General features: G+C 67.1%; 103 protein-coding genes, 1 tRNA gene, 1 pseudogene and 1 riboswitch (2 of these 106 only partly in view). Of the genes and pseudogenes, 59 read left to right on the plus strand and 46 right to left on the minus strand.

Annotation, left to right across the window (positions count from 1 at the left end; all coding sequences use genetic code 11):
- A protein-coding gene (locus tag ACZYRS_RS12670; protein ID WP_463419555.1) for a nitrate reductase crosses the window boundary here: on the minus strand, positions 1-564 show its beginning. 2,241 nt of this gene lie to the left of the window's left edge; only the first 564 of its 2,805 coding nucleotides appear in the window; the start codon lies at positions 562-564; the stop codon falls past the left edge of the window.
- A gap of 93 nt (positions 565-657) precedes the next feature.
- A pseudogene (locus ACZYRS_RS12675) lies at positions 658-1,875 on the minus strand (NAD(P)/FAD-dependent oxidoreductase); the annotation flags it as partial.
- Positions 1,876-1,938: 63 nt separating this feature from the next.
- Here ACZYRS_RS12675 and ACZYRS_RS12680 point away from each other — a divergent pair.
- Entirely contained in the window at positions 1,939-3,645 is a 1,707-nt protein-coding gene (locus ACZYRS_RS12680; protein ID WP_463419556.1) for a protein kinase domain-containing protein, read from the plus strand.
- Here the strand turns inward: ACZYRS_RS12680 and ACZYRS_RS12685 are convergent.
- Positions 3,570-4,154: a hypothetical protein gene (locus ACZYRS_RS12685; RefSeq protein WP_463419557.1), complete on the minus strand. Its 585-nt coding sequence runs from the start codon at positions 4,152-4,154 to the stop codon at positions 3,570-3,572. The two genes, ACZYRS_RS12680 and ACZYRS_RS12685, sit on opposite strands and share 76 nt — an antisense overlap.
- 24 nt (positions 4,155-4,178) lie before the next feature.
- Positions 4,179-5,432 carry an MFS transporter gene (locus ACZYRS_RS12690; protein WP_198784815.1) on the minus strand — a complete coding sequence of 418 codons (1,254 nt, stop codon included), beginning with the start codon at positions 5,430-5,432 and terminating at the stop codon, positions 4,179-4,181.
- 281 nt (positions 5,433-5,713) lie between these two features.
- On the opposite strand from ACZYRS_RS12690, the gene ACZYRS_RS12695 reads away from it, so the two are divergent.
- The gene (locus ACZYRS_RS12695) at positions 5,714-6,994 is read left to right on the plus strand and encodes an ANTAR domain-containing protein (RefSeq protein ID WP_463419558.1); all 1,281 of its coding nucleotides are present in this window, start codon (positions 5,714-5,716) and stop codon (positions 6,992-6,994) included.
- A 25-nt stretch (positions 6,995-7,019) separates the two neighbouring features.
- Here the strand turns inward: ACZYRS_RS12695 and ACZYRS_RS12700 are convergent, their stop codons facing one another.
- The 4 genes from ACZYRS_RS12700 to ACZYRS_RS12715 all read right to left on the minus strand — a co-directional run bounded on the left by ACZYRS_RS12700 (position 7,020) and on the right by ACZYRS_RS12715 (position 11,636).
- Complete coding sequence (locus ACZYRS_RS12700; protein WP_463419559.1) at positions 7,020-7,829, minus strand: ABC transporter ATP-binding protein; 810 nt, start codon at positions 7,827-7,829, stop codon at positions 7,020-7,022.
- On the minus strand, positions 7,826-8,764 hold the full coding sequence (gene ntrB, locus ACZYRS_RS12705) for a nitrate ABC transporter permease (protein ID WP_463419560.1): 939 nt from the start codon (positions 8,762-8,764) through the stop codon (positions 7,826-7,828). Before ntrB ends, ACZYRS_RS12700 begins: the two co-directional genes overlap by 4 nt.
- Positions 8,765-8,774: 10 nt before the next feature.
- Positions 8,775-10,019, minus strand: a complete 1,245-nt coding sequence (locus ACZYRS_RS12710) for a CmpA/NrtA family ABC transporter substrate-binding protein (RefSeq protein ID WP_463419561.1) — start codon at positions 10,017-10,019, stop codon at positions 8,775-8,777.
- Between the two features lie 336 nt (positions 10,020-10,355).
- Complete coding sequence (locus ACZYRS_RS12715) at positions 10,356-11,636, minus strand: nitrate- and nitrite sensing domain-containing protein (RefSeq protein WP_463419562.1); 1,281 nt, start codon at positions 11,634-11,636, stop codon at positions 10,356-10,358.
- Positions 11,637-11,766: 130 nt separating this feature from the next.
- On the opposite strand from ACZYRS_RS12715, the gene tsaD reads away from it, so the two are divergent.
- On the plus strand, positions 11,767-12,828 hold the full coding sequence (gene tsaD, locus ACZYRS_RS12720; RefSeq protein WP_463419563.1) for a tRNA (adenosine(37)-N6)-threonylcarbamoyltransferase complex transferase subunit TsaD: 1,062 nt from the start codon (positions 11,767-11,769) through the stop codon (positions 12,826-12,828).
- Here the strand turns inward: tsaD and ACZYRS_RS12725 are convergent.
- Positions 12,764-13,531 (minus strand): alpha/beta hydrolase-fold protein, encoded by a 768-nt coding sequence (locus ACZYRS_RS12725; RefSeq protein ID WP_463419564.1) that lies wholly within the window; start codon positions 13,529-13,531, stop codon positions 12,764-12,766. The two genes, tsaD and ACZYRS_RS12725, sit on opposite strands and share 65 nt — an antisense overlap.
- Before the next feature lie 190 nt (positions 13,532-13,721).
- A complete protein-coding gene (locus tag ACZYRS_RS12730; protein WP_463419565.1) occupies positions 13,722-14,093 on the minus strand; it encodes an Hsp20/alpha crystallin family protein in 372 nt (123 codons plus the stop codon).
- 125 nt (positions 14,094-14,218) lie between these two features.
- Here ACZYRS_RS12730 and ACZYRS_RS12735 point away from each other — a divergent pair, with 125 nt between their 5' ends.
- From ACZYRS_RS12735 to ACZYRS_RS12860, 26 genes are all read left to right on the plus strand, one after another.
- The gene (locus ACZYRS_RS12735; protein ID WP_463419566.1) at positions 14,219-15,511 is read left to right on the plus strand and encodes a branched-chain amino acid ABC transporter substrate-binding protein; all 1,293 of its coding nucleotides are present in this window, start codon (positions 14,219-14,221) and stop codon (positions 15,509-15,511) included.
- 57 nt (positions 15,512-15,568) lie between these two features.
- Positions 15,569-16,741, plus strand: a complete 1,173-nt coding sequence (locus ACZYRS_RS12740; RefSeq protein WP_463419567.1) for a pyridoxal phosphate-dependent aminotransferase — start codon at positions 15,569-15,571, stop codon at positions 16,739-16,741.
- An 83-nt stretch (positions 16,742-16,824) separates the two neighbouring features.
- The gene (locus tag ACZYRS_RS12745; protein WP_463419568.1) at positions 16,825-17,754 is read left to right on the plus strand and encodes a DMT family transporter; all 930 of its coding nucleotides are present in this window, start codon (positions 16,825-16,827) and stop codon (positions 17,752-17,754) included.
- An 89-nt stretch (positions 17,755-17,843) separates the two neighbouring features.
- The gene (gene rpsO, locus ACZYRS_RS12750; protein ID WP_007837783.1) at positions 17,844-18,110 is read left to right on the plus strand and encodes a 30S ribosomal protein S15; all 267 of its coding nucleotides are present in this window, start codon (positions 17,844-17,846) and stop codon (positions 18,108-18,110) included.
- A gap of 206 nt (positions 18,111-18,316) precedes the next feature.
- A complete protein-coding gene (gene pnp / locus ACZYRS_RS12755) occupies positions 18,317-20,641 on the plus strand; it encodes a polyribonucleotide nucleotidyltransferase (protein ID WP_463419569.1) in 2,325 nt (774 codons plus the stop codon).
- Between the two features lie 87 nt (positions 20,642-20,728).
- Entirely contained in the window at positions 20,729-21,739 is a 1,011-nt protein-coding gene (locus ACZYRS_RS12760) for an NAD(P)H-quinone oxidoreductase (RefSeq protein ID WP_463419570.1), read from the plus strand.
- Positions 21,733-22,518 (plus strand): triose-phosphate isomerase, encoded by a 786-nt coding sequence (tpiA, locus tag ACZYRS_RS12765; RefSeq protein ID WP_198784801.1) that lies wholly within the window; start codon positions 21,733-21,735, stop codon positions 22,516-22,518. Before ACZYRS_RS12760 ends, tpiA begins: the two co-directional genes overlap by 7 nt.
- A 37-nt stretch (positions 22,519-22,555) precedes the next feature.
- The gene (gene secG / locus ACZYRS_RS12770) at positions 22,556-22,966 is read left to right on the plus strand and encodes a preprotein translocase subunit SecG (protein ID WP_463419571.1); all 411 of its coding nucleotides are present in this window, start codon (positions 22,556-22,558) and stop codon (positions 22,964-22,966) included.
- A 119-nt stretch (positions 22,967-23,085) separates the two neighbouring features.
- Positions 23,086-23,170, plus strand: a tRNA-Leu gene (locus ACZYRS_RS12775).
- Between the two features lie 67 nt (positions 23,171-23,237).
- Positions 23,238-23,597: an NADH-quinone oxidoreductase subunit A gene (locus ACZYRS_RS12780; RefSeq protein WP_041943881.1), complete on the plus strand. Its 360-nt coding sequence runs from the start codon at positions 23,238-23,240 to the stop codon at positions 23,595-23,597.
- Between the two features lie 12 nt (positions 23,598-23,609).
- Complete coding sequence (locus ACZYRS_RS12785) at positions 23,610-24,089, plus strand: NuoB/complex I 20 kDa subunit family protein (protein ID WP_007837763.1); 480 nt, start codon at positions 23,610-23,612, stop codon at positions 24,087-24,089.
- Positions 24,090-24,102: 13 nt separating this feature from the next.
- Complete coding sequence (locus ACZYRS_RS12790; RefSeq protein ID WP_463419572.1) at positions 24,103-24,714, plus strand: NADH-quinone oxidoreductase subunit C; 612 nt, start codon at positions 24,103-24,105, stop codon at positions 24,712-24,714.
- 1 nt (position 24,715) lies between these two features.
- The gene (locus ACZYRS_RS12795; protein WP_042579830.1) at positions 24,716-25,969 is read left to right on the plus strand and encodes an NADH-quinone oxidoreductase subunit D; all 1,254 of its coding nucleotides are present in this window, start codon (positions 24,716-24,718) and stop codon (positions 25,967-25,969) included.
- Positions 25,970-25,979: 10 nt separating this feature from the next.
- Positions 25,980-26,522 (plus strand): NADH-quinone oxidoreductase subunit NuoE family protein, encoded by a 543-nt coding sequence (locus tag ACZYRS_RS12800; RefSeq protein ID WP_463419573.1) that lies wholly within the window; start codon positions 25,980-25,982, stop codon positions 26,520-26,522.
- Positions 26,522-27,862 (plus strand): NADH-quinone oxidoreductase subunit NuoF, encoded by a 1,341-nt coding sequence (nuoF, locus tag ACZYRS_RS12805; RefSeq protein WP_198784798.1) that lies wholly within the window; start codon positions 26,522-26,524, stop codon positions 27,860-27,862. The genes ACZYRS_RS12800 and nuoF overlap by 1 nt, the downstream gene beginning before the upstream one ends.
- A 20-nt stretch (positions 27,863-27,882) precedes the next feature.
- Positions 27,883-30,054 (plus strand): NADH-quinone oxidoreductase subunit NuoG, encoded by a 2,172-nt coding sequence (nuoG, locus tag ACZYRS_RS12810; protein ID WP_463419574.1) that lies wholly within the window; start codon positions 27,883-27,885, stop codon positions 30,052-30,054.
- Entirely contained in the window at positions 30,051-31,127 is a 1,077-nt protein-coding gene (gene nuoH, locus ACZYRS_RS12815) for an NADH-quinone oxidoreductase subunit NuoH (protein ID WP_463419575.1), read from the plus strand. The genes nuoG and nuoH overlap by 4 nt, the downstream gene beginning before the upstream one ends.
- Positions 31,128-31,144: 17 nt before the next feature.
- Positions 31,145-31,690 carry an NADH-quinone oxidoreductase subunit NuoI gene (gene nuoI, locus ACZYRS_RS12820; RefSeq protein ID WP_198784795.1) on the plus strand — a complete coding sequence of 182 codons (546 nt, stop codon included), beginning with the start codon at positions 31,145-31,147 and terminating at the stop codon, positions 31,688-31,690.
- 37 nt (positions 31,691-31,727) lie between these two features.
- Positions 31,728-32,384 (plus strand): NADH-quinone oxidoreductase subunit J, encoded by a 657-nt coding sequence (locus ACZYRS_RS12825; RefSeq protein WP_463419576.1) that lies wholly within the window; start codon positions 31,728-31,730, stop codon positions 32,382-32,384.
- Entirely contained in the window at positions 32,381-32,689 is a 309-nt protein-coding gene (gene nuoK / locus ACZYRS_RS12830; RefSeq protein WP_007837741.1) for an NADH-quinone oxidoreductase subunit NuoK, read from the plus strand. The genes ACZYRS_RS12825 and nuoK overlap by 4 nt, the downstream gene beginning before the upstream one ends.
- Before the next feature lie 7 nt (positions 32,690-32,696).
- Complete coding sequence (gene nuoL / locus ACZYRS_RS12835; protein ID WP_463419577.1) at positions 32,697-34,736, plus strand: NADH-quinone oxidoreductase subunit L; 2,040 nt, start codon at positions 32,697-32,699, stop codon at positions 34,734-34,736.
- Between the two features lie 25 nt (positions 34,737-34,761).
- Positions 34,762-36,240 carry an NADH-quinone oxidoreductase subunit M gene (locus ACZYRS_RS12840; protein WP_463419578.1) on the plus strand — a complete coding sequence of 493 codons (1,479 nt, stop codon included), beginning with the start codon at positions 34,762-34,764 and terminating at the stop codon, positions 36,238-36,240.
- 26 nt (positions 36,241-36,266) lie between these two features.
- A complete protein-coding gene (nuoN, locus tag ACZYRS_RS12845; protein ID WP_463419579.1) occupies positions 36,267-37,754 on the plus strand; it encodes an NADH-quinone oxidoreductase subunit NuoN in 1,488 nt (495 codons plus the stop codon).
- 15 nt (positions 37,755-37,769) lie between these two features.
- Positions 37,770-38,075 carry a DUF2818 family protein gene (locus ACZYRS_RS12850; protein WP_198784790.1) on the plus strand — a complete coding sequence of 102 codons (306 nt, stop codon included), beginning with the start codon at positions 37,770-37,772 and terminating at the stop codon, positions 38,073-38,075.
- Positions 38,076-38,080: 5 nt separating this feature from the next.
- Positions 38,081-38,686, plus strand: coding sequence for an NUDIX domain-containing protein (locus ACZYRS_RS12855; RefSeq protein ID WP_463419580.1), 606 nt, complete (start codon positions 38,081-38,083; stop codon positions 38,684-38,686).
- A 7-nt stretch (positions 38,687-38,693) separates the two neighbouring features.
- Entirely contained in the window at positions 38,694-39,146 is a 453-nt protein-coding gene (locus tag ACZYRS_RS12860) for a DUF1178 family protein (protein ID WP_463419581.1), read from the plus strand.
- Positions 39,147-39,158: 12 nt separating this feature from the next.
- Here the strand turns inward: ACZYRS_RS12860 and ACZYRS_RS12865 are convergent, their stop codons facing one another.
- Positions 39,159-40,943 (minus strand): ABC transporter transmembrane domain-containing protein, encoded by a 1,785-nt coding sequence (locus ACZYRS_RS12865; protein ID WP_463419582.1) that lies wholly within the window; start codon positions 40,941-40,943, stop codon positions 39,159-39,161.
- Positions 40,944-41,022: 79 nt separating this feature from the next.
- Between ACZYRS_RS12865 and ACZYRS_RS12870 the strand changes: the two genes are divergently transcribed.
- From ACZYRS_RS12870 to ACZYRS_RS12885, 4 genes are read left to right on the plus strand one after another with little or no spacing between them, the layout of a single operon-like run.
- Positions 41,023-41,559, plus strand: a complete 537-nt coding sequence (locus ACZYRS_RS12870; RefSeq protein ID WP_198784786.1) for a MarR family winged helix-turn-helix transcriptional regulator — start codon at positions 41,023-41,025, stop codon at positions 41,557-41,559.
- On the plus strand, positions 41,552-43,057 hold the full coding sequence (locus ACZYRS_RS12875) for an efflux transporter outer membrane subunit (protein ID WP_463419583.1): 1,506 nt from the start codon (positions 41,552-41,554) through the stop codon (positions 43,055-43,057). The genes ACZYRS_RS12870 and ACZYRS_RS12875 overlap by 8 nt, the downstream gene beginning before the upstream one ends.
- A gap of 55 nt (positions 43,058-43,112) precedes the next feature.
- Positions 43,113-44,465, plus strand: a complete 1,353-nt coding sequence (locus ACZYRS_RS12880) for an HlyD family secretion protein (protein WP_463419584.1) — start codon at positions 43,113-43,115, stop codon at positions 44,463-44,465.
- 38 nt (positions 44,466-44,503) lie between these two features.
- Positions 44,504-46,066, plus strand: coding sequence for a DHA2 family efflux MFS transporter permease subunit (locus tag ACZYRS_RS12885; protein ID WP_463419585.1), 1,563 nt, complete (start codon positions 44,504-44,506; stop codon positions 46,064-46,066).
- A 65-nt stretch (positions 46,067-46,131) separates the two neighbouring features.
- Here the strand turns inward: ACZYRS_RS12885 and ACZYRS_RS12890 are convergent, their stop codons facing one another.
- Together ACZYRS_RS12890 and ACZYRS_RS12895 are read right to left on the minus strand one after the other, a co-directional pair.
- On the minus strand, positions 46,132-47,331 hold the full coding sequence (locus ACZYRS_RS12890) for an AGE family epimerase/isomerase (RefSeq protein ID WP_463419586.1): 1,200 nt from the start codon (positions 47,329-47,331) through the stop codon (positions 46,132-46,134).
- A gap of 275 nt (positions 47,332-47,606) precedes the next feature.
- Positions 47,607-48,584 carry a LacI family DNA-binding transcriptional regulator gene (locus ACZYRS_RS12895; RefSeq protein WP_463422482.1) on the minus strand — a complete coding sequence of 326 codons (978 nt, stop codon included), beginning with the start codon at positions 48,582-48,584 and terminating at the stop codon, positions 47,607-47,609.
- A gap of 228 nt (positions 48,585-48,812) precedes the next feature.
- Here ACZYRS_RS12895 and ACZYRS_RS12900 point away from each other — a divergent pair, with 228 nt between their 5' ends.
- The 6 genes from ACZYRS_RS12900 (at position 48,813) to ACZYRS_RS12925 (ending at position 54,833) form a co-directional block, all read left to right on the plus strand.
- Entirely contained in the window at positions 48,813-49,583 is a 771-nt protein-coding gene (locus ACZYRS_RS12900) for an ABC transporter ATP-binding protein (protein WP_093431332.1), read from the plus strand.
- Positions 49,584-49,670: 87 nt separating this feature from the next.
- Positions 49,671-50,378, plus strand: coding sequence for an ABC transporter ATP-binding protein (locus ACZYRS_RS12905; RefSeq protein ID WP_463419587.1), 708 nt, complete (start codon positions 49,671-49,673; stop codon positions 50,376-50,378).
- 119 nt (positions 50,379-50,497) lie between these two features.
- Complete coding sequence (locus ACZYRS_RS12910; RefSeq protein ID WP_233101626.1) at positions 50,498-51,646, plus strand: ABC transporter substrate-binding protein; 1,149 nt, start codon at positions 50,498-50,500, stop codon at positions 51,644-51,646.
- A 54-nt stretch (positions 51,647-51,700) separates the two neighbouring features.
- Positions 51,701-52,897: an ABC transporter substrate-binding protein gene (locus tag ACZYRS_RS12915; protein ID WP_463419588.1), complete on the plus strand. Its 1,197-nt coding sequence runs from the start codon at positions 51,701-51,703 to the stop codon at positions 52,895-52,897.
- Positions 52,898-52,942: 45 nt separating this feature from the next.
- Positions 52,943-53,818, plus strand: coding sequence for a branched-chain amino acid ABC transporter permease (locus ACZYRS_RS12920; RefSeq protein WP_198784777.1), 876 nt, complete (start codon positions 52,943-52,945; stop codon positions 53,816-53,818).
- Positions 53,819-53,828: 10 nt separating this feature from the next.
- The gene (locus ACZYRS_RS12925; RefSeq protein ID WP_198784776.1) at positions 53,829-54,833 is read left to right on the plus strand and encodes a branched-chain amino acid ABC transporter permease; all 1,005 of its coding nucleotides are present in this window, start codon (positions 53,829-53,831) and stop codon (positions 54,831-54,833) included.
- 229 nt (positions 54,834-55,062) lie between these two features.
- Here ACZYRS_RS12925 and ACZYRS_RS12930 read toward each other — a convergent pair whose 3' ends face one another.
- Positions 55,063-56,130 (minus strand): lipocalin-like domain-containing protein, encoded by a 1,068-nt coding sequence (locus ACZYRS_RS12930; RefSeq protein ID WP_463419589.1) that lies wholly within the window; start codon positions 56,128-56,130, stop codon positions 55,063-55,065.
- A complete protein-coding gene (locus ACZYRS_RS12935; protein ID WP_463419590.1) occupies positions 56,130-57,215 on the minus strand; it encodes a PLP-dependent cysteine synthase family protein in 1,086 nt (361 codons plus the stop codon). Before ACZYRS_RS12935 ends, ACZYRS_RS12930 begins: the two co-directional genes overlap by 1 nt.
- 130 nt (positions 57,216-57,345) lie before the next feature.
- On the opposite strand from ACZYRS_RS12935, the gene ACZYRS_RS12940 reads away from it, so the two are divergent.
- Together ACZYRS_RS12940 and ACZYRS_RS12945 are read left to right on the plus strand one after the other, a co-directional pair.
- A complete protein-coding gene (locus ACZYRS_RS12940) occupies positions 57,346-59,871 on the plus strand; it encodes a penicillin acylase family protein (RefSeq protein WP_463422483.1) in 2,526 nt (841 codons plus the stop codon).
- A gap of 5 nt (positions 59,872-59,876) precedes the next feature.
- Positions 59,877-60,596, plus strand: coding sequence for a class I SAM-dependent methyltransferase (locus tag ACZYRS_RS12945; protein ID WP_463419591.1), 720 nt, complete (start codon positions 59,877-59,879; stop codon positions 60,594-60,596).
- A gap of 19 nt (positions 60,597-60,615) precedes the next feature.
- Here ACZYRS_RS12945 and ACZYRS_RS12950 read toward each other — a convergent pair whose 3' ends face one another.
- Positions 60,616-63,222, minus strand: coding sequence for an FtsX-like permease family protein (locus tag ACZYRS_RS12950; RefSeq protein WP_463419592.1), 2,607 nt, complete (start codon positions 63,220-63,222; stop codon positions 60,616-60,618).
- 86 nt (positions 63,223-63,308) lie between these two features.
- On the opposite strand from ACZYRS_RS12950, the gene ACZYRS_RS12955 reads away from it, so the two are divergent.
- Positions 63,309-64,781, plus strand: a complete 1,473-nt coding sequence (locus ACZYRS_RS12955; RefSeq protein WP_463419593.1) for a serine hydrolase domain-containing protein — start codon at positions 63,309-63,311, stop codon at positions 64,779-64,781.
- A gap of 12 nt (positions 64,782-64,793) precedes the next feature.
- Here ACZYRS_RS12955 and ACZYRS_RS12960 read toward each other — a convergent pair whose 3' ends face one another.
- From ACZYRS_RS12960 to ACZYRS_RS12980, 5 genes are all read right to left on the minus strand, one after another.
- On the minus strand, positions 64,794-66,026 hold the full coding sequence (locus ACZYRS_RS12960; protein ID WP_463419594.1) for an RNA polymerase sigma factor: 1,233 nt from the start codon (positions 66,024-66,026) through the stop codon (positions 64,794-64,796).
- The gene (locus tag ACZYRS_RS12965) at positions 66,023-66,394 is read right to left on the minus strand and encodes a YciI family protein (protein WP_198784768.1); all 372 of its coding nucleotides are present in this window, start codon (positions 66,392-66,394) and stop codon (positions 66,023-66,025) included. Before ACZYRS_RS12965 ends, ACZYRS_RS12960 begins: the two co-directional genes overlap by 4 nt.
- A 167-nt stretch (positions 66,395-66,561) precedes the next feature.
- A complete protein-coding gene (locus tag ACZYRS_RS12970; RefSeq protein WP_463419595.1) occupies positions 66,562-67,923 on the minus strand; it encodes an NAD(P)H-dependent oxidoreductase in 1,362 nt (453 codons plus the stop codon).
- Positions 67,924-67,927: 4 nt separating this feature from the next.
- The gene (locus ACZYRS_RS12975; protein WP_463419596.1) at positions 67,928-68,803 is read right to left on the minus strand and encodes a phytanoyl-CoA dioxygenase family protein; all 876 of its coding nucleotides are present in this window, start codon (positions 68,801-68,803) and stop codon (positions 67,928-67,930) included.
- Positions 68,800-69,516, minus strand: coding sequence for a GntR family transcriptional regulator (locus ACZYRS_RS12980; protein ID WP_463419597.1), 717 nt, complete (start codon positions 69,514-69,516; stop codon positions 68,800-68,802). The genes ACZYRS_RS12975 and ACZYRS_RS12980 overlap by 4 nt, the downstream gene beginning before the upstream one ends.
- A 115-nt stretch (positions 69,517-69,631) precedes the next feature.
- Here ACZYRS_RS12980 and ACZYRS_RS12985 point away from each other — a divergent pair, with 115 nt between their 5' ends.
- Positions 69,632-70,588 (plus strand): threo-3-hydroxy-L-aspartate ammonia-lyase, encoded by a 957-nt coding sequence (locus ACZYRS_RS12985; protein ID WP_463419598.1) that lies wholly within the window; start codon positions 69,632-69,634, stop codon positions 70,586-70,588.
- 137 nt (positions 70,589-70,725) lie between these two features.
- On the opposite strand, the gene ACZYRS_RS12990 is transcribed toward ACZYRS_RS12985, so the two are convergent.
- The 3 genes from ACZYRS_RS12990 to ACZYRS_RS13000 all read right to left on the minus strand — a co-directional run bounded on the left by ACZYRS_RS12990 (position 70,726) and on the right by ACZYRS_RS13000 (position 73,399).
- Positions 70,726-71,376, minus strand: coding sequence for an ABC transporter ATP-binding protein (locus tag ACZYRS_RS12990; RefSeq protein WP_463419599.1), 651 nt, complete (start codon positions 71,374-71,376; stop codon positions 70,726-70,728).
- Positions 71,373-72,407, minus strand: coding sequence for a tRNA (adenosine(37)-N6)-dimethylallyltransferase MiaA (gene miaA / locus ACZYRS_RS12995; protein WP_463419600.1), 1,035 nt, complete (start codon positions 72,405-72,407; stop codon positions 71,373-71,375). The genes ACZYRS_RS12990 and miaA overlap by 4 nt, the downstream gene beginning before the upstream one ends.
- A gap of 65 nt (positions 72,408-72,472) precedes the next feature.
- Positions 72,473-73,399, minus strand: coding sequence for an AraC family transcriptional regulator (locus tag ACZYRS_RS13000; protein WP_463419601.1), 927 nt, complete (start codon positions 73,397-73,399; stop codon positions 72,473-72,475).
- 235 nt (positions 73,400-73,634) lie between these two features.
- Between ACZYRS_RS13000 and ACZYRS_RS13005 the strand changes: the two genes are divergently transcribed.
- The 3 genes from ACZYRS_RS13005 to ACZYRS_RS13015 are packed head-to-tail and all read left to right on the plus strand — an operon-like array spanning position 73,635 to position 76,762.
- Positions 73,635-73,985: a c-type cytochrome gene (locus tag ACZYRS_RS13005; protein WP_198784761.1), complete on the plus strand. Its 351-nt coding sequence runs from the start codon at positions 73,635-73,637 to the stop codon at positions 73,983-73,985.
- A gap of 46 nt (positions 73,986-74,031) precedes the next feature.
- A complete protein-coding gene (locus ACZYRS_RS13010) occupies positions 74,032-74,505 on the plus strand; it encodes a (2Fe-2S)-binding protein (RefSeq protein WP_463419602.1) in 474 nt (157 codons plus the stop codon).
- Between the two features lie 10 nt (positions 74,506-74,515).
- On the plus strand, positions 74,516-76,762 hold the full coding sequence (locus ACZYRS_RS13015; RefSeq protein ID WP_463419603.1) for a xanthine dehydrogenase family protein molybdopterin-binding subunit: 2,247 nt from the start codon (positions 74,516-74,518) through the stop codon (positions 76,760-76,762).
- Between the two features lie 147 nt (positions 76,763-76,909).
- On the opposite strand, the gene ACZYRS_RS13020 is transcribed toward ACZYRS_RS13015, so the two are convergent.
- The 3 genes from ACZYRS_RS13020 to ACZYRS_RS13030 all read right to left on the minus strand — a co-directional run bounded on the left by ACZYRS_RS13020 (position 76,910) and on the right by ACZYRS_RS13030 (position 80,569).
- Positions 76,910-77,887, minus strand: coding sequence for an alpha/beta hydrolase (locus tag ACZYRS_RS13020; protein ID WP_463419604.1), 978 nt, complete (start codon positions 77,885-77,887; stop codon positions 76,910-76,912).
- A 187-nt stretch (positions 77,888-78,074) separates the two neighbouring features.
- Positions 78,075-79,976, minus strand: a complete 1,902-nt coding sequence (gene mutL, locus ACZYRS_RS13025; RefSeq protein WP_463419605.1) for a DNA mismatch repair endonuclease MutL — start codon at positions 79,974-79,976, stop codon at positions 78,075-78,077.
- Positions 79,977-80,077: 101 nt separating this feature from the next.
- Positions 80,078-80,569 carry an N-acetyltransferase family protein gene (locus ACZYRS_RS13030; protein WP_463419606.1) on the minus strand — a complete coding sequence of 164 codons (492 nt, stop codon included), beginning with the start codon at positions 80,567-80,569 and terminating at the stop codon, positions 80,078-80,080.
- Between the two features lie 49 nt (positions 80,570-80,618).
- Here ACZYRS_RS13030 and ACZYRS_RS13035 point away from each other — a divergent pair, with 49 nt between their 5' ends.
- A complete protein-coding gene (locus ACZYRS_RS13035) occupies positions 80,619-81,281 on the plus strand; it encodes a DedA family protein (protein WP_198784755.1) in 663 nt (220 codons plus the stop codon).
- A gap of 72 nt (positions 81,282-81,353) precedes the next feature.
- On the opposite strand, the gene ACZYRS_RS13040 is transcribed toward ACZYRS_RS13035, so the two are convergent.
- From ACZYRS_RS13040 to tsaE, 3 genes are all read right to left on the minus strand, one after another.
- A complete protein-coding gene (locus ACZYRS_RS13040) occupies positions 81,354-81,638 on the minus strand; it encodes a glycine zipper domain-containing protein (protein ID WP_198784754.1) in 285 nt (94 codons plus the stop codon).
- 153 nt (positions 81,639-81,791) lie between these two features.
- On the minus strand, positions 81,792-83,282 hold the full coding sequence (locus tag ACZYRS_RS13045) for an N-acetylmuramoyl-L-alanine amidase (protein ID WP_463419607.1): 1,491 nt from the start codon (positions 83,280-83,282) through the stop codon (positions 81,792-81,794).
- Positions 83,279-83,794: a tRNA (adenosine(37)-N6)-threonylcarbamoyltransferase complex ATPase subunit type 1 TsaE gene (tsaE, locus tag ACZYRS_RS13050; RefSeq protein WP_463419608.1), complete on the minus strand. Its 516-nt coding sequence runs from the start codon at positions 83,792-83,794 to the stop codon at positions 83,279-83,281. The genes ACZYRS_RS13045 and tsaE overlap by 4 nt, the downstream gene beginning before the upstream one ends.
- On the opposite strand from tsaE, the gene queG reads away from it, so the two are divergent.
- On the plus strand, positions 83,780-84,862 hold the full coding sequence (gene queG, locus ACZYRS_RS13055) for a tRNA epoxyqueuosine(34) reductase QueG (protein WP_463419609.1): 1,083 nt from the start codon (positions 83,780-83,782) through the stop codon (positions 84,860-84,862). The two genes, tsaE and queG, sit on opposite strands and share 15 nt — an antisense overlap.
- Here queG and arsC read toward each other — a convergent pair.
- From arsC to ACZYRS_RS13120, 13 genes are all read right to left on the minus strand, one after another.
- Entirely contained in the window at positions 84,859-85,239 is a 381-nt protein-coding gene (gene arsC, locus ACZYRS_RS13060; protein WP_463419610.1) for an arsenate reductase (glutaredoxin), read from the minus strand. The genes queG and arsC overlap by 4 nt on opposite strands.
- 26 nt (positions 85,240-85,265) lie before the next feature.
- Entirely contained in the window at positions 85,266-85,949 is a 684-nt protein-coding gene (locus tag ACZYRS_RS13065; RefSeq protein ID WP_463419611.1) for a glutathione S-transferase family protein, read from the minus strand.
- Positions 85,950-85,981: 32 nt separating this feature from the next.
- Positions 85,982-86,494, minus strand: a complete 513-nt coding sequence (locus ACZYRS_RS13070; RefSeq protein ID WP_463419612.1) for a 6,7-dimethyl-8-ribityllumazine synthase — start codon at positions 86,492-86,494, stop codon at positions 85,982-85,984.
- A gap of 96 nt (positions 86,495-86,590) precedes the next feature.
- A riboswitch (FMN riboswitch) is annotated at positions 86,591-86,754 on the minus strand.
- Between the two features lie 92 nt (positions 86,755-86,846).
- The gene (locus ACZYRS_RS13075) at positions 86,847-87,953 is read right to left on the minus strand and encodes a DNA glycosylase AlkZ-like family protein (protein WP_463419613.1); all 1,107 of its coding nucleotides are present in this window, start codon (positions 87,951-87,953) and stop codon (positions 86,847-86,849) included.
- Between the two features lie 48 nt (positions 87,954-88,001).
- A complete protein-coding gene (locus ACZYRS_RS13080; RefSeq protein ID WP_463419614.1) occupies positions 88,002-88,880 on the minus strand; it encodes a sugar phosphate isomerase/epimerase family protein in 879 nt (292 codons plus the stop codon).
- Between the two features lie 8 nt (positions 88,881-88,888).
- On the minus strand, positions 88,889-90,076 hold the full coding sequence (locus tag ACZYRS_RS13085; protein WP_463419615.1) for a dihydrodipicolinate synthase family protein: 1,188 nt from the start codon (positions 90,074-90,076) through the stop codon (positions 88,889-88,891).
- 13 nt (positions 90,077-90,089) lie between these two features.
- Positions 90,090-91,253: a Gfo/Idh/MocA family protein gene (locus ACZYRS_RS13090; protein WP_198784744.1), complete on the minus strand. Its 1,164-nt coding sequence runs from the start codon at positions 91,251-91,253 to the stop codon at positions 90,090-90,092.
- Positions 91,254-91,296: 43 nt separating this feature from the next.
- Positions 91,297-92,727: an enolase C-terminal domain-like protein gene (locus ACZYRS_RS13095; RefSeq protein ID WP_463419616.1), complete on the minus strand. Its 1,431-nt coding sequence runs from the start codon at positions 92,725-92,727 to the stop codon at positions 91,297-91,299.
- A 9-nt stretch (positions 92,728-92,736) separates the two neighbouring features.
- Complete coding sequence (locus ACZYRS_RS13100; protein WP_463419617.1) at positions 92,737-93,516, minus strand: ABC transporter ATP-binding protein; 780 nt, start codon at positions 93,514-93,516, stop codon at positions 92,737-92,739.
- A 50-nt stretch (positions 93,517-93,566) separates the two neighbouring features.
- A complete protein-coding gene (locus ACZYRS_RS13105) occupies positions 93,567-94,577 on the minus strand; it encodes an ABC transporter substrate-binding protein (RefSeq protein ID WP_198784741.1) in 1,011 nt (336 codons plus the stop codon).
- Between the two features lie 41 nt (positions 94,578-94,618).
- Entirely contained in the window at positions 94,619-95,392 is a 774-nt protein-coding gene (locus ACZYRS_RS13110) for an ABC transporter permease (RefSeq protein WP_463419618.1), read from the minus strand.
- 36 nt (positions 95,393-95,428) lie between these two features.
- Positions 95,429-96,424: a tripartite tricarboxylate transporter substrate binding protein gene (locus ACZYRS_RS13115; protein ID WP_463419619.1), complete on the minus strand. Its 996-nt coding sequence runs from the start codon at positions 96,422-96,424 to the stop codon at positions 95,429-95,431.
- Between the two features lie 283 nt (positions 96,425-96,707).
- Positions 96,708-97,364 (minus strand): TetR/AcrR family transcriptional regulator, encoded by a 657-nt coding sequence (locus tag ACZYRS_RS13120; protein ID WP_198784738.1) that lies wholly within the window; start codon positions 97,362-97,364, stop codon positions 96,708-96,710.
- 93 nt (positions 97,365-97,457) lie between these two features.
- Between ACZYRS_RS13120 and ACZYRS_RS13125 the strand changes: the two genes are divergently transcribed.
- Complete coding sequence (locus ACZYRS_RS13125) at positions 97,458-99,182, plus strand: thiamine pyrophosphate-binding protein (RefSeq protein ID WP_463419620.1); 1,725 nt, start codon at positions 97,458-97,460, stop codon at positions 99,180-99,182.
- Here ACZYRS_RS13125 and ACZYRS_RS13130 read toward each other — a convergent pair.
- On the minus strand, positions 99,148-99,441 hold the full coding sequence (locus ACZYRS_RS13130) for a hypothetical protein (protein WP_463419621.1): 294 nt from the start codon (positions 99,439-99,441) through the stop codon (positions 99,148-99,150). The two genes, ACZYRS_RS13125 and ACZYRS_RS13130, sit on opposite strands and share 35 nt — an antisense overlap.
- Positions 99,442-99,544: 103 nt before the next feature.
- Between ACZYRS_RS13130 and ACZYRS_RS13135 the strand changes: the two genes are divergently transcribed.
- The gene (locus ACZYRS_RS13135) at positions 99,545-100,324 is read left to right on the plus strand and encodes a helix-turn-helix domain-containing protein (RefSeq protein WP_463419622.1); all 780 of its coding nucleotides are present in this window, start codon (positions 99,545-99,547) and stop codon (positions 100,322-100,324) included.
- A gap of 39 nt (positions 100,325-100,363) precedes the next feature.
- Here ACZYRS_RS13135 and ACZYRS_RS13140 read toward each other — a convergent pair whose 3' ends face one another.
- Positions 100,364-100,804, minus strand: a complete 441-nt coding sequence (locus tag ACZYRS_RS13140) for an SWIB/MDM2 domain-containing protein (protein ID WP_176656515.1) — start codon at positions 100,802-100,804, stop codon at positions 100,364-100,366.
- A 154-nt stretch (positions 100,805-100,958) separates the two neighbouring features.
- Complete coding sequence (locus ACZYRS_RS13145) at positions 100,959-101,882, minus strand: DMT family transporter (RefSeq protein ID WP_463419623.1); 924 nt, start codon at positions 101,880-101,882, stop codon at positions 100,959-100,961.
- Between the two features lie 39 nt (positions 101,883-101,921).
- Here ACZYRS_RS13145 and ACZYRS_RS13150 point away from each other — a divergent pair, with 39 nt between their 5' ends.
- The 9 genes from ACZYRS_RS13150 to ACZYRS_RS13190 all read left to right on the plus strand — a co-directional run.
- Positions 101,922-102,335 carry a gamma-glutamylcyclotransferase family protein gene (locus ACZYRS_RS13150; protein WP_463419624.1) on the plus strand — a complete coding sequence of 138 codons (414 nt, stop codon included), beginning with the start codon at positions 101,922-101,924 and terminating at the stop codon, positions 102,333-102,335.
- A 218-nt stretch (positions 102,336-102,553) separates the two neighbouring features.
- Positions 102,554-103,873 carry an isocitrate lyase gene (gene aceA, locus ACZYRS_RS13155; protein ID WP_093434976.1) on the plus strand — a complete coding sequence of 440 codons (1,320 nt, stop codon included), beginning with the start codon at positions 102,554-102,556 and terminating at the stop codon, positions 103,871-103,873.
- A gap of 332 nt (positions 103,874-104,205) precedes the next feature.
- Positions 104,206-106,113, plus strand: a complete 1,908-nt coding sequence (gene thrS, locus ACZYRS_RS13160; RefSeq protein WP_463419625.1) for a threonine--tRNA ligase — start codon at positions 104,206-104,208, stop codon at positions 106,111-106,113.
- A 101-nt stretch (positions 106,114-106,214) separates the two neighbouring features.
- The gene (infC, locus tag ACZYRS_RS13165) at positions 106,215-106,838 is read left to right on the plus strand and encodes a translation initiation factor IF-3 (protein WP_080898454.1); all 624 of its coding nucleotides are present in this window, start codon (positions 106,215-106,217) and stop codon (positions 106,836-106,838) included.
- A 154-nt stretch (positions 106,839-106,992) separates the two neighbouring features.
- On the plus strand, positions 106,993-107,196 hold the full coding sequence (gene rpmI / locus ACZYRS_RS13170) for a 50S ribosomal protein L35 (RefSeq protein ID WP_007832497.1): 204 nt from the start codon (positions 106,993-106,995) through the stop codon (positions 107,194-107,196).
- Positions 107,197-107,220: 24 nt separating this feature from the next.
- Positions 107,221-107,580, plus strand: coding sequence for a 50S ribosomal protein L20 (rplT, locus tag ACZYRS_RS13175; RefSeq protein ID WP_007832499.1), 360 nt, complete (start codon positions 107,221-107,223; stop codon positions 107,578-107,580).
- A 113-nt stretch (positions 107,581-107,693) separates the two neighbouring features.
- Positions 107,694-108,770, plus strand: a complete 1,077-nt coding sequence (gene pheS / locus ACZYRS_RS13180) for a phenylalanine--tRNA ligase subunit alpha (protein WP_198784731.1) — start codon at positions 107,694-107,696, stop codon at positions 108,768-108,770.
- 37 nt (positions 108,771-108,807) lie between these two features.
- Complete coding sequence (gene pheT / locus ACZYRS_RS13185) at positions 108,808-111,249, plus strand: phenylalanine--tRNA ligase subunit beta (protein ID WP_463419626.1); 2,442 nt, start codon at positions 108,808-108,810, stop codon at positions 111,247-111,249.
- Between the two features lie 2 nt (positions 111,250-111,251).
- Positions 111,252-111,410: the 5' portion of an integration host factor subunit alpha gene (locus ACZYRS_RS13190; RefSeq protein WP_198784729.1), read on the plus strand. Its footprint extends 213 nt past the window's final position; 159 of the gene's 372 nt are visible here — the first part of the coding sequence; the start codon lies at positions 111,252-111,254; its stop codon lies off the right edge, out of view.

Below are 111,410 nucleotides of genomic sequence, written 5' to 3' on the forward strand. Positions count from 1 at the left end.
GATGCGGCGGAAAAGAATCGGATGCGCCCACGCCGTGTTGCTGCCCACGATGAAGAGGCACTCGGCGTGCTTCAGGTCGTCGTAGCAGGCCGGCGGCGCATCGGCGCCCAGCGTCTGCTTGTAGCCGGCGACCGCGCTGCTCATGCACAGGCGCGAATTGGTGTCGACGTTGTTGGTGCCCACGAGGCCCTTGGCGAGCTTGTTGAAGACGTAGTAGTCCTCGGTCAGCAGCTGGCCCGAGATGTAGAAGCCCACCGCGTCGGGGCCGTGGTCCTGGATGACCTGCGCGAACTTGCCTGCGGCGTTGTCCATGGCTGTATCCCACGACACGGCCATGGGCGCCTCGCCGCGCACGAGGCGCTGCATCGGCTGCAGGAGCCGCGTCTGCCGCGTGACCGGCGCGCTGGCCGTGAGGTGCAGCGTCGAGCCCTTGGTGCAGAGGCGCCCGAAGTTGGCCGGGTGGTCGGGGTCGCCGCGCACGCCGGTGATCTGCGCGCCGTCGGATTCGATGATCACACCGCAGCCGACGCCGCAATAAGGGCAGGTGGATTTCGTTTCCCGCATCACGCCCACTCCTGCGGGCGGAGGAAAGGGGTGAGCGTCGATGGCGCCGGCAAAGTGCACGCTGCGGTCCTCACATCAGCCTTCTTTCTGGAGGCCGGCGTCCGGCTCGCCGAACATCAACCGGTCGCGGATCTCGTGCACGCTGAGTCCTTCGCGCAGCAGCTTGAAGTACCAGCTGCCGTCCCCGGTGTCGCCGTACAGGCACGCGCCCACCAGCTTGTCGTCCTTGAGCACCAGCTTCTTGTAGACGCCGCCGAAGGGGTCGCTCATCACGATTTCTTCGGTGCCTTCGCCGCCCATGAATTCGCCCGCGCTGAAGAGGTCGATGCCCGTCACCTTCAGCTTGGTGGAGGTGAGCGAACCCAGGTAACGATCGATGCCGAATTGCGCGAGGTGGTTGGCCGCCACCTTGGCCTGCTCGAAGAGCGGCGCCACCAGCCCATAGGCGATGCCGCGGTGCGCCGCGCATTCGCCCACCGAGTAGATGCGCGCGTCGGTCACGGTCTGCAGGGTGTCGGTGACCACGATGCCGCGGTTGCAGTGCAGGCGCATCTTCTCGGCCAGCTCGACGTTGGGGCGGATGCCCACGGCCATGACCACGAGATCGGCCGCGACCTCGGTGCCGTCCTTGAAGCGGATGGCTTTGACGCGGCCATCTTCGCCGCCCACCATGTCCTGCGTCTGCGCGCCCATCAGGAACGTGAGGCCCCGGTCTTCCAGCGATTTCTGCAGCAGCTTGCCCGCCACGTCGTCGAGTTGCCGCTCCATGAGCCAGGGCATGACGTGCACCACGGTCACGTTCATGCCGCGCAGCATGAGGCCGTTGGCCGCTTCCAGGCCCAGCAGGCCGCCGCCGATGACCACCGCGTTCTTGTGCGTGCGGGCGGTCTCGATCATGCAGTCGGTGTCGGCGATGTCGCGGTAGGCGATCACGCCCTTCAGGTCCTTGCCCGGCACCGGCAGCATGAAGGGGGTGGAGCCGGTGCACATCAGCAGGCGGTCGTAGGCGGCCTCGGTGCCGTCCTCGGCGCGCACGATGCGCTTGACGCGGTCGACCTCCACCACCTTCTTGCCGGCATGCAGCGTGATGCGGTTGTCGCTGTACCAGGCCCAGCCGTTGAGCACGATCTCGTCGATCGTCTGCTCGCCCGCGAGCACCGGCGACAGCATGATGCGGTTGTAGTTGGGGTGCGGCTCGGCGCCGAAGACGGTGATGTCGTACAGGTCGGGCGCGATCTTCAGCAGCTCCTCGAGCGTGCGCACGCCGGCCATGCCGTTGCCGACCATCACGAGTTTCATTTTCTTCTTCATGGGCTGGGCCTTTGCTGGAAATCAGGCGAACGAAGGCCCGCGGCGCGCGTGGAGAATCGCGCCATGAGCTTTGAAGTGGACATCGGCTACAGCAGCCTGCGCGGGCCCCGCGAGGTGAACGAAGACTTCGCCGGTGCCGTGCATGCGCCGCGCGGCGACGAGGCGCGCGGGCTCATCGCGGCGATCGCCGATGGCGTCTCGACCGGCGGGCGCGGCCTGGAGGCGGCGCAGACCACGGTGATGGGTCTCCTGGCCGACTACTTCGCCACGCCCGACACCTGGGAGCCGACCGCCGCGCTCGACCGCTTGATCGGCGCGCAGAACGCCTGGCTGGCCGACCACAACCGCCGCCGCGCGGGCGACACGACCGCGCTCACCACGCTCACTGCGCTGGTGCTGCACGGCCAGAGCTACACGCTGGCCCATGTGGGCGACACGCGCGCCTGGCGCGTGCGCGCCGATGGCGATGCGGCCGTGCCGCTCACGCTGGACCATGCCTTCGAGCATCCCGACATGCGCAGCCGGCTCACGCGCGCCATCGGCCTGGATGACCAGGTGCGCGTCGACTACGCGCAGGGCGACGTGCGCGTGGGCGACTGCTTCGTGCTGACCTCCGACGGTGTGCACGGCGTGCTCAAGCCGCAGCAGGTGGCCGCGATCGCGCTGCAGGGCGATGCCGAAGCGGCGAGCGAGGCGCTGGTGCATGCGGCGCTCGATGCCGGCACGCGCGACAACGCGACCGCACTGGTCATTCGCGTCGTCGGCCTCGATGCGCGGCAGCTGGACGACGAACTCGGCGACGGCCGCCGGCTCGCACCGCCGCCGCTGCTGAAGGTGGGCGACGTGCTCGACGGCTACGTCGTCACCGCGCTGGTGGCCGACACCGGCGTGCACCTGCTCTACCAGGCCCGCCATCCGGCCACGCGCGCGCTGGTCGCGCTCAAGACCTTGCACCCTTCGCGCGCGAGCGATCCGCAGGAGCGCGCGATGCTGGCGCACGAGGCGTGGCTCGGCCAGCGCGTCGGCGAGAGCGGCGGCTTCGTGCGCGTGCACGAGCGCGCGGAGAACGCGAGCGCGCTCTACATCGTCTTCGACTGGCACGGCGGCCGCACGCTGGAGCAGATGCGCAAGTCCGGCGCGCGCGGCAACGTGGCCGAGGTGGTCGCTGCGGCCATCGAGGTGAGCAAGGCGCTCGGCCGGCTGCACCGCCACGGCGTGGTGCACCGGGACATCAAGCCCGGCAACCTGCACCTGGGCGACGACGGGCGCTGGCGCATCCTCGACCTGGGCGTGGCGCTCTCCGGCCGCGAGGGCGCAGCGCAGCGGGAACTCCATGCGGGCACGCCGAGCTACATCAATCCCGAGCAGTGGGAGGAGGGCGGCGTCGCGGATGCCGGCAGCGACCTGTTCGCGCTCGGCGCCACGCTCTACCAGTGGCTCGGCGGACACCTGCCCTACGGCGAGATCGAGCCGTACCAGGTGGCGCGCTACCGGCGCGACCCGGTCGCGCTCTCGCGGCTGCGGCCCGATGTGCCGGTGTGGCTCGACCACCTCGTGCGCAAGGCCGTGGCCCGCGATCCGCGCGAGCGCTTCGAGACGGCCGAGGAGATGCTGCTCGCGCTGGAGCGCGGCGCCTCGCGCCCCGTCGGCGCGCCGATGGCCACGCCGCTCGTGCGCCGAGATCCTGTGATGCTCTACAGGATCGCGCTGGGCGTGTCGTTGCTGTTCAACGCACTGCTCGTCGTGTGGCTGCTGTTCTTGCCGCGCTGAGGACGGTGGCAGCCACCATCCCCGTTCGGGCTGAGCTTGTCGAAGCCCCGCTCGCGATGGAGACAACCCTTCGACAAGCTCAGGGCGAGCGGTTGCTGGGCGTGTTGAAGAAAACAGCGGCCGTCCTTCCCGTTCGGGCTGAGCTTGTCGAAGCCTTGCTCGCGATGGAAACGGCCCTTCGACAAGCTCAGGGTGAACGGTTGCGCCTTCCCGTTCGGGCTGAGCTTGTCGAAGCCTTGCTCGCGATGGGAACGGCCCTTCGACAAGCTCAGGGCGAGCGGTTGCGCCTTCCCGTTCGGGCTGAGCTTGTCGAAGCCTTGCTCGCGATGGGAACGGCCCTTCGACAAGCTCAGGGCGAGCGGTTGCGCCTTCCCGTTCGGGCTGAGCTTGTCGAAGCCTTGCTCGCGATGGGAACGGCCCTTCGACAAGCTCAGGGCGAGCGGTTGCGCCTTCCCGTTCGGGCTGAGCTTGTCGAAGCCTTGCTCGCGATGGAAACGGCCCTTCGACAAGCTCAGGGCGAGCGGGTGGGAAAGTCATGCAGCCCTTCGTGCAGGCGATGAGACGGCGGGCGCGGGTGAGGTGCGCGCACGCCCACCCTTCTCGGCCCAGGTGCGCGTCCAGCGGATCTGCATGACGCGCATCACGCCCAGCATCGCCAGCGAGAGCGCGCCGAAGAAGACGAAGCCCCAGAGATAGCTGCCCAGGAACTGCTTGGACAGTCCCATGGCGTTGGGCACGAGGCCGCCGCCGAGGGCGCCGATCTCGCCGATCATCGAGCCGGCCACTGCGGTGCTCAGCGGCCAGCGCAGCGGCACCAGTTGGAACAGCGCGCCGTTGCCCGCGCCCAGCGCGGCGAAGCACACGATCAGGAGCAGCGTGGTGAGCACCAGCGAGCCCGACGAGAGCCCCACCAGCACGAGACCCACGGCCACCACCAGCAGCACCACGGTCAATGTGTTGACGCCGCCCCAGCGGTCGGAGAGCCACCCGCCCACGATGCGCACCGCCGCGCCCATGAAGGCCGCGAGCATGGTGAGCTGGCCCGCCTCGACCTTGCTCACGCCGAACTGGTCGTAGTAGTACGAGGGCAGGAAGGTGGTGAGGCCGATGAAGCCGCCGAAGGTCACGCCGTAGATGAGGCTGAAGACCCAGCCGTCTTTCTCGAAGAGGCACGCGATGTGCGCGCGGAAGCTCGCGTGGCTGTCCACGTCGGGCGGCTCCTTGGCGAACACCACCATCACCACCATCGGGATGAGGATCGCGACCGCGGCCACGCCGTACACCGCCTGCCAGCCCAGCCACTGCGCGAGCGGCGGGGCCACCAGCACCGACACCGCCGTGCCCACGTTGCCCGCGCCCACCAGGCCCATCGCCAGGCCCTTGTGCTGCGGCGGGAACCAGCCCGAGCCCAGCGACAGCGCCACGCCGAAGCTCGCGCCGGCAATGCCCAGCAGCACGCCCATGGCGAGCAGGTCGTTGAAGCTCTTGACGAAGAAAAAGCCGAACAGCATCGCCACCGCGATGAGGCCCATTTCGACCAGCGTGGCTTTCTTGCGGCCGATGTACTGCGAGAGGATGCCCAGCGGAAAGCGCATGAGCGCGCCCGCGATGATCGGCACCGACAGCATCAGGCCCTTCTGCGCGGGCGAGAGGTCGAAGGTCTCGCCGATGAAGGGCGCCATGGCGCCGTTGAGCACCCAGATGCAGCAGGAGAACGAGAAGTACAGGAACGCCGCGAACAGCGTGGGACTGTGGCCTGACTGCAAGAAATTCCTGAAACCTGACATGGTGTTCACAAGTGCAAAAAAGCCGCGGCGCGACCTTGGAAGGGTCGTGTCGACGGACAGGGTTGGGGTCGGTGTGCCGGCAGCGGACGCTGTCGGCGTGGGGGTGTGTCCGGCCTGTGCGCGGGGTGTGCGCGGCCGGACGGGTTGCAGGAGCCTGCAGCCTCACCAAAGCGGTGCTTCGTTACACCGCATCCCTTTCGTTGCAAGAGGCGTGCCCGCGAAATCGCACAGGCGTGCGCGCGAGCGTGGCCTATGCTTGCCGTGCCCGCCGACACGCCGCCATGACTTCCCTTCTGCTCGTCCTTCCCAATGAATTCGATGCTCCCGCGCTCTTGCCGGAGGCGCTCCGGCAGGGCCTCGCGGATGCGGGCGCCACGGTGCTCGGGCGCGCCGCTTGCCGCACGCTGGTGCAGCAAGCGGGCGCGCTTGCACCGCAACAGGTGCTGGTGTGGTTGCCCGAGGCGGCGCAGCTGCAGGCGTTGCGCGATGCGCTGCAGGCATGGAACGGTGTGCCGCCCTGCGCGGTGAGCGTGGTCGGCGCGCCGTTGGAAAGCGCGCAGCACGAGGCGCTGGTCGCGCTCGGCGTGCACGCATGGGCGCCGCTCGATGCGTTGTCGCTGCCGGCCTTGGTGGCACGTGCGCAAGCCCGATGGACACGCGAAACCGCGCTGCGCACCGAGCTCGACAACCTGCGCACGCGCATGGACGAGCGCAAGTGGGTCGATCGCGCCAAGGGCCTCCTGATGTCCGCGCGTGGCATCGGCGAAGACGAGGCCTTCGGCCTGCTGCGCGGCGCGGCCATGCACGCGAACCTGCGGCTGGGCGAGGTGTCGCGCTCGGTCCTGGAGGCCGCGCAGTGGGCCGAGGCGATCAACCGCGCGGGGCAGCTGCGCATGCTGTCGCAGCGGCTCGTGCGGGTGGCGGCGCAGTTGCTCGCGGGCATCGACGTGCAGCGCGCGCGGGTCCTGCGCACGCAATCGACCGAGCGCATGCAGCAGAACCTGGATCACCTCGCGACTCTCGCGCTGGGCGCGGCCGGCGTGCAGGCGCTGGGCGTGGTGCAGGCGGCATGGAACGGGTTGAGTACGGCGCTGCCCGCGAAGCCCACGCCGCAAGGGCTCGCGGAGATCGATGCGCGCGGCGAGGCCTTGCTGCTCGCGGCCGAAGCGATGACGGAGGCGCTGGAAGCCTCGGGCGCGCGGCGCGCGCTGCGCATCGTCAACATCTGCGGGCGGCAGCGCATGCGGGCGCAGCGCCTGGCGAAAGATGCGCTGCTGGCATCGACGCTTGCGGCAAGCGCTTCACGCGCGCGGTTGCTGCCGACGATGAACGAATTCGAAGCCGCGCTCGTGGAGCTGGAGCGCGCGCCGCTCAGCTCGCCCGAGATCCGCGCAGGACTGGCGAGCGCGCGAGACGAATGGCTGCGCCTCGTAGGAGGTGTGCAAGCGCTCGACAGTCCCGAAGGCCGCTCGACGCTGGTGCGTTCCAGCGAAGCCCTCGTCGACACCTTCGAGCGCCTCACGGGTTGGTACGAGCACAGCCTGCAGGTCATCATGTCCTGATGCCGGTCGTGCGGCACCCGCTGCGTCAGGCCGCGGCCTTCTCCACATGCGCCTGGCGCGTGTAGAGGAAATCGATCACCGCCTTGCGCGCATGCACATAGGCCGAATCTTCGGCCAGTTCGACGCGGTTGCGCGGGCGCGCGATGTCCACCGCCAGCACGTCGCCGATGGTGGCGGCCGGGCCGTTGGTGAGCATCACGATGCGGTCGCTCAGCAGCACCGCTTCGTCCACGTCGTGCGTGACCATGACGACGGTGCTGTGGGTCTTCTGCACGATGGCGAGCAGCTCGTCCTGCAGCTTGGCGCGGGTGAGGGCGTCGAGCGCGCCGAAGGGCTCGTCCATCAGCAGCACCTTGGGCTCCATCGACAGCGCGCGCGCAATGCCCACGCGCTGCTTCATGCCGCCGGAGATTTCGCCGGGGCGCTTCTGCGCGGCGGGCGTGAGGCCCACGAGCGCGAGCGCCGCGTCGGTGCGCTCGCGCAGTTGCGCGCGGCTCTCGGTAGCCGCGAACACGCGCTCGACTGCGAGGTAGACGTTCTCGAAGCAGGTGAGCCAGGGCAAGAGCGAGTGGTTCTGGAACACGACGGCGCGCTCGGGGCCGGGGCCCTTGATCTCGCGGTTCGCGCAAAGGAGCACGCCCTGCGTCGGCGTCGTGAGCCCGGCGATCAGGTTCAGCAGCGTCGACTTGCCGCAGCCCGAGTGCCCGATGAGCGTGATGAATTCGCCCTTGGCGACGTTCAGGTTGATGTCGCGCAGCGCAAGGAAGCTGCCCTTCGCAGTCTTGAAGCGCTGCTCGACGCCGTGGATCTCGATGTACTTGCTGTCGTCGTTCATGACTTCACCTCTTCGAAAGTGAATGCAGTGGCCAGCTTGATGAGCGCGAACTCCAGCACCAGGCCGACGATGCCGATCACGAAGATCGCGATGATGATGTTGGCGACGTTCAGGTTGTTCCACTCGTCCCACACCCAGAAGCCGATGCCCACGCCGCCGGTGAGCATCTCGGCCGCGACGATCACCAGCCATGCGGTGCCGACCGCCAGGCGCACGCCGGTGAGCATGTAGGGCAGCACGGCGGGGAAGAGGATCTTGGTGAGGATCTTCCATTCGGAAAGATTCAGAACCTTCGCCACGTTCATGTAGTCGCTCGGCACGCGCTGCACGCCCACCGCGGTGTTGATGACCATCGGCCAGATCGAACAGATGAAGATGGTCCAGATGGCCGCAGGGTTCGCGCCCTTGAACACCAAGAGGCCAATGGGCAGCCACGCGAGCGGCGACACCGGGCGCAGCAGGCTCACGATCGGGTTGAACATGCGCGCGAGGAACTCGAAGCGCCCGATCGCGAAGCCCGCCGGAATGCCCACCAGCGCCGCGAGCCCGAAGCCCAGCGCCACGCGCTGCAGCGACGAGAGCACGTTCCAGCCCACGCCCTGGTCGTTCGGCCCCTTGCTGTAGAACGGATCGCTGAACACCGTGAGCGCCTGCTGCCAGGTCGCCAGCGGCGTGGGAAAGCCGGTGGTGCTCTTCATGGCGACCAGCTCCCAGACCAGCAGCAGCAGGCCGAAGCCCGCGAGCGGCGGGAGCACGCGCATCCAGAAGGCGCGCAGGTCGATGGGCGTTCGCTGCTTGGGTTGCTTGTGCGCCTTGGAAACCGCGGCGGGAGCTGCGGGCGCCGCAGGCAGAGGGAGCGTTTCGGTGCGGCCCTCTCCCGCGCGCGGCAAGGCAAGGGGGACGTCGACGGGCGAATGAAAAACGGCGCTGACCATGTCGTTCTCCCTAGGCGTGGATCTTGAAGGAATCGGCGTACTTCTTCGGGTCCTTGCCGTCCCAGACGGTGCCGTCCATGAGCTTGCTGGTGCGCATCGGGTCCTTGGGCACGCTCACCTTCATGGCGCCGGCCACGTCCTTGTACATGTCGATCTGGTTGATCTGTTTGGCCACCGCGAGGTAGTCGGGGTGCTCCTTCAGGATGCCCCAGCGCTTGTGCTGCGTGAGGAACCACATGCCGTCCGAGAGATAGGGGAAGTTCACCGCGCCGTCGTCGAAGAACTTCATGTGGTTGGGGTCGTCCCAGGTCTTGCCCATGCCGTTCTCGTAGCGCCCGAGGATGCGCTGGTTGATGGCGTCGGCGCTGGTGTTGATGTAGCTCTTCTGGGCCACCGTGTCGGCCATCCTGGCCTTGTTCTGGAGGTTGGCGTCGATCCACTTGCTCGCCTCCATCACGGCCATCATCACGGCGCGGCAGGTGTTGGGATTGACCTTGACGTACTCGGCGCGGGTGCCCAGCACCTTCTCGGGATGGTCCTTCCAGATGTCCTGCGTGGTGATCGCGGTGACGCCGATCTTGTCGATGATCGCGCGCTGGCCCCAGGGCTCGCCCACGCAGAAGCCGTCCATGTTGCCCACGCGCATGTTGGCCACCATCTGCGGTGGCGGCACCACGATCACCTTGGCATCGGCCACCGGGCTGATGCCGGCGGAGGCCAGCCAATAGTTGAGCCACATGGTGTGGGTGCTGGTGGGGAAGGTGCCGGCGAAGGTGTATTCGCGCTTCTCCTTGGCCATGAGCTTGGCGAGCGAGGGCGCGTCGACCGCGCCCTTGTCGGCGAGCGCCTTCGACAGCGTGATGGCCTGGCCGTTGCGGTTCAGGCCCATGAGCACCGCCATGTCCTTCTTCGGACCGCCCACGCCGACGTGCACGCCGTAGACCAGGCCGTAGAGCACATGGGCCATGTCGAGTTCGCCGTTCACGAGCTTGTCGCGCACGCCGGCCCAGCTGGCCTCCTTGCTGGGGACGATCTTCACGCCGTATTTCTTGTCGATGCCCAGCACCGAGGCCATCACCACGCTCGCGCAGTCGGTCAGCGGGATGAAGCCGATCTTCACTTCTTCTTTCTCGGGCTTGTCCGAGCCCTGGGCCCAGACGGCGGCGCGCAGCGCGGGGTCGATGCCCACGGCGCCGATGGCGGCGGCTTGCAGTACGCGGCGGCGGCTGAGGCGGGTTTTCAGCAGGTCGGTCATGGGGGTGGGCTCCGGTTGAAGAACGAACAAAAGGCAAGGTCAAAAACAAAAAAGGCGTCCCGACCGCGCGGGGGCTGCTCGCGAACGAGAGCCCTTGCGGGATGGGGACGCCTTTGTCCGGTTCGGTGGGTGGCACCCGCCGTTGGGTGCCGCCTGCCTGTAGACCACGCAGGTCTGATGTACTCACTTACGCAAACTGCGTGCCAGTGATCGCGGGGTGCGTGGTGCTATCGAAAAAGTAGCCCTGGCGCGCGGTGCGTGCAGGACGGAAGTGCCGCCGGAGTCCATGGCTCGTCGAAGGCCCGTTTTTGTGCGGCGCACCAAGTTGAAACGCTTTCAGCGCGGCGCACGGGCATCGGGCATCGGCAGGTAGTCGGCCATGGCGAGCATCGATTCGGCCACGTCGACCAGCCGGCGCTTCTGGTTCATGGCGGTCTGGCGCAGCATCTTGTGGGCCTCGTCCTCGGAGAGGCGCCGGTGCGCCATCAGGAGGCCCTTGGCGCGCTCGACCACCTTGCGCTCGTTGAGCGAGGCGCGCACGGTCTGCAGTTCGTCGCTCATGGCCTGCAGGCGCTGCGACTGCTCCTGCACCATGTCGAGCACCGAGCGCTCCAGCAGGCGGCCATAGGGGGCGGGGGCCACGGCCTGCGTGCCGGCATCGTCGAAGAAGAGGGCGCCGCCTGACTGCGGCGCCAGCGTATCGACCAGTTCCCGGTAGGCCGCGAGGTCGGTGCGCGCCTGCGCGGTCTTGCGGTTGCACAGGGCGCGCAACTCGTCGGCGAGGCGGTCTTCGACCGTGCGCATGGCGTCGATGCGGCGCGTGCAGCAGTCGAACCAGTTCTGGCTCAACTGGCCGTATTGCGCATCGGGCGCCGCGACCAGCGCGGTGCTGCCGACGCGGCGCAGGCGTTCGAGTTCGGCCATGGTGGCATCGGCCTGGCTCTCGCGCCAGAGCACCAGCACCTGGGCGCTCGAGAAATCGGTGAAGACGTGAAAGCACCGCTCCTGCGATTCGATGAGGTGCAGCCACTGCACGCGCTGCGCCTCGTTGCTGCGGCCCAGCGCCAGCGTGGCGGCACCGAAGGCGCGCTCCTGGCCGGCGAACTCCTTGCCCTGCATGAAGTTGAACATCGCGACCAGGAGGCGCGAGATCTCCGGATCGGTGGCGCCGTCGGCTGCCTCGAACACCACGGCCAGGAGGCCCGCGACGAGCTTGGCGAAGGCCGCGGTCGATTGCGCCGGCGCGAGTTCGAGCGCGCCGATGCGCCCGCGCAGCGCGGGCAGGGCGTCCAGCCCCGGCAGCACCCAGGCGATGCGGCTGAACAGGCGCGCGCTGTTGCCGGCGCTCGCGCGCTGGCGGGCCTCGGTCTCCAGCTGGTCGAAGCCGTTGCGCACCGCCTGCTCGAGCGCCTGGCATTCGGCGATCTGCGGATCGCGCTGGTCGGCAAAGCGCTGGCCGCGCGAGGCGAGGAACACGTTGGACATGCCGCGCTCGCGCTGCAGCGCATGCACCAGCCGGCCGATCAGGCCGACCAGTTCGCTGGTGCGCGCGAGCTGGTCGAGCTCGTCGATTTCGCACTGGCGGGCGGCGATCAGGAAGTGCAGGCCGGATTTCATGGGGAGTGCGGAAGGCGGAAGAGGGAAAGGAACGCACACCGTTGCTGCAACATCCGTGCCTTCGCCCCGTGCCGGGCGCGCGCTTGCCCCTTTGCGGGCGTGCGCCGCAGGCGCCACCTACACTCGCCGGATGCTCTTGTTGGGAATCGAATCATCCTGCGACGAGACCGGCGTGGCGCTGGTCGAGTCGCACGGCGACGCGCTGCCGGTGCTGCTTTCGCACGCGCTGCACAGCCAGATCGCCATGCACCAGGCCTACGGCGGCGTGGTGCCCGAGCTGGCCAGCCGCGACCACATCCGCCGCGTGCTGCCGCTCACCGAAACCGTGATGGCCGAGGCCAAGCGATCGTTGAACGAGATCGACGTGGTGGCCTACACGCGCGGCCCGGGCCTCGCGGGCGCGCTGCTCGTGGGCGCCGGCGTGGCCTGTGCGCTGGGCGTGGCGCTGGGCAAGCCGGTGCTGGGGGTGCATCACCTCGAAGGGCATCTGCTGTCGCCGTTCCTGAGTGCCGATCCGCCTGAATTTCCGTTCGTCGCGCTGCTGGTGTCGGGCGGTCACACGCAACTGATGCGGGTCGATGGCGTGGGGCGCTACGAACTGCTCGGCGAGACCATCGACGACGCGGCGGGCGAGGCCTTCGACAAGAGCGCCAAGCTCATGGGCCTGCCGTACCCGGGCGGCCCGTGGCTCGCGAAGCTGGCCGAAGATGGCAACGCGACGGCGTTCAAGCTGCCGCGGCCGCTGCTGCACAGCGGCGATCTCGATTTTTCGTTCGCGGGCCTCAAGACCGCGGTGCTCACGCAGGCCAAGAAGCTGGGCGACCAGCTCGAGGCGAACAAGGCCGATCTCGCGGCGTCCACGCAGGCGGCGATCGTCGAGGTGCTGCTGAAGAAGTCGCTCGCCGCGCTCGAGCAGACCGGGCTCAAGCGCCTGGTGGTGGCCGGTGGCGTGGGCGCGAACAAGAACCTGCGTGAACAACTCAATGCAGCCTGCGCCAAGCGCCGCGTGCGCGTGCACTACCCCGAGCTGCACCTGTGCACCGACAACGGCGCCATGATCGCCATGGCCGCAGCCATGCGCCTGCAATCGGGCCTGTCCCAGGCCAGCGCGCGCTATGCCTTCGACGTCAAGCCGCGATGGCCCATGGCTTCGCTGGCGGCGGAGGCGCAGCCGCTGCCTGAGACTGCGTAACCGGTTGCAGCGGCGATTGGCGCGCACGCCCCTGCAAGGGCAGGGGCAGCACGTCCAGCACACTGCGCCAGAGCTCGCGCCATTCGGGCCAGTCGTGCCCGCCTTCGGTCGTGAAGACGCGGCCCGGCGGCAGGGCGTCGGCCAGCAGCTTGTGGTTGCCCGCAAAGCGGTCCTTGAGGCCGAAGCCCAGGTACAACGGCGGCAGGTTCCGGGAGGGCTGGGCCTGCAGGTACTCCTGGAAGAAGGGCCAGAGCTTGCGGTCGGGCTCCTCGTCGGGCTGCGGGCCGGTGGGCGCATGCCATGCGCGCAGGCCGCCCGCCTTCTGGATCTCCGCGCCGAGCACGCGGCGCCCGAGGTAGGGCGCGAGAGCGACGATGCCGTCGACCGAGCCCGGCCGCGCCAGCTCGTGGATCAGCGCGCCGAAGCCGCCGATCGAAATGCCCACGAGCCAGATCGAGGTGTAGCCCCGGGCGCGCTGCGGCTCGATGACGTCCGCCTGCAGGCGATCGCTGAGCGTCTGGTCGTAGTAGTAGGAAACGTCGGCATCGACCAGCATCGCGTCGGCCGCCAGGTGGCGCTCGCGCACGGCACTGATGAAGCCATGCTGCTCGAACTCTTCGGGTTTCAGGTACGCGCCCGGCAAGAAGACCAGGAGCGTTTCGGACCGTTCGTTGTCAGTGGCTGACCGCAGGTGCGTGTTCATGGTGCCTTGAGGGGCACCCGGCCCCGCACCGGCACGAAATTCGATGCGCTTGCGAGACGCCCACGAAGAAGAAAGTACTAGAAAAACGTCACATCATGTGACGTTATCCAGCGCTATTGTGAATAAGGTGCTTGTTTAAAGTCAAAAACAAGCCACTACTAACATTTTCCTCTTGTGGGCATAGGTCTGCTTAGTTGATTTGCAACTGCGAGGCCTGGCTCACGGGCACCAGCTTGCCGAGCTTGAGCGTGAGCACGCCGTTCTCCAGCTTGGCTTCGCTCGCCGAAACGTCGATGTCCTGCGGCAGTTCGTAGGCGGCCTTGAACTGGCGCTTGGCTTCGGCCTTGCTGTCGATGCGAACCACGGCGCCTTCGATGCTGATCGCGAGGTCGTCGCGCGAGAGGCCCGGCACGTCCAGCGAAAGGGTCCAGCTCGTGTCGTCCTGCTCCACCAGCGGCGAGCGGCGGGGTGCGGCGAAAGCGTCGTTCACGAAGCGTTCGAACGCGCGGTCTTGCGAGCGGGGAACGAAGCGGGTGGTGCGGATGGTGGGTGCGAAAAACATGATGGAAAAGCTCCTGAATGAACACAATGGGGACAAGGAATGTGTGTCCCTTACACTGCGCGGCCATTCAATCCTGAGTGCCGCTTGACACCTCATCTAGGCGCAGCCGCACGCGTTTCAAGACGATGACTCCCCCCTTTATTTGGCGCCGCCGGGCCTTGAAATTCGCGGCGCTGGCGCTATGCGCGACCCCCTTGGCCGGGCTTGCGCAAAGCCCGGCAGCGCCGCCCGCGCCCATCCGTCTTGCGTTGATCGAAAGCATGAGCGGGCCCTTCGCGAACACGGGCGAGGCGGTGTTCCGCAACCTCTTGTGGGCGGTGGAGCGCGTGAACGCGCGCGGCGGCGTGAAGCTGCCGGGCGGCGCGCGTCCGCTGCAGCTGGACCGCTACGACAGCAAGGGCCAGAACGAGGAAGCGCTCTCCGCGTTGCGCGCTGCCATGGACGACGGCGCGCGCATCGTGCTGCAGGGCAACTCGTCGGCCACCGCGGCGGCGCTGGTCGATGCCGTCGACAAGAACAACGAGCGCGACCCGGCGCGGCGCGTGATCTTCCTGAACTACGCGGCGGTCGATCCGGCGCTGACCAACGAGCGCTGCAGCTTCTGGCACTTTCGCTTCGACGCCCATGCCGACATGCGCGTGGCCGCGCTGATGGACGTGGTGAAGGACGACGCCTCGCTCAAGCGCGCCTACCTGATCGGGCAGGACTACAGCTTCGGCCAGGCGGTGCTGCGAGAGGTGCGCCGGCAGCTGGGCGTGCAGCGGCCCGACGTGGAGATCGTCGGCGACGAACTCCATCCGATGGGCAAGGTGAAGGACTTCGCGCCCTACGCAACCAAGATCCTCGCGAGCGGCGCGCAGGCGGTGTTCACCGGCAACTGGGGCAACGACTTGACGCTGCTCGTGAAGGCCGCGCGCGAGGCCGGATTCAACGGCAGCTTCTATACCTTCTACGGCAACGCGCTCGGCGCGCCCGCGGCCATCGGCGATGCGGGCATCGGCCGCGTGGTGGCGGTGGCCGACTGGCTGCCCAACGTGCAGACCGTGCAGTCGGAGGCTTTCTATCGCGCGTTCCGTGCGCGCTTTCCGAAGCCCGCGGACGACTATGTGCACATGCGGATGCAGTTGCTCGTCGAGTCGCTCGCGCAGGCCGTCGAGCGCGCGGGCAGCGTCGATGCGGTGGCCGTTGCGCGCGCGCTGGAGCAGGCCGACGTGAGCCTGTACGGCCAGCGCGGCCGCATGCGCGCGGCGGACCATCAGTTCCAGCAGCAGCTGGTGGTCGGCGTGATGGACCGGCAGGGCAAGCCCGGCGTGCAGTTCGATGTCGAGGGCTCGGGCTACGGCTTTCGCGTGATCAAGACGATCGCCCCGGAGCGCGCCGAGCTGCCGGCATCGTGCAAGATGAAACGGCCCCAATGACACCCCCAATGACACCCCCAATGACACCTCCAGTGACGACCAACAGGACGACAGCCGATGCGTGAAGCCATCCACAACCTCGAAGCCTCCAAGATTCGCGAGGTCGCCAATGCGGGCCTGGGCCGCGACGACGTGCTCGCCTTCTGGTTCGGCGAAAGCGACGAGGTCACGCCCGAGGTGATCCGCCAGGCCGCCATCGAATCGCTGCAGCGCGGCGAGACTTTCTATGCCCACAACCTGGGGCTGCCCGAGCTGCGCGAGGCGATCGCGCGCTACACCAGCGCGCTGCATTCGGCGGTCGATGCCTCGCGCATCGCCGTCACCTCGGGCGGCGTGAGCGCGCTGATGCTGGCGGTGCAGGCGTTGGTCGATGCGGGCGACAACGTGGTCGCAGTGACGCCGGTGTGGCCGAACCTCACGGCGCAGCCGGCGATCATGGGCGCCCATGTGCGCACGGTGCCGCTGGTGCCAGTCGAAGGACAGTGGACGCTCGACCTGCCCGCGCTGCGGGCCGCGGTCACATCGAAGACGAAGCTCCTGATCGTCAACGCGCCCAACAATCCCACCGGCTGGACGATGACGCGCGACGAGCAGCAGGCCGTGCTCGACCATTGCCGCGAGACCGGCACCTGGATCCTCGCCGACGAGGTGTACGAGCGGCTCTATTTCGAACCCTCGCCGAATGGCTGCGCGCCGAGCTTTCTCGACATCTCCAAGCCCGATGACCGGCTGGTCGTGACGCACAGTTTCTCCAAGAGCTTTCTCATGACCGGATGGCGCCTCGGCTGGCTGGTGCTGCCGCCCGCGATGGTCGATGGCATCGGCAAGCTGATCGAGTTCAACACCTCGTGTGCCAGCGTGTTCACGCAGCGCGCGGCCATCGCGGCGATCGCGCACACGGCGGACATCACGCCGCGCGTGGTCGCGCACCTGAAGCTGTGCCGCGACACGCTGGTGCCGCTGCTGGCCGCGGTGCCTGGCGTGCAGGTGGCGCCGGCCAAGGGCGGCATGTACGCCTTCTTCCGGCTCGACGGTTTCGGCGATTCGCTTGACGTGGCCAAGCGCCTGGTGGTCGAGGCGGGCCTCGGGCTCGCGCCCGGCAACGCCTTCGCGCCCGAGGCCCAGGGCTGGCTGCGCTGGTGCTTCGCATCGAAAGACCCGCAGCGGCTGGTGCAGGGCGTGGAGCGCCTGCGCCAGTGGCTGGCCGCACAGCCGCAGCGCAAGGGCTAAGCCGGTCGGACTGCAATTTCATTCAATACGCGGGGCGTGCGGCCCGCGAAGCTCGGCCTTTCTTCGAGAGCGAAAGGTCATGCATGTCGGAACGAATCAAGGGAATGGCGCTGTGCGCGCTGGCGATGGTCACGGTGGGCAGCACGGTGGTGGCCAGCAAGGTGATTGCAGGCGGCCTGCCGCCGTTCACCGCGACGGCGCTGCGGTTCGCGATGGCGCTGCCTGTGTTTCTCCTGCTGCTGCGGGTGACGCGCACGCCGTGGCCGCGGCCCGACCGGCGCGACCTGGCGCTGCTGCTGTGCCAGGCCGGGCTGGGGAGCGTCGGCTACACAGTGCTGCTGATCCTGGGCGTGCGCTGGGCGCCTGCCGCCAGCGCGGGTGTGGTGGCGGGCACGCTGCCGGCTGTCGCGGCGCTGGTGGCGGTGCTGGCGCTGCGCGAGCGGCCGGGGCGCTACCTGATCGGCAGCATCGTGCTGGCGACGGCGGGCGTGCTGGCGATCAGCTGGCCGGGGGAGGGCGCCGCGGGGGACTCGAAATCCCCTGCGGCGATGGTCGGCAACCTGTTGGTGTTGGGCGCGGTCGTTTGCGAGGCGATGTTCATCCTTCTCAACAAGCGTTTACGCGTTCCTGTGCGGCCGCTCGCGCTGTCGACGCTGATGACGGCTTTCGGCCTCCTCCTGTCGCTGGTGCCGGCGCTGTTCGAGCGCGCCTGGGAGCACCCGTTGCCGAACGATGCGCTGGTCGGCGTCGCCTATTACGCGCTGGTGCCGACGGTGCTGGGTTTCGTCCTCTGGTTTGCCGGATCGGCGCGGCTCAAGGGGGCGGAAGCGGCGCTCTTCACGGCGCTCCTGCCGGTTTCTGCGCTGATACTGGCGGCGCTTTGGCTGGACGAAAGTATCAGTCTGGCGCAGGTCGGCGGGGCTGCGTGCGTGCTGGGCGCGGTGGGGCTGGCGTCGCTCGATGGACGGGGTGGGAAACGCCCCGAAAGCCCCCTCAGGCATGCCGAGCTATAATCCCGAGGCTTTGCATGCCGCAAGGCGCACGGTGAGGGCAGTTCCAGCGCTCACCGCAAGTCAAACATCCCGGAACAAGGAAATTCAACATGATCGCAGCCTCCATCAAGGCCGAAGTCGTCAAAGACAACGCCCGCGCCGCCAACGACACTGGCAGCCCCGAAGTGCAAGTCGCACTGCTGACCGCCCGTATCAACGAGCTCACCCCCCACTTCAAGACGCACGCCAAGGACCACCACGGCCGTCGCGGCCTGCTGCGCATGGTGAGCCGCCGCCGCAAGCTCCTGGACTACCTCAAGTCCAAGGACGCCGACCGTTACACCGCGCTGATCGCCAAGCTGGGTCTGCGCAAGTAAACCGAATCGCATGAAAAAACGCCTGGGTTAGTCCGCTAGCTCAGGCGTTTTTTACTTCGCGATCCATTTTCGGAGTGCCAAAACAGAGCGAAGCTGTGTCATTCCAATGAAGTTCTCCCCGAGCTTCGCTGGAATGGCATCGTGTTCTGAGACAGCCTCCGCCCCTTGCGAGCCCTGTGTGGTTCGCTACTAAAACAGGAGCAAACATGAGCCTCTTCAACAAAGTCACCAAGTCCTTCCAATGGGGCGACAAGACCGTTGTCATGGAAACGGGCGAAGTCGCCCGCCAGGCCAATGGCGCCGTGCTGGTCGACATCGACGGCACCGTGATCCTGGCGACCGTGGTCGCCTCCAAGTCCGCCAAGCCGGGCCAGGACTTCTTCCCGCTGACCGTCGACTACATCGAGAAGACCTACGCCGCGGGCAAGATCCCCGGCAGCTTCTTCAAGCGCGAAGCCAAGCCCAGCGAACACGAAACGCTGACCAGCCGCCTGATCGACCGTCCGATCCGCCCGCTGTTCCCCGAAGGCTTCCTGAACGAAGTGCACGTGGTCATCCATACCGTGTCGCTGAACCCCGAAGTCGACGCCGACATCGCAGCCATGATCGGCGTGAGCGCCGCGCTGTCGATCTCCGGCATCCCGTTCAGCGGTCCGATCGGTGCCGCCCGCGTGGGCTACATCAACGGCCAGTACGTGCTGAATCCGGGCCAGACCGCCCGCAAGGATTCGCAGATGGACCTCGTCGTCGCCGGCACGCAAGCCGCCGTGCTGATGGTCGAGTCCGAAGCCCAGCAACTGAGCGAAGAAATCATGCTCGGCGGCGTGGTGTTCGGCCACGAACAGGCCGGCATCGCGATCAACGCGATCCATGACCTCGTGCGCGACGCCGGCAAGCCCGTGTGGGACTGGCAGGCACCGGCCGAAGACGAAGCCTTCGTCGCCAAGGTCAAGGGCCTGGCCGAAGAAAAGCTGCGCGCCGTTTATCAGATCCGCAGCAAGCAGGCCCGCACGCAAGCCCTGCGCGAAGCCAACGCCAGCGTCATGAGCACGCTCAAGGAAAGCGGCGAGCCCTTCGACGCCGGCAAGGTCAACGACCTGCTGTTCGCCATCGAATCGAAGATCGTGCGCAGCCAGATCCTGTCGGGCGAACCCCGCATCGACGGCCGCGACACGCGCACCGTGCGCCCCATCGAGATCCGCAATTCCGTGCTGCCCCGCACCCACGGCTCGGCCCTGTTCACGCGCGGCGAAACGCAGGCGCTGGTCATCACCACGCTCGGCACCGAACGCGACGCGCAGCGCATCGACGCGCTGGCCGGCGAGTACGAAGACCGCTTCCTGTTCCACTACAACATGCCTCCCTTCGCCACCGGTGAAGTGGGCCGCATGGGCTCGACCAAGCGCCGCGAAATCGGCCACGGCCGCCTGGCAAAGCGCGCGCTCGTCGCCGTGCTGCCGACCAAGGAAGAATTCCCGTACACCGTGCGCGTGGTCTCGGAAATCACCGAGTCGAACGGCTCCTCGTCGATGGCTTCGGTCTGCGGCGGCTGCCTCTCGATGATGGACGCGGGCGTGCCGATGAAGGCGCACGTGGCCGGCATCGCCATGGGCCTGATCAAGGAAGACAACCGCTTCGCCGTGCTGACCGACATCCTGGGCGACGAAGATCACCTGGGCGACATGGACTTCAAGGTGGCCGGCACGACCAACGGCATCACCGCGCTGCAGATGGACATCAAGATCCAGGGCATCACCAAGGAAATCATGCAGGTCGCACTGGCGCAGGCCAAGGAAGCGCGCATGCATATCCTGGGCAAGATGCAGGAAGCCATGGGCGAGGCCAAGGCCGAAGTCTCCAGCTTCGCACCGCGCCTGACCACGCTGAAGATCAACCCCGAGAAGATCCGCGACGTGATCGGCAAGGGCGGCTCGGTCATCCGCGGCCTGCAGGAAGAAACCGGCACGACGATCAACATCGACGAAGACGGCACCATCACCATCGCCTCGACCGATCCGGAAAAGGCCGAGTTCGCCAAGAAGCGCATCGAGCAGATCACCGCCGAAGTCGAAATCGGCAAGGTCTACGAAGGCCCGGTCACCAAGATCCTGGACTTCGGCGCGCTCATCAACCTGCTGCCCGGCAAGGACGGCCTGCTGCACATCAGCCAGATCGCGCACGAACGCGTCGAGAAGGTGACCGACTATCTGAGCGAAGGCCAGATCGTGAAGGTCAAGGTCCTGGAGACCGACGAGAAGGGCCGCGTCAAGCTGTCCATGAAGGCCCTGACCGAGCGTCCGGCCGGCATGGAGTACAGCGAGCGCCCGCCGCGTGAAGACCGTGGTGACCGCGGCGATCGTGGTGGCGAGCGCCGTGAGCGTTCGGACCGTGGCGATCGCGGCGGCGACCGTGGTGGTGATCGTGGCGAGCGCGCACCGCGCTTCAACGACCAGCAGCAGCAACCGCGCAACGACCAGCAGCAGGCTCCGGCCGGCGAGCAGTCGCAAGCACCGCGCGAGCCTCAGGAGTAAGAAGGGCGCAACGGCAGCAAACCTGCCGTTGCTATCTTTTGAACAGCTAGCTGCGCCCCACCTGCGGGCGTTGGAGGCCGAAAGACCATGAAAGCCATTGAAATCACTTCGTACGGCGCCCCTGAGGTGCTGCGCGTGGCCGATCGTCCCGATCCGGTGGCGGGCGTGGGCGAATTGCTGATTCGCGTCGCAGCCAGCGGGGTGAATCGCCCCGACGTGCTGCAGCGCATGGGCCACTATCCGGTGCCGCCGGGCGCCTCCGACCTGCCGGGCCTCGAAGTGGCCGGCGAGATCGTCTCGGGCGACGCCGCGGCGCTGGCCGAGGCGGGCTTCAAGATCGGTGACCGCGTCTGCGCGCTGATCGCCGGTGGCGGCTATGCCCAGCTGTGCGTGGCGCCCGTGGCGCAGTGCCTGCCGGTGCCCAAGGGCTGGAGCGATGCCGACGCGGCTTCGCTCCCCGAGACCTTCTTCACCGTCTGGAGCAACGTGTTCGAGCGCGGCCGCCTGCAAAAGGGCGAGACGCTCCTGATCCAGGGCGGCTCCAGCGGCATCGGCGTCACGGCGATCCAGATCGCCAAGGCGCTGGGCGCGACGGTGATCGTCACGGCCGGCAGCGACGGCAAGTGCGAAGCCTGCAAGAAGCTGGGTGCCGACCACGCCATCAACTACCGCACGAGCGACTTCGTCGAAGAGGCGAAGAAGCTCACCGGTGGCAAGGGCGTGGACGTGATCCTGGACATGGTGGCCGGCGACTACGTGGCGCGCGAGATCGAGTGCCTGGCCGAAGACGGCCGGCTCGTGATCATCGCGGTGCAAGGCGGCGTGAAAGCCCAGATCAATGCGGGCCTCGTGCTGCGCAGGCGCCTCACGATCACCGGCTCGACGCTGCGGCCGCGGCCGGTGGCGTTCAAGGGTGCGATCGCCAAGGCATTGCGCGAGAAGGTCTGGCCGCTGCTCGAAAGCGGCGCGATCAAGCCCGTGATCCACAGCACTTTTGTGGCGGCGGGTGAACCCGATGGCACGACGAGTGGTGCGGCCCAGGCTCACAGGCTCATGGAATCGAACCAGCACATCGGCAAGATCGTGCTGACATGGTGACAACGAACAACGCGATGACAACCAAGAAGAAACTGATCGCCGGCAACTGGAAGATGAATGGCGGCCTGGCCGCCAACGAGGCGCTGGTGAAGGCTCTGCAGCAAGGCCTGGCGGCAAGCCCGGCCGCTTGCGATGTCGCGCTGTGCGCGCCGGCGCCGTACTTCGCCCAGCTGCAATCGCTGCTGGCGGGCTCGCCGTCGCTGGCGCTCGGTGCGCAGGACGTTTCGGCGCATCCGCAAGGCGCGTTCACCGGCGAGCAGTCGGCGGCGATGTTGAAGGATTTCGGCGTGCGCTATGCCATCGTCGGTCACTCCGAGCGTCGGCAGTACCACGGCGAAACCGACGAGACGGTGGCGGCGAAGGCGGCCGCGGCTCTGGCGAACGGCATCACGCCGATCGTCTGCGTCGGCGAAACGCTGGCCGAGCGCGAAGCAGGGCAGACCGAAGAAGTCGTCAAGCGCCAGCTGGCCGCGGTGATCCATGTGAATGGCCACTGCATCAGCGAAATCGTCGTGGCCTACGAGCCCGTCTGGGCCATCGGCACCGGCAAGACGGCAACGCCCGAACAGGCGCAGGCGGTGCATGCCGTGCTGCGTGCGCAACTGCACCATGCCGCGAGCGAGCACGCTGCCGGTATCTGCATTCTTTACGGCGGCAGCATGAACGCGGCCAATGCCGCCGAACTGCTGGCGCAGGCCGACATCGACGGCGGCCTCATCGGCGGCGCGTCCCTCAAGGCCCCCGACTTTCTGCAGATCATTTCTGCCGCTGCGCGCTGAACGCGCAACGGCTGTCATCAATTAGGAGTAAGAACGAATGAACGTGGTCCTCAACCTTCTGGTCGGCGTGCAAATGCTGGCGGCCCTGGCGATGATCGGCCTGATCCTGATCCAGCACGGCAAGGGCGCCGACATGGGCGCCGCCTTCGGCAGCGGCAGTGCCGGCAGCCTGTTCGGTGCCAGCGGCAGCGCGAACTTCCTCTCGCGCACCACGGCCGTGCTGGCCGCGGTGTTCTTCGCATGCACGCTGCTGCTCGCGTACTTCAGCCACGCCCGTCCTGTGGGCGGCGGCAGTCTTCTGGAGCGTGCGGCCGTGGGCGCACCCGCTGCGCCGGCCACGCCGGCATCCGGCGCCGCAGGCGAAATCCCTGGCGCGGGCGCTCCGAGCGCACCGGCTTCGGCACCTGCCGCACCCGTTTCGGGCGCCGGTCAGATTCCGAACAAGTAATCCAGTCGTTTTCATGCAGTCGTCGGCGAGAAACGGCTGTATTTCAGGGTAAACTCTAAAGCTGTTCAGAAAGCCAAATGCCTTAACCGGTACCTCATGCCATCTGAACAGCAAAAACCGCGGTCGTGGTGAAATTGGTAGACACGCTATCTTGAGGGGGTAGTGGCGAAAGCTGTGCGAGTTCGAGTCTCGCCGACCGCACCAAATCTCATCGGCAGAAAACCTCATCCAGAGGTTCTTCTTGCCGGTGGCAAGCGGTGAAAATTTCTCGATGAACCTCGATTCCTACCTTCCCGTCCTTTTGTTCATTTTGGTCGGAGTCGGCGTAGGCGTCGCCCCCCAAGTCATCGGATACATCCTCGGCCCCAACCGGCCAGACGCTGCGAAGAACGCTCCCTACGAGTGTGGCTTCGAAGCCTTCGAGGATGCGCGCATGAAATTCGACGTGCGCTATTACCTCGTTGCCATTCTCTTCATCCTGTTCGATCTCGAAATTGCCTTTCTCTTCCCGTGGGCCATTGCGCTCAAGGAGATCGGTGCTGTCGGCTTCTGGGCCATGATGATCTTTCTCGCCATCCTCGTCGTAGGTTTCATCTACGAGTGGAAAAAAGGCGCGCTCGACTGGGAATGACAAGGAATCACGATGGCCATTGAAGGCGTTCTCAAAGAAGGTTTCGTCACCACCACCTACGACTCGGTGGTGAATTGGGCGAAGACCGGATCTCTCTGGCCGATGACGTTCGGCCTCGCATGCTGTGCGGTCGAAATGATGCACGCGGGCGCGGCCCGCTACGACATCGACCGTTTCGGCATGCTGTTCCGTCCAAGCCCGCGCCAGTCCGATCTGATGATCGTGGCCGGCACGCTGTGCAACAAGATGGCGCCGGCGCTGCGCAAGGTCTACGACCAGATGCCCGAGCCGCGCTGGGTGCTCTCGATGGGCTCGTGCGCGAACGGCGGTGGCTACTACCACTACAGCTATTCGGTCGTGCGCGGCTGCGACCGCATCGTGCCGGTCGACGTCTACGTTCCGGGTTGCCCGCCCACCGCCGAGGCATTGCTCTACGGCGTGATCCAGCTGCAGCAGAAGATTCGCCGCACCAACACCATTGCCCGCGCCTGAGAGATTGCCGACGATGACTGACTTTGCAATTTCGCCGGAGGTGCTGCGCGCCACCATCACCGAGACGCTCGGCGCCAAGGCCAAGAGCGTGACGCTCGCGCTGGGCGAGGTGACTGTCGTGGTGAGCGCCGCCGACTACATCGACGTGGCCACGCTGCTGCGCGATGCGCCCGGCTGCCGCTTCGAGCAACTGATCGACCTCTGCGGCATGGACTACTCCGACTACCGCGAAGGCGAGTGGCAGGGCGAGCGCTTCTGCGTCGTCTCGCACTTGCTGTCTGTCACGCTCAACCAGCGCGTGCGCCTGAAGGTGTTCGCGCCCCACGAAGACCTGCCCGTGGTCGACTCGCTCCAGCCCGTCTGGAGTGCTGCCACCTGGTTCGAGCGCGAAGCGTTCGACCTCTACGGCATCGTGTTCGACGGCCACGACGACCTGCGCCGCATCCTGACCGACTACGGTTTCATCGGCCATCCGTTCCGCAAGGACTTCCCGGTGTCGGGTCACGTCGAAATGCGTTACGACGAAGAACAAAAGCGCGTCGTGTACCAGCCGGTATCGATCGAGCCGCGGGAAATCACGCCACGCGTGATCCGTGAAGACAACTACGGCGGCGGTTTGCACTGATATGGCCGAAATCAAGAACTACACCCTCAACTTCGGCCCCCAGCATCCGGCCGCGCACGGCGTGCTGCGCCTGGTGCTCGAGCTCGACGGCGAAGTGATCCAGCGCGCCGACCCGCACATCGGTCTCCTGCACCGCGCGACCGAGAAGCTCGCCGAATCGCGCACCTTCATCCAGTCGCTGCCCTACATGGACCGCCTCGACTACGTGTCGATGATGTCCAACGAGCACGCCTACTGCCTGGCCATCGAGCGGATGATGGGCCTGGACGTGCCGATCCGCGCGCAGTACATCCGCGTGATGTTCGCCGAGATCACCCGTCTCCTGAACCACCTTCTGTGGCTCGGCGCGCACGGTCTGGACTGCGGCGCGATGAACATGCTCATCTACTGCTTCCGCGAGCGCGAAGACCTGTTCGACATGTACGAGGCCGTCTCCGGCGCGCGCATGCACGCGGCGTACTTCCGTCCGGGTGGCGTGTACCGCGACCTGCCGGACGCGATGCCGCAGTACAAGGTCAGCAAGATCAAGAACGCGAAGGCCATCGAGCGCCTGAACGAGAACCGCCAGGGTTCTCTCCTCGACTTCGTGGACGACTTCTGCAAGCGCTTCCCGAAGATGGTCGACGAGTACGAGACGCTGCTCACCGACAACCGCATCTGGAAGCAGCGCACCGTGGGCATCGGCGTCGTGACGCCGGAGCGCGCGCTGAACCTGGGCTTCACCGGCCCGATGCTGCGCGGCTCGGGCATCGAATGGGACCTGCGCAAGAAGCAGCCCTACGACGTCTACGACCAGATGCAGTTCGACGTGCCCGTGGGCAAGACCGGCGACTGCTACGACCGCTACCTCGTGCGCGTCGAAGAGATGCGCCAGGCCAACAAGATCATCCAGCAGTGCTCGGCATGGCTGCGCGCCAATCCCGGCCCGGTGATCACCGACAACCACAAGGTCGCCGCGCCCGCGCGCGAATCGATGAAGGCGAACATGGAGGAGCTGATCCACCATTTCAAGCTTTTCACCGAAGGCTTCCACGTGCCCGAAGGCGAGGCCTATGCCGCCGTCGAGCATCCGAAGGGCGAGTTCGGCATCTACCTCGTGAGCGACGGCGCCAACAAGCCCTACCGCCTGAAGATCCGCGCCCCCGGCTTCCCGCACCTCGCCGCCCTCGACGAAATGTCGCGCGGTCACATGATCGCCGACGCTGTCGCGGTGATCGGCACGATGGACATCGTGTTCGGCGAAATCGACAGGTGAGAAAGAGCGAATGACGACTTCCTCAACCCATCACCACGACGCGGCCCCTTCGGCGCCGCTGACGGCCGACGTCCTCGAGCGCTTTGCGCGCGAAGTCGCCAAGTACCCCGAGGCCGGCAAGGCCTCCGCCGTGATGGCGTGCCTGGCCATCGTCCAGCAGGGCGAAGGCTACATCAGCATGCAGCGCGAGCGCGAGATCGCCGACTACCTCGGCATGGCGCCCATCGCCGTGCACGAGGTGACGACCTTCTACAACATGTACAACCAGCACCCGGTGGGCAAGTTCAAGCTCAACGTGTGCACCAACCTGCCGTGCCAGCTGCGTGACGGCGTCACCGCGCTCGTTCACCTCGAGAAGAAGCTGGGCATCAAGATGGGCGAGACGACCGACGACGGTTTGTTCACGCTGCAGCAGAGCGAGTGCCTGGGCGCCTGCGCCGACTCGCCCGTGATGCTGGTCAACGACCGCACCATGTGCAGCTTCATGAGCAACGAGAAGCTCGACCAGCTCATCGAGGGCCTGCGTGGCTCGACCAAAGGGGAGGCCGCGTAATGTCACCCGAGCAAGTACTCCAGCAGTTCCAGGCGACGGGCGTGCAGACCTGTTTCCATGACCGCCACATCGAGCCGCAGATCTACGCGGGCCTGAATGGCACCAACTGGCGCCTGGCCGACTACGAAGCGCGCGGCGGCTACAAGGCGCTGCGCAAGATCCTCACCGAGGGCCTCACGCCCGACCAAGTGATCGCCGAAGTGAAGGCCTCGGGCCTTCGCGGCCGCGGCGGCGCGGGTTTCCCGACGGGCCTGAAGTGGAGCTTCATGCCCCGCCAGTTCCCGGGCCAGAAGTACCTCGTCTGCAACTCCGACGAAGGCGAGCCGGGCACGTGCAAGGACCGCGACATCCTGCAGTTCAACCCGCACATCGTGATCGAAGGCATGGCCATCGCCGCCTATGCGATGGGCATCAGCGTGGGCTACAACTACATCCACGGCGAGATCTTCCAGAGCTACGACCGCTTCGAGGAAGCCCTCGAAGAGGCGCGCGCGGCCGGCTACCTCGGCGACGCGATCATGGGCAGCACGTACAACTTCCAGTTGCACGCGGCCCACGGCTTCGGCGCCTACATCTGCGGCGAGGAAACCGCGCTGCTCGAATCGCTCGAAGGCAAGAAGGGCCAGCCGCGCTTCAAGCCGCCGTTCCCGGCGAGCTTCGGCCTGTACGGCAAGCCCACCACGATCAACAACACCGAGACCTTCGCGGCGGTGCCCTGGATCATCAACAACGGCGGTCCGGCCTACCTCGAATGCGGCAAGCCGAACAACGGCGGCACCAAGATCTATTCGGTCAGCGGTGACGTCGAGCTGCCCGGCAACTACGAAGTGCCCATGGGCACGCCGTTCTCCAAGCTGCTGGAACTGTGCGGCGGCGTGCGCAAGGGCCGCACGCTCAAGGCGGTGATCCCCGGCGGATCGTCCTCGCCGGTGCTGCCCGCCGACATCATGATGGCCTGCACCATGGACTACGACTCCATCGCCAAGGCCGGTTCCATGCTGGGCTCGGGCGCGGTGATCGTCATGGACGACAGCCGCTCGATGGTCGAGTCGCTCAAGCGCCTGTCGTACTTCTACATGCACGAGTCCTGCGGCCAGTGCACGCCGTGCCGCGAAGGCACGGGCTGGCTCTACCGCGTGGTGGACCGCATCCACAACGGGCAGGGCAAGGCGACCGACATGGACCTCTTGAACTCCGTGGCAGACAACATCCAGGGCCGCACCATCTGCGCCCTCGGCGATGCGGCGGCGATGCCGGTGCGCGCCATGATCAAGCACTTCCGTCACGAATTCGAGGCCTTGATCCCGGGCTATGTCCCGAAGGCGCCCGTCCAGGCCTGAGCGCGAGAAGAAACATACTCATGATCGAAATCGAACTCGACGGCAAGAAGGTCGAAGTGACCGAAGGCAGCATGGTGATGCATGCGGCCGACAAGGCGGGCACCTACATCCCGCACTTCTGCTATCACAAGAAACTCAGCATCGCGGCCAACTGCCGCATGTGCCTGGTCGACGTGGAGAAGGCGCCCAAGCCGATGCCGGCCTGCGCCACACCCGTCACACAGGGCATGATCGTTCGCACCAAGAGCGAGAAGGCCATCAAGGCGCAGCAGTCGGTCATGGAGTTCCTCCTGATCAACCACCCGCTGGATTGCCCCATCTGCGACCAGGGCGGCGAATGCCAGCTGCAGGACCTGGCCGTCGGCTACGGCGGCTCTTCTTCGCGCTACGAAGAAGAAAAGCGCGTCGTCTTCCACAAGGACGTCGGCCCGCTCATCAGCATGGAAGAGATGAGCCGCTGCATCCATTGCACGCGGTGCGTCCGCTTCGGCCAGGAAGTGGCCGGCGTGATGGAGCTGGGCATGACCCAGCGCGGCGAGCACTCCGAAATCGAGACCTTCCTCGGCGACTCGGTTGACTCCGAACTCTCGGGCAACATGATCGACATCTGCCCGGTCGGCGCGCTCACGAGCAAGCCGTTCCGCTACAGCGCCCGCACCTGGGAACTGTCGCGCCGCAAGTCGGTGAGCCCGCACGACTCCACCGGCTCGAACCTGATCGTGCAGGTCAAGAACAACCGCGTGATGCGCGTGGTGCCTCTGGAGAACGAAGACGTCAACGAATGCTGGATCGCCGACCGCGACCGCTTCTCGTACGAAGCCCTCAACGGCCCCGAACGCCTGACGCAGCCCATGCTCAAGCAGGGCGGCCAATGGCAGCAGGTCGACTGGCAGACCGCGCTCGAATACGTGGCCAATGGCCTGAAGCAGATCAAGACCGACCACGGCGCGCAAAGCATCGGCACGCTGGTGAGCCCGCACAGCACGCTCGAAGAGCTGCAGCTCGCCGCCATGCTCACGCGTGAACTGGGCAGCGACAACATCGATTACCGCCTCCGCAACGCGGAATTCACGGCGTTCGAAGGCGTGCGCTGGCTCGGCACCTCGATCGCTTCCCTGACGCAAGTGCAGCGCGCGCTGGTCGTCGGCTCGAACCTGCGCAAGGACCATCCGCTGTTTGCGCAGCGCATCCGCCAGGCCGTGCGCAAGGGCGCCGCGCTGTCGGTGATCACCTCGGCCGACCTGATGGCCGACCGCGAGGCGTGGGCCATCACCGCCGCGCAGTCGACCATCGTCGACGCGGGCCAATGGGTCGAGGCGCTGGCCGCGGTCGCCGCCGCCATCGGCAAGACCAATGGTGCCACCGCACCTCTGGCACCGAAGAACGAACCCGATGCCGCCGCGCAAGCCATCGCAGCGTCGCTGCTGGGCGGCGAACGCAAGGTCATCCTGCTCGGCAATGCCGCCGCCCACCACGCGCAAGCCAGCAGCCTGCTGGCCCTTGCGAACTGGATCGGCGCACAGACCGGCGCGACCGTCGGCTACCTGACCGAAGCCGCCAACACCGTGGGCGCGCAACTCGTAGGCGCCTATCCGAAGAACGGCGGCCTCGATGCCGGCCGCATGCTCGCCGCGGGCTCCGGCCTCAAGGCCGTGCTGCTGCTGAACACCGAACCGGTGTTCGATTCGGCCGCCGGTGCCGCCGCTGCCGATGTCGTCGGCAACGCGCAGATGGTCGTCACGCTGAGTCCCTTCAAGGCCAACCTCGAATTCAGCGACGTGCTGCTGCCGATCGCCCCGTTCACCGAAACCCCCGGCACCTTCGTCAATGCCGAAGGCCGCCTGCAAGCTTTCCATGCCGTCGTGAAGCCGCAAGGCGAAGCGCGTCCGGCGTGGAAGGTGCTGCGCGTGCTGGCCAACCTGCTGGGCCTGCCCGGCTTCGCGTTCGAATCGACCGCCGACGTGCTCAAGATGGTGGGCGAGGGCGGTGCGCTTCCGGCCAACGCCCTGAACAATGCAACGGCCGCGAACGCCGTCGCCTCCAACGGCGCCGCACCGGCACCTGTGGTCGCGAGCATCTATCAGCTCGACTCCATCGTGCGCCGCGCCCCGTCGCTGCAACTGACGGCCGATGCACGCAACGCATCGAACGCACCGGTCGCATCGGGTCAGGCCGAGGAGGCATTGGCATGATCGACACCATTCATGGCTTCGGCCAGGGGCTGATCGGCGCAGGCTGGTGGACGGCAGTGGCATGGCCCGTGATCTGGACGCTGATCAAGATCATCGTGGTCGTGATCCCGCTGATGCTGGCCGTGGCCTACCTCACGCTGTGGGAGCGCAAGGCCATCGGCTTCACGCAGATCCGCGTGGGCCCGAACCGCATCGGACCGATGGGCCTGCTACAGCCGATTGCCGACGCGCTCAAGCTGATGACCAAGGAAATCATCATTCCGACGGTCGCCAACAAGGGCCTGTTCCTGCTGGGCCCGATCATGACCATCATGCCGGCGCTCGCCGCATGGGCCGTGATTCCCTTCGGCCCCGACGTGGCGCTGGCCAACATCAATGCCGGTCTCCTGTTCGTGATGGCCATCACCTCGCTCGAGGTGTACGGCGTGATCATCGCCGGCTGGGCATCGAACTCGAAGTACGCGTTCCTGGGCGCACTGCGCGCCTCGGCACAGATGGTGAGCTACGAAATCGCGATGGGCTTCTGCTTCGTCGTGGTGCTGATGGTCACCGGCAGTCTGAACATGAGCGAGATCGTGAATGTGCAGGGCAAGGGCATCTTCGCCAACATGGGCGTGGGCTTCCTGTCGTGGAACTGGCTGCCGCTGCTGCCGATCTTCGTCGTCTACTTCATCTCGGGCCTGGCCGAAACCAACCGCCATCCGTTCGACGTGGTGGAAGGCGAATCGGAAATCGTCGCCGGCCACATGATCGAGTACTCGGGCATGAGCTTCGCGATGTTCTTCCTGGCCGAGTACGCCAACATGTGGCTGGTCTCGATCCTGACCGTGGTGCTGTTCCTGGGCGGCTGGCTGCCACCGTTCGAGTTCCTCAGCTTCATCCCTGGCTGGATCTGGCTCGGTGCCAAGACCTTCTGCGTGGTCACCATGTTCCTGTGGGTGCGCTCGACGTTCCCGCGCTTCCGTTATGACCAGATCATGCGTCTGGGCTGGAAGATCTTCATTCCCGTCACCCTGGTGTGGCTGGTCGTGGTCGGTGGCTGGATGCAGACGCCGTTCAACATCTGGAAATAACTGGAAGCGCCAATATCATGACTGCTGCGCAATCCGCCAGCGCGCTCGCGCGCCCTTCCAAGCTGGCTTCCGCACCGTTCTCGCTCAAGGATTTTTTGGGCAGCTTCATGCTGTTCGAACTGTTCAAGGGCCTGGCGATCACGGGCAAGTACGCCTTCGCCCGCAAGATCACGGTTCAGTTCCCCGAAGAGAAGACACCGCTGTCGCCGCGTTTTCGCGGCCTGCACGCGCTGCGCCGCTATGAAAACGGCGAGGAGCGCTGCATCGCCTGCAAGCTCTGCGAAGCCGTCTGCCCGGCGCTGGCGATCACCATTGAATCGGATGTGCGCGACGACGGCTCGCGCCGCACCACGCGCTACGACATCGACCTGACCAAGTGCATCTTCTGCGGCTTCTGCGAAGAGAGCTGCCCGGTCGACTCGATCGTGGAGACCCACATCTTCGAATACCACGGCGAAAAGCGCGGCGACCTGTACTTCACCAAGGACATGCTGCTGGCCGTGGGCGACCGCTACGAAAAAGAAATTGCAGCGAACAAGGCGGCCGACGCCAAGTACCGCTGATCCGTCCAGCCCGAAACCCGTACCCACCCGAATTCCAATGGACGTCAAGACCGGTCTGTTCTATCTGTTTGCCGTGGTGCTGCTTTTTGCAGCCTTCCGCGTCATCACCGCCCGCAATCCCGTGTACGCCGCGCTGTACCTGGTGCTGGCTTTCTTCCAGGCTTCGGCCATCTGGTTGCTGCTGCGCGCCGAGTTCCTCGCGATCTCGCTCGTGCTGGTGTACGTCGGCGCCGTGATGGTGCTGTTCCTCTTCGTCGTGATGATGCTGGACATCAACGTCGACAGCTTGCGACAGGGCTTCTGGAAGCACTTCCCGCTCGCGGCCGGCGTGGGCGCGCTGATCGCGCTCGAAATGGCGGCCGTGCTCATGGGCGGCTTTCGCCTGGGCGAAGCGCCGCGGGCCATGGCGGTCACCTCTCCCAACACCTCGAACACGATGGAGCTGGGCAAGCTGCTCTATTCCGAGTACCTCTACCCGCTGGAAATCGCCGCGGTCATCCTGCTCGTGGCCATCGTGGCCGCCATTGCACTGACGCTGCGCACCCGCAAGGACAGCAAGTACACCAACCCGTCGGACCAGGTGCGCGTGAAGGCGCGCGACCGCGTGCGCATCGTGCAGATGCCGGTGACGCGTGCAGCCGAACCCGTGGTGGAAGCACCGCCCGTTGAAGCGGCAAAGGAAAACAAGGCATGACGCTCACGCTCGGACACTTTCTCTCGCTCGGCGCGATGCTCTTCGCGCTGTCGGTGATCGGCATCTTCCTGAACCGCAAGAACCTGATCGTGCTGCTGATGGCCATCGAGCTGATGCTGCTGGCGGTCAACATGAACTTCGTGGCCTTCTCGCACTACCTGGGCGACATGCACGGCCAGATCTTCGTGTTCTTCATCCTGACGGTGGCCGCGGCCGAGTCGGCGATCGGTCTCGCGTTGCTGGTGCTGTTGTTCCGCAACAAGTCCAACATCAACGTCGACGAGCTCAACTCGCTCAAGGGTTGAAATCAACATGAGCGCAACCCTTTCCGCATCCACCCTGCTGGCCGTGCCGCTGGCACCCCTGGTCGGCGCTGCCGTCGCAGGCCTTTTCGGCACCAAGTTCGGCGGCAATCACATCGGCCGCAAGGTCACGCATTCGCTGACGATCCTGGGCGTGCTGGTCGCCTTCATCATCTCGGCCATGACGCTCAAGAGCGTGGTGGTCGACGGTGCCCGCTTCAACGCGACGCTCTACGAGTGGATGATCGTCGGCGGCCTGAAGATGGAAGTCGGCTTCCTGGTCGACGGCCTCACGGCCATGATGATGTGCGTGGTGACCTTCGTGTCGCTGATGGTGCACATCTACACCATCGGCTACATGGAAGAAGACGACGGCTACAACCGCTTCTTCTCGTACATATCGCTGTTCACCTTCTCGATGCTGATGCTCGTCATGAGCAACAACATGCTCCAGCTGTTCTTCGGCTGGGAAGCGGTGGGCCTGGTGTCGTACCTGCTGATCGGCTTTTGGTTCAACAAGCCCACGGCGATCTTCGCGAACATGAAGGCCTTCCTGGTCAACCGCGTGGGCGACTTCGGCTTCATCCTGGGCATCGGCCTCATTGCCGCCTACGCCGGCACGCTGAACTACGGCGAAGCCTTCGCCAAGGCCAACACGCTGGCCGGCATCACCTTCCCGGGCACCGAGTGGATGCTGATCACCGTGATCTGCATTTGTCTCTTCATCGGCGCGATGGGCAAGAGCGCGCAGTTCCCGCTGCACGTGTGGCTGCCCGATTCGATGGAAGGCCCGACGCCCATCTCCGCGCTGATCCACGCGGCCACGATGGTGACCGCCGGCATCTTCATGGTGGCGCGCATGTCGCCGCTGTTCGAGCTGAGCGACACGGCCCTGAGCTTCATCCTCGTGATCGGCGCCATCACGGCGCTCTTCATGGGGTTCCTCGGCATCATCCAGAACGACATCAAGCGCGTGGTCGCGTACTCCACGCTCTCGCAGCTGGGCTACATGACGGTGGCGCTCGGTGCCTCGGCCTACTCGGTCGCGGTGTTCCACCTGATGACGCACGCGTTCTTCAAGGCGCTGCTGTTCCTCGGCGCGGGCTCGGTGATCATCGGCATGCACCACAACCAGGACATCCGATGGATGGGCGGCGTGCGCAAGTACATGCCGATCACCTGGATCACGTCGCTGCTGGGTTCGCTCGCGCTGATCGGAACGCCGTTCTTCGCTGGCTTCTACTCGAAGGACAGCATCATCGAAGCGGTGCACGAGAGTCACCTGTGGGGCGCGAACTTCGCCTACTACGCGGTGCTGGCGGGCGTGTTCATCACGGCGTTCTATTCGTTCCGCATGTACTTCCTGGTCTTCCACGGCAAGGAACGCTACGACCAGAACCCCGATGCGCACCATGACGACCACGCGCACGATGCGCACGGCGATCACGGCCACGGCCATGACGCCCACAAGCCGCACGAATCGCCCTGGGTGGTCTGGCTGCCGCTGGTGCTGCTGGCCATCCCCTCGGTGGTGATCGGCTTCATGACGATCGAGCCGATGCTCTTCGGCGAGTTCTTCAAGCAGGCGATCTTCGTGGACGGTACCAGGCACCACGCCATGAAGGAACTGGAAGAAGCCTTCCACGGCCCCGTCGCCATGGCGATCCACGGCCTGCAGGCCGCGCCGTTCTGGCTGGCGCTGGCGGGTGTGGTGCTGTCGTACTACATGTACATGATCAACCCGGCGCTGCCGGCCGCGATCAAGCGCGCCTGCGAGCCGATCTACCGCCTGCTCGAGAACAAGTACTACCTCGACTGGATCAACGAGAACATCATCGCCCGCGGTGCGCGCGCGCTCGGTACCGGCCTCTGGAAGGGCGGCGACCAGGCCCTGATCGACGGTGCCGTGGTCAATGGTTCGTGGAAAGTGATCGGCCGTGTCTCCAGCGTGGTGCGCTGGGTGCAGTCGGGCTACATCTATCACTATGCCTTCGCGATGCTGCTCGGCATCTTCATCCTGATGACGTACTTCGTCTGGTTCAAACGCTGAGCCCGAACGCTGGAGAAAAAGAAAAATGGGTTTGTTGAGCCTTGCCATCTGGGTGCCGATCGCATTCGGCGCCGTGCTGCTGGCGTTTGGCCGCGAAGAGCATGCCAAGGGCGTGCGCTGGGTCGCGCTCGTCGGTGCCATCGTGAGCTTCCTGGTCACGGTGCCGCTGTTCACGCGCTTCCAGAACGGAACCGCCGCCATGCAGTTCGTCGAGAAGACGAGCTGGATCTCCCGCTTCAACGTCAACTACCACATCGGTCTTGACGGCCTGTCGCTGTGGATGGTGCTGCTGACCTCGTTCATCACGGTCGTGGTCGTGATCTCGGCCTGGGAAGTGATCACCGAGCGCGTGAACCAGTACATGGGCGCGTTCCTGATCCTCTCGGGTTTCATGATCGGCGTGTTCTCCGCGCTGGACGGCATCCTGTTCTACGTGTTCTTCGAGGCCACGCTGATCCCGATGTACCTGATCATCGGCATCTGGGGCGGCCCGAACAAGATCTACGCGGCGTTCAAGTTCTTCCTCTACACCTTGCTCGGCTCGCTGCTGATGCTGGTGGCGCTGATCTTCCTGTACAACAAGTCGGGCGGCAGCTTCGACATCCTGGCCTGGCACAAGCTGCCGCTGGGCTCGACCGCGCAGACCTTCCTGTTCTTCGCCTTCTTCGCGGCCTTCGCCGTGAAGGTGCCGATGTGGCCGGTCCACACGTGGCTGCCCGACGTGCACGTCGAGGCGCCCACCGGCGGCTCGGCCGTGCTGGCCGCGATCATGCTGAAGCTGGGTGCCTACGGCTTCCTTCGTTTCTCGATGCCCATCGCGCCCGACGCCTCGCACGAATGGGCCTGGCTCATGATCGCGCTATCGCTCATCGCAGTGATCTACGTGGGCCTGGTGGCGTTGGTGCAGCAGGACATGAAGAAGCTGGTGGCCTACTCGTCGGTCGCCCACATGGGCTTCGTCACGCTGGGCTTCTTCATCTTCAACGAGCTGGGCGTCGCCGGCGGCATCGTGCAGATGATCGCCCACGGCTTCGTCTCGGGCGCCATGTTCCTGGGCATCGGCGTGCTGTACGACCGCGTGCACTCGCGCCAGATCGCCGACTACGGCGGCGTGGTCAACACCATGCCCAAGTTCGCCGCCTTCGCGCTGCTGTTCGCCATGGCCAACTGCGGCCTGCCGGGCACCGCCGGTTTCGTGGGTGAGTGGATGGTGATCCTGGGCGCCGTGAAGGCCAACTTCTGGATCGGCCTGGGGGCAGCAACCGCGCTGATCTTCGGCGCCGCCTACACCCTCTGGATGTACAAGCGCGTGTACCTCGGCCCGGTCGGCAACGACCACGTCAAGGAGCTCTCCGACATCAACGCCCGCGAGTTCCTGATGCTGTCGCTGCTGGCGATCGCCGTGTTGTGGATGGGCCTTTATCCGAAGCCATTCACCGATGCAATGGATGCTTCGGTGACCGAGCTCCTGCGCCACGTGGCAGTTTCGAAGCTGCCCTCCTGATGCCACGCTGAAGACAAGAGAACGAGATGATTGACAAACTCAGCTGGGTCACGATCTACCCCGAAATCGTGTTGCTGGTCATGGCCTGCATCATTGCGCTGGTCGACCTGTCGGACATGAGCCCGCGCCGCACCCGCACCTATGTGCTGACGCTGCTCACGCTGCTGGTGGTGGCCGTGCTCACCGGCATGGCCGCGCTCGACGGCAAGACCGCCTACGGCTTCGGCGGCATGGTCGTGAGCGACTCGATGGGCAACTGGCTCAAGTGCTTCGCCACCATCGCCCTGATGGTCACCCTGATCTACGGCCGCCCCTATGCGGCCGACCGCGAGATGCTGCGCGGCGGCGAACTGTTCACCGTGAGCATGTTCGCGCTCCTGGGCATGTTCGTGATGATCTCGGGCAGCAACTTCCTGCTGATCTACCTGGGCCTGGAACTGCTCACGCTCTCGAGCTATGCGCTCGTGGCGCTGCGCCGCGACAACGCGGTGGCCAGCGAAGCGGCCATGAAGTACTTCGTGCTCGGCGCGATGGCCAGCGGCTTCCTGCTGTACGGCCTCTCGATGATGTACGGCGCGACTGGCTCGCTCGACCTGAACGAAGTGTTCAAGGCGATCTCGACCGGCAAGGTCAACCACCAGGTGCTGGTGTTCGGCCTCGTGTTCATCGTGGCCGGCCTGGCGTTCAAGGTGGGCGCAGCGCCTTTCCACATGTGGGTGCCCGACGTCTACCAGGGTGCGCCCACGGCCGTCACGCTGCTGATCGGCGCGGCGCCCGAGCTGGCCGCCTTCGGCATCATCATCCGCCTCTTGGTCGATGGGCTGCAGCCGCTCGCGATCGACTGGCAGCAGATGCTGGCCGTGCTGGCCATCGCGTCGCTGCTGATCGGTAACCTGGCCGCCATCGCGCAGAGCAACCTCAAGCGGATGCTCGCCTACTCGACCATCTCGCAGATGGGCTTCATGCTGCTGGGCATGGTCGCGGGCTCGGACCTGTCGGGCACACAGAACGCACAGGCCGCCTACAGCGCCTCGATGTTCTACATCGTGACCTACGTGCTCACCACGCTGGCGAGCTTCGGCATCATCCTGCTCTTGGCGCGCGAAGGCTTCGAGAGCGAAGAGATCACCGACCTCGCAGGCCTCAACCAGCGCAGCCCGCTGTACGCCGGTGTGATGGCGATTGCGATGTTCTCGCTGGCGGGTCTGCCGCCGCTGGTCGGCTTCTACGCGAAGCTGGCCGTGCTGCAGGCGCTGATCGCTTCGGGCCAGGCGATCTACATCGGTCTTGCGGTGTTCGCCGTGATGATGTCGCTGGTCGGCGCCTTCTACTACCTGCGCGTGGTCAAGGTCATGTACTTCGACGCACCGGTCACGGCCACCACCGTGTCGGCATCGTTCGACGTGCGCACCGTGCTCACGATCAACGGCGCACTGATCCTGATTCTCGGCGTGCTGCCCGGCGGTCTGATGACGCTGTGCTACGACGCCATCGCGGCCACGCTGGCCCACTGACGCGGCCGGCCCACGGTGTCGCAAACCGCGTCGGTCTGGGTCGTCCTGCTGGTGGCGCTCCTGGCCGCCAACCTGCCGTTCTTCAACGAGCGCCTGTTCGGCGCCGTGCCGCTGCCGGCAAAGCGCAAATCGCTGGCGATCCGCTTTGCCGAGCTGGTGGTGCTGTACTTCATTGCCGGCGGCATCGGCCTCTTGTTCGAGCGCAGGGCAGGGCAGATCTCGCCGCAGGGCTGGGAGTTCTACGCGGTGACCGGCGCGCTCTTCATCGTGCTGGCCTTTCCAGGGTTCACCTGGCGCTACCTGATGAAGCACAGGCACTGAACGACATGACATCACCCATCGCCGATTCGCACCTGAGGGAAGAACTCGTCAGCAGCGAGGAGCTCTTCAAGGGCAAGTTCCTGCAGGCCAAGCGCGACACCATCCGCCTGCCCGACGGCCACAACGCCACGCGCGAGTACGTGGTGCATCCCGGCGCGGTGGTGGTGATTCCGCTGCTCGACGATGGGCGCGTGGTGCTGGAGCGGCAGTACCGCTACCCGGTGGGCCATGTGATGGTCGAGTTTCCGGCGGGCAAGCTCGATCCGGGCGAGGACCCGCTGGTCTGCGGCCAGCGCGAACTGCTCGAGGAAACCGGCTACACCGCGCGTGAATGGGCGCATGCCGGTGCGATGCACCTGGCCGTGGCGTACTCGACCGAGATCATCCACATCTACTTCGCGCGGGGCCTCTCGCTCGGCGAACGGCAGCTGGACCACGGTGAATTCCTCGACGTGTTCACCGCAACGCCCGAGGAAATGATCGGCTGGTGCCGCGACGGCACCGTGACCGATGCCAAGTCATTGACCTGCACCCTGTGGATGCAGAACGTCCTCTCCGGCGCATGGGCACTCGACTGGAAAGCGGCGGCGTCGCAAGGCGGCGCGGGATAATCCGCGCATGAAGGTCCTCGATCTCCGCTGCACGCATGGCCATGGCTTCGAGGGCTGGTTCGCGTCCAACGAGGCCTTCGAGACCCAGTTGGCCAGTGGGCTGGTCGAATGCCCGGTCTGCGGCGACACCGCGATCGTCAAGCTGCTGAGCGCGCCGCGCCTCAATCTTGGTAACGCCAAGGCGCCGGCAGCAGAAGCGGCACCCGCAGCGCCCTCGCAGGTGTCGGCCCCACTTTCTCCCGAAGCCCGCTGGATGCGCGCCATGCGCGAAGTCATCGCCAAGACCGAGGACGTCGGCGAACGCTTTGCCGAAGAGGCCCGCAAGATGCACTACGGCGAAGCCGAAGAGCGCGGCATCCGTGGGCAGGCGACGCCCGAGCAGACCGAGGCGCTGCTCGACGAAGGCATTGCGGTGATGCCGCTGCCGATGCCCGCAGCGCTCAAAGAGACGCTGCAGTAAGCGCCCCGCAGCTCAGGCCGTGAATTGAAGCGCGGCCAGGCGGGCGTAGACCCCGCCTTGTGCCACCAGCGCCGCGTGCGTTCCCTGTTCGACGATGCCGCCGTGGTCCAGCACGATGATGCGATCTGCCTTCTGCACGGTCGCCAGGCGGTGCGCGATGACCAGCGTCGTGCGGCCTTCCATCGCCGACTCGAGCGCGGCCTGCACCATGCGTTCGCTTTCTGCATCCAGGGCACTGGTGGCCTCGTCCAGCAGCAGCAAGGGCGGGTTCTTGAGGATCGCGCGTGCAATCGCGATGCGCTGGCGCTGGCCGCCGGAGAGGCGCACGCCGCGCTCGCCGAGGAAGGTGTCGTAGCCCTCGGGCAATGCTGTCAGGAAGTCGTGCGCGAAGGCGGCGCGAGCTGCTGCATGCACTTCGTCTGTCGTGGCTTCGGGCCGGCCGTAGCGGATGTTCTCGAACGCGCTGGCCGAAAAGATCACCGCGTCCTGCGGCACCAACCCGATGCGGGTGCGCAGGTCGGGCAGGGCGAGCGATGCCAGCGGCGCGCCGTCCAGCAGCAGCTGGCCCGACTGCGGGTCGTAATAGCGCAGGAGCAGCTGGAACACCGTGCTCTTGCCCGCGCCGCTGGAGCCGACCAGCGCCACCGTCTCGCCGGGCGCGATGTCGAGGCTGAAATCGCGCAGCGCCGGCGTGCCGGGCCGCGATGGGTAGTGGAAGGTCACTGCGTCGAGTTTGATCGTGCTGCCCGCAGCCGGAATCGGCGTGACCGTCGGATTCGGGGGCGAGGTGATGACGGCCGGCGCATGCAGCAGTTCCATCAGCCGCTCGGTGGCCCCGGCCGCGCGCAACAGGTCGCCGTACACCTCGCCGAGCACGGCCGTCGCGCTTGCGAGGATGGCCACGTAGACCACGGTCTGGCCGAGATGGCCGGCCGTGATGTCGCCACGCAGCACGGCTTGCGTGCCCTGGTAAAGGCCCCAGAGCAGCGCCGCGGAGGTCGCGATGATGATGAAGGCCACGAGCACCGAGCGCGCCTTGGTGCGGCGGACCGCGGTGCGGAAGGCGTTCTCGGTCGAGGCGTCGAAGCGCGAGGCCTCGCGGGCTTCGGCCGTGTAGCTCTGCACCACCGGGATCGCGTTCAGCACTTCGGCCGCGATGGCGCTCGAATCGGCCACGCGGTCCTGGCTCGCGCGCGAGAGCTTGCGCACGCGCCGGCCGAACCACATGCTTGGCAGCACCACCAGCACCAGGATGCCCAGTACCTGCACCATCACGTAAGGATTGGTCCAGACCAGCACGGCCAGCGCGCCCACGCCCATCACCGCGTTGCGCAGGCCCATGCTGAGGGACGAGCCGACGACCGTCTGCACCAGCGTCGTGTCGGCCGTCAGGCGCGAGAGCACCTCGCCGGTCTGCGTGGTCTCGAAGAAAGCCGGGCTCTGGTGCAGCACGTGGCCGTAGACCGCGTTGCGCAAGTCGGCCGTGACGCGTTCGCCCAGCCAGCTCACCGTGTAGAAGCGCGCGGCCGAAAACAGGCCCAGCGCCACGGCCACCGCGAAGAGGGCGCCGAAGTGCTCGCGCAGCGCCATGGTCTGAGCGCCCTTGTCGGGGTTGATCAGCCCGCCGTCGATCAGGCTGCGCAGCGCCAGCGGAAAGGCCAGCGTCGTGACCGCCGCCATCACCAGGAAAACGGCCGCCAGCACGATCTGCACGCGGTAAGGGCGAAGAAAGGGGCTCAGCCCCGACAGCGACCGGGGCGAGCCCTTGGCCATGGAAGACGGTGGGGAGGAAGCCATGGGCGCGGATTCTACCGAAACCTTGCCTCTACAAAGGCAGCCTTGACAATAACTGCCATGGCAGCTAATATTCCGACCCATGAGCGATGCAAACACCCCGAAGGCCTCATCGGACCCCGATGACGCTGTGCGTCGTCCGCCCGTCTTCTATCGGGCGGAAAACTACCGTGCCGAGGACAGCATCGGTTACCTGATGCGCCGCATCGTCACGGCGGTGGCCCAATCGGTAGAAACCCGCATGTGCGATCCCGGCAGCCCGACCTTTCCGCAGTGGGTGCCGCTGTACAAGCTGCACATCGGCGCGGCCACCACGGTGGCCGAACTGGCCCGGGCCTGCGAACTGGACACCGGCGCCATGACACGGCTGCTCGACCGCCTCGAAGCCAAGGGCCTGTGCCGCCGGGTGCGTTCGCTCGAAGACCGCCGCGTGGTCAACATCGAACTCACCGACGAAGGCCGTGCCGCCGCCAAGGAAGTGCCTTACGTGCTCAGCCGCGTGCAGAACGAGCACCTGGCAGGTTTCACCACCGAGGAATGGGAGCAGCTCAAGGGTTACTTGCGCCGCATCCTCGACAACGCGCAGGCCCTTGCGGCCCGTGGAGATAAAAATGAATGATTCCCTCGCCGTGCGCGCTGTGCGTCGCACTCCCGTCCTGCGCGCTGTGCGTCGCACTCCCATCGTGGCAGCCGCCTTGCTGGTCGCCTTGGCCGGTTGTGCCGACATGGCCGGCATCGGCTCGCAGGCCAAGCTGCGCGACGCCTCGTCGCTCGGCATCGCGCCCGACACCGCGGCAGCGCCCGTCTCCCGGCTCGACACCCAATGGTGGCTCGCCTTCGGCGACACGCAGCTCAACACGCTGATCGACCAGGCCGTGGCCGGCAATCCGAACCTGCAGGTCGCGCAGGCCCGCCTCGCGCGTGCGCAGGCTTCGGCGGACATCGCCGGCGCGGCGCTCAAGCCCAAGGTCAACGGCGAGCTCGACCTGAACCGCCAGAAGTTCAACAGCAACTACATCTACCCCGCGCCGCTGGGCGGCTCGACGCAGAACATCGGCCTGCTGCAGCTGGGCGCAAGCTGGGAGCTCGACTTCTTCGGCAAGAACCGCACCGCGCTCGATACGGCCATCGGCGCCGCCAACGCCGCCGCGGCCGATGCCGACGCCGCCCGCGTGCTGCTGGCCAGCAACGTCGCACGCAGCTACTTCCAGTGGGCGCGCCTGAACGACCAGCTCACCGTGGCGCAGCGCACGCTCGCCCAGCGCGACGAAACCTTGAAGCTCGTGCGCGACCGCGTCTCCGCCGGCCTGGACACCCGCCTCGAACTGCGCCAGAGCGAAGGCGGCCTGCCCGAAGCGCGCCAGCAGATCGAAGCGCTCAACGAACAGATCGCGCTGCAGCAGCACGCGCTCGATGCGCTCGTGGGCCAGCCCAACGTGTCGGCCTCGCTCAAGCCTCCAATGCTCGACGGCGTCAAGCCGATGGCGCTGCAGGCCAACATCCCGGCCGACCTGCTGGGCCGCCGCGCCGACATCGCCGCCGCGCGCTGGCGCGTCGAGGCGGCCACCAGCGACGTGGCCAATGCCAAGACCCAGTTCTATCCCAACGTGAACCTCACGGCCTTCGTCGGCTTCCAGAGCCTGGGTTTCGGCAAGCTGCTCAAGTCGGGCAGCGAACAGTGGGGCGTGGGCCCGGCCATCAGCCTGCCGATCTTCGAAGGCGGCAAGCTGCGCGCCAACCTGCGCGGCAAGTCGGCCGACCTGGACGTGGCGGTCGAGAGCTACAACGCCACGGTCATCGATGCGGTGCGCGATGCGGCCGACCAGGTGTCCAGCGCGCAGTCGATCACCCGCCAGCAGACCGAGCAGCGCGCTGCGCAAACGGCCGCCGAAGGCGCCTACGACATCGCCGTGCAGCGTTATCGCGCCGGCTTGGGCAACTACCTCAACGTGCTGACCGCGGAGACCTCCGTGCTGGCGCAGCGCCGCCTGGCCGTCGATCTGGCCGCGCGCGCGCTCGACACGCAGGTGGGCCTCGCGCGTGCTCTCGGCGGCGGCTGGCAGCCCCCGTCGACCTCGACGGCCACGGCATCGGCCCCGACGGCCGCAGTGAACTGAAAAGAACCGCGCTGACACGGCTCCCGACTCCCTCGTTTTCGGAAAGAAATTCATCATGAGCGACAACAACACTCCGACGCCCGCTGCTTCCGCAGCCCCCACAGCCGTTGCTGCACCCGAAGCCCCCGCCGGCAACGGCAAGCGCCGCCGCGCGCTCACGGCCCTCGCGGCCGTGGTCATCGTCGCCGGCGGCGGCTGGGGCCTCTACGAATGGCTGGTCGCCAGCCATTACGAGGACACCGACAACGCCTACGTGCAGGGCAACGTTATCCAGATCACGCCGCAGATCGGCGGCACCGTCATGGCCATCAACGCCGACGACACCGACTTCGTGAAGGCCGGCCAGCCGCTGGTGCAGCTGGACCCGGCCGATGCCAAGGTCTCGCTCGAGCAGGCCGAGGCCGCGCTCGCGCAGGCCGTGCGCCAGGTGCGCACCCTCTACGCCAACAACGGCTCGCTGGCCGCGCAGGTCACGCTGCGCCAGTCGGACATCGTCAAGGCGCAGAGCGACATCGCCAAGGCGCAGGACGACCTGCAACGCCGTCGCGCGCTCTCAGGCAACGGCGCGGTGTCCAAGGAAGAACTCAACCACGCCGAGACGCAGCTGGACACCGCCAAGAGCCAGCTTGCCGCCGCGCAGGCCGGCGTCGTCGCCGCCAAGGAAGCGCTGGTGAGCAACCAGTCGCTGACCGACGGCACCAGCGTGGCGCAGCACCCCAGCGTGCTGGCCGCCGCCGCCAAGGTGCGCGAGGCGTACCTGGCCACGCAGCGCGTCGCGATGCCCGCACCGGTCGACGGCTACGTCGCCAAGCGCACCGTGCAGCTCGGCCAGCGCGTCGCCGCCGGCACGCCGATGATGTCGATCGTGCCGCTCAACCAGCTGTGGGTCGATGCCAACTTCAAGGAAGTGCAGCTGCGCAACATCCGCATCGACCAGCCCGTGAAGCTCACGGCCGACGTCTACGGCAAGAAGGTCGAATACGACGGCAAGGTCGCGGGCCTGGGCGTGGGCACCGGCAGCGCGTTCGCGTTGCTGCCCGCGCAGAACGCCACCGGCAACTGGATCAAGGTGGTGCAGCGCGTGCCCGTGCGCATCGCGCTGGACCCCGAGCAGCTCAAGGCCAACCCGCTGCGCATCGGCCTGTCGATGGACGCGGAGATCGACATCTCCTCCAAGAGCGGCAAGATGCTCGCCGACGCGCCGCGCGGCAGCGCGCTCACGCAGACGCAGGTCTACAGCCAGCTGGACCGCGGCGCCGATGCCGAAGTGGACCGCATCGTCGCGGCCAACCTGGGCCGCGCCGCACCGGCCAACACCGCTGCCGCACCGGCCAAGGGCGCGCCTGCTGCGACGTCGGCACCGGCCGCCATCGGCGCCCAGGTGGCCACGCAGGGCCAGCCCGGTTGATCGTTGCCCGTTTCGCTTGAACTGAAAAAGCACGCGCAATGGCCACCGCCGCTCCCGCTTACATAGCGCACCCACCGCTCGAGGGCTCCGCCCGCGTGTGGGGCACGATCGCGCTCTCCGCGGCAACCTTCATGAACGTGCTCGACTCGTCGATCGCGAACGTGTCGTTGCCCGCCATCTCGGGCGACCTGGGCGTGAGCACCACGCAGGGCACCTGGGTCATCACCAGCTTCGCGGTGGCCAACGCCATCGCGGTGCCGCTCACGGGTTTCATGACCCAGCGCTTCGGCCAGGTGCGCCTGTTCATGGCCAGCGTGATCCTGTTCATGATGGCCTCGCTGCTGTGCGGCCTGGCGCCGAACATGACCACGCTCATCCTGTTCCGCGCGCTGCAGGGCTTCGTCGCGGGTCCGATGATTCCGCTGTCGCAGACGCTGCTGCTGTCCAGTTACCCGAAGGCCAAGGCGGGCCTGGCGATGGCGATGTGGTCCATGACCACGCTGGTCGCGCCGGTGATGGGGCCGCTCCTGGGCGGCTGGATCACCGACAACATCTCGTGGCCGTGGATCTTCTACATCAACATCCCCGTGGGCATCGTCGCGGCTTCCATCACCTGGGCGCTCTATCGCAAGCGCGAGAGCACGACGCACAAGGTGCCGATCGACGCCATCGGCCTCGCGCTGCTGGTGCTGTGGGTGGGCTCGATGCAGCTGATGCTCGACAAGGGCAAGGAGCTCGATTGGTTCCACTCGCCGCAGATCGTCACGATGGCGGTGGTGGCCGTGGTGGGCTTCGCGTTCTTCCTCATCTGGGAGCTGACCGACAAGCACCCGGTGGTCGACCTCTCGCTCTTCAAGCGCCGCAACTTCTGGTCGGGCGCCGTGGCAACGGCCGTGGCCTACGGCCTCTTCTTCGGCAACGTGGTGCTGTTGCCGCTGTGGCTGCAGCAATGGATGGGCTACACCGCGACGCAGGCGGGGATGATCATGGCGCCGGTGGGGCTGCTGGCGATCTTCTTCTCGCCGATCGTGGGGCTCACGGTGGCCAAGATCGATCCGCGCCGCTATGCGACCTTCTCGTTCCTGGTGTTCGCGCTGATCCTGTGGATGCGCTCGAACTTCAACACGCAGGCCGACTTCGTGACGATCATCATCCCGACGATCATCCAGGGCATCGCGATGGCGTTCTTCTTCATCCCGCTGGTGACGATCACGCTGTCGGGCCTCACGCCCGACCGCATTCCGGCCGCATCGGGGTTGTCGAATTTCCTGCGGATCACGGCCGGTGCCATGGGCACGTCGCTCACCACCACGCTGTGGGACAACCGCGCGACGCTGCACCATTCGCAACTGGCCGAAACCATCAACCAGGGCAACAACGCCGCCACCAGCGCAATGGCCGGGCTCTCCAGCAGCGGCTTCAGCACCGACCAGGTGATGGGGCAGATCAATCGCCTCGTGGACCAGCAGGCCTACATGCTGGCGACGAACGACATCTTCTATGCGTCGGCGATCCTGTTCCTGCTGCTGATCCCGCTGGTGTGGCTGGCCAAGCCGCAGAAGGGCGGCGCCGGCGGCGACGCCGCGGCCGGCGCGCACTGACGCACTGACGCACTGATAACAGGCCCTGTCGTCACCCCCAGGCTTCTTCGGAACCCTGGGGGTTTTTATTTGCCCAGCGCCTTCAGCACGTCGTAGCACGCGCCCATCGTGTGGTAATCGGTCTTGCCGGCCGGGCTCTTCTCGTCGCTGATCTTCCGGTTCTGCGGCGTCAGGATGCGGTACCACGCGCCATGCTTGTGGTCCACGAAGTGCGCCCACGAATACGCCCAGATGCTGTCGTACCAGTCCCAGTAGCTCGCCTCGCCGGTGCGCACCGCCAGCAGGGCGGCGGCGGCGAAGCTCTCGGCCTGCACCCAGAAATACTTGTCGCCGTCGTACACCGCGCCGTCGGGCGCGAAGCCGTAGACCAGCCCACCGTTGTCCGCATCCCAGCCGCGGAACATCGCGGTGTCGAAGAAGTGGCGCGCGCGCGGCACGATCCAGCCGGCCTCGCGGCCTTGGGCGTTCAAGAGGCGCTCCAGCTGCAGCAGCAGCTTGGCCCACTCGGTCAGGTGGCCGGTCTGGAAACCCCAGGGCCGGAAGATGTCGCTGCGGTCGCCGCGGTTGAAGTCCCAGTCGATCGACCAGTCCGCGTGGTAGTGCTCCCACACGAGGCCGTCGGCCAGCGCGGCCTGGCGGCCCGTCACAGCCTCTGCGAGCGCGAGCGCGCGGTCGAGGTAGCGTGTGTCGCGCGTTGCCTCGAAGGCCGCCATCATCGCCTCGCAGGCATGCATGTTGGCGTTCTGACCGCGGTAGGGCGCGACGCGCCAGTCGGCCGTGGCTTCGTCGGCGTAGAGGTCGTGGCGCGGCTCCCAGAAGTGCCGCTCCATCAGGTCCCACGCGTGCGCCAGCCCTTCGCGCGCCTCGGTCACGCCGGCCATCAGCGCATGCGCATGCGCGAGCAGCACGAAGGCCAGGCCGTAGCAGTGCTGCGTGTTGTCCTGCACCGTGGCGCGGCCTTCGTGCCAGTCGAGGAGCCACGCAAAACCGCCCCCTGGCAGCGCATGCACGCCGTGCAGGAAGGCCAGGCCGTGGCGCGTGGCGTCGAGGTCGGCTGCCTGGCCGAAGCGGCGGTACGCGTTCGCATGGTTGAACACGAAGCGCGCGCTGCTCACCAGGTGGCGCGTGCGGCGGTCGTAGACGGTGCCGCCGTCCCTGAAGAAGTGGAAGAAGCCGCCCGAAGCGTCGGCGTCGCGCGCGTCGTAGAAGGCCAGCGTGTGCCGGATGTGGTCGACGAGGAAACCGGGTGAGCGGAAATCGGGCATGAAGAGCAGATGAGGGGCGTCGTTCTCAAGCGATCAGGGTCTCGGTCTTGGTGCACTGGCAGCAAGACCGATGGCCAGCCTGGCGGCGAGTGCGACGATGCGTTGGTTCATGTGTTTCTCCGTTGCAGGGTGCATGGCATTTTGGCAGGAGCGCCTGCCATGTCGCCTTGTGCTTTCCCCGACGAAACATGGCGTCGGCAGCGCAACAACCACCGCCGCGCCAAAGAGAAGAACGCGAGAAGAAGAAGCCGAAGAAGAGGGGGCCGCGCGCGGCCTCAGCCCACCGTGCTCTGCCGCACGATCAGCTCGACCGGCAGCGTGTTCAGGCGCGGCAGCGAGCCGCCCTGCATCGCCAGCGCGACGCCCATGCGGCCAAGCGCCTGGCGGTCCACGCGCACCGTGGTGAGCGGGGGCTTGGCCGATGCGGCGGTCTGCACATCGTCGAAGCCCACGATCGCCACGTCCTCGGGCACGCGGAGGCCCGCCGCGAGACACGTGTCGAGCGCCGCGAGCGCGGCCATGTCGTTGCATGCGAACACGGCGTCCGGCGGCCTGCGCAAGCGCAGCAACTGCTGCATGGCGGCCGATGCGCCGCGGTCGTGCGCGAGGCCCAGCGGCGCGACCACCTCCAGCTCCGGGTCGGCCAGGATGCCCGCTTCGAACAGCGCGCGGCGGTAGCCTTGGGCCCGCTCCAGGATGCTCACATGCGCGAGCGACCCCGCGATGTAGGCGATGCGCTGGCGCCCGATGTCCAGCAGGTGCCGCGTGGCCAGATACCCGCCGGTCGCGTTGTCGGGGTTCACCGCAAGCATGTCGCGCAGCGAGAAATCGATGAGCGCGAAGGGCAGGTCGAGCGCGGCCACCATGTCCAGCACCTCGGTCTCGAAGAAGCCCGCGGCCAGGATCATGTCCGGCTCGTGCAGCCGCAGCTGTTCGCGGATCGGATCGGTCGGGCCGCACGTGAGCAGCGTGGGCACGATGCCGAACTCGCGGCAGGCGTCCTCCACCCCATGCAGCACGTCGGAGAAGAAAGGGTTGACCGAGAAGTGGCTGTGCTGGCGGTGCACCATGAAGACCAGCCGCTTGGCCTTGGCGCTGCGCAGGCGCCCCGCGTTGTAGCCGACGTCGCTGGCGATCTTGCGGATCATGCGGCGGGTGTCGTCCGAGAGGCCGCGCTGGTTCTTCAAGGCGCGCGAGACGGTGCTGATCGACACGCCGGCGGCCTCGGCCACATCGCGGATCGTTACGGGCATGGATTGCATGGGGGGAGTTGTCGGGCGGGAGGCGTCATTGTCACTGCGACGACAGTTGGTGATCGTGCATAACTTCTACGCTGCCGGCAGGTTGCAGTGCAGCATAGGCATTTGCCCCAGTATGCAAGCGCGAGTCGCCCACGAACAATCGGTCCGCGCTCCATGGTGGCGCGCCGAGATGGACTGCATGACCGACTTCTTTTTTCCGAACCCGGGCGACCTCGCGAGATGAGCGACGTCATCCTCGAAACACGCCAGCTCACCAAGGAATTCAAGGGGTTCACCGCGGTCAGCAAGGTCAACCTCTCGGTGGTGCGCGGCTCGATCCACGCACTCATCGGCCCCAACGGCGCCGGCAAGACCACCTGCTTCAACCTGCTCACCAAGTTCCTGGAGCCCACCACGGGCACGATCCTGTTCAATGGTCAGGACATCACCGGCGAGCGCCCCGCGCAGATCGCGCGGCGCGGCATCATCCGCTCGTTCCAGATCTCGGCCGTGTTCCCGCACCTGACGCTGCTGGAGAACGTGCGCCTGGGGCTGCAGCGGCGCTTGGGCACCTCGTACCACTTCTGGAAGAGCGAGAAGTCGCTCAAGCCATTGGATGCCAGAGCCCGCGAGCTGCTGGCTGAAGTCGGCCTGGAAGACCTTGCCGACGAACAGACCGTGAACCTGCCCTACGGCCGCAAGCGCGCGCTGGAGATTGCCACCACGCTGGCCATGGAGCCCGAGCTCATGCTGCTCGATGAGCCCACCCAAGGCATGGGCCATGAAGACGTGCACCGCGTGGCCGAGCTCATCAAGCGCGTGTCGGCCGGACGCACCATCCTCATGGTCGAACACAACATGAGCGTGGTCTCCACCATCGCCGACACCATCACCGTGCTGCAACGCGGCGCCGTGCTGGCCGAGGGGCCCTACGCCGAAGTCTCGAAGAACCCGCAGGTCATGGAAGCCTACATGGGCACCACCGACGGCGAAATGCAGGGCGCGCATTGACATGAACCCCCACGCTCATCACTTCGTGTATTCGCTGCCCCCCGAGGGGGCGCGAGCCTCCCTTGGGGCGGCCCGGCGGGAGGCTCGATGACCGCCGCACTCGAAATCAAAGGGCTCCAGGCCTGGTACGGCGAATCGCACGTGCTGCATGGCGTGGACATGGTCGTGCAGCCCGGCGAAGTCGTCACGCTGCTGGGCCGCAACGGCGCGGGCCGCACCACCACGCTGCGCGCGATCATGGGCCTGACCGGCGCGCGCAAGGGCAGCATCGAAGTCAACGGCAAGGAAACGATCGCGATGCCCACGCACCGCATCGCGCACCTGGGCATCGGCTACTGCCCGGAAGAGCGCGGCATCTTCGCGAGCCTCTCGTGCGAAGAAAACCTGCTGCTGCCGCCCGAACTCAAGGGCGCGGGCCCGGGCATGTCGGTCGAAGAGATCTACGCCATGTTCCCCAACCTCGCCGAACGCCGCCACAGCCAGGGCACGCGCCTGTCGGGCGGCGAGCAGCAGATGCTGGCCGTCGCGCGCATCCTGCGCACGGGCGCCAAGCTCCTGCTGCTCGACGAGATTTCCGAAGGCCTCGCGCCGGTCATCGTGCAGGCGCTGGCCCGCATGATCACCACGCTGCGCGCCAAGGGCTACACGATCGTGATGGTGGAGCAGAACTTCCGCTTCGCCGCGCCGCTGGCCGACCGCTTCTACGTGATGGAGCACGGGCGCATCGTGGAGAAGTTCGGCGCTGCCGACCTCGAAGCCAAGATGCCGGTGCTCACCGAGTTGCTCGGCGTCTGAACCCGCAAAAGTCCACAAGACGCTTTCCCCCCTTTCCTCATCCCACAAAGATTCCTTCAGGAGACAACACCATGAACAAGAAACTCGGCCTCATCGCCACCGCCGTCGCCATCCTCGCCATGGGCGCGGGCGCCGCACAGGCGCAGGAAAAAGTGAAGATCGGCTTCGTCACCGACCTCTCCAGCCTCTACGCAGACCTCGAAGGCAAGGGCGGCGCGACCGCCATCCAGATGGCCATCGACGACTTCGGCGGCAAGGCGCTGGGCCAGCCCATCGAACTGCTGGTCGCGGACCACCAGAACAAGGCCGACATCGCCGCCTCCAAGGCCCGCGAGTGGGTCGACACGGCCGGCGTGACCATGATCTTCGGCGGCACCAACTCCGGCACCGCGCTCGCGACCGCCAAGGTGGCCGAAGAGAAGAAGCGCGTGTACTTCAACAACGGCGCCGGCAGCTCGGTGCTCACCAACGAGCAGTGCTCGCCCTACACCGTGCACTACGCCTACGACACCGTGGCGCTGGCCAAGGGCACCGGCGCGGCAGTGGTGGACCGCGGCGGCAAGAGCTGGTTCTTTTTGACAGCCGACTACGCCTTCGGCCACGCGCTGGAAGCCGACACCACCAAGGTCGTGAAGGAAAAGGGCGGCACGGTGGTGGGCGCGGTGCGCCATCCGCTGAACGCATCGGACTTCTCCTCGTTCCTGCTGCAGGCGCAGAACTCCAAGGCGCAGATCCTGGGCCTGGCGAACGCGGGCGGCGACACCATCAACGCGATCAAGGCGTCCAAGGAATTCGGCATCAACAAGACCATGAAGACCGCGGGCCTGCTGGTCTTTCTGAGCGACGTGCACAGCCTGGGCCTGAAGAACACCGAAGGCCTCCTGCACACCACCAGCTGGTACTGGGACCTGAACGACGAATCGCGCAAGTTCGCCAACCGCTTCTTCGAGAAGACCAAGCGCATGCCCACCGACGTGCAGGCCGCCGACTACTCGGCCACCATGACGTATCTGAAGGCCGTGGCCGCCGCCAAGACCACCGATTCGGACAAGGTGATGGCGCAGCTCAAGAGCATGAAGATCGACGACTTCTACGCCAAGGGCCAGATCCGCGCCGACGGCAGCTTCATCCACGACATGTACCTGGTCGAAGTGAAGTCGCCCGCCGAGTCGAAGAAGCCCTGGGACTACCTGAAGGTGCTCAAGACGCTGCCGGGCGACCAGGTCTTCACCACGAAGGCCGAGACGAAATGCACGCTCTGGAAATAAACGGCTGAAGCCGCGCCAGACCTTTTCACCAAAGTCAACCAAGAGGATCACGCCATGCAACGCACGCTCATCGCCTCCGCCTGCCTCGCCGCAACCTGCCTGATGGCGGCCGGCGCCGCGCAGGCGCAGGACAAGGTCAAGATCGGTTTCATCACCGACATGTCGAGCCTCTACGCGGACGTGGAGGGCAAGAACGGCGCCCTCGCCATCCAGATGGCCATCGACGACTTCGGCGGCAAGGTCAACGGCATGCCTATCGAGCTGCTGCAGGCCGATCACCAGAACAAAGCCGACATCGCCGCCTCCAAGGCGCGCGAGTGGATCGACACGCAGGGCCTGACGATGCTGTTCGGCGGCACCAGCTCGGGCACGGGCCTGGCCATGGCGAAGGTCGCGCAGGAGAAGAAGCGCGTGTTCATCGTGAACGGCGCGGGCAGCTCGGCGCTCACCAACGAGCAGTGCTCGCCCTACACCGTGCACTACGCCTACGACACCGTGGCGCTCGCCAAGGGCACCGGCGGCGCGGTGATCGCGCGCGGCGACAAGAGCTGGTATTTCCTCACGGCCGACTACGCCTTCGGCCAGGCACTCGAGGCCGACGCCACCAAGGTGGTGAAAGAGAAGGGCGGCACGGTGCTGGGCAGCGTGAAGCATCCGCTGAACACGTCGGACTTCTCCTCCTTCCTGCTGCAGGCGCAGAACTCCAAGGCGCAGGTGCTCGCGCTCGCCAATGCGGGCGGCGACACGCAGAACGCGATCAAGGCCGCCAAGGAATTCGGCATCTCCAAGAACATGAAGATGGTCGGCCTCTTGGTGTTCGTGACCGACGTGCACAGCCTGGGCCTGAAGAACACCGAGGGCCTCCTGCTCACCACCAGCTGGGACTGGAACCTGGACGACAAGACGCGCGCCTTCGGCAAGCGCTTCTTCGAGAAGACCAAGCGCATGCCCACCGACATCCAGGCGGCCGACTACTCGGCCACCATGACCTATCTCAAGGCCGTGCAGGCCGCCAAGACGGTCGATGCCGACAAGGTGATGGAGACCATCAAGTCCACGCCCATCGACGACTTCTATGCCAAGGGCACCGTGCGCGCCGACGGCCGCTTCGTGCACGACATGTACCTGATGCAGGTCAAGTCGCCGGCCGAATCCAAGCAGCCGTGGGACTACTACAAGGTGGTCCAGAAGCTGAAGGGCGAAGAAGTCTTCACGACCAAGGCCGAGAGCCGGTGCGCCCTCTGGAAGTGATCTCCCGCGGGCGCCGCCGCGGCGCCCGGGTTCGTTGAAACGCTTATGACCATTTCCCTTCCCGCCTTGTTGAGCCAGCTCCTTCTGGGGCTGGTCAACGGCTCGTTCTACGCCATCCTGAGCCTCGGGCTGGCGGTGATCTTCGGTTTGCTCAACGTCATCAACTTCGCGCACGGCGCGCTGTTCATGCTGGGGGCCGTCCTCACCTGGATGGCCATGGAGTATTTCGGCATCAACTACTGGGTGATGCTGATTGCCGCGCCCATCGTCATCGGCCTCTTCGGCGTGGTGATCGAGCGGCTCCTGCTGCGCTGGATCTACAAGCTCGACCATCTCTACGGCCTCCTGCTCACGCTCGGCCTCACGCTCCTGATCGAAGGCGTGTTCCGCTCGGTCTACGGCGTCTCGGGCCTGCCCTACGACGCGCCCGATGCGCTCTCCAGCGCCACCGACCTCGGCTTCATGGTGCTGCCCAACTACCGCGCCTGGGTGGTCGTCGCCTCGCTGGTGATCTGCTTTGCCACCTGGTACGTGATCGAGAAGACGCGCCTGGGCGCGTATTTGCGCGCCGGCACCGAGAACCCGCGTCTCGTGGAAGCCTTCGGCGTCAACGTGCCGCTGATGATCACGCTGACCTACGCCTTCGGCTGCGCGCTCGCCGCCTTCGCGGGCGTGCTGGCCGCACCGGTGATGCAGGTCTCGCCGCTCATGGGCCAGAACCTCATCATCGTGGTCTTCGCCGTGGTGGTGATCGGCGGCATGGGCTCCATCATGGGCGCCATCCTCACCGGTCTGGGCCTCGGCGTGATCGAAGGGCTCACCAAGGTTTTCTATCCCGAGGCATCGTCTACGGTTGTGTTCGTGATCATGGTCATCGTGCTGCTCATCCGCCCCGCCGGCCTGTTCGGCAAAGAGAAATAAGGCGGACGGCATGAACATGAAAAAGATCTCCACCGTCGTCTACGCACTGCTGCTGGTCGCGCTCATCGCGGCGCCGTTCTTCGGCGCCTACCCGGTGTTCGTGATGAAGCTCATGTGCTTCGCGCTGTTCGCCGCGGCCTTCAACCTGCTGCTGGGCTTTACCGGTTTGCTGTCCTTCGGCCATGCGGCCTTCCTGGGCGGCTCCGCTTATGTGGCAGGCCATGCCATGAAGGTCTGGGGCCTCACCCCCGAACTGGGCCTCATCGCCGGCACCTTGAGCGGCGCCTTCCTCGGCTGGATCTTCGGCATCGTGGCCATCCGCCGCCAGGGCATCTACTTCGCGATGATCACGCTGGCGCTCGCGCAGATGATGTTCTTCGTCGCGCTGCAGGCCAGGTTCACCGGCGGCGAAGACGGCCTGCAGGGCGTGCCGCGCGGCAAGCTCTTCGGCGTCATCGACCTGTCGAACGACCTCACGATGTACTACGTCGCGCTGGTCGTCGTGGTGGCCGCGTTCCTCCTGATCGTGCGCACCATCCACTCGCCGTTCGGGCAGGTGTTGAAGGGCATCAAGGAGAACGAGCCGCGCGCCTTGTCCCTCGGCTACGACGTGAGCCGCTTCAAGCTGCTGGCCTTCGTGATCTCGGCCGCGCTCTCGGGCCTTGCGGGCTCGCTCAAGACGCTGGTGCTGGGCTTCGCCACCCTGTCGGACGTGCACTGGACCGCCTCGGGCCAGGTCATCCTGATGACCCTCGTCGGCGGCCTGGGCACGCTCTCGGGTCCGCTGGTCGGCTCGGCGGTGGTGGTGCTGCTGGAGAACAAGATCGGCGAGCTGGGCAACTTCCTCGCGCGCATCACGACCATCGACTGGTTCAACACGCTGGGCGAGTCGGTGACCATGGTCACGGGCCTGATCTTCGTGATCTGCGTGCTCGCGTTCCGCAAGGGGATCATGGGCGAGATCATCGCCTTCATCGACCGGCGCAAGGGCCGCGGCTCGGGCCCGTCGCACTGACCGGCTGAACGCGCCCGCTCCGAAGGCCGCTGGTCGGCCTTCGGCAGCACGGCGATCTCGATCCCCCGCGATTGATCCTCCAGCACAACGACAGCGCCCATCGTGCGCAGGGCATCGGGTGCTCCCCGCAGCGAAATCAAGGAGGAGGGCGAAGCCCGGGGGACATTCGCGGAGGGGAGTACCCGGTGGCCTGTGCACCCGCCCTGAACACCAGTGCCCCGAACAGACCCTAGAGCCGCAAAGGCGCAGCGTAGCCCGTCATCTCCAGATACCCACGACCGACACGCTTGCCTTGCGCATCAAGCAGATCGCTCAACCCCTCCCAGTACACGCCTCCGGTCGATCCGCGGCTGTCCAGTTCCTGGTCATCGAGCAGCGCGCGCACCTCGAAGTTGCCGGACGGCGTCTGCACGCGCCATTGCGTCGGGTACTTCGCCTGCGTGCGCGGACTGCTCCACGCATTGACGCTCTCGAAGCGCACCTCGTCGTTCCTGAAGACACGCAGCGCCCCATCGCGCGTGCGAAACGAACCACCACCCCACAGCGCACTGCCATCCTTGCGACGCAGATGAAAGGCGGTGAGCGCGCTGCCATCGTCCAGATTCATGCCGATCCAATCCCAGCCCACGGCGTCGGGATGCATCAACGCCTCGCTCCATTCGTGGTCGAGCCACGCGGTGCCATCGACATCGAAGCCCTGCCCCTTGAGCGTGAGCTTGCCCTGTGTCTTCAACTGGGGCTCGCTGTAGTAGTAGCTCGCCTGGGCTTCATCGGGTCCCTTGCGCGAGAGGCCGGCGTTGCCTTGCAGGAGAACAGGCTGCGTTGGCGTGAAGCGCAGGTCGAGCGCGAACTCGCCGGCCGGAATGCGCGCCGCATAGCTGCCGTCCTTGCGCACCAGCGACCAGTCGCGCAGCCGCACGTCGGTGTCGGTTTCGCTCGCCGATGCCACACCGAAGCCGGCGCGCGCGATGCGCTGGTCGTGCAGCAGCACGCGGCCTTCGAGATCGGTGACGGCCGCGTGTGCGAACACGAGATTCTTCGCGGCGAAGGCCGAGCGCATGGCCTGCGTCGCATCGATGCGCGAGCGGAAGAAAGTCACCTGGAAGCCGAACTCACGCCCCACCGCATTCTTCGCATGGCCGGTGATGTACCACCACTCGGTGTGCAGGTCGGGATGGCTGCCGAAGTCGCGCGGAAACTGCAGCGTGCGCGCGGGCAAGGCCCAGCTTGCGGGTGCCGCAGCCAACGCAGCCAGCAACAGGCTGCGCCGCGAGAGACCGAAAGGGCCGAAGGACATCACCCCGCCACCAGCGCATCGACGCGCTGCTGCGCCGGCCCGATGTCGCCGAACGCGTTCTTCACCCACGCCGCATCGTGATAGCTCGGCAGGTAGCGCTCGCCCGAATCGCACAGCAGCGACAGGATCGATCCCTGCCGCCCGGCCGCGCGCATCTCCTGCGCCACGGCCAGCATGCCGATGAAGTTGGTGCCCGTCGAAGGCCCCACCTTGCGCCCGAGCAGCGCCGAGAGCGCGTGCATCGCCGCGACCGAATCGAGGTTCGGCACCTCGATCATGCGATCCACCAGCGTACGGATGAAGCTCGGCTCCACGCGCGGCCGCCCGATGCCTTCGATGCGCGAGCCGACCGCCGTCAGCGTTGCATCGCCTGTGCGGTGATAGGCCGAGAACACCGAGCCCTCCGGATCGGGCACGCACACCTGCGTGTCGTGGCAGCGGTAGCGCAGATAGCGGCCGATGGTCGCGCTGGTGCCCCCGGTGCCCGCACCCACCACGATCCATTCGGGGATCGGATGGCGCTCCCGCGCCATCTGCTGGAACATGCTCTCGGCGATGTTGTTGTTGCCGCGCCAGTCGGTCGCGCGCTCGGCATACGTGAACTGGTCCATGTAGTGGCCGCCCGTGCGCTCGGCCAGCGCGCGGGCCTCCTCGTACACCTGCGCCGCGTGGTCCACGAAGTGGCAGCTCGCGCCGTAGAAGGCGATCTGCGCGATCTTCTCGGGCGAGGTGCTGCGCGGCATCACCGCGATGAAGGGCAGGCCCAGCAGCCGCGCGAAATAGGCCTCGCTCACCGCCGTCGAGCCGCTCGACGCCTCCACGATCGTCGTGCCCTCGCGCACCCAGCCGTTGCACAGCGCATAGAGAAAGAGCGAACGTGCGAGCCGGTGCTTCAAGCTGCCCGTCGGATGGGTGGATTCGTCCTTCAGGTACAGGTCGATGCCCGCGGCCGCGAGCGCGGGCAGGGGGAGCGGGATCAGGTGCGTGTCGGCGCTGCGCTGGTAGTCGGCCTCGATGCGGCGGATAGCGCCGCCGAGCCAGCCGCTGCAGGAGGCGCCAGGGAGGAAGGAGGGTGTGGGCTGCATAGCGCGCCAGTCTACAAGTCATGCCTTGTAACCCCGCGCCCCGAAGAAATCTGGATACTGTGCGCTGCCATCAACAAGGCAGGAGACGAGACACATGAAAAGAACGAGCCCGCGCCTCGCAGCGCGACGCATGCCGAACAACCATCGGCTCTCCCTCGGCGCCACGGCGCTTGCAGCCATCGCACTGGCCGGCTGCGCATCCAGCCCTCCGGGCAGCAGCGACACGCCCACGCGCCCCTCCTCATCGTTCACCGTGCCCGGCCTGGAGAAACCCGCCGAGGTGCTGGTCGACCGCTGGGGCGTGCCGCACCTGTATGCGGGCACGCTCTACGACGCCTTCGTGGCGCAGGGCTTCATCGCCGCGCGCGACCGGCTCTGGCAGATGGACCTCTGGCGCAAGCGCGGCCTCGGGGAGATGGCCAAAGACTTCGGCCCCGCCTGGGTCGAGAGCGACCGCGCCGCGCGCGCCGTGCTCTACCGCGGCGACATGTACCGCGAGTGGCTGGCCTACGGGTCGGACGCCAAGCGCGTGGCCGAGGCCTTCACCGCCGGCGTCAACGCCTACGTCGCGCAGGTGCGCGCGCAGCCCGCGCTGCTGCCCACCGAATTCGCGCTGCTGGGCTACCAGCCGGCCACTTGGTCGCCCGAGGACGTGGTGCGCATCCGGCACCACGGGCTCACGCTCAATTTCACGTCCGAGGTCGATCGCGCGCGCGCCTTCTGCGCAGGCGGGCAGGGCGTCAAGGCCGACTGGCTGCGCCGCGAGCTCGATCCGCCGGTCACGCCGAAGGTGCCTGTGGGTTTCGATCCCTGCACCATCCCCGCGGCGGAGCTGCGCGCGGCCTACATGCGGGCGACCGAATCGCCGCAGTTCACCAAGGCGAACACGCGGGTGGGCATGGACGCGGGCGCGCCCTCCACGCCGGTCGCCCTGCTGCCCGGCAGCGCCGAATCGATCGCCGCGAAAGCCGAGCAGGACGCGGCGCAGCAACAGGAACAGGCCCTGCAAGGCGATCCCACGGGCGCCTACGGCAGCAACAACTGGGTCATCTCGCCGAAGCTCACGTCCACGGGCCGGCCCATCCTGGCCAACGACCCGCACCGCTCGCACGGCGCGCCGAGCCTGCGCTACATGACGCACCTGAGCGCGCCCGGCATGGACGCCATCGGCGCGGGCGAGCCCTTCCTGCCGGGCCTGTCGATCGGCCACAACGGCACCATCGCCTTCGGCCTCACGCGCTTCTACATGGACCAGGAAGACCTGTACGTGTACCAGCTCAACCCGCGCAACCCCAACGAGTACCGCTACCAGGGCCGCTGGGAGCCGATGACGCGCGTCACCGAGCGCATCGCGGTCAAGGGCGAGGGCGCGCCGCGCGAAGTGGTCAACACCTTCACGCGCCATGGCCCCGTGCTGCTCGCGGAGCCCGGAAAGCGCCGCGCGTATGCCTTGCGCGCCGCGTGGCTGGAGCCCGGCATGGCGCCGTACTTCGGTTCGATGGACTACATGCGCGCGCGCAACTGGGACCAGTTCCGCGCCGCGATGAACCGCTGGGGCGCACCCGGCGAGAACCAGGTGTATGCCGACAGCAGCGGCAACGTCGGCTGGATTCCGGGCGGCCTCACGCCCATCCGCCCGAACTGGGACGGCCTCATGCCCGTGCCGGGCGACGGCCGCTACGAGTGGTCGGGCTTTCGCAACGGCGACGAGCTACCCTCGGAGTTCAACCCCGCGCGCGGCTACGTGGTGACCGCCAACGAGAACAACATTCCGCCCGACCATCCGGCCGCCAAGAAAGGCATCGGCTACGAGTGGAGCGATGCGGCCCGCGCGCGCCGCCTGAAGGAGCTGTTCGCCGCGAAGGTGGCGGCGGGCTCGCGCTTCACCATCGAGGACTCCGAGCGCATGCAGAACGACATCGTCGCGACGCCCGCGCAGCGGCTGCTGAAGCTGCTGGCGGGCCTGCGCAGCGACGACGCGCAAACGGCCGCGGGCCTGCGCCTGCTGCAGGGCTGGGACGGCACGATGGACCGCGACAGCGCCGCCGCCGCGCTCTACGAGGTGTGGAGCAGCAAGCCGCTGCGCGCGGCGGTGCTCAAGGCCGGCGCTGGCGAGGTGGGCGCACCGCTGGCCGCGCCCGGCGACAACACGCGCATGGTGTTGCTGCTGGAGAACCCGTTCGGCTGGGTCAGCGACGCGCAGCGCGATGCCCTGCTGCTGCAGACGCTGCCGCCCGCGATGCAGGAACTCACCGCCAAGCTCGGCCCCGACATGAAGGCCTGGAAGTGGGGCACGCTGCATCGCGCGGAGTTCCGCCATCCGCTGGCCGGCGTGGTCGATGCGGCCACGCGCAAGAAGCTCGACGTGGGCGACTGGCCGATGTCCGGTTCCAGCTTCACGCCGATGGCGGCGACCTACCGCGCGAGCGACTACAAGCTGACCGCGGGCGCATCGTTCCGCATGGTGCTGGACGTGGGCAACTGGGACGCCTCGCGCGTGATCAACACGCCCGGCCAGTCGGGCAACCCGGACAGCCCGAACTACCGCGACCTCGCGCCGCTGTGGCTCGAAGGCAAGTACGTGCCGCTGGTCTACAGCCGCGGGGCGGTGGAGAAGGAAACGGTGGAGCGCATCCAGCTCGCGCCCGCAAAATAGGCGGCATGACCCTCGACGAGCTCAACCGGACATTCGCCGCAGTCCCCGCGCGCCACAAGGAAGTCTCGATCATCGCGAGCATGGATGACGAGCCTGCCCGGCCCAGCCGGCGCCTGATGGAGATCGCGCTCGAGGCATGTTCGGCGGCGATGGATGGGGCGCTGCCGATCTACGAAGGCCGCGCGTCGACGGAGCCGCACTGGTTCGACACCTGGCCCGGCGAGCACTACCGCCTGCTCGCCGCGCTGGTGCGCACGCTGAACCCCAGGACGGTGATCGAGATCGGCACCTTCACCGGCATGGGCACGCTGGCGCTCGCGCAGGAGCTGCAGCCATCGGGCACGCTGACCACCTTCGACCTGCTGGCGTGGGACCGCTTGCCCGACACATGGCTCGCGCCTTCCGACTTCGCCGCGGGCCGCGTGCGGCAGGTGCTGCACGACATCTCCGCGCCGGGCGGCATCGCGCCGCATCGCGCGCTGTTCGAAGCGGCCGAGTTGATCTTTGTCGACGGGCCGAAGGACGGCGTCACCGAAGCGAACATCCTCGCGAATCTGGCTACGTTGAATTTGTCGCGCGAAGTGGTGATCGTGTTCGACGACATCCGCGTCGTGCACATGATCGACATCTGGCGCCGCATCGGCCGGCCCAAGATGGACCTCACGTCCTTCGGCCACTGGAGCGGCACGGGCCTGGTCGACTGGAACGGCACGTCCGGTTTCTGAGCGTTGAAGAACGAGGGCCTTACCAGTCCTCTTTCACCGCCAGCACCACGTCCTTGTCCGCGGCCGCGCGTCCCGCCAGCCACGCGGTGACGGTGCCCGCCACGACCACCGCGCCGCACAGCGCGATGAGGCGCGCCCACGGCACGAGCAGGTCCATCGTCCAGTGAAAGCTCTGCGGGTTCACCACCTTCACGAGCACCACCGACACCGCGAGCCCGAGCACCAGTCCGGCCACCGCGCCGATGGCCGTCCACGCCGCGCCTTCGCCCGCCACCACGGCCAGCACCTGCCGCCGCGTGAACCCCAGGTGCGCGAGCAGCCCGAACTCCTTGCGCCGAGCGAGCACCTGCGCGCTGAAGCTCGCCGCGATGCCGAAGAGACCGATGGCGATGGCTACGGCCTGCAGCCAGTAGGTGACCGCGAAGCTGCGGTCGAAGATGCGCAGCGACGTCGCGCGGATCTGTCCGACCGAGGCGATTTCCACGGAGTCGGGCGACCCGCCACCCTGGCGCGCCGCGAGCGCGCGCACGGCCGCCTGCACCGCGCCTTCGGAGGCGCCCGGCGCGAGCCACAGCGAGATGTCGCTCACGTCGCGCTGGCCGGTGATGCGCTCGTAGTCGCGCGCGTCCATCGTGATGGCGCCGAACTGCCGCGCGTAGTCGCGCCACACGCCCGCGACGAAGAAGGTGTTCGCGACTTTGGTGGGGAGCGCGGTGGCCGACAGCGCCGCGGCCAGCGGCGCGAAAGCCGTGCCCGGCTTCGCGCCGTAGAGCTCCACCATCGGCTCGCTCACGTAGATGCCGATCTGCCCCTCGGGCACGGGCAATGCCGAACCCACCAGCGGCAGCGATTGCGACGCGCTGCCTTCCAGGCTGCGCGCGATCAGCGTCACGGCGGGCTGCGCGGCATCGAGCTGCAATGACTGCGTGCGCAGCGTGCCCGTGCGCGCGACGCCGGGCAGTTGCGCCAGAGCCTGCACGAAGGCGGGCGGAAAGGTCGCGGTGTCGGTGCTGCTCGTGCCGCCGCTGTTGCCGCCGCGGCCGCCCGAGGTTGCGCGCACGTACAGGTCGGCCGGCAGCACCACGTCGAGCCAGTGCGTCACCGAATCGCGGAAGCTCGCGACCATCACCGTGAGCGCCACCGCGAGGCTCAGGCTCGCGACCACGCCGCTCACCGCCACGGCGGCCGTGCCGCGCATGCGCCGCGCGCGCTCGATGGCCAGCATCGGCAGCACGCGCTCGGCGAACGCGGGTGCGATGCGGTCGTACAGCAGCGCGATGAGCCAGGGCAGGGCGGTGATGCCGCCCACCAGCAGGCACGCCACCGAGAGGTACGCCGCCACCGGAATGCCGCCGATGGCCGGGATGTTGGCGAGCGCAGCGCTCAGTGCGATCAGCCCGAGCGCGAGCCAGTGGCTGCGGCTTTGCGTGGGCGCGGCGCCCAGGCCCTTGAGCGTTTGCGCCTCGGGCAGCGCCTGTGCCGCGCGCGCGGGCCACCAGCCGCCCACCAGCGCGGCCGCCACGCCGAGGCCGCCGTACAGCAGTGCCGCGCCGCCGCTCCAGTGCAGCTTGGGCGCGACGCCTTCGAAATACCCGCCGCCCAGGTCGCCGCCCAGCACCCGCAGCGCGAAGGCCGCGAGCGCGGTGCCGAGCGCCAGGCCCGCGGCGCTGCCGATCACGCCCAGCACCAGCGATTCGGCCAGCACCAGCCGCAACCGCTCGCGGGGTGTGAGGCCGAGCACGCCGAGCAGCGCGAACTGCTGCGCGCGCTTGGCCACGCTGAGTGCCAGCACCGAGAACACCAGGAACGCACCCGTGAACAGCGCTACCAGCGCGAGCACCGTGAGGTTGACGCGGTAGGCGCGCGAGAGGTTGCTCACGCGCTCGGCCGCATCGCCCGGCTCCGCGAACTGCACACCCGCGGGCCAGCCGGGGGACTTCTGCAGCGCCTCGGTGAAGGCCGCGCGGTCGGTGCCTGGCGCCAGGCGCAGGTCGATGCGGCTCAAGCGCCCCACCTGGTCGAACAGGTCTTGCGCGGCGGCGATGTCCATCACCGCGAGCGCCGTGCCGCTGGCGGCGACATGGCCGGCCACGTCGAGCTTGTGCCATGTCGCGCCACTGCGCAGTTGCACCGTCTCGGCGGTGCCGGTGGCTTCCGTCGGGAGCCCCAGCACGCTGCGCGCTGCAGCGTTGAGGAACACATGGCCGGGCGCGAAGAGAGAGAAACGGCCGGCGCCGACCGAGGGCTGCGGCATCAGCGCGGGCGCGATGGTCGGGAGCACCAGCGCATCGACGCCGATCACGCGCATCGGCACCTGGCGTTCGCCGCTGGCGAGGGCCAGGCCCTGGAACTCGAGCACGGAGCTCGCGAGCGTCACCTGCGGATGCCGCGCCAGCTGCGCGAACACGGCCTCGTCGAAGCCGCCCTGCACGGCGCGCACCTCAAGATCAGGCTGGCCGTTGACCGAGCGCACCGCGCTCGAAAACTCGTCCAGCGCCGAGGCATTGATGAGCTGCACCGAGAACGCTAGCGCCACGCCCAGCATCACGGCCAGCACGGCCGCCGCGTTGCGCCAGGGGTGGTGGCGCAGTTCCTGCCAGGAGAAGGTGGTGAGCAATGCACGCATGCCGCGATTGTGGCCGCGGGGCTCGTGTTACATCCGCGTGGCACGATGGCGCCTCTTTCGATGACGATGCCCCGAGGAATTCGACGATGCGGCGCCTGCCCCCAGCCTTGTCCACAAGCATGTTCCCGGTGATGCGCCGCCGCTGGTTCGCGGCCTGGCTTCTTGCCCCGCTGCTGGCCGGCAATGCCGCCGCACAGCTCCAGCCGCCGCAGCAACAACAGCAGCAGCAACCGCTGTCCCTCGCGAGCGATCCGGCCGTGCTGGCCAAGACGGCGCTCGGGGCCGAGCGCGGAACGCTCGTCATCGGCCTCCTGCGCAACGGCAAGGCCTCGTACGGCGCGGCCTACAACCCCGAGCCGCTCTCGCCGCCGCGCCCCATCGAGCCCAACAGCGCCGAGCAGCCGATGTTCGAGATCGGCTCGGTCACCAAGGTCTTCACCGGCCTCCTGCTCGCGCAGGCGGTGGAGCGTGGCGACCTGAAGCTGGACGACACCGTGGGCAAGGTGCTCGCGGGCAAGGTCCAGGGGGTGCCGCCCGCGGCCGCCTCGGTCACGCTCAGGCAACTCGCCACGCACACGGGCTGCATGCCCGTGATGGCCGATGGCGTGACAGGCGGGGAGCCGCTGGCCGAGCAGCTGCGCAGCTTCGATAGGCCGATATTCTGGGCCGCGCTCTCGCGCATCAAGCTCACCGCGCCGGCGGCGCCGTGCGAAGCCGCGTACAGCAACTTCGGCATGGCGCTGCTCGGGCAGCTGCTGGCCGAGCGCTACAACACCTCGTGGGGCGAGCTGGTGCGCGCGCGCATCACCGAGCCGCTTGGCATGAACGACACCGTGATTTCGCTGGGCGACAAGGCCTCGCGCATGGCCCCGGCTTTCTCCGGCGACCGCCGCCGGCCGCTGCTGGACATGATGGCCTACGCGCCGGCCAGCGCGCTGCGCTCCACAGCGGCCGACATGATGACCTTCAGCCGCGCGGTCCTGGCCGGCGCAAGCGGCCCGCTGGGCCCGGCGGCCGCGCGCATGCTCACGCCGCTCGCGCGCTACGAGGGCGCCGAGATCGGCTATGCCGTGATGGTGCGCGGCCCCGAGGGCGGGCGCCGCACCTACTGGCACGCGGGGCTCACCGAGGGCTACCGCACGCTGTGGCTGATCGCGCCCGACACCGGCGAGGCGCTGATCGTGCTCAGCAGCAACGCGCGCGCGCCGCTGCAGCCGGTGATGCTGGCGATCGGCAAGAACCGCTACCCGGTGTCGACGACGGAGGTGCCGGTCGATCCGAAGCGGCTGGAGGACTACAAGGGCGAATACCGCATCAGCAAGACCAAGGCGCTGGGCTTCACGGTGCGCAACGGGCGGCTGCTGGTGCGAGAGACCGGGCGCGGCTACAACGCGCTCACGCCGACGGGCACCGACCGCTTCGCGGTGGCCACCATCGGCGCACAGATCGTCTTCCAGCGCGGGGAGGGCAATGCGGTGGTGGGGGTGACGCTGGCGCAGGGCGGGAGCCAGCTCGAGGGGCGGCGGGTGGGCGAGGCGGCCGCCGTACCGCAGGAGTGAGCGCGGCGTCGCTCAGAGCCGCTGCGACATTCCGTTGAGATACGCCCGCACCGCCGCATTCGCACTGAGCCCGATCGCGCGGTCGTAGGCCTGCCGCGCCGCGGCACGCGCGCCGCCGGCCGCAAGCAGATGCGCGCGCGCGGCCCAGAACGGCTGGTAGCTCGCCACCTCATCCGAGGGAATCGCTTCGAGCGCGCGCAGCCCGATCTCCGGCCCGCGCGCATTCGCCAGCGCACAGGCGCGGCTGACCTGCGCGCCGATGCTGGGCCGCAAGGCCAAGAGGCCTTCATACAAAGACACCAGCACCTCGGGCGCCACCGGCGCGCCCACGCGGCGCTCGCAATGGGCCGACTGGATGGCGGCCTCCAGCTGGTAGGCGCCGAGGGACTTCATCTCCGATGCCAGGCGCAGGCACCGCTCGGCCTCCGCGAGCAGGTCGGGGTCCCAGCGCAAGGTGTCCTGCTGGTCGAGCGGCACGTAGGCACCGGTGTCGCTGCGCCGGGCGGCGGCGCGGCTTTCGCAGAAGAGCATCAGCGCGCGCAGGCCCAGCGGTTCGGGCTCGCTGGGCATCAGGTGGCAGAGGATGCGGCCCAGGTCGATGGCTTCGGCCGTGAGGCCGCGCGGCAGCGCATCAGCGCCGTCGACATCGTCCCAGCCGGTGCCGTAGGCGGCGTAGATGCCGTCAAGCACGTCCTGCAGCCGCTGCGGCAGGTCGCGCGCTTGCGGATATTCGAAGGGAATGCCCGCCGCGCGGATGCGCGCCTTCGCCCGCACGAGGCGCTGGCCCAGCGTGGAGGGCGCGGAGAGAAAGGCGCCGGCCATGCGCGCCGCGTCGAGGCCGAGCACGGTCTGCAGCATGAGCGGCGCGCGGGCGGCTGCGTCGATGGCCGGGTGCGCGCAGACGAAGAGCAGGCGCAGCCGCTCGTCGGGCACGGCGGTGCCCTCGGCATTGGCTTCGTCCATTTTGCCTGCGAGCAGCAGCAGGGTCTGCGTGGCCTGGTCCTGCACGCGGGTGTGGCGCCAGGCGTCGAGCTTGCGGTGCCGCGCCACGCTCAGGAGCCACGCGTCGGGCTGCGCGGGAATGCCGTCGGCGGGCCAGCGTTCGAGCGCGCGCGCGAAGGCGTCGGCGAGCGCGTCTTCGGAAGCGGCGATGTCGTGCGTGCGCGCCGACAAAATCGCCAGCAGCCGGCCGTACGACTCGCGCGCCGCCTTGTCGGCGGCTTGATGAGCCGCCGGGGCGTTCACGCTGTGGCCGCGGTGGCAGCTGTGGCCATGAAGACCGGCCGTACCTCCACGCCCCCGCTGGCGGCGCAGGGCGCGCGCGCCGCCCATTCGAGCGCGGCGTCCAGGTCGGGCACGTCGACCACGAAGTAGCCGCCCAGCTGCTCCTTGGTGTCGGCAAAGGGGCCGTCCTGCACCTGGCGCTTGTCGCCGCGGATGCGCAGCGTGGTGCCGGTCATGGGCGGGAAGAGGCCGTGGCCGCCGAGCGCGACGCCCGACTGGCGCACCGCGTCGGCATACGCGATCCAGCTGGACCGATAGGCCTGTGACGACGCGTCGTCGCGCTGTTCGAATTCGGCCGCGGGCTGATAGAACATCAACATGTACTGCATGGTGTCTCTCCGTGAAGGAAAAGCTTGCTGAGCAAGATCGCTCACCACAATGACGGTCCGCAGCCGGTCATTTCGACACGGAAGGTCCGTGCCGCGCAGATTATTTTTTACGCGATTGCCGTTTGGCGCAACGGTTGCGCTACCTACGTCTTTCGTCTGGTACGCCTTTAGGCTGCCTTCTCGTCGACGGAGGCGGAGAACATGCTTTCCATCTCGTGGCGCAGGCGATAGGCGGCCGTGGAGGTGTCGATCGCCACGTCGGCCCAGCCGAGGCTCTGGCCCTTCTTCACCGGCCGCACGAGCTTGACGTTGTGCGCCAGGCCCAGCGGCAGGCCGCCCAGGCGCAGCGACCGCTCGGCCGGCAGCAGCTTGCCCCACACGGTGTAGCCGCCTTCGCCGTCGAGCATTTCGCCCGCCGCGAGGTCGCGCTTGGCGGTGGCGACCACGTCGGCGTTCCAGCAGGTGGCCACGCCGGTCGCCTCGCCGCGCAGCGCCACGCTCGCGACCGACATGCCGACCTCCAGGCCGATGAGGTGCCAGCGTTTGTAGAGCGTGAAGTAGCGCCCGCTCGGGTCGGTGTGGGCGTTGTATTCCTCGAAGCAGTTCTTGATGTAGTCGGTCTCGGCCTCGACGGTGACCCACACGCCCATGCGGATGTCGTAGGGAATCTTTCGGCCATCGGCTTCGAGCGAGGAGATCACCTCGACCATGCCCTTGCGCTCGAGCACGCCGCCTTCGCTGCGCGGGCGGGTGACGAAGGGAATGTCTTCCACGCTCGCGGGCGGGTAGAGGAGGCCGTCCGACGGCACGGTGAGGCCGGTGGCGTTGGCCACCGCCGAACTTTCGATCGACGGCTTGGAGCCATCGAGAAAGCTGTTGAACATCTTCGGGTTGAGCCCGCCGCGCAACGCCTGCTCGGGCGTGAGGCCGTAGTTGCCCCACACGGTCTCGGGCGTCGATTCGGTGAAGTGCGGCAGCCACTTGTGGCCGCGCCCGGCCGCCACCACCGGAAAGCCGCAGGTTCGCGCCCAGTCCACCAGGTCGCAGATGAGCGCGGGCTGGTCGCCGAAGGCCAGCGAATAGACCACGCCGGCCTGCTGCGCCTTGTGCGCGAGCAGCGGGCCGCAGAAGGCATCGGCCTCCACCGTCACGTTGACCACGTGCTTGCCGTGCGCGAAGGCATCCAGGCAATGGTCCACGGCGGCGACCGGGTTGCCGGTGCACTCGACCACGATGTCGATCGACGGCTCGCGCGTCACGGCCTGCCAGTCGTCGGTGATCCAGGTGGCGCCGGTCTTCAGCGCTTCCTGCACCGAGCCCGCGGCGCTGCGCTCGGGCTTCCAGCCGACGCGCGCGAGGTTCACGCGCGCCGCATCGGGCGACAGGTCGGCGATCGCGACGAGCTGCACGCCGGGCGTGCGCGGGATCTGCGCGAGGTACATCGCGCCGAACTTGCCGGCGCCGATCAGGCCGATGCGGATGGGGCGGCCTTCGGCGGCGCGCTGCTGCAGGCGGTTGTAGAGGCTCATGGGGTCAGGCCTCCGCGGTGTCGCGCACGTCGAGCGAAGTCTGCAGCGCGCTCTCGGGCAGGCCGTGCTTCCAGGGCACATCGACCGGGTAGGGCTTCAGGAGGCAGTCGTCGGGCAGCATCTCGATGGGCGTGAAGTTTCTGTGCGCGATGTACTCGGGCCGCTTGTGGCGGCGGATGTGGTTGCTGACCGCGCACAGGCTCAGGTACACCGCCACGCGGTTGAAGGGCGAGAGGTTGCTGCCCGAGGCGTGCACGAGGCAGCTGTGGAAAAGGATCATCGAACCGGCCGGGCCCTTGGGCGAGACGATGCCGCCCTCCTTGCCGCCCGCGCGGTCCACCAGCTGCGCGATCAGGTCGTTGTCCACCGTCCAGAGCGGGTAGCTCGTGGTGGTGAGGTCATGTTTCGCATCGACCACGCCCCTGCGGTGGCTGCCCGGTATGAACATCAGCGGTCCGTTGTGCTCGTTCACGTCGTCCAGAAAAATCGCGACGTTCATCGCGCGCTCGGTGGGCATCAGGTCGTCGTTGAGCCAGGTGCCGTAGTCCTGGTGCCACTGCCACACCTGGCCTTCGAAGGCCATCTTTCCGTTGATCTTGAACTGGTGCATGTAGACCTCTTCCTCGAAGAGGTCCATCACCGGGCCGACCATGCGCGGATGGCGCGCGAGCCTGGCGAAGGGCTCGCTGATCAGGTGCGCGGCGAAGTTCGTGCGCACGGCGTCCGAGCCCTTCTCGCGCACGTTGAAGGCCTCGCGCTTGCTGTAGAGATCGGGCACCGCATCGGTCAGCGCCCTGGTTTCTTCGGGCGAGAAATGGCCGGGGAAGAACAGGTAGCCGTCGCGCTCGAACTGCGCGCGTTGCTCGGGGGTCAGCTTCATGCCTTGTCTCCTTTGTGGGCTTTGTGGGGGAGGGTGTGGGTGGGTGCGTTGCGGGCCTGCTGCTCCGTCAGGCGCCGGGCCAGTGCCTCGCTGGCCTGCGCGACGTGCTCTTCGCTCAGGCGCGCGGCGCGGTCCGCGTTGCCCGCGGCGATGGCGTTGGCGATGGCTTCGTGCTCGTCCCAGAGCGATTCGCGCTGGGGCTCGGCCTGCAGCACCGCGCCCATCGCGCGGCGAAGGTGCCGCCAGTGCGGATCGGCGCTCTGGCCGATCAGCGGGTTGCCCGAGGCGTCGTAGATCGCGCGGTGAAAGGCCACGTCGGCATCGATCATGGCTTCGACATTGCGCCCGCGCGCGGCGCGGCGGCCGCGCTCGATGAGCTTCGCGTCGATGCGAAAACGCTGCTGCGCCGCCAGCCGCGCGGCCAGCACGTCGAGCACGCCGCGCACCTGGTAGATGTGGCGCATGCCCTCGGCATCGAGCGGCGCCACCAGCACGCCGCGGCCGGGCGCGTCGTGCACGAAGCCGTCTTTCTTCAGGAGGCGCAGCGCCTGCAACACGGGCTGGCGCGACACCGAGAGGCGCTGCGCGATGTCTTCCTGCGTGATGCGCTCGCCCGGCGCCAGTGAGCCGCTGCTGATGGCGCCGAGCAGGGCGCGGTAGACCTGGTCGACGAGGTCGGGCGCGACTTCGATGCTGACGAGCTGGGCGGGCATGGTGCGGCTTTCTTTGAACTCTGTATACAGAGTACGGAGATCCGGGCCGTTGCGTATCCCGGGTTTTTACCGACGGAGTCTGCAAAAGAACGTAAGCCTTCGCTAAGCTCGACCCATGCAACTCCCTACCTACGACGACGTCACCGCCGCGGCCGCGCGGCTCGAAGGCCATGCCCACCGCACGCCGGTGCTGCAATCGACCACCGCCAACGAACGGTGGGGCGCGCAGTTCTTCTTCAAGTGCGAGAACTTCCAGCGCATGGGCGCGTTCAAGTTTCGCGGCGCATTCAACGCGCTTTCCAGGTTCGATGCGGCGCAGCGCAAGGGCGGCGTGATCGCTTTCTCGTCCGGCAACCATGCGCAGGCCATCGCGCTGTCGGCGCGCCTCCTGTCGATGCCGGCCGTGATCGTCATGCCCAAGGACGCGCCTGCCGCCAAGGTCGCGGCCACCAAGGGCTACGGCGCCGAAGTGGTGATGTACGACCGCTTCACCGAAGACCGCGAGGCGCTGACGAAGAAGCTCGCGCAGGAGCGCGGCATGACGATGATTCCGCCCTACGACCACCCCGACGTGCTCTCGGGCCAGGGCACGGCGGTGAAGGAGCTCATCGAGGAGACGGGGCCGCTCGATCACCTGTTCGTGTGCCTGGGCGGCGGCGGGCTGCTCTCGGGCTCGGCGCTGTCGGCGCGGGCGCTCTCGCCCGATTGCAAGGTCTACGGCGTGGAGCCCGAGGCAGGCAACGACGGGCAGCAGTCGTTTCGCACGGGGAAGATCGTGCACATCGAAACGCCCAAGACCATCGCCGACGGTGCACAGACGCAGCACCTGGGCCAGTACACGTTCGGCATCATCCAGCGCGACGTGGACGACATCTTCACCGTGACCGACGACCAGCTCGTGGAGGCGATGCGCTTCTTCGCCGAGCGCATGAAGATGGTGGTGGAACCGACGGGGTGCCTCGCGTTCGCGGGCGCCATCGCTGCCGGCCAGGCCATCGCCGGAAAGCGCGTGGGCATCGTGATCAGCGGCGGCAACGTCGACCTGTCGCGCTTCGCGGCGCTGCTCGCGTAAATTTCATACGGGTCGCGTTCGACGGGACAGAGCCGTTCACGCTGAGCCTGTCGAAGCGCCGCGCGAGGCTTCGACAAGCTCAGCCCGAACGGGTTTGGAAGATCGAATGGGTTTGGAAGATCGAACGCAGTTTCGTTTCAGGCGCGAATCCCGCCTGCCGTCAGGTGCAGCAGGCGGTCCGCACGGGCGGCGGCGCTCTCGGAGTGCGTCACCAGCACGAGCGAGGCGCCGTGCTCGCGCGTCTGGCCGATCAGGAGTTCCATCACCTTCGCGGCCGTCGTCGGGTCGAGGTTGCCCGTGGGCTCGTCGGCGAGCAGCAGCGCGGGCCGATGCACCAGCGCACGCGCGATCGCCACGCGCTGCAGCTGGCCGCCCGAGAGCGTCTGCGGCAGCCGGGCGCCCATGCCGGGCAGGCCGACCGCATCGAGCATGTGCGCGACGCGGCCGTCGTCCTTCTTCTGGCCCAGGAGCATGAGCGGCAGCGACACGTTCTGCGCCACGTCCAGGTGCGGCAGCACGTGGAAGGCCTGGAACACGAAGCCGACATGCCTGCGCCGCCAGAGCGCGCAGGCCTCGCCGTCGAGCGCGCCGATGTCGGTGCCGTCGTGCGTCACCGTGCCCTGGTCCCAGCTGTCCAGGCCGGCCATGCAGTTGAGCAGCGTCGACTTGCCGACGCCCGATTCGCCCACGATGGCGACGAACTCGCCCGGCTGGACCTCCAGCGTCACGTTTTCGAAGACGGGCGATTCACCGTAGTGCTTGCCGAGGTTGGTAATGCGCAGCGTCATCCGGGCGAATTGGTAAGGGTGGTCTTGGCGATCAGTTGGACGGCGGTCTGCACCGCGCCGGGCGCGTCGCACGCGATCACGGTGCGCTGCGGCATGCTGCGCAGCCAGGTGATCTGTCGCTTGGCGAGCTGGCGCGTGGCGGCGATGCCGCGTTCGCGCAGGTCATCCATGGCCTTGGCGTCGGACGCGGACGTGCCGCAGGCATCGAGCATTTCCCACGCCTGCCGGTAGCCGACGCAGCGCATCGAAGGCAGGTCGGTCGAGAGGTCGCCGCGCGCGCGCAGTGCCTTCACCTCGTTGAGAAAACCGTTTGCGAGCATCGCGTCGAAGCGATCGGCGATGCGGGCATGCAACCACGCGCGGTCGCTCGGTTCAAGCGAGAAGAGCACGCCGCCGTCCACGGCCTTGGCGGTTTTGTTATCGCTCGCATGAAAGCTCGAGAGCGGCTGGCCGCTGCACTCCCACACCTCGAGCGCGCGCTGGATGCGCTGGCTGTCTTGCGGCGCGAGGCGCGCGGCGGTGACCGGATCGACTTCGGCGAGCCGCGCATGCATCGCGGGCCATCCCCGCTCGGCAGCTTCTGCGTCGATGCGCGCGCGCACCGCGGCATCGGCCGCGGGCATTGCGTCGATGCCGTCGAACAGCGCCTTGAAATACAGCATCGTGCCGCCCACCAGCAGCGGCAGCGCGCCGCGTGCGCGGATCTCGTCGATGAGCCGCGTCGCATCGGCCACGAAGGCGGCGGCGCTGTAGCTTTCGCGCGCATCGAGGATGTCGATGAGGTGGTGCGGCACGGCCGCTTGCTCGGCCGCCGTGGGCTTGGCCGTGCCGATGTCCATGCCGCGGTAGACCAATGCGGAATCGACCGAGATGATTTCCACCGGCTGCAGCCGTGCGAGGGCCAATGCGGCTGCGGTCTTGCCGGAGGCGGTGGGGCCGGCGAGCGCGACGTAGCGCGGCGGAACGGAAAGCGCAGCGGCAGACATTGCCGAAGGAGCGGCCTCGGCGGCCGGTGCGGAACTGGGAGACATGGTTCGCCGAGGGTAGCAAATGGCGCGTGCCGCTCGGCGGGGAGGGCGCGGATGGCCCCGGTGGCTCAGGTCGTTTCGCGCATCCGCCGGATGTCGCGCAGCGGTGGCGCGCCGAACAGGCGCGCGTATTCGCGGCTGAACTGCGAGGCGCTCTCGTAGCCCACGCGCACGCCCGCGGTGCCGGCGTCGATACCCTGGTTGAGCATCAGCTGCCGCGCTTCCTGCAGGCGCAGTTGCTTCAGGTACTGCATCGGGCTCATGCCCGCCACGGCGCGAAAGTGCTGCCTGAAGGTCGAAGGGCTCATGTGCACGGAGGCGGCCAGGTCGTCCGCGAGCACGGGCCGGGTGAAATTCATCTTGAGCCAGGCCATGCTCTGCACCACCTGCTGGCTCGGCGAGCCGACCGCCACGAGGCGCTGCAGCTGCGGGCCGTGGCGCCCGGCCAGCAGCCGCACGAGGATCTCGCGCTGCAGCAGCGGCGCGAGTTGCGGCATCAGCCGGGGTTCGTCCAGCAGCGCGACGAGCCGCGTCACCGCGCCGAGCAGCGTCGGGTCCAGATCGCCGAGCGACATGGCGCGGTAGCTGCAGTCCCGGGTCGGCTGCGGCAGGGCCATGTCGGCGGCGGCCTGCACGATGGCGCGCGGGTCGAGCCGAAGCATGAGGCCCATGAAGGGCTGCGCGGCGCTGGCCCGGGTGATGTGCGTCACCACGGGCAGGTCGGCCGTCGTCAAGAGCGACTGGCCCGCCGAATAGTCGAACACCTCCTCGCCGAGCGCCACGCGCTTCTGCCCGCTCACGGTGATGCCGACGCCGAAACCGTAGAGGCAGTGCATGGGCTCCGTCGTCGCGCTGCGGCGGTGCACGGAGAGTTCGGGAATGGCGGTGAGGTAGTCGCCGTCGCTCTGCGCGATGCGTGCGACCGCATGCGCCAGGTCGCCCAGAACGCCTGGAACGCCCGATGCCTCTTGCTTCGCCGGCTCTGCCACTTCCATCTGAATCCTTTCGAATGACGCCAGGGAAAAAGTCTAGCTCGCGCATTTCGTGTGCCACGCGTTGACGGCGCAGTCTCGTTGTTTCAGGCAAGAACACGCGCGGATTGGGCAAACGGCCGAAGGGTCTTCGCCCGACACTGGCCCGCGATGTGCCGGCGTGCATGGGGTGTCATGCGCCGAGGGCCATCCGTTGATTCCGACAAATCTCCTCTTCCCACGATTCCACGATTCCACGATGAAAACAGAAAAGACCGCCTCCATCACCGCGTTCACCGCGTCCATCGCGATCGCTCTGGGCCTCGGCGCGGGCGCCATGTGGCCGCAGCATGCCCACGCGAGCCTGGCGCTCGCGCAGAAGTATTCATGCGTCGCATGCCACCAGCCGGCCACCAAGGTGGTGGGCCCGTCGTGGAAAGACATCGGCGCGAAGTACGGCGACGGCAAGGGCACGGCCGCCCAGCTTGCCGCGAGCATCAAGGCCGGCAGCTCGGGCAAGTGGGGCGCGATGCCGATGCCGCCGCAGGCCCAGGTGCCCGATGCCGACCTGCAGGCGCTCGCGCAGTGGCTGCTCGACGGCGCCAAGTAAACGGATTCCACCCAACCCACAACCACCACCCACGGAGAAAAAGAACATGAGCACGCTCCACGTCAATGGCCGTGACCACACGGTCGATGCCGATCCCGGCACCCCCATCCTCTGGGCCCTGCGCGACACGCTGGGCATGACCGGCACCAAGTTCGGTTGCGGCGCCGCGCTGTGCGGCGCCTGCACCGTGCACCTGGATGGCCAGGCGATCCGTTCGTGCATCACGCCGATCTCCGCCGCCGAGGGCAAGAAGATCACCACCATCGAAGCCGCCACCAATGGCAGCGACCGCGTCGGCGCGGCCGTGCATGCCGCATGGGTCAAGCACGACGTCGCGCAGTGCGGCTACTGCCAGAGCGGCCAGATCATGAGCGCGACCGCGTTCCTCCAATCGCTGCCCAAGGGCAAGCAGCCCAACGTGGAGGAGATCGACTCGGCCATGGCCGGCAACATCTGCCGATGTGGCACTTACGTGCGCATTCGCGCCGCCGTGGCCGATGCGGCCAAGACCCTCGCCTGAAGGAGCCGACATGCTGCCCCACATCGACTACAACGAACTGCCGCGCGCGCTGCAGCGCCTGATGGCCCGACCCGCGACCGACGAGGCCGCCACGCTGCCCCGCCGCAGCTTCCTGAAGATGGCCGGCGCCAGCGGCCTCGTGCTCGGCGCCTTTCCCCACCTCGCCATGGCGCAGGCCGATGGCGTGGCCCCTGCGGCCGTCGGCTTGAAGCCGACGCAGCAGCCCTCGGCCTTCGTGCAGATCGCGCCGAACGGCGAAGTCATGGTGACCATCAACCGCCTCGAATTCGGCCAGGGCGTGCAGACCGGCCTGCCGATGATCCTGGCCGAGGAGCTGGACGCCGACTGGGCGCTGGTGCGCAGCCGCAGCGGCACCAACGATGCCGCCTACGCCGACCCGCTCTTCGGCATGCACCTGACCGGCGGCTCCAACTCGATCAAGAACAGCTACACGCAGTACCGCGAGCTGGGCGCGCGCGCCCGGTCCATGCTGCTGTCGGCCGCGGCGGCGCGCTGGAAGGTCGACGTGGCCACGCTGCGCACGCAGGCCGGCACGGTGATCGGCCCGGGCGGCCGCAAGGCAGGCTACGGCGAACTGGCCGAAGCGGCCATGGCGCTGCCGGTGCCCGAGAAGGTCGTGCTCAAGGACCCGAAGAACTTCCGCATCATCGGCCGCGCGACCACGCGCCTCGATCAGCGCGCCAAGAGCAGCGGGCACCAGGACTTCGGCATCGATGTGCGCCAGCCGGGGCAGCTCACGGCGGTGGTGGCGCATCCGCCGGTGTTCGGCGCGCGCTTGAGCTCGGTGGACGACAGCGCGGCGCGCGCCGTCAAGGGCGTGAAGGCCGTGCTGCGCATTCCACTGGACCGCGGCGCCGAAGGCGTGGCCGTGGTGGCCGATGGCTACTGGCCGGCCAAGCTGGGCCGCGATGCGCTGAAGCTGGAATGGAACACGGCCGCTGCGGAAAAGGTCGACAGCGACAAGCAGCTGGCCCAGTACCGCGAGCTCGCCGGCCGTCCCGGCAACCGCAAGTTCGACGCCGACATGGCACCGCTGGCCAATGCGCCCCGCAAGCTGGAGGCCGAGTTCGTGTTCCCGTACCTGGCCCATGCGCCGATGGAGCCGCTGAACTGCACCGTGAAGCTGTCGGACGGCCGCGCCGAACTGTGGGTCGGCACTCAGAGCGCCGACCTCGACGGCCAGGCCGCGGCGCGCACGTTGAAGCTCGATCCCGCGCAGGTGAAGGTGAACGTGCAGATGGCGGGCGGCGGCTTCGGCCGGCGCTTCGTGGGCTCGAGCGACTTCGTGGTCGAGGCCTGCGAGATCGCCAAGGCCGCGCGCACCGCGGGCCTGGATGCCCCCGTGCGTCTCTTGTGGAGCCGCGAGGACGACATCAAGGGCGGTTACTACCGGCCCATGCACCTGCACCGCGCGCACATCGGCTTCGACGAGCGCGGCAAGATCCTCGCGTGGGACCACGTCATCGTGGGCCAGTCCATCACCGCGGGCACGGTGTTCGCCGGCATGATGGTCAAGGACGGCATCGACGCCACGGCGGTGGAGGGCATGCGCGATCCGTATCCGGTGCCCATGCGCCTGACGGTGCACCACCCTCAGGTCAACGTGCCGGTGCTGTGGTGGCGCAGCGTGGGCTCCACCCACACCGCCTTCGTGATGGAGACGCTGATCGACGAGATCGCCCGCAGCACGAAGCAGGACCCGGTCGCCTACCGCATGCAGCTCTTCGGCGACAAGCACCCGCGCCATCGCGCCGCGCTGCAGCTGGCCGTGGACAAGAGCGGCTACGGCAAGAAGAAGCTGGCGGACGGCCGCGCCTGGGGCGTGGCGGTGCATGAGTCCTTCGAGTCGGTGGTGGCTTATGTGGTGGAAGCCTCGGTCAAGGATGGCCAGCCGGTGCTGCACCGTGTGACCAGCGGCGTGCACTGCAACCTCGCCGTCAACCCGCGCAGCGTGGAAGCGCAGGTGCAGGGCGCGGCGGTGATGGGGCTGTCGACGTGTCTTTCCGGCAGCGCGATCACGCTGAAGGACGGCGTCGTGCAGCAGGGCAACTTCGGCGACTTCACGGTGGCGCGCATCACGCAGGTACCGGAGTTCGACATCCACATCGTGCCCAGTGCCGATGCGCCCAAGGGGATGGGGGAGCCGGGGCTGCCGCCGCTGGCTCCTGCGTTCGCGAATGCCATTGCGCAGCTGACGGGCAAGCCCTTGCGGCAGTTGCCTTTCAACCTGGCTTGATGTGTACGAGCGCTGTATTGCGCTCGAGCTGCAAGAAGCAGAACCGGTCACGCTGAGCTTGTCGAAGCGCCGCGCAAGGCTTCGACAGGCTCAGCCCGAACGGATGGTTTTTTTGACCGCGCCTTCGCGACGCGCGTCGTGAAACAGCTAGATCGCCGCGGGCACGCTGCTCGCGCGCGCCTCGCCGCGCACGTCCTGCGGCGCCATGGCGGGCACGGGCGGCAGCTTCAGCGCGGGCGGTGACAGCTTGGGCTGGCTGCGCGCCATCATGCTGTCGGGCTTCATGCGGAACAGCTGCGTGAGCGCCGCGCGGTACTGCGTCTCGCCCACCGAATTGGTGTTGTGGTGCGAGCCGCCCTCGACCAGCACGAAGAGCTTGGGCACCGTGGCCGCGTCGTAGAGCTTGCGGCCCAGCGTGGGGTTGATCAGGCTGTCGGCCGTGCCATGCACCACCAGGAGCGGCGCGCCGATGTCCTTGACGGTGTTGATGGCCTCGAAGCGCTGCGTGATGAAGGGCCCCAGCGGCAGCCAGCCCCACTTGAAGCTGCTGACCACGTCGGCGATGGAGCTGAAGGTGCTCTCCACGATCGTGCCGCTCTCGTCGTTCACATGCGCCGCCAGGTCGATGCCGATGGCGCCGCCCAGCGAGTGGCCGAAGATGTAGCGGTGCTGCTTGGGATGGCGCGCGGCCAGCCAGGTCCAGGCGGCGCGGGCGTCCTCGCGGGCCGATTCCTCCGAGGGCAGGCCCTTGGAGCTCTTGCCGAAGCCGCGGTAGTCGATGGCCAGCACCGAGAAGCCCAGCTCGTGCATGCGCTGGATGCGCGGTGCCGAGCCGGCCACGTTGTAGCGAGCGCCGTGCAGGTACAGCAGCACGGGGGTGTCGGTGGTCTCGGGCGCGCCGCCCAGCCACAGGCCGTGCAGGCGCGCGGGCTCGCCGCTGATGGAGGACTGGAAATCGATCCAGACGTCCTGCATCCCTTCGGTCATGGTGGCGGTGTTGCCCCAGCTGCGGTCGCTGGGTTGGAAGATCCATTCGCGCTGTTGCTCGTCGAGCGTGGAGCACCCGGCGGCGAGCAGGGCGCAAAGCGAGAGGACAGACGCGAGGAGGGTCCAGCGTTTCATCATGGGGTTGAGGGACAGCGATGCCGGCCGAAAGTTTCATCCACTTTCACCACGACGCGCCGGCGTTGCGCCCTGGTAACTCCCCGAAACAGCGCTCAACGGCGCTTTGCTGAGACCATGCAACGTGCGTGCCCGCTCAACGGATGACCCGCCAAAACCCTCGAAAACCCTGAAAAAGCCGCCGATTCGGCTACCTGCCGCGCATGAACAGCGTGTCGAGCTCGCGGATCGACAGCTGCCGCCAGGTCGGCCGGCCGTGGTTGCACTGGTCCGAACGCTCGGTCGCTTCCATCTGGCGTAACAGTGCGTTCATCTCGTCGATGGTGAGCTTGCGGTTGGCCCGCACGGCGCCGTGGCAGGCCATGGTGGAGAGCAATTCGTTCTGTGCGCGCTGCACCACGGTGCTGGCGTCGTGCTGGCCCAGCTCGGCCAGGACGCTGCGCGCCAGTTCGACCGGGTCGCCGTCGGCCAGCGTGCCGGGCACGGCGCGCACCGCGAGCGTGCGTGCCGAGAAGGCGGTGATTTCCAGCCCCAGCGTGGGCAGCACCTCGGCGCAGGCCTCGGCCGTGGCCACTTCCTGCGGCGTGGCCGCGAAGGTGGCCGGGATCAGCAGCGGCTGGCTGGTGATGGCGGCGCCGTCCAGCTGCGTCTTGAGCCGCTCGTAGACGATGCGTTCGTGCGCCGCATGCATGTCGACCACCACCAGGCCCTGGGTGTTCTCGGCCAGGATGTAGATGCCCTGCAACTGGGCCAGCGCACGGCCCAGGGGCCACGCCTCCTCGTTGGTGGCGGCGGCATCCGCATCGCCTTCGGGGCTCGCCGGCAGTCCCACGGGGGCCCGGAAGGCCATCGGCGCCGCGCCCGCCGCACTCGTCGGAGGCCAGTGCGAGGGCGTGGCATCGGGCGCGTGCCCGAGCTCGTCGGCGCGGCGCGGCCACATGGCCTCGAAATCGCCGGCGCCGCGCTCCCGTGCCACGAAATTCATGGCCGGCTGCGACCAGCTCGCACTCTCGGGCAGCGCGGTTTCCTTGAAGAAGGGCTGCGGCGCGCCGGCGGGCGCCACGGCATCGCCGGCGCGCGGCGCGGCCAGCGCGTCCTCGATGGCGTGGCGCACCGCCTGGTGCACTTCGCGGCCATCGCGAAAGCGCACCTCGATCTTGGTCGGGTGCACGTTCACGTCGACCCGCGACGGATCGATCTCCAGGTACAGCGCGTAGATCGGCTGGCGCTGGCCGTGCAGCACGTCCTCGTAGGCGCTGCGCACCGCGTGCGAGAGCACCTTGTCGCGCACGAAGCGGCCGTTGACATAGAAAAACTGCTGGTCGCCGCGCGAGCGCGCCGCATCGGGGATGCCGGCGCGGCCGACCACGCGCACCACGCCGCCCAGGCGCTCGACGGCCACGCTGTTGGCCACGAAGTCGTCGCTCAGCGCATCGGCCAGCCGCTGCTCGCGTGCATCGGCGGCGCGCCATTGCTCGACCAGCTTGCCGTCGTGCCAGACCGAAAAGCCGACCTCCGGCCGCGCCAGTGCATGGCGGCGCACGGCCTCGATGCAATGGGCCAGTTCGGTGGCATCGGTCTTGAGAAATTTGCGGCGCGCGGGCGTCGCGAAGAAAAGCTCGCGCACCTCGACGGTCGTGCCGACCGAGCGCGCCACCGGGCGCAGTTCGCCAGTGCGCCCGTCGAGCGCGAAGGCGCTGTCGGCGCCGGTGAAGCGGGAGAGGATGCTGAGTTCGGCAATCGCATTGATGGCCGCGAGCGCCTCGCCGCGAAAGCCCATGGTGCCGACCGTTTCCAGGTCGTCCAGGCTCGCGATCTTGCTGGTCGCATGGCGGCGCAAGGCCACCGTGAGTTCTTCGCGCGGAATGCCCAGGCCGTCGTCTTCCACCGAGATCAGCCGCACGCCCCCTGAGGCGAGCCGCACCGTGACCTGGCTCGCGCCGGCGTCCAGCGCGTTGTCGAGCAACTCGCGCACCACCGAGGCCGGCCGCTCGACCACCTCGCCAGCGGCGATCTGGCTGATCAGCTCATCGGGGAGCTCGCGGATCGGGCGGCGGGGGGACGGGGGGATGGAGGAGGGGAGTGCGCTCACCGGAGCATTTTAGAAGTGTGACGAAGTTCGGGGCATTCAACCGGGGATCAGGGACTGGGCCGGGAAAACGGTCACACGGTTCCGTGAACGTGGGACGGTGCTTATTGCAACTGCTTGTACATGACAAAGGCATCCACGAAGCCATGCCGCGGATGCCTGAACGCGCCGGGCAGCGTGCCGACGATGGCGAAGCCCATCCGTTGCCAGAGCCGCACCGCGCGCTCGTTGGTGGACACGACGAAGTTGAACTGCATCGCCAGAAAGCCCATGCGCAGCGCCTGCTGCTGCGAGTGTTCGCACAGTGCAGAGGCCACGCCCAGGCCGCGCGCGGCCTCGGACACCACGTAGCCGCAGTTGCTCACATGTGCGCCCTGGCCGGGCTGGTTGGGCTTGATGACGTAGGTGCCGAGCACCGTGCCATGTTCGTCGCATGCAATGAAGGTGGCGGTGGGCACTTTCGTCCACGCATGGCGCGCCTCGTCTTCTGTCACGTCGGTGGCGAAGGTGTAGGTGTCGCCGCGGCGGAAGGTCGGCTCGAGCACGGCCCAGAGGGCCGGCCAGTCCGCATCGAGGGCTTCGCGTATGTGAATCATGGGGGAATTCGAAAAGGGCACAGAACGTCAGCAAGGATAATCCGCGGCCATGGAAATCATCAGTTATCTCATCGACTTCATCCTTCACGTCGACAAGCATCTCGAGGCCTTCGTCATTGCCTACGGCCCCTGGGTCTATGCGCTGCTCTTCCTGATCGTGTTCGTGGAGACCGGCGCGGTGGTGATGCCGTTCCTGCCGGGCGATTCGCTGCTCTTCATCGTCGGTGCGCTGTGCGGCGCGGGACTCATGAACTTTCCGCTGGCCTGCGGCATCCTGATCGCCGCGGCCATCCTCGGGGACCAGTGCAACTACTCGATCGGCCGCTACTTCGGGCCGAAGGTCTTCCAGTGGGAGAACTCGCGCTTCTTCAACCGCAAGGCCTTCGACCAGGCCCATGGCTTCTACGAGCGCTATGGCGGCATCACCATCATCCTCGCGCGCTTCATGCCCTTCATCCGCACCTTCGCGCCCTTCGTGGCGGGCGTGGCCGAAATGAGCCGCGCGAAGTTCACGATGTACAACGTGGTGGGTGCGCTGATCTGGGTGCTGGGCATCGCGACGGCGGGCTACTTCTTCGGCAACCTGCCGTTCGTGCGGCAGCACCTGGACAAGATCATCTGGGCGCTGATCTTCGTGCCGGGGCTGCTGGCGATCTTCGGTGCGTGGCGTGCGTCGAAGGCAGAGAAGGCGCGCGCTGCCGCGCAGGCCTGAGGCCGTTCAACGTTCGACTTGCCCATGAAAAAAGCGCGCCGATGGCGCGCTTTTTTTTATGCAGCCGGCCGATCAGTAGTTCGGGCCGTTGCCGGGGTAGTAGCCGCTGCCTTGCGGGTAGCGCTGGCGGTTGTAGTTCCGCTCGTCGGCGTTGCGGCCGACCTGGTTGCCGATGATGCCGCCGATGGCCGCACCACCCACCGTGCTGGCGGTGTTGCCGCCGATGGCATTGCCCACCAGCGCACCGCCGACGGCGCCGACGCCAGTACCGAGGTTCTGGTTGGGGCCGCTTGCGCAGCCCGCAATCGTCATGACCGAAGTGGCTGCGGCTGCAGCGATCCAGAGACGTGTCTTCATGATGTGCCCTTTCGAGGAGTGATGGTTCATCATCATCAAAACGGCTGTTCGCTTCGTGTAGGAGCCTGCCGCGCCTGCCTGTGCGGTGTCACGGGCCGCTGCGCGTGGGACAAAAAGCGTGCTTTGGCTTTACAAGGCACGCCGCCCGAAGCGTCAGAGCTGCCGGCTGCGCGCGAGCGGCGGGTTCTGCGCGAAGTAGCGCTGGATACCGCGCATGAGCGCATCGGCCAGGCTCTCCTGGTAGTCGACGCGGCGCAGGTTCGCTTCTTCCTCGGGGTTGCTGATGAAGGCCGTCTCCACCAGCACGCTCGGGATGTCGGGCGCCTTCAGCACCGCGAAGCCGGCCTGCTCGACCTGGCCCTTGTGCAGCCGCGCGCCGATGCCCTTGATCTCGCCGAGCATCGCGCCGCCGAGCTTCATGCTGTCGTTGATCTGCGCGGTCGTGCTCATGTCCAGCAGCGCGCGCTGCACCTGCGCCTCGTGGTTGCCCACGTTCACGCCGCCGACCTTGTCGGCGTCGTTCTCCTTGTTGGCGAGCCATCGCGCCGCGCTGCTCGATGCGCCGCTCTGGCTCAGCGCGAACACGCTCGCGCCGCGCGCGGCGGGCGTGGTGAACGCATCGGCGTGGATGCTCACGAACAGGTCGGCCTGCACGCGCCGCGCCTTTTGCACGCGCACGCCCAGCGGCACGAAGAAGTCGGCATCGCGCGTGAGAAAGGCGCGCATCGGATTGCCGTTGACGCTGCCCGCGTTGATGCGGTCGCGAAGGCGAAACGCGACCTGCAGCACGATGTCTTTCTCGCGCGTGCCGCTCGGGCCGGTGGCGCCCGGGTCTTCGCCGCCGTGGCCGGGGTCGAGCGCCACGATGATGATGCGGTCGGTGCGGCTCGCCGTGGCGCCGCCTCGCGCGGCCGCGACGGGGGGCGAGACGGGTCTCACGGGCGCGGTGCCCACCACGGGCGGCAGCGGCGGCGGCGCCACGAGCACGGGCGGCGCTGGCGCTGCGGGCCCGGGCCGCATCGATTGCTGCGCCATGAGATCGCCCAGCGGATCGACGGCGGGCATCGCCGGGCGCACCGGTGCAGGCGCAGCACCGGGCACCGGCGAGGGTGAAGGCGCAATGCCCGCCACCGCCGAGCCGTTGTTGTTGATGCCGGTGCCCGGGCTGGGCGAATCGCGCAGCCGCTCGGCGATCAGCGCTTCCATCGGGTCGATGGCCTGCTCGGGATAGAGGTCCAGCACCAGCCGGTGCTTGTAGGCGGCCACGGGCGCGAGCGAGAAGACCTGCGGGCGCACCGTCTGCTTGAGGTCGAACACGATGCGCACGACCGTCGGCGCGTTCTGCCCGACGCGCAGGCCGTTGATGTACGGATCGCCCGGCTTGATCTTGCCGACCAGTTCGCGCAGTTCGCTGTTGAGCTCGATGCCCTCGATGTCGACGGCCAGCCGCGGCGGACTGCCCACCACGAGCTGCTGCGAGGTGAGCCGCGCATCGGACTCGATGGTCACCCGCGTGTAGTCGGCCGCGGGCCAGACGCGTACCGCGAGGATGGTGGCGCCGCGTGCGATCTGGTGCACGCCCAGCATCAGCGCGATGCTGCCGCCCTGCAGCAGCACGCGCCGTTTCAGTCCGCCCGCCTTCATGCGTCGATGCGCGCCAGCAGGTCGCTGCCGCGAGGGGTGTTCGCCAGGAGGGTCACGCTGCGTGTGTCGTCGGTCATTGCTTCGATTTTAATAGCTAGGTCGGCAGGTGGAGTGCGGCCCGCGGCGTTCTGCGGCCACTCGGCCAGCTTGAGGCCTGGGCCCGCGAAGATGTCGCGGAAACCGGCGTCGTCCCATTCGCGCGGGTCGGCGAAGCGATAGAAGTCGAAATGGAAGATGGCCAAGCCGTCGGGCGCTTCATGGGGCTCGACCACGGCATAGGTGGGGCTCTTGATGCGGCCCTCGATCCCGAGCGCGCGCAGCAGGTGGCGCACGAAGGTGGTCTTGCCGGCGCCCAGGTCGCCCTCGAGCGCGATGAAGGCATCGCGCAAGGCGGGCGAGGCGGCGAGCGATCGCGCGAAGGTGTCGGTGTCGGCTTCGCTGCCCCAGCGCAAGACGCGGGTGCGGGGGATGCCCTTGGGCGTTTCTACAATCGGCAAGTGATCGTCAGCCATCCACTCGTTGTTCGTATTCAGGCTTTGGCCCGGGAACTCGGATTCTCCCAAATCGGAATCGCGGGCGTCGATTTATCGAGCGCCGAGCACGGTCTGATGCAATGGCTGGCCCATGGGTTCCATGGCGAGATGCAATACATGGCAACGCACGGCACGCGCCGCGCGCGCCCCGCGGAGCTGGTGCCGGGCACGGTGAGCGTGATCACCGCGCGCATGGACTACCTGCCGCGCGACACGTCCGCCGACTGGCAGGCCGTCGAGTTCGACCGCCTCGCGCGGCCCGGCGAGGCCATCGTGTCGGTTTACGCGCGGGGCCGCGACTATCACAAGGTGCTGCGCAACCGGCTCGCGAAACTGGCCGAGAAGATCGCTGAAGAGGTCGGCCCCTTCGGCCATCGCGCGTTCACCGATTCGGCGCCCGTGCTCGAGGCCGAACTCGCCTCGCGCAGCGGTCAGGGCTGGCGCGGCAAGCACACGCTGGTGCTGGACCGCGAGGCGGGCTCGATGTTCTTCCTCGGCGAAATCTACGTGGACATGGCGCTGCCCGAGAGCGAACCTGTCACCGCGCACTGCGGCAGCTGCAGCGCCTGCATCGACGTGTGCCCGACGCAGGCCATCGTCGCGCCGCGGCGGCTCGATGCGCGGCGCTGCATCTCGTACCTCACCATCGAGCACGGCGGCCCGATTCCGGAGGAACTGCGGCCGCTGATGGCCAACCGCATCTACGGCTGCGACGACTGCCAGCTGATCTGCCCGTGGAACAAGTTCGCCAAGAAAAGCGCGCTGCCCGATTTCGACGCCCGCGAAGGCCTCACGGGACGCACGCTCGCCGAGCTGTTCGCTTGGACCGAGGACGAATTCCTGCGCCGCACCGAGGGCAGCCCGATACGGCGCATCGGGCACGAGCGGTGGCTGCGCAACATCGCGGTGGCACTGGGCAATGCGGTGCGGTCAGGCGAGGTCGGCGCGAGGGAAGCGCTGGCGACGCGCGCCGAGCACCCGAGCGAACTCGTGCGCGAGCATGTCGCGTGGGCCTTGGCGCAGCAGGCCGCGGACCAGCCGCTCTAGGCCGGCAGGATCTCGCGCACTCGTTCCCAGGGCCGGCACATCAACGTGCCGCGCGGCGAGACGACGATGGGGCGCTGCAAGAGGATTGGGTGCTCCACGATCGCGTCGAACAACTGGTCGTCGGTCCACTTCGAGTCGGCCAGCTGCAGTTCTTCGTACGGCGCTTCCTTCGTACGCAGCAGGTCGCGTGCCGTCATGCCCATGGCCTTGGCGAGCTCGCGCAGCTTCTTCTTCGAAGGCGGCGTCTCCAGGTACAGCACGATCGTCGGCTCCACGCCGCTTTCGCGGATCAAGCCCAGCACGTTGCGCGACGTGCTGCAGTTGGGCTTGTGGTAGATCGTCATCGGGTAATCGGTGGTGGGGGTGCGTGCTGTCATGGCATCGATTATCGGAAGGGCGGGCGTCAATTCTTTTCGACGTGCTCGTCCATCGAGAACGGAAAGCGCGCGGCCCAGAAGTCAGCCAGGCGCGGATCGGCGTCCACGCGCCTCACCACGCGCGCCATGCGCGGCGCCACGCGGTAGAAGCGCCGGCGCTGCGGCGTCCAACGTGACATCACCGTCACGTACAGGTCGAGCATGCTGATCTTCTCGCCGAGGAGATAAGGCGCGGGCTCGTCGATCTGCGTGTCCATCAGGTGCCAGCAGTGCGCGATGCGCTCGGCCGTGCGCTCGAGCATCACGGCCTGCGCCGCGGGGTCGGGCGTGAGGCGCGTGGGATCGTCGCGCACCCAGAAGAGCGAATAGATGGCCGCGGGCAGATAGACCATCCAGCGCAGGTAGCGCGCGCGCAGCGGATCGCCGGGCGCGGGGCACAGGCCCGCTTCGGGGTAGCGGTCGCCGAGCCAGATGAGGATGGCCGCGCTCTCGGTCATCACTTCGCCGGAAGGCAGCACGAGCGCGGGCACCTGGCGCATCGGGTTGACGCTCGCCATGCGTTCGCGCTCGGCATCGCCCTCCCAGGTGGCGACGTCGATGGTCTCGACTTCCGCGCCGATCAGCGTCAGCGCCGCATGGACCGGCGTGGCGCCCGAGCCGGGCGCGCCGTAGAGGGTGTAGCGATCTCTGGTGGCGGATGGAGAGGCCATCCGCGCAGATTACTGCGGACGGGGGCCCGTTGTCACGCGGCCAGTGCCGCGTCCACCTGCTTGAGCGCCTCGAGCGTCTTGAAGCAGGCCTCGGCCACTTCAGTGCCCTTGATCGCGAAATGGCGATGGAAGTACTTGCGGTGCTCCACATGCTCGTGGAAGTGGTGCGGCGTGAGCACGGCCGAGAAGATCGGCACGTCGGTCTCGAGTTGAAGCTGCATCAACGTGCTCACCACCGTGTTCGCGACGAACTCGTGGCGGTAGATGCCGCCATCGACCACCAGCGCGCAGCCGATGATGGCCGCGTACTTGCCCGAGTTCGCGAGGCGCTTGGCGTGCAGCGGGATCTCGAACGCGCCGGGCACATCGAAGATGTCGATGAGCTCGCGCGCCACGCCCAGGCGCGCCATCTCTTCGAGGAAGGCGTCGCGTGCCTGGTGGACGATGTCGGAATGCCACTGCGCCTCGACGAAAGCGATGCGCTCGCCGCGCGACGAATTCGACGCGGTGATGGCGGAGAGGGGAAGGTCGTTGATCTGACTCATGGTGTGCCTCTGAAAAGCAGGTTTCCTGAATCAGGGCGCACGAAACCGCAAGGCACACCGCGCGCTCATGCGAGAGCGCGCGGGCGTGCCCGCATTTCGCGCTCTCTTTCATCCGGACTGTGACCGTCGGCTTCGGAATCGCACCGAAATCTGCTGACCCCTCGGCCTGCTTGCACAGGCCTCGGGCGCTCGCGGGCTTGTGCAACCTTTCGGTCGCCATCACCGCCGGTGGGGAATTGCACCCCGCCCTGAGAACGCTTGCCGCCCGGCGAACCGGACGACGGCGCGATTCTAGGAGCGCCTCCCGGTCCCGGTTGTCGCCCGCGCGCCAGACCTTGGGCCGCGCGGGGATTTATTTGATCGGCAACGCACGCCCCGCGAGGAACTGCGTCATGCGGTGCAGCTCGTCGTCGAGCGCCGCGCGGAACGCCGCGTCGCGCGGCTTCCTGCCGGCGTAGCCGAAGGCCGGTTGCAGCCGGCCTTCGGGGGCGGTCACGTTGGCCCAGCCGATCACGCGGTCGTGCCACAAGAGCGGCAGCGCGTAGTAGCCGAACTGGCGCTTCGGTGCGGGCGTGTAGGCCTCGAACTTGTACGTCCAGCCCCACAGCAGCTCGAAGCGGCGGCGGTCCCACACGACCGGATCGAAGGGCGCGAGCAGGCGCACCGCGTCATCCGGCGCATGGCGTCTGGAGGCCGGGTTCTCGCTCGCGGGCCAGTACCAGGTGGTGCCGTCGATGCGGCAGCTCGCGAGCTCTTCACGCGCCAGGCGCAGCGCCGCCTGCGTCTGCGCCGCGAGGTGCGGCGCGCCGTAGCCGAGCAGTCGCACGAGGTAAGTGAGGCTCGCTGCCGGCAGCGGCGCGTACTTGCGCACGATCAGCGCGATGAGCGCGGCGGCGCGTTGCGCGCGGCCGGCAGGGCTGTCGTCGGCGGGCATGTGCGTCACCGCTTCATAGACCCGCGTGCCGCTGTCGCGCCGCACCACGCGCAGCATGCCGCGGTAGTGCATGCCGTCCAGCAGGTGCGTGGTCGCGTTGCTCGAGCCGCCCCAGTAGTTCTGGATGCGGCCGTGCGCGAAGTGCTGCTCGACCTGGCGCGGATGCACCGGCCCGTGCTCGCGCACATAGGCCAGCACGTCGGCGGCCTTGCGCCGCGTCGCGGCGTCCCAAGCCTGCTTGGCTTCGCGCGGATGCATGAGCGCGAGGTGCTCGCGCGGCAGGAAGCCGTAGTTGACGAGGCAGTCCTCCTCGATCGCCAGGCGCGTGTAGCGGCTTTCGAGATCGCCCGCGCGGTAGTCCTTCACGCGATGGCGCAAGGTCAGGTCCTGCGCGCGTGCGGGTGCGCGGATCGGATCGGCCTGCACGAAGCCGAGCTGACGGATCGCGCCGGGGAGGGTGGTGGGCTTGAAGAGGGTGCGCGCCACCGCATAGCGGCGCAGGTCGTCGAGGGTCGGGTCAGCCATGGGGCGAATTGCAGCACAAGCGGCTGCGCTTCGCTTCGGCGCAATGCATCAGACCGCGCTGCGATGTCGCTCGATGCAAACGTCCAGCGTTTCGCTCCCGGGCCGCTGCCACCAATCGAGGTTCGAGAAGATCTCTACCTCGCTGAAGCCCGCGAAGCCCGCGTCCTCGACCCAGCCGCGGATCTTCTTGAGTTCGACCACGCCGTCGCCCATCATCCCGCGGTCCGAGAGAAGGTCGCGCGTGGGCGTGAGCCAGTCGCAGACGTGGTAGGCCAGGAGGCGCTCGCGGCCTGCGCGGGCGATCTGCTGCTGCAGCTTCGGGTCCCACCAGACGTGGTAGATGTCCAGCGCCACTCCCAGCATGCCGCTCTTGCCCGCGTCGAGTTCGTCGCAGAGGTCGAGCGCGTGCTCGAGCGTGTTGATACAGGCGCGGTCGGCCGCCTGCATCGGGTGCAGGGGCTCGATGGCGAGCGGCATGCCGACTTCGCGGGCGTAGTCCAGCGATGCGGCGATGCCGTCGCGCACTTCGCTGCGCGCACGGGCGATGTCCTTGTACGCGGCCTTGCCGTCGAGCGCGCCGGGCAGGGCGCCGACGACCAGCACGAGGCAGGGCGCATCGAGCGTCTTCGCCTCGTCGATGGCGCGGCGGTTGTCGTCCAGCGCGGCCTTCAGGCCCGCCGCGTCGGGCGCGGGAAAGAAGCCGCCGCGGCAGTAGCCCGAAAGGCCGATGCCATGCGCCTTCAATTGCCTGGCGATCTTGTCGAGCCCGACGGCCGCGACCTGATCGCGCCACGGGCTGATCGCGCGGATGCCGCGCTCGGCGCACTGGTCGATGATGCGGTCCAGCGGCACCTCGGCGCCCGATTGCTTGCGCACGGTCGCGGTGTTGATCGAGAGCCAGTCGTGGTTCTGCGAGAAATCGCGCATGGGTCCGTTCAACCTTCCATGCCGTGCAGGGCCAACAGAGTCTTCATGCGGCGCACCGCCAGCTCCGGCTGCTCCAGCAGGTTGGCCGCATCGGCCAAGCGGAACAGTTCGGCGAAGTGCTGCAGCGAGCGCGTGCTCTGCTGGCCGCCCACCATCGTGAAGTGCTTCTGGTGGCCGTTGAGCCAGGCCATGAACACCACGCCCGTCTTGTAGAAGCGCGTGGGCGCCGCGAAGATGTGGCGCGACAGCGGCACCGTGGGGCCGAGGATCGCGTGGAACTTCTCGGTGTTGCCCTGTGCGAGCGCACCCAGCGCCGCGCTCGCTGCGGGCGCGATGGCGTCGAAGATGCCCAGCAGCGCATCGCTCTTGCCGTGCGTGGGCTCGTCGCCGAAGCCGTCGCCGGCGATCAGCTCGGCGTAGTTGAAGTCGTCGCCGGTGTACATGCGCACGCCCTTGGGAAGTCGGCGGCGCATGGCGATTTCCTTGTCCTTGTCGAGCAAGGAAATCTTGATGCCGTCGACCTTGTCCGGATGCGCCGCGATGATGCCCACGGCCGTGTCCATCGCCGCATCCACATCCTTCGTGCCCCAGTAGCCGGCGAGCGCCGGGTCGAACATGTCGCCGAGCCAATGCAGCACGACCGGCTGCTTCGCCTGGCTCAGGATACGGTCGTACACGCGCTCGTAGTCGGCGGGGCTCTTCGCCACGCGGGCGAGCGCGCGGCTGGCCATCACGATCAGCTTGCCGCCGAGCGCCTCGATGGCGGCCATCTGCTCCTCGTAGCCGCGGATCACGTCGTCGACGCTCTTCACTTCGTCGATGTTCAGGTGGTCGGTGCCGCAGCCTGAAGCGACGAGCGCCCCCGGCACGTCTTTCGCCGCATCGAGCGAGCGGCGAATCAGCTCGAGCGACGTGGGCCAGTCCAGGCCCATGCCGCGCTGCGCGGTGTCCATCGCCTCGGCCACGCCCAGGCCGAGCGAGAACAGGTGGCGGCGGTAGGCGATGGTGGTGTCCCAGTCGACCGCGGCCTGCAGCCACGGGTCGAGGGCCGCGAGCGGGTCTGCCACGACGTGCGCGGCCGAGTAGGCGATGCGGTTGAACTTCACGCCCGCATCGGGCTTGACCGGCGCGGTGCCGCGCAGGGCGTAGGGCGCGAGCGTGCCGTTCGCGGTGGGGAGGGTCAGCGAGAGGGCCATGGCAGCTTCTTCTTCAGACCTTCAGCGCAGGCACATCGACCCAGCGGCGGTCCTTCCACGATTCGAGCGCAGCCTCGACCAGCTGCACGCCCTTGGCGCCTTCGGGCAGCGTCCACTTGTAGGGCTCGTTCTCCACCACGTGGCGAATGAAATGCTCCCACTGGATCTTGAAGCCGTTGTCGTAGACCTGCGAGTCCGGAATCTCCTGCCACTGGTCGAAGAAATTCATCATCTGCTTCTCGTCGGGGTTCCACACCGGGCGCGGCGTGGCGACGCGCGATTGGGCGCGGCAGCTGGAAAGACCGGCCACGGCCGAGCCGTCGGTGCCGTCGACGTGGAAGGTCACCAGGTCGTCACGGCGCACGCGCGTCACCCAGCTCATGTTGATCTGCGCGATCACCGGCTCGCCGTTGTGGCCAGTGAGTTCGCAGGTGGCGTAGGCCGCGTCGTCGGCGGTGGCTTCGTACGGCTTGCCGGCTTCGTCCCAGCGCTTGGGGATGTGCGTGGCACCGATGCACGAGACCGACTTCACTTCGCCGAACAGGTTGTCCAGCACGTAGCGCCAGTGGCACATCATGTCCAGGATCATGCCGCCGCCGTCTTCCTTGCGGTAGTTCCAGCTCGGGCGCTGGATGGGCTGCAGGTCGCCCTCGAACACCCAGTAGCCGAACTCCAGGCGCACGCTGAGCATGCGGCCGAAGAAGCCGGCGCGGCGCAGCATGTCCAGCTTGCGCAGGCCGGGGAGAAACAGCTTGTCCTGCACGGCGCCGTGCTTGAGGCCCGAGCCTTCGGCCAGGCGCGCGACTTCCACGGCTTCGTTCAGGTTGGTCGCGATCGGCTTCTCGCAGTACACGTGCTTGCCGGCGCGAATCGCCTTGGCCAGCAGCGTGGGGCGCATCTGCGTGGTGCCGGCGTCGAAGAAGATCGTGTCGTCCTTGTTCTCCAGCGCCTTGTCCAGGTCGGTGCCCCAGCGCGCGATGTTGTGGGCCTTGGCGAGCGCTTCCATCTTCTCGGCGTTGCGGCCGATGAGGATGGGATCGGGCATGACCTTGTCGCCGTTCGACAGCGTGACGCCGCCTTGCGCGCGGATCGCGCAGATCGAGCGGATCAGGTGCTGGTTCATGCCCATGCGGCCGGTGACGCCGTGCATGATGATTCCGAGACGTTGGGTGGCCATCGTTTTCTTCCTTGAGATTCGAGAGGGGTGCGAGAGGGGTGCTTCAGTAGACGGAACGCATGGCGTCCCACGAGATGCCGGCGCCGGGAATGCCGGTGGCAAAGCCGGGCGCGGCGGCAAGCGACGACAGGGGGAGCTGTCCGCCGCAGATGGCGAGGCGCACGGCGCCGTCGCTGGTTTCGTAGAGGCCTGGGTGCAGCGCGGCAAGCGCCTGCTGCTCGGCCTGGGGCACGGCCGCGAGGCCGTTGACGTAGTGGTGGCCGTTGCGCTCGACGTGCGAGAGGCCCAGCCACCCGACGAGCGCGAGGTCCTGCTGCACGCCGATGCCGGCCTGCATCGTGAGGTCTTCGCCGGAGAGGAAATAGCGCGGCTTGTCTTCCGCCGCATTCCAGTGCGCGCAGCGCGCCGCGTTGACGACCGACTTGTAGAAGCCCTTGCAGCTCTTGCTCGATACGCCCGTGTAGCCGAGCGCGCGGGCCTGCACGAAAGCGTCGAGCGTGGCGTCGGATTCGTCGATCAGAAGCGGAATGCGCTTGCCCAGTGCCGACACGCTCCGCTCCAGCGCGGCGTCGCGGCGGATCGGTTGTTCGACGAAGACGGTCTTCTGCGCGAGCTTCCACAGCACGGGCGTGGAGAGCATGCGGTCGAGGAAGACGGCGAAGTCGTCGGCATCGGCGTACTGCTCGTTGCCGTCGAGCGTCACGAGTTGGGCGTGGCTGTCGATCACGCGGGCGATGCGCTGGAGCCGGTCGATGTCTTGCGCGGTGTTGCCGCAGAGCTTGAGCTTGAAGTGGGTGAGGCCGTAGCGCTTCACCGCCGCGGCGAGCGTGGTGGGCAGGCCGTCGGCGGGCGCGTCGGGCAGTGCGTCGCTGTCGTCGATGGCATCGGCCAGGCCGACGGTGTGGCGTGCCGCGATGCTTGCCTGCGGCGAATGGCTGGCCAGGAAGGCGGGCATGTCGAAGCCCGCGAGATCGTCGGCGAGCCCACTGCCCGCAATGTCGATGCCGCAGAGGTTGGCGCTCATGGCGCTCGCGAAGCTCGTGCCGACGTGCAGGCAGAGCGCGTCCATCACGGCGCGGTCGATCAGCGCCGGGCCGTAGCTGGCCACGAGTGCTTGCAGGCCCTTGGCCTTCGCGCGGGCCTGCAGCGCAGCGTAGTTCGAGGCGAAGTGCGTCCACGCGGTCTGCGCGTCGTCTTCAGCCACATACGCGTCGCGCGCATCGCGCAGCGCGAAGCGCAACTGCTCGAAGTTCTGCTCGTTGTTGAGGGCCGGGTTCTTGTCGAACCATTTCGGCACCATCATCTCGGCCGCGCAGCCCTCGGCCGTGCCGCCGTTCTCGAAGCGGATGCGCGCCCGCACGTACACCTGCGGGCAGGCGGTGACGGTGGCGGCGCCGAAGCGGAACGGCAGCCTGAGCGTCACGTCGCGCTCGGAAAAGCGGATCTCTTCGATGTGAAAGCGGGGCGCGTCCATGGCAGGCGTTCAGTGGTCCAGGATGCCCTGCGAGAAGAAATGCGCGCGCACCAGCTTCGTGTACGCGCCGAACTCGGGCGAGGCCATCATGTCGAGCGTGCGCGGGCGCGGCAGGTCGATGTCGTAGACGGCCGCGATCGAGCCGGGGCGCTCGCTCATCACGATCACGCGGTCCGAGAGAAAGATCGCTTCGGGAATGCTGTGCGTGATCAGCATCACGGTCTTCTTGGAGGCCATCCAGATGCGCTGCAGTTCCAGGTTCATCTTCTCGCGCGTCATCGCGTCGAGCGCGCCGAAGGGCTCGTCCATCAAGAGCACCGAGGGGTCGTGCAGCAGCGCGCGGCAGATCGACGCGCGTTGCTGCATACCGCCCGAAAGCTGCCAGGGGTACTTGCCCTCGAAGCCCTTGAGGCCGGCCATCTCCATGAGTTCGCGCGCCCGGGCCTTGGCGGCTGCCTTGGGCAGGTGGCGCATCTCGGCCTGCAGCAGGATGTTGTCTTCCACGCTGCGCCAGGGCAGCAGCACGGCGCTCTGGAACACGATGCCCACGTCCTTCTGCGGTCCCTTGATCGGCTTGCCGGCCAGCGTGAGCTCGCCGCCGCTGATCGGCAGCAGGCCCGCGACCATCTTGAGCAGCGTGCTCTTGCCGCAGCCCGAGGGGCCGACGACGGAGACGAATTCGCCCTCTTCGATGGCGAAGTCCAGGGGCTTGAGCGACTCGACCGGGCCGTCCTTGCTCTGGTAGGTCTTCGAGACGCCGCGCGCTTCGATCAGGTTGACTTGGGACATGGGTGCGTGAGAGGTGGCAACTGCAAGCGAGCGAACGCGCGGATGAAAGATCAGTTCGGCAGGAAGTCGAGGGTGACGTAGTCCTCGGGCTTGCCGCGCGTGGAGGCGTCCATGCCGCCGTACTGCACCAGGAGGTCGAGCGAGTCGTTCACGTTCTTCATCGCCACGCGGAACGGGCGCTGGTTCGCCGTGTCCTTCGTGTGATAGAGCGCCACGCTCTGCTTCATGCCCACGATCAGCGTGTCGCGCACGCCGGCCTTCGGGTTGGCCTTGAGCATCGCGTCCACGGCGGCCTCGGGGCTCTTCTCGGCGGCTTCGGCGGCCTTGGTGGAGGCGCGCATGAAGCGCTTCACGAGGTCGGGGTTCTCGGTCAGGAGGTTCTTGTTGGTGATGATCCCGGAGCTGATCTGGTTCACGCCCGAGTCGGCAAAGCGGATCGGCGTCACGGGCTTGCCGGTGGCGTCCTGCAGCTTGATGGCCTGGTCCATCACGTAGCCCAGGAGGAGGTCGGCCTGTCCGTTGGTCACCGCATTGAGCTTGGTCTGGCCGTCGCCCGAGACGATCTTCACCTGGTCGGGCTTGATGTCGTTGACCTTGAGGAAGAGCGGCCACATCTGCGACATCGAGTCGCCGGGCGTCACGGCCACGGTCTTGCCGATGATGTCCTTGGGCGTCTTGATGTTCTTCTCGGTGAAGCCCATGACCGACATCGGGCTCACCTGGAACAGCACGCCGGTGGACTTGAGCGGCGCGCCCTTGGCGGCGGCCTTGATCATGGTGGTGACGTCGATGTAGCCGAAGGTCGCCGACTTGGCGGCCACCGCCTGCGCAGTGACGGCGGAGCCGCGGCCTTCCTGGATATCGAGGTCGATGCCCTCTTCGGCGTAGAAGCCCTTTTCCTTGCCGAGGAAGAAGGTCGCGTGCTCGCTGTAGAGGTACCAGTTGAGCATCAGCGTGACCTTGTCCTTGGGCTTTTCAGCCTGGGCATGGGCGGGGGCGATGGCGAAGGTCGCCAGGGCCGTGACGGCGACGGCGAGCATCGAGGGAAGCAGTTTCTTCATGGCGGTTGTCTCCGGGAGTTTTCTGGGTATGACGAAGGAACTCATTGCACGTGGCGCTGGGAGGCGTGCCACGGGATCATCAAGCGCTCGACCAGATCGACCGCGACGAAAAGGACCACGCCGATGCTCGAGAGCACCACGAGCGCGGCGAACATCAAGGGCAGGTCGAAGTTGCCGTTGGCCACCTGCAGCACGTAGCCGATGCCCGAGTTGGAGCCGACGAATTCACCGACCACCGCGCCCACGACGGCCAGCGTGACCGAGACCTTCAGGCCGCTGAAGATCGCGGGCAGCGCCTGCGGCAGGCTGATCTTGAAGAAGGTCTGCAGGCGGCTCGCGCCCATCGAGCGGGCAAGGTCCAGCATGTCGGGCTCGACCGACTTGAAGCCCATCACCGTGGACACCACCACGGGGAAGAAGCCCAGCAGGAACGCGCTGATCACCTTGGGCAGGATGCCGAAGCCGAACCACACCACGAAGAGCGGCGCGATCGCCACCTTCGGGATGCTCTGCGAGAACACCAGCAGCGGGTACACATACGACTCGACCAGCCGCGAGTAGGCGATGACCATTGCGATCGGAATGCCGATGAGGATCGTGAGACCGAAGCCGCCGAGCGTGGCGAGCGTGGTCTTCCAGCTCTCGCTGAGGAGGCGCGGCCATTCGGCCACGAGTTGCTTCACGACTTCCCACGGCGGCGGAATCAGGTACGCGGGAATCTTGAACAGCCGGATCACGAGGTCCCACAGCACCAGCAGCAACAGGATCAAGAAGAACGGGCGCAGGGCCGGGGAGAGCAGGAGCTTGCGGAGCATGGGGGCGACTCGGATCTTTCTCGGCGCGTGCGTGCGTTACTGCTGGACCTGCAGGCCCGCGGCCTTCACGAGCTGCGCGTTGCTCGCGATTTCTTCCTTGATGTAGGCGTCGAACTGCTCGGGCTTGAGCGTCCAGGCATCGGCGCCCAGCTTGAGGAAACGCTCCTTCACCTCGGGTGTGGCCAGCGCCTTCGCCACTTCGTCGTGCAGGCGGTTGATGACGTCGCGCGGCGTCTTGGCGGGCGCCATCATCCCGATCCAGAAGTTGAACTCGGAGCCGGGCACGCCGGCCTCGGTGGTGGTGGGCACGTCGGGCAAGGCCGCCGCGCGCTTGGGCGAACCGACGGCGAGCGCGAGCAGCTGGCCTTCCTTGATCTGGCCGATCACCGGGGCGATGGGGGAGAAGTAGTAGTCGACGCGGCCCGAGAGCACCTCGGTCACCGCTTCGCCCGATCCCTTGAAGGGGATGTTGGTCGCGTCGATCTTCGCGGCCATCTTGAATTTCTCGGCGTTCAGGTGCGTCGCGCTGCCCTGGCCGGCCGAGGCGAAGTTCATGCTGCCGGGCTTGGCGCGCGCGGCCGCCAGCAGTTGCGGCAGCGTCTTGATGTTCTTGGTGGGCGAGATGACCAGCGCGTTGGGGAGCGAGGAGATCGGCGTGACGCCGGCGAAATCGCCCACCGTGTCGAACGGCAGCTTGGCGAAGGTCGAGGGGCTCACCGTGTGCGACGACGAATGGATCATGACCGTGTAGCCGTCCGGCGCGGCCGTGGCCACGGCCTGCTGGCCGATGGTGCCGCTCGCGCCGCCGCGGTTGTCGATGACCAGCGTCTGGCCCATGCTCTGGCTCATCTTGTCGGCGATGGCGCGCGCAATGATGTCGGTGGTGCTGCCGGCTGCGAAGGGAACGATCACGCGGATCGGCTTGGTCGGGTAGCTGTTCTGCGCGGACGCCAGGCCCGGCACCAACGCGGCCAGGGCGGTGAGCGCAGCGAATGCGGTGGTGGTGGCAGTGGTGCGTGCGAGTCGCTTCATGGGTGTCTGTCTCCGCGCGGTCGGGCCGCTGTCTTGAATCGATCAATTCACCAATAAGTGAATTAACGATTTTAGGAACGGCTGCGCCGCAGCGTCAACCGACGCCGCCTAGTGAATACCCGAAGGAGGCCCAGTGGTTGGTCGAACGGCGCCGCGCGCGTCGCCTGAAGCTGGCGCAGCCAAGGCCAGTAACACCGCGGAACCGGCTTTGCCGGGCCGCAGGTGTTGCCCCCGGAAGGGGGTTGGCGTAGCGACACGAAGTGCGCGAAGCCTGGGGGTGAGCCTATTTCAGGACGTAGCCCAGGACCAGGTCGGTCATGTGCGAGAGGCGTTGCGCCATCGCCTTGGGCGCACGCAGGTCACGGCCGAAGATGGCCGAGAGCGTGTGATTGTTCGAGAGGTAGAAGTAGCACAGCGACGCGATCGAGATGTACAGCTGCACCGGGTCCACGCCCGCGTGGAACAGGTTCTCGCGGCGGCCGCGCTCCAGCACGGTGTCGAGCAGTTGCACCAGCGGCGAGTTCATTTCCTGGATGCGCTCGGAGCGCTTCAGGTGCGCGGCGCGGTGCAGGTTCTCGCTGTTGAGCAGCGTGATGAACTCGGGGTGTTCGAGGTAATAGTGCCAGGTGAACGAGACGAGCTGGCGGATCGCCTCGACCGGCTCGATCTCGTCCAGGTGAAGCCGCTGCTCGGCATCGCGGATGTCGGCGTAGGTGCGCTCGAGCACCGCGAGGAACAGGTCGTCCTTGCTGCCGAAGTAGTAGTAGATGAGGCGCTTGTTCAGGCCCGCGCGCGTCGCGATGCTGTCCATGCGCGCGCCGGCCAGGCCCAGTTGCGAGAACTCCTCGCGCGCCGCGGCGAGGATGGCGAGCTGCGAGCGGTCGGCATCGCGCGAGCGCGGTTCGAGCGTCTCTGGCGGGGAATCCTTCGGTGCCTTCATGGCGCGAATTTAACCATTTGGGGAATTAACGCAAGGCATGAGGAGCAGACGCACATAATTGCCGGAGACATTGCAGCTGAGGTTCGACTTCTCATGAGTACATCACAACCCGCAGGCCACCTGATCGTCGAGTGCCTCGTCGCGCAAGGCATGGAGATCGCGTTCGGCGTGCCGGGCGAAAGCTTCCTCGCCGTGCTCGACGGCTTTCATGCCTACGGCGAGCGCGCGCGCTTCGTCGTGAACCGGCAGGAGGGCGGCGCGGCCTTCATGGCCGAGGCGCACGGCAAGCTCACCGGGCGGCCGGGCGTGTGCTTCGTCACCCGCGGACCGGGCGCCACCAACGCATCGATCGGCGTGCACAACGCCTTTCAGGACTCCACGCCGATGGTGCTGTTCGTGGGCGATGTCGGCAGCGACTTCCGCGACCGCGAAGCCTTCCAGGAAGTGGACTACGGCAGCTTCTTCGGGCCGAGCACGAAGGGATTCGCCAAGCGCGTGGAGCGCATCGACGACGCGGACCGGATTCCGGAGTACGTGGCCCGCGCCTTCGCCACGGCGATGAACGGTCGGCCGGGGCCGGTGGTGCTGGTGCTGCCCGAGGACATGCTGCGTTCGGAGACTTCAGCGCGGCCGCTGCCGCGCGTGGAGGCGGTGCAGCCGTGGAGCGATCCGGGTGCGCTGCGCACTTTGCGCGAGCTGCTGCTGAAGTCGCACAAGCCGCTGGTGATCGCGGGCGGCGGCGGCTGGACGACGCAGGCCGCGCAGGCGCTGCAGCGCTTCGCCGAGAACTGGCGCCTGCCGGTGACCAACGCCTTCCGCTACCAGGACACCTTCGACAACCACCATCCGCTGTATGCGGGCGATGTCGGCATCGCGATCAATCCGAAGCTCGCGCAGCGCGTGAAGGACGCGGACCTGATCCTGGCGATCGGCCCGCGCCTGGGCGAGATGACGACGGGCGGCTACACGCTGCTCGAGGCGCCGAAGGCCAGGCAGGTGCTGGTGCACATCCATGCGAGCGCCGAGGAACTCAACCGCGTGTACCAGGCCGATCTCGCGATCAACGCCGGCATGAGCGCCGCAGCGCGCAGCCTCGAGGTGCTGAGTGCGCCGCCCACATTGCCCTGGGAAGAATGGACCGCGCAGGCGCATGCGGACTACGAAGCCAACCTCGTGCCGCAGGCGCTGGCCGGCATGCCGACTGAGACCCCGCGCGGCCCCGTCGACATGGCTGCGGTCGTCGCACTGCTGCAGAAGCACCTGCCGCCGGATGCGGCCATCACCAACGGTGCCGGCAACTTCGCGAGCTGGGTGCATCGCTACTTCCGCTATCACGGGCTCGCCAAGGGGCACAAGACGCAGCTGGCGCCGACCAGCGGTGCGATGGGCTATGGGGTGCCGGCCGGCATCGCGGCGAACCTCGCGACGGGGCGCGTGGCCTTCACGATCGCGGGCGACGGCGATTTCCTGATGACGGGGCAGGAACTCGCGACGGCTGCGCAGCATGGCGGCAAGAGCATCGTCGTGCTGCTCAACAACGGCATGTTCGGCACGATCCGCATGCACCAGGAGCGCGAGTACCCGGCGCGCACCAGCGGGACCGCGCTGCGCAACCCCGACTTCTGCGGCCTCGCCCGCGCCTACGGTTACGCGGCCGAACGCGTGACGGAGACCGGGCAGTTCGAGGCCGCGCTGCTGCGCGCACTGGCGGCCGACACGGGCACGCTGATCGAGATTCCGCTGGACCCCGAGGTGATCACCACGCGCGGGACGCTGGCGTCGATCAGGCGTGCGGCGCAGCAGCCGGCGCGGGGCTGAGCGCCGCGCGATGACGGGCCACCTCGTCGCGCAACGTGGGCGAGCGCAACTCGAACACGTCGAACAGGCCCAGCGCTTCGAGGGCGGGGAGCAGTGCGATCAGGTCGCGCTCAGCGGCCTGCTTCGCCTCTGCGCTGGCGTTCGGGTCCTGCAGCAACTGCGCATTGATGAGGAAGGCGCCGACCGAGCCCTTGCGCAAGGGGAGTCCGTTCCTGATGACGAAATCCTGGCCATCGGGCAGTACGTCCTGAGCTTGCATGTGTGTTCCTTTGACGGCGTTGTGAAGATGAACTCGATGCTAGGCAGCAGGGCGCTTCGCGGCTTGCGGCGCGGGGCCAATCGATACCTCCGGCGGGCCAGGCATGGCGGCTGACGCGCCGGTCAGGCTCTGGATCAATGCCTACGAGGCGCCGCGCGTCACGGGCTACCACGCGCACGAGACGGGGCAGCTGTTCGCCTTGCGCGAGGGGCTGCAGGTCATCGAGACGCCTGCCGGGCGCTGGGTGCAGCCGCCGGGGTGGATCGGCTGGATCGCGCCGCGATGCGCGCATGCGGCGCAGAGCTTCGGCGCCACCGCGGGCTGGAGCCTGCACATCGATGCGGCGATGGCGGCCGGTCTGCCCGAAGGCCCGCATGTGTTCGCAACGACGCCGCTGATGCAGGCGGTGATCGATCGGCTGACATCGTTCGATGCATCGTCGAGCGCCTTCGAGGAACGCCGCGCGCGGCTTGTGGGCGTGCTGCTCGATGAACTCGTCGCGAGCGCGAGGCCGTCGCTTCATCTGCCGATGCCGCAGGACAAGCGACTGGCCGCGATGGCCACTGCATTGGCGAACGATCCCGCGATGCCCGACACCATCGACCAGTGGGCCGATCGCATCGGCATGGCGCGCAGGACGCTCACGCGCCGCTTCGCTGTCGAGACTGGATTGAGTTTTGCGCAATGGCGGCAGCAATCGCGTTTGCTGAAGGCCGTCGAACTGTTGAGCCTGGGCGAGGCCGTGACGACGGTGGCGCTGACGGTCGGCTACAGCTCGGTGAGCGCGTTCATCGAAACTTTCCGCAAGAATTTCGGCTGCACGCCGGCACGTTTCTTCGAGGAGGGCATGGCCTTGCCGCAGGCGAAAAAAAAGCCGGCGTGAGCCGGCTTTTTGATTCAGGAGCGCGAGGCCCCTGGGTGCTTACTTGACGTGCTTGCCAATCAGCGCGGCCAGTTCGAACATCGACACTTGCGCCTTGCCGAAGATTTCCTTCAGCTTTGCGTCGGCGTTGATGTTGCGCTTGTTGGCCTTGTCTTGAAGGTTGTTCTTCTTGATGTAGTCCCACAGCTTGCTCACGACAGCGGTGCGCGGCAGAGGCGTCGAGCCGACCACGGCAGCGAGTGCCGGGCTGGGGGTCAGGGCCTTCATGAACGCAGCGTTGGGGGTGCGCTTCTTGGCGGGAGCGGCCTTCTTTGCAGGAGCCTTCTTCGCCGGTGCGGCCTTCTTCGCAGGAGCAGCCTTCTTTGCGGGAGCGGCCTTCTTGGCCGGTGCAGCCTTCTTCGCAGGAGCCGCAGCCTTCTTTGCGGGAGCGGCCTTCTTTGCCGGAGCTTTCTTGGCCGGAGCCTTCTTTGCAGTTGCCATGGTTGATTTCCTTTTTTGGTTGAACATTCACCAATGAAAAACTTGCGTCTCCAGTGGCAATGCGGATGCTAAAGGAGAAAAAACGCGTTTCCAAGGGAAAAAGCGGTTTTTTCATTGGGAGTTGTTGTTTTTTCAGAGGGGAGAAGCCTCGTTTTCACGTTCGGCGCCCAGGCCACGTCGCGAGCACCACGCCCACGAGTGCAATCGCGAACGCGAGCAACTGCGGCGAAGAGAGCTTTTCACCGAGCACGAGCACGCCCACGAGCGCCGCGCTGACGGGCAGCATCACCGCGAAAACACCGGCCTGCGCGGCGGGAACATGGCGCAGGCCCGTCATCCAGAGCCACACCGTCCAGATGCTCGCAGCGAGTGCGTAGACCGCGAGCAGGACCCAGATGCCGCCGTGCACCGCGCCGAAGTCGAACGACAGTGCGAACCATATGCCGAAGGGCATCGAGAGCACGAAGCCCCAGAGGTTGATGAGCGACGCGATGCGCTTGGGGCCCAGGCGCCCCGTGAGCGATTTGCCGATCACCGCATAGGCGGTCTCGCACAGCACCGCGCAGAACACCAGCAGGTTGCCGAGCCAAGGCATCGACGACTTCGCCGCGTCGGGCGAAGCCGGCGCGTGCGCGGGGCTGAGGGCCAGGAGGCCGATGCCGAGCGCGGCGCATGCGATGGCCACGCCAATGCGCACCGTGATGCGCTCGCGCAGGAACAGCCAGCTCGCCACCGCGACCACCGCGGGGATCGACGCCATGATCACGCCCGCCGACACCGCGCTCGTCATGCTCACGCCGTACAGCATGCAGATCGAGAACAGGAAGTTGCCGAGGAACGATTCGAGAAAGACGAGCCAGCGCGTGTGCGCCGTCATCGGCGGCTCGTCAACGCCGCGCTTGAGCCAGTGGGGCATGGCCAGCGCGGCGATGCCGAAGCGCAGCCATGCGAGCAGCAGCACCGGGAAGGCCGCGACAAGGGGTTTGGAGAGGGCGACGTAGGCGCCGACGAGCGACATGCTCAGGGCCAGGCAGCCATAGGCCACGAGGCGGCCGGAAGCGGGGGCGGCGGAGTTCAATAGACTGAAGTTTTGTTGTTGCGGAAGAAAGCGGATTCGATGATGCCCCACGTTTTTGTCTACGGCACGCTGCGCCGGCACGGGCGCAACGACATCGCGCGCTACAGGCCGGCGCCCGTCTTCGTCGCAGAGGCAAGCATTGCCGGGACGCTGTACGACCTCGGCGCCTATCCAGGCATCGTGCTCGGCGGCGCGGGGCGCGTGAAGGGCGAGATCTATCGCGTCGAGCCCGCGGTCGAGGCGGCGCTGGATCTGCTCGAAGAAGTGGCCGAGGACGATTCAGGCGAGTACATCAAGCGCGAGGTTCGCGTGACGGTGGGTGCGCAGTGGGTCGATTGCCTGGTCTACGAGATTCATCCTTCGCGGATTGCGGGGCGGCCGGTGATCGGCAGCGGTGACTGGATCGCGCACGCCGCACAGAAATCGCCGGCGTTTTCACCACCGAAAGGTTGATTGCACATCGTGGAAGGCGTGACTGTTGCGGCGCAATATTTTTTCTCAATATGAGAAAAATAATTTCGCATTGAGAGATATCTTCGTAAGTGGTTGATTTTGTTGATTGAAAAATATGTCTTCTATAAGACATAAGAGTCTCGGATCGAATTACAGTTGATCCCAAGGCCGCAGCGCCCAACCGCTTTCAACCCTTCAATCAACCTCACGGAGTGACCATGCCCCAGACCCTCACAGAACAACTGAGCCGCGAACAGCAGATTGCCGCCCTCGAAAAAGACTGGGCCACCAATCCGCGCTGGAAGGGCATCAAGCGCGGCTACAGCGCCGCCGACGTGGTGCGCCTTCGCGGCTCCTTCCCCATCGAGCACACGCTGGCCCGCCGCGGCGCCGAGAAGCTCTGGGACCTGGTGAACAACGAGCCCTACGTCAACTGCCTCGGCGCGCTCACCGGCGGCCAGGCGATGCAGCAGGTCAAGGCCGGCGTAAAGGCCATCTACCTGTCCGGCTGGCAGGTCGCCGCCGACAACAACAGCTACGCCTCGATGTACCCCGACCAGTCGCTGTATCCGGTGGACTCGGTGCCGACGGTGGTCGAGCGCATCAACAACACCTTCCGCCGCGCCGACGAGATCCAGTGGTCCAAGAACGTGAACCCCGGCGACAAGGGCTACACCGACTACTTCGCACCCATCGTGGCCGACGCCGAAGCCGGTTTCGGCGGCGTGCTGAACGGCTTCGAGTTGATGAAGGCCATGATCAAGGCCGGCGCTGGCGGCGTGCACTTCGAAGACCAGCTCGCCTCGGTCAAGAAGTGCGGCCACATGGGCGGCAAGGTGCTCGTGCCCACGACCGAAGCGGTGCAGAAGCTCATCGCGGCGCGCATGGCTGCCGACGTCTGCGGCACCCCGACGCTCGTGATCGCCCGCACCGATGCGGAAGCGGCCGACCTCATCACCAGCGACTACGACGAGAACGACAAGCCCTTCATCACGGGTGAGCGCACCGCCGAAGGCTTCTATCGCACGAACAAGGGCATGGACCAGGCCATCAGCCGCGCCGTGGCCTACGCCTACTACGCCGACCTGGTGTGGTGCGAGACCGGCACGCCCGATCTCGAGTTCGCCCGCAAGTTCGCCGAAGCCGTGCACAAGGTGCACCCGGGCAAGATGCTGGCCTACAACTGCTCGCCGTCGTTCAACTGGAAGAAGAACCTCGACGACGCGACCATCGCCAAGTTCCAGAAGGAACTGGGCGCCATGGGCTACAAGTACCAGTTCATCACGCTGGCCGGCATCCACTCGATGTGGTTCAACATGTTCGACCTGGCGCAGGACTACGTGGCACGCGGCATGTCGGCCTATGTCGAGAAGGTGCAGGAGCCCGAATTCGCAGCGCGCGACCGCGGCTACACCTTCGTGTCGCACCAGCAGGAAGTGGGCACGGGTTACTTCGACGAAGTGACCACCGTGATCCAGGGCGGCAAGTCCAGCGTCACCGCGCTGACCGGTTCGACCGAAGAAGAGCAGTTCCACTGATCTGCCGACACCGATTTTTCGCTGTCACTTTCAAGCCCGGCCACGTGCCGGGCTTTTTTGCGTGCGGCCCAGCGGGGTGCAGGGGCTCGAGAACACGGGCGCCACGGCCCGGCGGGCAGAAGTTAGAATTGCTGCCTCTGCACTCAACAAGAGCGAGAAAGGCACCTTGGTTATGACACCGCGAACTACTCCGCAAGGATCGAGCGGCTTTTTCTTCTTCGACGCGATCGAAGGAAAGGGCCGGTAGCCCGCGCTCGCTGGTTTCTTCCAGCTCCCAACCAAGCAAAGCGCGGCATCCACCGCGCTTTTTTGTTTTTCTCCCGAGGTTTCACATGATCCAGATCACGCTCCCCGACAACTCGCGCCGCGAGTTCCCAGGCCCGGTTTCGGTGGCCGAAGTGGCCCAGTCCATCGGCCCAGGCCTCGCCAAGATGACGGTGGCCGGCAAGGTCGACGGCCGGCTCGTCGATGCCAGCGACGTCATCGATCACGACGCCAAGCTCCAGATCATCACGCCCAAGGACGACGAAGGCCTGGAGATCATTCGCCACTCGACGGCCCACCTGGTCGGCCACGCGGTCAAGCAGCTCTATCCGACGGCCAAGATGGTGATCGGCCCGGTGATCGACGAGGGCTTCTACTACGACATCTCCTACGAGCGCCCCTTCACGCCCGAGGACATGGCCGCCATCGAGGCGCGCATGCGCGAGCTGATCGCGCAGGACTACGAAGTGGTCAAGAAGATGACGCCGCGCGCCGAGGTGATCGAGGTCTTCAAGTCGCGCGGCGAGGACTACAAGCTGCGTCTCGTCGAGGACATGCCCGACGAGCAGGCGATGGGTCTCTACTACCACCAGGAATACGTCGACATGTGCCGCGGCCCGCACGTGCCGAACACGCGCTTCCTGAAGGTCTTCAAGCTCACGAAGCTGGCCGGCGCCTACTGGCGCGGCGATGCCAAGAACGAGCAGCTGCAGCGCATCTACGGCACGGCCTGGGCCGACAAGAAGCAGCTTGACCAGTACATCCAGCGCATCGAGGAAGCGGAGAAGCGCGACCACCGCAAGCTCGGCAAGGAGCTGGACCTGTTCCACATCGACGAAGTGGCGCCGGGCGTGGTGTTCTGGCACCCGAAGGGCTGGGCGATCTGGCAGCAGGTCGAGCAGTACATGCGCGGCATCTACCGCGACACGGGCTACTGGGAAGTGAAGGGCCCGCAGATCCTCGACAAGAGCCTGTGGGAGAAAACGGGCCACTGGCAGAACTACCGCGACAACATGTTCACGACGGAGTCGGAGAAGCGCGAATACGCGCTCAAGCCGATGAACTGCCCGGGCCACGTGCTGATCTTCAAGAGCGACCTGCGCAGCTACCGCGACCTGCCGCTGCGCTACGGCGAGTTCGGCCAGTGCCATCGCAACGAACCCAGCGGCGCGCTGCACGGGATCATGCGGGTGCGTGGCTTCACGCAGGACGACGGACACATCTTCTGCACGGAAGACCAGATCCTCGATGAATGCATCGCCTACACGGAGCAACTGCAGAAGGTTTATGCCGACTTCGGCTTTACGGACATTCTCTACAAGGTCGCCACGCGGCCCGAGAACCGCGTGGGTTCCGACGAGCTGTGGGACAAGGCCGAGCACGCGGTGATGGAGTCGCTGCGCCGTTCGGGTGTCGACTTTGTCATCTCGCCGGGCGACGGCGCCTTCTACGGCCCGAAGATCGAATACACGCTGCGCGACGCGATCGGCCGGCAGTGGCAGTGCGGCACGATGCAGGTCGACTTCAACACGGCCGAGCGTTTGGGCGGCGAATACGTCACGGAATCGAGCGGCCGCGCGCACCCCGTGATGCTGCATCGCGCCATCGTGGGCAGCCTGGAGCGCTTCATCGGCATGCTGATCGAACACCACTCCGGCGCGATGCCTGCGTGGCTCGCCCCGGTGCAGGTGGCGGTGCTCAATATCAGCGAAGGACAGGCCGATTACGCTGCGCAAGTTGCGAAAACGCTGCAAAATCAAGGGCTTAGGGTTCAGCTTGACCTGCACAACGAGAAGATTACGTATAAAATACGGAAGCATTCGTTGCAAAAGCTCCCTTATATCCTCGTCGTGGGCGACAAGGAAAAGGAAGCAGGTGCCGTCGCAGTGCGCGCCCGGGGCAATCAAGACCTCGGAGCAATGTCCCTCGAATCGTTCGTGCAACGGCTCGTCCAGGACATTGCCGACAAGCGTTGATTTGTCTCCGAAACACCCCATATGTTTCCCAGCCAAATCGTGCCGCTTGTCCGCGAGGACTGACCGGCGTTCGCTACAGATTTTGTAGCAAATTTTGAAGGATTCTGACCATCGCTACTGCATTTCGCGACCGCCGCCACCGCGAGGAACGCCAACACCGCCTGAACCGGGAAATCATGGCCCCGGAAGTCCGCCTTGTAGGCCCGGAAAACGAGCCATTGGGTGTTATGAGTCTCTCTGAGGCCTTGCGCCTTGCTGGCGAGGCCGATGTGGATCTGGTGGAGGTCGTCGCGGCGGCCAACCCGCCTGTATGTCGCCTGATCGAGTACGGCAAGTTCAAGTACCACGAGCAGAAGAAAGCGGCCGAGGCGAAGTCCAAGCAGAAGGTCATCGAGGTCAAGGAAATCAAGTTCCGGCCCGGTACCGACGACGGCGACTACAACATCAAGATGCGCAACATCAAGCGCTTTCTTGAAGAGGGCGACAAATGCAAGATCACGCTGCGCTTTCGTGGCCGCGAGATCACGCACCAGGAGCTCGGCTTGGCGCTCTTGCAGCGCATTCGCGATGAACTGGGCGACCTGATCATGGTCGAGCAGTTTCCGAAGCTGGAAGGCCGGCAGATGATCATGATGATCGCGCCGGGTCGCAAGAAGGCCGGTGGCGGGGCTCCCAAGCCGGCAGCAGACGCTGCACCGGCAACGGCGCCCGCGGCAACCGCCTGAGGCGCTTGCAGCAGACGAGGTTTTGAAGGGATTTCGCCGTTGCCGGTGCTTTGAAAGAAGCGCAGGCAGGGGCGAGATAAAGAAGTGTCTCGGGGCCAACAAGTTCGCGGAGTATCCGCGGCGCCTCACGAGCACAAACTAAAGGAGCATTCACATGCCCAAAATGAAGACCAAGAGCAGCGCGAAAAAACGTTTCCGCGTTCGTCCCGGTGGCACCGTCAAGCGCGGTCAAGCCTTCAAGCGTCACATCTTGACGAAGAAGACCACCAAGAACAAGCGTCACCTCCGTGGTGCAGTCGCAGTGCATGAGACCAACATGGTTTCTGTCGCCGCCATGCTGCCCGGCCGTGGCATTTAACTCAGACGAACAAGGAGTACACACATGCCTCGCGTCAAACGTGGTGTAACGGCTCGCGCCCGCCACAAGAAAGTTCTCGCACTCGCCAAGGGTTTCCGCGGTCGCCGCGGCAATGTCTTCCGCGTCGCCAAACAGGCGGTGATGAAGGCAGGCCAATACGCCTACCGTGACCGCCGTACCAAGAAGCGCGTGTTCCGTCAGCTGTGGATCGCGCGTATCAACGCCGCCTCGCGTGAACTGGGCCTGACCTACAGCCAGTTCGCCAACGGCATCCGCAAGGCCGGTATCGAGATCGACCGCAAGATGCTTGCGGACATCGCCGTGCACGACAAGGCCGCTTTTGCCGGCATCGTGGAGCAGGTCAAGGCCAAGCTGGCTGCTTGATTCTGCACAGCAGGGATGCGGCCTTCGGGCAGCTTCCTGCGCCCACGGCTCAAGGGCTGGCGCTTGAAAAGGCTCCAGCTCTTTTTTATTTTCCCTCGAAGATTTTTGTTGCTATGAACGAGTTGGACTCCCTGGTCGACACCGCACGCGCCGCCTTCGCCGAAGCGAAAACGCCCGCCGAGCTCGAAAACGCCAAGGCCCAGTTCCTTGGCAAGTCGGGCCGCATCACCGAGCTGATGAAGGGCATGGCCGCGTTGAGCGTCGAAGAGAAGAAGTCCCGCGGCGCCGCGATCAACGTCGCCAAGCAGGCCATCGAGTCCGCGCTGACCGATCGCCGCCAGCAACTGGCCGACGAAGAACTCTCCCTGCAACTGCGCGCCGAGGCGCTCGACGTGAGCCTGCCCGGTCGCCGCCGCATTCCCGGCGGGCTGCATCCGGTGAGCCGCACCCTGGAGCGCATCGAGGAGATCTTCTCGAGCATGGGTTTCGATGTGGCCGACGGCCCCGAGATCGAGAGCGACTGGCACAGCTTCACCTCGCTCAACAACCCGCCGAACCATCCTGCGCGCTCGATGCAGGACACCTTCTACGTCGACCTCAACGGCGACGACGGCATCCCCTACAACCTGCGTCCGCACACCAGCCCGATGCAGGTGCGCTACGCGCATCAGCACATCAAGAAGTACGCGGCCGAATTCGCCGCTGCCGCCGCCGACACCACCGGCAGCGTGAAGGCGCCCGAGATCCGCGTGATCGCCCCCGGCCGCACCTACCGCGTCGACAGCGATGCCACGCACTCGCCCATGTTCCACCAGTGCGAAGGCCTCTGGCTCGGCGAGAACGTGAGCTTCAAGGACCTGAAGGTCGTCTTCACCGACTTCTGCCGCACCTTCTTCGAGCGCGACGACCTCGTGCTGCGCTTCCGTCCGAGCTTCTTTCCGTTCACCGAGCCGAGCGCCGAGATCGACATCCAGTTCGCGAGCGGCCCGCTGGCCGGCCGCTGGCTGGAGGTGTCGGGCTCCGGCCAGGTGCATCCGAACGTGGTGCGCAACATGGGGCTGGACCCCGAGCGCTACATCGGTTTCGCCTTCGGCATGGGCCCCGACCGGCTCACGATGCTGCGCTACGGCGTGAACGACCTGCGCCTTTTCTTCGACGGCGACCTGCGTTTTCTCTCGCAGTTCCAGTAAGCACCCATCCCCAGAAAAACAGATCGAGATCGAAGAGATGCAATTCCCGGAATCCTGGCTGCGCGAGTTCTGCAACCCGCCCCTCGACAGCGCCACACTGGCCGAAACGCTCACCATGGGCGGCTTCGAGGTCGAAGAGCGCCGACCGGTGGCGCCACCTTTCACGCGCATCGTGGTCGGCGAAATCAAGGAAGCGGTGCAACACCCGAACGCCGATCGCCTGCGCGTGTGCCAGGTGGACGCGGGGCAGGGCGCCTTGCTCAACATCGTGTGCGGTGCGCCCAATGCGCGCGTCGGCATCAAGGTGCCTTGCGCGCTCGTCGGCGCCGAACTGCCCCCGGGTGAAGACGGCAAGCCTTTCCTCATCAAGCTGGGCAAGCTGCGCGGCGTCGAGAGCCAGGGCATGCTGTGCTCGGCGCGCGAACTGCACCTGAGCGAAGACCACGGCGGCCTGCTCGAACTCGACGCCGACGCACCCATCGGTGCCGACGTGCGCGACGTGCTCAAGCTCGACGACGCCCTGCTGACCCTCAAGCTCACGCCCAACCTCGCGCACGGCCTGAGCGTCTACGGCGTCGCGCGTGAACTCGCGGCGCTCACCGGCGCGCCGCTCAAGACGCCGGCGATCGCCCCCGTGGCCACGTCGTTCAACGACGTGCTGCCCGTCAAGGTCGAAGCGCCCGAGCTCTGCGGCCGCTTCTCCGGCCGCATCGTGCGCGGCGTGAACACCACCGTCGCCACGCCCGAGTGGATGGTCGAGCGCCTCGCGCGCTGCGGCCAGCGCAGCGTGACGCCGCTGGTCGACATCTCGAACTACGTGATGTTCGAATACGGCCAGCCCAGCCACATCTTCGACCTGGACAAGATCCACGGCGGCCTCACGGTGCGCTGGGGCAAGGCGGGCGAGCAGCTCAAGCTGCTGAACGGCACCACGATCACCGTGGACGACAAGGTCGGCGTGATCGCCGACGACCGCGAAGTCGAATCGCTGGCCGGCATCATGGGCGGCGACGCAACTTCCGTCTCGGACGACACCCGCAACATCTACGTCGAGGCCGCGTTCTGGTGGCCCGAGGCCGTGCAGGGGCGCTCCCGCCGTTTCAACTTCTCGACCGATGCGGGTCACCGCTACGAGCGCGGCGTGGACCCGAGCCGCAGCGTCGAGATCATTGAGCGCATCACGCAACTGATCATCGAGATCTGCGGCGGCGAAGCCGGCAAGATGGGCGACCAGACACTGAACGTGCCCGCCGCCGTGCCCGTCACGCTGCGCGTCGCACGTGCGGCGCGCGTGATCGGCATGCCACTGACGCAGGCGCAATGCGCCGACGCGCTCAACCGCCTCGGCTTCGCCATCGCCGAAGGCGAGGGCACGCTGACCGTGACCCCGCCGCCGCACCGCTTCGACCTGCTGATCGAAGAAGACCTGATCGAAGAAGTCGCGCGCCTGATCGGCTTCAACAACCTGCCGACCACCGCGCCGCTCGCGCCCATCACCGCCCGCGTGCGGCCCGAAGCGCAGCGCAGCCGCTTCGCCGTGCGCCGCAGCATCGCCGCGCTCGGCTACCAGGAAACCATCAACTTCAGCTTCGTCGAAGCGCACTGGGAGCAGGACCTCGCCGGCAACGCCAATCCGGTGAAGCTGCTGAACCCCATCGCCAGCCAGATGAGCGTAATGCGCTCGTCGCTCATCGGCTCGCTGCTGCAGGTGCTGAAGTTCAACCTCGACCGCAAGGCACCGCGCGTGCGCGTGTTCGAACTGGGCCGCGTGTTCATGCGCGACGACAGCGTGGTCACGACCGACAGCACCGTGCGCGGCGTGAACCAGCCGATGCGCGTGGCAGGTCTCGCCTGGGGCGATGCCGATGAAGCGCGCTGGGACGGCAAGGCGCACCGCGTCGACTTCTACGACGTCAAGGGCGACGTCGAAGCGCTGCTCGCTCCGCTGGTGCCGAGCTTCGAGCCGGCCGAGCATCCTGCGCTGCACCCCGGCCGTTCGGCTCGTGTTCTGGTCGACGGCAAGGCCATCGGCTTTGTCGGCGAACTGCATCCGCGCTGGCGCCAGAAGTGGGACTTCGCGCAGGCGCCCGTGCTGTTCGAGCTCGACCTCGATGCCGTCACTGCGCGCCTCGTGCCCGTGGCGCAGGCGGTGCCCAAGCACCAGGCCGTCGAGCGCGACATCGCGGTCGTGGTCGCCGAGGCCGTCACGCACGACGCGCTGATGAACGCGATCCGCTCTACCGCAGCCGCACAGGGCCTTCTGCGCGACGCGACGCTGTTCGACATCTACCGCCCGCAGCCGCTGCGTGACGGCGCGGTGGCAGCGCCCGGCGCACTGGCGCAGGGCGAGAAGAGCATGGCGGTGCGCCTGAGCTTCCAGAGCGACAGCGCCACCCTCACGGACGAGCAGGTCGAACCCGCTGTCCGCGCAATCGTCGAACAACTGGGCGCCAAGGTCGGCGGCCGCTTGAGAGGATGAAGATGAACGCTGCCGAATTCACGCTCGAGGCCCTCGAAACGCCGGCGCTCACCAAGGCGCATCTGGCCGACCTGCTGTTCGAGCAGATCGGCCTGAACAAGCGCGAGTCCAAGGACATGGTCGAGGCGTTCTTCGAGCTCGTGGCCAACAGCCTGATCGAA

This window comes from Variovorax sp. AC194, assembly GCF_979257995.1.

Excerpts from the sequence above, each read along its gene's own strand:
- ACZYRS_RS12855 (WP_463419580.1), top strand. The coding sequence starts at position 38,081 with ATGACATCACCCATCGCCGATTCGCACCTGAGGGAAGAACTCGTCAGC.
- ACZYRS_RS13085 (WP_463419615.1), bottom strand. The coding sequence starts at position 90,076 with ATGGCCCTCTCGCTGACCCTCCCCACCGCGAACGGCACGCTCGCGCCC.
- ACZYRS_RS12985 (WP_463419598.1), top strand. The coding sequence starts at position 69,632 with ATGCAACTCCCTACCTACGACGACGTCACCGCCGCGGCCGCGCGGCTC.
- nuoH (WP_463419575.1), top strand. The coding sequence starts at position 30,051 with ATGATCGACACCATTCATGGCTTCGGCCAGGGGCTGATCGGCGCAGGC.
- ACZYRS_RS12785 (WP_007837763.1), top strand. The coding sequence starts at position 23,610 with ATGGCCATTGAAGGCGTTCTCAAAGAAGGTTTCGTCACCACCACCTAC.
- ACZYRS_RS12715 (WP_463419562.1), bottom strand. The coding sequence starts at position 11,636 with ATGAAATCCGGCCTGCACTTCCTGATCGCCGCCCGCCAGTGCGAAATC.
- ACZYRS_RS12925 (WP_198784776.1), top strand. The coding sequence starts at position 53,829 with ATGAACATGAAAAAGATCTCCACCGTCGTCTACGCACTGCTGCTGGTC.
- ACZYRS_RS13100 (WP_463419617.1), bottom strand. The coding sequence starts at position 93,516 with ATGTCCCAAGTCAACCTGATCGAAGCGCGCGGCGTCTCGAAGACCTAC.
- ACZYRS_RS13035 (WP_198784755.1), top strand. The coding sequence starts at position 80,619 with ATGGAAATCATCAGTTATCTCATCGACTTCATCCTTCACGTCGACAAG.
- ACZYRS_RS13125 (WP_463419620.1), top strand. The coding sequence starts at position 97,458 with ATGAGTACATCACAACCCGCAGGCCACCTGATCGTCGAGTGCCTCGTC.
- thrS (WP_463419625.1), top strand. The coding sequence starts at position 104,206 with ATGATCCAGATCACGCTCCCCGACAACTCGCGCCGCGAGTTCCCAGGC.
- ACZYRS_RS12905 (WP_463419587.1), top strand. The coding sequence starts at position 49,671 with ATGACCGCCGCACTCGAAATCAAAGGGCTCCAGGCCTGGTACGGCGAA.
- ACZYRS_RS12945 (WP_463419591.1), top strand. The coding sequence starts at position 59,877 with ATGACCCTCGACGAGCTCAACCGGACATTCGCCGCAGTCCCCGCGCGC.
- tpiA (WP_198784801.1), top strand. The coding sequence starts at position 21,733 with ATGGTGACAACGAACAACGCGATGACAACCAAGAAGAAACTGATCGCC.
- ACZYRS_RS12915 (WP_463419588.1), top strand. The coding sequence starts at position 51,701 with ATGCAACGCACGCTCATCGCCTCCGCCTGCCTCGCCGCAACCTGCCTG.
- ACZYRS_RS13005 (WP_198784761.1), top strand. The coding sequence starts at position 73,635 with ATGAAAACAGAAAAGACCGCCTCCATCACCGCGTTCACCGCGTCCATC.
- ACZYRS_RS12825 (WP_463419576.1), top strand. The coding sequence starts at position 31,728 with ATGGACGTCAAGACCGGTCTGTTCTATCTGTTTGCCGTGGTGCTGCTT.
- rpsO (WP_007837783.1), top strand. The coding sequence starts at position 17,844 with ATGATCGCAGCCTCCATCAAGGCCGAAGTCGTCAAAGACAACGCCCGC.
- ACZYRS_RS12680 (WP_463419556.1), top strand. The coding sequence starts at position 1,939 with ATGAGCTTTGAAGTGGACATCGGCTACAGCAGCCTGCGCGGGCCCCGC.
- ACZYRS_RS12900 (WP_093431332.1), top strand. The coding sequence starts at position 48,813 with ATGAGCGACGTCATCCTCGAAACACGCCAGCTCACCAAGGAATTCAAG.
- ACZYRS_RS12860 (WP_463419581.1), top strand. The coding sequence starts at position 38,694 with ATGAAGGTCCTCGATCTCCGCTGCACGCATGGCCATGGCTTCGAGGGC.
- ACZYRS_RS12965 (WP_198784768.1), bottom strand. The coding sequence starts at position 66,394 with ATGCAGTACATGTTGATGTTCTATCAGCCCGCGGCCGAATTCGAACAG.
- ACZYRS_RS12690 (WP_198784815.1), bottom strand. The coding sequence starts at position 5,432 with ATGTCAGGTTTCAGGAATTTCTTGCAGTCAGGCCACAGTCCCACGCTG.
- ACZYRS_RS12695 (WP_463419558.1), top strand. The coding sequence starts at position 5,714 with ATGACTTCCCTTCTGCTCGTCCTTCCCAATGAATTCGATGCTCCCGCG.
- pheT (WP_463419626.1), top strand. The coding sequence starts at position 108,808 with ATGCAATTCCCGGAATCCTGGCTGCGCGAGTTCTGCAACCCGCCCCTC.
- miaA (WP_463419600.1), bottom strand. The coding sequence starts at position 72,407 with ATGTCTCCCAGTTCCGCACCGGCCGCCGAGGCCGCTCCTTCGGCAATG.
- rplT (WP_007832499.1), top strand. The coding sequence starts at position 107,221 with ATGCCTCGCGTCAAACGTGGTGTAACGGCTCGCGCCCGCCACAAGAAA.
- nuoI (WP_198784795.1), top strand. The coding sequence starts at position 31,145 with ATGACTGCTGCGCAATCCGCCAGCGCGCTCGCGCGCCCTTCCAAGCTG.
- ACZYRS_RS12880 (WP_463419584.1), top strand. The coding sequence starts at position 43,113 with ATGAGCGACAACAACACTCCGACGCCCGCTGCTTCCGCAGCCCCCACA.
- ACZYRS_RS12865 (WP_463419582.1), bottom strand. The coding sequence starts at position 40,943 with ATGGCTTCCTCCCCACCGTCTTCCATGGCCAAGGGCTCGCCCCGGTCG.
- ACZYRS_RS12990 (WP_463419599.1), bottom strand. The coding sequence starts at position 71,376 with ATGACGCTGCGCATTACCAACCTCGGCAAGCACTACGGTGAATCGCCC.
- ACZYRS_RS13065 (WP_463419611.1), bottom strand. The coding sequence starts at position 85,949 with ATGGCCTCTCCATCCGCCACCAGAGATCGCTACACCCTCTACGGCGCG.
- ACZYRS_RS12975 (WP_463419596.1), bottom strand. The coding sequence starts at position 68,803 with ATGAAGCTGACCCCCGAGCAACGCGCGCAGTTCGAGCGCGACGGCTAC.
- ACZYRS_RS12795 (WP_042579830.1), top strand. The coding sequence starts at position 24,716 with ATGGCCGAAATCAAGAACTACACCCTCAACTTCGGCCCCCAGCATCCG.
- ACZYRS_RS12740 (WP_463419567.1), top strand. The coding sequence starts at position 15,569 with ATGCGTGAAGCCATCCACAACCTCGAAGCCTCCAAGATTCGCGAGGTC.
- ACZYRS_RS13110 (WP_463419618.1), bottom strand. The coding sequence starts at position 95,392 with ATGCTCCGCAAGCTCCTGCTCTCCCCGGCCCTGCGCCCGTTCTTCTTG.
- ACZYRS_RS12790 (WP_463419572.1), top strand. The coding sequence starts at position 24,103 with ATGACTGACTTTGCAATTTCGCCGGAGGTGCTGCGCGCCACCATCACC.
- ACZYRS_RS13080 (WP_463419614.1), bottom strand. The coding sequence starts at position 88,880 with ATGCGCGATTTCTCGCAGAACCACGACTGGCTCTCGATCAACACCGCG.
- ntrB (WP_463419560.1), bottom strand. The coding sequence starts at position 8,764 with ATGGTCAGCGCCGTTTTTCATTCGCCCGTCGACGTCCCCCTTGCCTTG.
- pheS (WP_198784731.1), top strand. The coding sequence starts at position 107,694 with ATGAACGAGTTGGACTCCCTGGTCGACACCGCACGCGCCGCCTTCGCC.
- ACZYRS_RS12895 (WP_463422482.1), bottom strand. The coding sequence starts at position 48,584 with ATGCCCGTAACGATCCGCGATGTGGCCGAGGCCGCCGGCGTGTCGATC.
- ACZYRS_RS13115 (WP_463419619.1), bottom strand. The coding sequence starts at position 96,424 with ATGAAGCGACTCGCACGCACCACTGCCACCACCACCGCATTCGCTGCG.
- ACZYRS_RS12890 (WP_463419586.1), bottom strand. The coding sequence starts at position 47,331 with ATGCCCGATTTCCGCTCACCCGGTTTCCTCGTCGACCACATCCGGCAC.
- ACZYRS_RS12940 (WP_463422483.1), top strand. The coding sequence starts at position 57,346 with ATGCCGAACAACCATCGGCTCTCCCTCGGCGCCACGGCGCTTGCAGCC.
- ACZYRS_RS12950 (WP_463419592.1), bottom strand. The coding sequence starts at position 63,222 with ATGCGTGCATTGCTCACCACCTTCTCCTGGCAGGAACTGCGCCACCAC.
- ACZYRS_RS13075 (WP_463419613.1), bottom strand. The coding sequence starts at position 87,953 with ATGGCTGACCCGACCCTCGACGACCTGCGCCGCTATGCGGTGGCGCGC.
- ACZYRS_RS12870 (WP_198784786.1), top strand. The coding sequence starts at position 41,023 with ATGAGCGATGCAAACACCCCGAAGGCCTCATCGGACCCCGATGACGCT.
- ACZYRS_RS13070 (WP_463419612.1), bottom strand. The coding sequence starts at position 86,494 with ATGAGTCAGATCAACGACCTTCCCCTCTCCGCCATCACCGCGTCGAAT.
- ACZYRS_RS13040 (WP_198784754.1), bottom strand. The coding sequence starts at position 81,638 with ATGAAGACACGTCTCTGGATCGCTGCAGCCGCAGCCACTTCGGTCATG.
- nuoK (WP_007837741.1), top strand. The coding sequence starts at position 32,381 with ATGACGCTCACGCTCGGACACTTTCTCTCGCTCGGCGCGATGCTCTTC.
- ACZYRS_RS12735 (WP_463419566.1), top strand. The coding sequence starts at position 14,219 with ATGACTCCCCCCTTTATTTGGCGCCGCCGGGCCTTGAAATTCGCGGCG.
- tsaD (WP_463419563.1), top strand. The coding sequence starts at position 11,767 with ATGCTCTTGTTGGGAATCGAATCATCCTGCGACGAGACCGGCGTGGCG.
- ACZYRS_RS12725 (WP_463419564.1), bottom strand. The coding sequence starts at position 13,531 with ATGAACACGCACCTGCGGTCAGCCACTGACAACGAACGGTCCGAAACG.
- ACZYRS_RS12885 (WP_463419585.1), top strand. The coding sequence starts at position 44,504 with ATGGCCACCGCCGCTCCCGCTTACATAGCGCACCCACCGCTCGAGGGC.
- ACZYRS_RS12745 (WP_463419568.1), top strand. The coding sequence starts at position 16,825 with ATGTCGGAACGAATCAAGGGAATGGCGCTGTGCGCGCTGGCGATGGTC.
- ACZYRS_RS12710 (WP_463419561.1), bottom strand. The coding sequence starts at position 10,019 with ATGACCGACCTGCTGAAAACCCGCCTCAGCCGCCGCCGCGTACTGCAA.
- ACZYRS_RS13095 (WP_463419616.1), bottom strand. The coding sequence starts at position 92,727 with ATGGACGCGCCCCGCTTTCACATCGAAGAGATCCGCTTTTCCGAGCGC.
- ACZYRS_RS12930 (WP_463419589.1), bottom strand. The coding sequence starts at position 56,130 with ATGTCCTTCGGCCCTTTCGGTCTCTCGCGGCGCAGCCTGTTGCTGGCT.
- ACZYRS_RS12730 (WP_463419565.1), bottom strand. The coding sequence starts at position 14,093 with ATGTTTTTCGCACCCACCATCCGCACCACCCGCTTCGTTCCCCGCTCG.
- nuoF (WP_198784798.1), top strand. The coding sequence starts at position 26,522 with ATGTCACCCGAGCAAGTACTCCAGCAGTTCCAGGCGACGGGCGTGCAG.
- nuoG (WP_463419574.1), top strand. The coding sequence starts at position 27,883 with ATGATCGAAATCGAACTCGACGGCAAGAAGGTCGAAGTGACCGAAGGC.
- ACZYRS_RS13000 (WP_463419601.1), bottom strand. The coding sequence starts at position 73,399 with ATGGAAGTGGCAGAGCCGGCGAAGCAAGAGGCATCGGGCGTTCCAGGC.
- ACZYRS_RS12700 (WP_463419559.1), bottom strand. The coding sequence starts at position 7,829 with ATGAACGACGACAGCAAGTACATCGAGATCCACGGCGTCGAGCAGCGC.
- ACZYRS_RS13045 (WP_463419607.1), bottom strand. The coding sequence starts at position 83,282 with ATGAAGGCGGGCGGACTGAAACGGCGCGTGCTGCTGCAGGGCGGCAGC.
- ACZYRS_RS12980 (WP_463419597.1), bottom strand. The coding sequence starts at position 69,516 with ATGCCCGCCCAGCTCGTCAGCATCGAAGTCGCGCCCGACCTCGTCGAC.
- ACZYRS_RS13140 (WP_176656515.1), bottom strand. The coding sequence starts at position 100,804 with ATGGCAACTGCAAAGAAGGCTCCGGCCAAGAAAGCTCCGGCAAAGAAG.
- ACZYRS_RS12920 (WP_198784777.1), top strand. The coding sequence starts at position 52,943 with ATGACCATTTCCCTTCCCGCCTTGTTGAGCCAGCTCCTTCTGGGGCTG.
- pnp (WP_463419569.1), top strand. The coding sequence starts at position 18,317 with ATGAGCCTCTTCAACAAAGTCACCAAGTCCTTCCAATGGGGCGACAAG.
- aceA (WP_093434976.1), top strand. The coding sequence starts at position 102,554 with ATGCCCCAGACCCTCACAGAACAACTGAGCCGCGAACAGCAGATTGCC.
- ACZYRS_RS12910 (WP_233101626.1), top strand. The coding sequence starts at position 50,498 with ATGGGCGCGGGCGCCGCACAGGCGCAGGAAAAAGTGAAGATCGGCTTC.
- ACZYRS_RS13015 (WP_463419603.1), top strand. The coding sequence starts at position 74,516 with ATGCTGCCCCACATCGACTACAACGAACTGCCGCGCGCGCTGCAGCGC.
- secG (WP_463419571.1), top strand. The coding sequence starts at position 22,556 with ATGAACGTGGTCCTCAACCTTCTGGTCGGCGTGCAAATGCTGGCGGCC.
- tsaE (WP_463419608.1), bottom strand. The coding sequence starts at position 83,794 with ATGGCTGACGATCACTTGCCGATTGTAGAAACGCCCAAGGGCATCCCC.
- ACZYRS_RS13030 (WP_463419606.1), bottom strand. The coding sequence starts at position 80,569 with ATGATTCACATACGCGAAGCCCTCGATGCGGACTGGCCGGCCCTCTGG.
- rpmI (WP_007832497.1), top strand. The coding sequence starts at position 106,993 with ATGCCCAAAATGAAGACCAAGAGCAGCGCGAAAAAACGTTTCCGCGTT.
- ACZYRS_RS12780 (WP_041943881.1), top strand. The coding sequence starts at position 23,238 with ATGAACCTCGATTCCTACCTTCCCGTCCTTTTGTTCATTTTGGTCGGA.
- ACZYRS_RS12875 (WP_463419583.1), top strand. The coding sequence starts at position 41,552 with ATGAATGATTCCCTCGCCGTGCGCGCTGTGCGTCGCACTCCCGTCCTG.
- ACZYRS_RS12800 (WP_463419573.1), top strand. The coding sequence starts at position 25,980 with ATGACGACTTCCTCAACCCATCACCACGACGCGGCCCCTTCGGCGCCG.
- ACZYRS_RS13150 (WP_463419624.1), top strand. The coding sequence starts at position 101,922 with ATGATGCCCCACGTTTTTGTCTACGGCACGCTGCGCCGGCACGGGCGC.
- ACZYRS_RS13090 (WP_198784744.1), bottom strand. The coding sequence starts at position 91,253 with ATGGCCACCCAACGTCTCGGAATCATCATGCACGGCGTCACCGGCCGC.
- ACZYRS_RS13130 (WP_463419621.1), bottom strand. The coding sequence starts at position 99,441 with ATGCAAGCTCAGGACGTACTGCCCGATGGCCAGGATTTCGTCATCAGG.
- ACZYRS_RS13120 (WP_198784738.1), bottom strand. The coding sequence starts at position 97,364 with ATGAAGGCACCGAAGGATTCCCCGCCAGAGACGCTCGAACCGCGCTCG.
- ACZYRS_RS12955 (WP_463419593.1), top strand. The coding sequence starts at position 63,309 with ATGCGGCGCCTGCCCCCAGCCTTGTCCACAAGCATGTTCCCGGTGATG.
- ACZYRS_RS13010 (WP_463419602.1), top strand. The coding sequence starts at position 74,032 with ATGAGCACGCTCCACGTCAATGGCCGTGACCACACGGTCGATGCCGAT.
- ACZYRS_RS12935 (WP_463419590.1), bottom strand. The coding sequence starts at position 57,215 with ATGCAGCCCACACCCTCCTTCCTCCCTGGCGCCTCCTGCAGCGGCTGG.
- nuoL (WP_463419577.1), top strand. The coding sequence starts at position 32,697 with ATGAGCGCAACCCTTTCCGCATCCACCCTGCTGGCCGTGCCGCTGGCA.
- ACZYRS_RS13135 (WP_463419622.1), top strand. The coding sequence starts at position 99,545 with ATGGCGGCTGACGCGCCGGTCAGGCTCTGGATCAATGCCTACGAGGCG.
- arsC (WP_463419610.1), bottom strand. The coding sequence starts at position 85,239 with ATGACAGCACGCACCCCCACCACCGATTACCCGATGACGATCTACCAC.
- nuoN (WP_463419579.1), top strand. The coding sequence starts at position 36,267 with ATGATTGACAAACTCAGCTGGGTCACGATCTACCCCGAAATCGTGTTG.
- ACZYRS_RS12970 (WP_463419595.1), bottom strand. The coding sequence starts at position 67,923 with ATGAGCCTCTACAACCGCCTGCAGCAGCGCGCCGCCGAAGGCCGCCCC.
- ACZYRS_RS13020 (WP_463419604.1), bottom strand. The coding sequence starts at position 77,887 with ATGATGAAACGCTGGACCCTCCTCGCGTCTGTCCTCTCGCTTTGCGCC.
- ACZYRS_RS13105 (WP_198784741.1), bottom strand. The coding sequence starts at position 94,577 with ATGAAGAAACTGCTTCCCTCGATGCTCGCCGTCGCCGTCACGGCCCTG.
- ACZYRS_RS12840 (WP_463419578.1), top strand. The coding sequence starts at position 34,762 with ATGGGTTTGTTGAGCCTTGCCATCTGGGTGCCGATCGCATTCGGCGCC.
- ACZYRS_RS12760 (WP_463419570.1), top strand. The coding sequence starts at position 20,729 with ATGAAAGCCATTGAAATCACTTCGTACGGCGCCCCTGAGGTGCTGCGC.